At 38.6% G+C, this 100,707-nt stretch carries 77 protein-coding genes, 3 rRNA genes, 1 pseudogene and 1 riboswitch; of the genes and pseudogenes, 58 read left to right on the forward strand and 23 right to left on the reverse strand.

Translation table 11 applies throughout. The features are described from left to right. Nucleotides 1–2,477 (forward strand): 23S ribosomal RNA (locus ABE34_RS21820); the annotation flags it as partial. A 185-nt stretch (nt 2,478–2,662) separates the two neighbouring features. Beyond that, nucleotides 2,663–2,778: ribosomal RNA gene (gene rrf / locus ABE34_RS21825) — 5S ribosomal RNA — on the forward strand. A 157-nt stretch (nt 2,779–2,935) separates the two neighbouring features. On the opposite strand, the gene ABE34_RS21830 is transcribed toward rrf, so the two are convergent. Then, complete coding sequence (locus ABE34_RS21830; protein WP_197144550.1) at nt 2,936–3,607, reverse strand: LytTR family DNA-binding domain-containing protein; 672 nt, start codon at nt 3,605–3,607, stop codon at nt 2,936–2,938. A gap of 214 nt (nt 3,608–3,821) precedes the next feature. On the opposite strand from ABE34_RS21830, the gene aceA reads away from it, so the two are divergent. The 8 genes from aceA (at nt 3,822) to ABE34_RS21865 (ending at nt 11,449) form a co-directional block, all read left to right on the forward strand. Then, a complete protein-coding gene (gene aceA / locus ABE34_RS21835) occupies nt 3,822–5,105 on the forward strand; it encodes an isocitrate lyase (RefSeq protein WP_197144551.1) in 1,284 nt (427 codons plus the stop codon). 109 nt (nt 5,106–5,214) lie between these two features. Beyond that, a complete protein-coding gene (aceB, locus tag ABE34_RS21840; RefSeq protein WP_197144552.1) occupies nt 5,215–6,813 on the forward strand; it encodes a malate synthase A in 1,599 nt (532 codons plus the stop codon). Nucleotides 6,814–7,290: 477 nt separating this feature from the next. Continuing rightward, complete coding sequence (locus ABE34_RS21845; protein WP_197144553.1) at nt 7,291–7,686, forward strand: GntR family transcriptional regulator; 396 nt, start codon at nt 7,291–7,293, stop codon at nt 7,684–7,686. 3 nt (nt 7,687–7,689) lie between these two features. Then, the gene (locus ABE34_RS25300) at nt 7,690–7,977 is read left to right on the forward strand and encodes a hypothetical protein (RefSeq protein WP_241747169.1); all 288 of its coding nucleotides are present in this window, start codon (nt 7,690–7,692) and stop codon (nt 7,975–7,977) included. Further along, nucleotides 7,959–8,786 (forward strand): DUF1648 domain-containing protein, encoded by an 828-nt coding sequence (locus ABE34_RS21850; protein WP_241747170.1) that lies wholly within the window; start codon nt 7,959–7,961, stop codon nt 8,784–8,786. Before ABE34_RS25300 ends, ABE34_RS21850 begins: the two co-directional genes overlap by 19 nt. 140 nt (nt 8,787–8,926) lie before the next feature. After that, nucleotides 8,927–9,598, forward strand: coding sequence for a response regulator transcription factor (locus tag ABE34_RS21855; RefSeq protein ID WP_197144554.1), 672 nt, complete (start codon nt 8,927–8,929; stop codon nt 9,596–9,598). Continuing rightward, nucleotides 9,598–10,968, forward strand: a complete 1,371-nt coding sequence (locus tag ABE34_RS21860) for a sensor histidine kinase (protein WP_197144618.1) — start codon at nt 9,598–9,600, stop codon at nt 10,966–10,968. Before ABE34_RS21855 ends, ABE34_RS21860 begins: the two co-directional genes overlap by 1 nt. A 76-nt stretch (nt 10,969–11,044) precedes the next feature. Beyond that, entirely contained in the window at nt 11,045–11,449 is a 405-nt protein-coding gene (locus ABE34_RS21865; protein WP_197144555.1) for a hypothetical protein, read from the forward strand. 632 nt (nt 11,450–12,081) lie between these two features. Here the strand turns inward: ABE34_RS21865 and ABE34_RS21870 are convergent. Continuing rightward, nucleotides 12,082–14,019 (reverse strand): tetratricopeptide repeat protein, encoded by a 1,938-nt coding sequence (locus tag ABE34_RS21870; protein WP_206700731.1) that lies wholly within the window; start codon nt 14,017–14,019, stop codon nt 12,082–12,084. Nucleotides 14,020–14,314: 295 nt separating this feature from the next. On the opposite strand from ABE34_RS21870, the gene ABE34_RS21875 reads away from it, so the two are divergent. From ABE34_RS21875 to ABE34_RS21890, 4 genes are all read left to right on the forward strand, one after another. Beyond that, a complete protein-coding gene (locus ABE34_RS21875) occupies nt 14,315–15,025 on the forward strand; it encodes a glycosyltransferase family 2 protein (RefSeq protein ID WP_241747171.1) in 711 nt (236 codons plus the stop codon). Nucleotides 15,026–15,098: 73 nt separating this feature from the next. Further along, nucleotides 15,099–15,359, forward strand: a complete 261-nt coding sequence (locus ABE34_RS21880) for a metal-sensitive transcriptional regulator (RefSeq protein ID WP_010857552.1) — start codon at nt 15,099–15,101, stop codon at nt 15,357–15,359. 246 nt (nt 15,360–15,605) lie between these two features. Then, nucleotides 15,606–16,760, forward strand: a complete 1,155-nt coding sequence (locus ABE34_RS21885) for a transglutaminase domain-containing protein (protein WP_197144556.1) — start codon at nt 15,606–15,608, stop codon at nt 16,758–16,760. A gap of 100 nt (nt 16,761–16,860) precedes the next feature. After that, nucleotides 16,861–18,168 carry a transglutaminase domain-containing protein gene (locus ABE34_RS21890; RefSeq protein ID WP_346655599.1) on the forward strand — a complete coding sequence of 436 codons (1,308 nt, stop codon included), beginning with the start codon at nt 16,861–16,863 and terminating at the stop codon, nt 18,166–18,168. A 339-nt stretch (nt 18,169–18,507) separates the two neighbouring features. Here the strand turns inward: ABE34_RS21890 and ABE34_RS21895 are convergent, their stop codons facing one another. The 5 genes from ABE34_RS21895 to ABE34_RS21915 all read right to left on the reverse strand — a co-directional run bounded on the left by ABE34_RS21895 (nt 18,508) and on the right by ABE34_RS21915 (nt 25,179). Beyond that, complete coding sequence (locus ABE34_RS21895; RefSeq protein ID WP_197144621.1) at nt 18,508–19,455, reverse strand: N-acetylglucosamine kinase; 948 nt, start codon at nt 19,453–19,455, stop codon at nt 18,508–18,510. Then, the gene (gene argH / locus ABE34_RS21900; RefSeq protein WP_197144558.1) at nt 19,452–20,966 is read right to left on the reverse strand and encodes an argininosuccinate lyase; all 1,515 of its coding nucleotides are present in this window, start codon (nt 20,964–20,966) and stop codon (nt 19,452–19,454) included. The genes ABE34_RS21895 and argH overlap by 4 nt, the downstream gene beginning before the upstream one ends. 27 nt (nt 20,967–20,993) lie before the next feature. Further along, the gene (locus tag ABE34_RS21905) at nt 20,994–22,715 is read right to left on the reverse strand and encodes an ABC transporter permease (protein WP_197144559.1); all 1,722 of its coding nucleotides are present in this window, start codon (nt 22,713–22,715) and stop codon (nt 20,994–20,996) included. A gap of 12 nt (nt 22,716–22,727) precedes the next feature. Beyond that, entirely contained in the window at nt 22,728–23,798 is a 1,071-nt protein-coding gene (locus tag ABE34_RS21910) for an ABC transporter ATP-binding protein (protein WP_197144560.1), read from the reverse strand. A gap of 289 nt (nt 23,799–24,087) precedes the next feature. Then, nucleotides 24,088–25,179, reverse strand: a complete 1,092-nt coding sequence (locus tag ABE34_RS21915) for an extracellular solute-binding protein (RefSeq protein ID WP_197144561.1) — start codon at nt 25,177–25,179, stop codon at nt 24,088–24,090. A gap of 559 nt (nt 25,180–25,738) precedes the next feature. On the opposite strand from ABE34_RS21915, the gene ABE34_RS21920 reads away from it, so the two are divergent. Continuing rightward, nucleotides 25,739–26,902: a transglutaminase-like domain-containing protein gene (locus tag ABE34_RS21920; RefSeq protein ID WP_197144562.1), complete on the forward strand. Its 1,164-nt coding sequence runs from the start codon at nt 25,739–25,741 to the stop codon at nt 26,900–26,902. Nucleotides 26,903–27,082: 180 nt separating this feature from the next. Here the strand turns inward: ABE34_RS21920 and ABE34_RS21925 are convergent, their stop codons facing one another. Both ABE34_RS21925 and ABE34_RS21930 read right to left on the reverse strand, forming a co-directional pair. Then, a complete protein-coding gene (locus ABE34_RS21925) occupies nt 27,083–28,000 on the reverse strand; it encodes an EamA family transporter (protein ID WP_197144563.1) in 918 nt (305 codons plus the stop codon). A gap of 17 nt (nt 28,001–28,017) precedes the next feature. Next, nucleotides 28,018–28,581 carry a GNAT family N-acetyltransferase gene (locus ABE34_RS21930; protein ID WP_197144564.1) on the reverse strand — a complete coding sequence of 188 codons (564 nt, stop codon included), beginning with the start codon at nt 28,579–28,581 and terminating at the stop codon, nt 28,018–28,020. Nucleotides 28,582–28,818: 237 nt separating this feature from the next. On the opposite strand from ABE34_RS21930, the gene ABE34_RS21935 reads away from it, so the two are divergent. The 5 genes from ABE34_RS21935 (at nt 28,819) to ABE34_RS21955 (ending at nt 32,326) form a co-directional block, all read left to right on the forward strand. Continuing rightward, a complete protein-coding gene (locus ABE34_RS21935; RefSeq protein WP_197144565.1) occupies nt 28,819–29,766 on the forward strand; it encodes a carbohydrate kinase family protein in 948 nt (315 codons plus the stop codon). 20 nt (nt 29,767–29,786) lie between these two features. Beyond that, nucleotides 29,787–30,218, forward strand: coding sequence for a protein-tyrosine phosphatase family protein (locus ABE34_RS21940; protein ID WP_197144566.1), 432 nt, complete (start codon nt 29,787–29,789; stop codon nt 30,216–30,218). 235 nt (nt 30,219–30,453) lie between these two features. Next, a complete protein-coding gene (locus ABE34_RS21945; protein WP_197144567.1) occupies nt 30,454–30,657 on the forward strand; it encodes a PLD nuclease N-terminal domain-containing protein in 204 nt (67 codons plus the stop codon). After that, entirely contained in the window at nt 30,654–31,547 is an 894-nt protein-coding gene (locus ABE34_RS21950; RefSeq protein WP_197144568.1) for an ABC transporter ATP-binding protein, read from the forward strand. Before ABE34_RS21945 ends, ABE34_RS21950 begins: the two co-directional genes overlap by 4 nt. Further along, nucleotides 31,544–32,326, forward strand: coding sequence for an ABC transporter permease (locus ABE34_RS21955; RefSeq protein WP_197144569.1), 783 nt, complete (start codon nt 31,544–31,546; stop codon nt 32,324–32,326). The genes ABE34_RS21950 and ABE34_RS21955 overlap by 4 nt, the downstream gene beginning before the upstream one ends. 255 nt (nt 32,327–32,581) lie before the next feature. Here the strand turns inward: ABE34_RS21955 and ABE34_RS21960 are convergent, their stop codons facing one another. Continuing rightward, the gene (locus tag ABE34_RS21960) at nt 32,582–33,301 is read right to left on the reverse strand and encodes a YetF domain-containing protein (protein ID WP_197144570.1); all 720 of its coding nucleotides are present in this window, start codon (nt 33,299–33,301) and stop codon (nt 32,582–32,584) included. Between the two features lie 114 nt (nt 33,302–33,415). On the opposite strand from ABE34_RS21960, the gene ABE34_RS21965 reads away from it, so the two are divergent. Further along, complete coding sequence (locus tag ABE34_RS21965) at nt 33,416–34,618, forward strand: MFS transporter (protein ID WP_197144571.1); 1,203 nt, start codon at nt 33,416–33,418, stop codon at nt 34,616–34,618. Nucleotides 34,619–34,765: 147 nt separating this feature from the next. On the opposite strand, the gene ABE34_RS21970 is transcribed toward ABE34_RS21965, so the two are convergent. After that, on the reverse strand, nt 34,766–35,455 hold the full coding sequence (locus tag ABE34_RS21970; RefSeq protein WP_197144572.1) for a histidine kinase: 690 nt from the start codon (nt 35,453–35,455) through the stop codon (nt 34,766–34,768). A gap of 811 nt (nt 35,456–36,266) precedes the next feature. Between ABE34_RS21970 and ABE34_RS21975 the strand changes: the two genes are divergently transcribed. The 11 genes from ABE34_RS21975 to ABE34_RS22025 all read left to right on the forward strand — a co-directional run bounded on the left by ABE34_RS21975 (nt 36,267) and on the right by ABE34_RS22025 (nt 46,023). Next, entirely contained in the window at nt 36,267–38,681 is a 2,415-nt protein-coding gene (locus ABE34_RS21975; protein WP_197144573.1) for a Na+/H+ antiporter subunit A, read from the forward strand. Beyond that, nucleotides 38,668–39,090 carry a Na(+)/H(+) antiporter subunit B gene (locus ABE34_RS21980; protein WP_079562760.1) on the forward strand — a complete coding sequence of 141 codons (423 nt, stop codon included), beginning with the start codon at nt 38,668–38,670 and terminating at the stop codon, nt 39,088–39,090. The genes ABE34_RS21975 and ABE34_RS21980 overlap by 14 nt, the downstream gene beginning before the upstream one ends. A 3-nt stretch (nt 39,091–39,093) precedes the next feature. Then, nucleotides 39,094–39,432: a Na(+)/H(+) antiporter subunit C gene (locus ABE34_RS21985; protein WP_079562761.1), complete on the forward strand. Its 339-nt coding sequence runs from the start codon at nt 39,094–39,096 to the stop codon at nt 39,430–39,432. Next, nucleotides 39,425–40,930: a Na+/H+ antiporter subunit D gene (locus ABE34_RS21990; RefSeq protein ID WP_197144574.1), complete on the forward strand. Its 1,506-nt coding sequence runs from the start codon at nt 39,425–39,427 to the stop codon at nt 40,928–40,930. Before ABE34_RS21985 ends, ABE34_RS21990 begins: the two co-directional genes overlap by 8 nt. Beyond that, nucleotides 40,930–41,412 (forward strand): Na+/H+ antiporter subunit E, encoded by a 483-nt coding sequence (locus ABE34_RS21995; RefSeq protein ID WP_197144575.1) that lies wholly within the window; start codon nt 40,930–40,932, stop codon nt 41,410–41,412. Before ABE34_RS21990 ends, ABE34_RS21995 begins: the two co-directional genes overlap by 1 nt. Beyond that, nucleotides 41,412–41,696 (forward strand): Na(+)/H(+) antiporter subunit F1, encoded by a 285-nt coding sequence (locus ABE34_RS22000; protein WP_079562764.1) that lies wholly within the window; start codon nt 41,412–41,414, stop codon nt 41,694–41,696. The genes ABE34_RS21995 and ABE34_RS22000 overlap by 1 nt, the downstream gene beginning before the upstream one ends. Beyond that, nucleotides 41,674–42,033: a Na+/H+ antiporter subunit G gene (locus tag ABE34_RS22005; RefSeq protein WP_197144576.1), complete on the forward strand. Its 360-nt coding sequence runs from the start codon at nt 41,674–41,676 to the stop codon at nt 42,031–42,033. The genes ABE34_RS22000 and ABE34_RS22005 overlap by 23 nt, the downstream gene beginning before the upstream one ends. Nucleotides 42,034–42,499: 466 nt before the next feature. Beyond that, on the forward strand, nt 42,500–43,297 hold the full coding sequence (locus ABE34_RS22010; RefSeq protein ID WP_197144577.1) for a transporter substrate-binding domain-containing protein: 798 nt from the start codon (nt 42,500–42,502) through the stop codon (nt 43,295–43,297). Nucleotides 43,298–43,381: 84 nt separating this feature from the next. Beyond that, a complete protein-coding gene (locus ABE34_RS22015; protein WP_197144578.1) occupies nt 43,382–44,041 on the forward strand; it encodes an ABC transporter permease subunit in 660 nt (219 codons plus the stop codon). After that, the gene (locus ABE34_RS22020) at nt 44,034–44,756 is read left to right on the forward strand and encodes an ATP-binding cassette domain-containing protein (RefSeq protein ID WP_197144579.1); all 723 of its coding nucleotides are present in this window, start codon (nt 44,034–44,036) and stop codon (nt 44,754–44,756) included. Before ABE34_RS22015 ends, ABE34_RS22020 begins: the two co-directional genes overlap by 8 nt. Before the next feature lie 451 nt (nt 44,757–45,207). Then, on the forward strand, nt 45,208–46,023 hold the full coding sequence (locus ABE34_RS22025; protein WP_197144580.1) for a metallophosphoesterase: 816 nt from the start codon (nt 45,208–45,210) through the stop codon (nt 46,021–46,023). A 459-nt stretch (nt 46,024–46,482) separates the two neighbouring features. On the opposite strand, the gene ABE34_RS22030 is transcribed toward ABE34_RS22025, so the two are convergent. Continuing rightward, nucleotides 46,483–47,667 (reverse strand): alanyl-tRNA editing protein, encoded by a 1,185-nt coding sequence (locus ABE34_RS22030; RefSeq protein WP_197144581.1) that lies wholly within the window; start codon nt 47,665–47,667, stop codon nt 46,483–46,485. 158 nt (nt 47,668–47,825) lie between these two features. On the opposite strand from ABE34_RS22030, the gene ABE34_RS22035 reads away from it, so the two are divergent. The 7 genes from ABE34_RS22035 to ABE34_RS22065 all read left to right on the forward strand — a co-directional run bounded on the left by ABE34_RS22035 (nt 47,826) and on the right by ABE34_RS22065 (nt 54,646). Further along, the gene (locus ABE34_RS22035; protein ID WP_197144582.1) at nt 47,826–48,113 is read left to right on the forward strand and encodes a DUF6509 family protein; all 288 of its coding nucleotides are present in this window, start codon (nt 47,826–47,828) and stop codon (nt 48,111–48,113) included. 331 nt (nt 48,114–48,444) lie between these two features. Further along, the gene (locus ABE34_RS22040; RefSeq protein WP_197144583.1) at nt 48,445–49,590 is read left to right on the forward strand and encodes a VanZ family protein; all 1,146 of its coding nucleotides are present in this window, start codon (nt 48,445–48,447) and stop codon (nt 49,588–49,590) included. A 13-nt stretch (nt 49,591–49,603) separates the two neighbouring features. Beyond that, nucleotides 49,604–50,938 carry an FAD-dependent oxidoreductase gene (locus tag ABE34_RS22045; RefSeq protein WP_197144584.1) on the forward strand — a complete coding sequence of 445 codons (1,335 nt, stop codon included), beginning with the start codon at nt 49,604–49,606 and terminating at the stop codon, nt 50,936–50,938. Between the two features lie 18 nt (nt 50,939–50,956). Continuing rightward, nucleotides 50,957–51,430, forward strand: coding sequence for a glutathione peroxidase (locus tag ABE34_RS22050; RefSeq protein ID WP_197144585.1), 474 nt, complete (start codon nt 50,957–50,959; stop codon nt 51,428–51,430). Nucleotides 51,431–51,659: 229 nt separating this feature from the next. Continuing rightward, complete coding sequence (locus ABE34_RS22055; RefSeq protein ID WP_197144586.1) at nt 51,660–52,427, forward strand: ABC transporter ATP-binding protein; 768 nt, start codon at nt 51,660–51,662, stop codon at nt 52,425–52,427. Further along, nucleotides 52,414–54,282, forward strand: coding sequence for an ABC transporter permease (locus ABE34_RS22060; protein ID WP_197144587.1), 1,869 nt, complete (start codon nt 52,414–52,416; stop codon nt 54,280–54,282). The genes ABE34_RS22055 and ABE34_RS22060 overlap by 14 nt, the downstream gene beginning before the upstream one ends. Nucleotide 54,283: 1 nt before the next feature. Further along, the gene (locus tag ABE34_RS22065) at nt 54,284–54,646 is read left to right on the forward strand and encodes a YxeA family protein (RefSeq protein ID WP_197144588.1); all 363 of its coding nucleotides are present in this window, start codon (nt 54,284–54,286) and stop codon (nt 54,644–54,646) included. A 27-nt stretch (nt 54,647–54,673) separates the two neighbouring features. Here the strand turns inward: ABE34_RS22065 and ABE34_RS22070 are convergent, their stop codons facing one another. After that, complete coding sequence (locus ABE34_RS22070) at nt 54,674–56,065, reverse strand: sensor histidine kinase (protein ID WP_197144589.1); 1,392 nt, start codon at nt 56,063–56,065, stop codon at nt 54,674–54,676. Next, entirely contained in the window at nt 56,062–56,784 is a 723-nt protein-coding gene (locus ABE34_RS22075; RefSeq protein WP_197144590.1) for a response regulator transcription factor, read from the reverse strand. Before ABE34_RS22075 ends, ABE34_RS22070 begins: the two co-directional genes overlap by 4 nt. A 454-nt stretch (nt 56,785–57,238) precedes the next feature. Here ABE34_RS22075 and ABE34_RS22080 point away from each other — a divergent pair, with 454 nt between their 5' ends. The 3 genes from ABE34_RS22080 to ABE34_RS22090 all read left to right on the forward strand — a co-directional run bounded on the left by ABE34_RS22080 (nt 57,239) and on the right by ABE34_RS22090 (nt 61,993). Further along, nucleotides 57,239–57,853, forward strand: a complete 615-nt coding sequence (locus ABE34_RS22080) for a PH domain-containing protein (protein WP_197144591.1) — start codon at nt 57,239–57,241, stop codon at nt 57,851–57,853. Nucleotides 57,854–58,418: 565 nt separating this feature from the next. Continuing rightward, nucleotides 58,419–59,777, forward strand: coding sequence for an acetamidase/formamidase family protein (locus ABE34_RS22085; RefSeq protein ID WP_197144592.1), 1,359 nt, complete (start codon nt 58,419–58,421; stop codon nt 59,775–59,777). 770 nt (nt 59,778–60,547) lie between these two features. Continuing rightward, nucleotides 60,548–61,993 carry a hypothetical protein gene (locus tag ABE34_RS22090; RefSeq protein ID WP_241756714.1) on the forward strand — a complete coding sequence of 482 codons (1,446 nt, stop codon included), beginning with the start codon at nt 60,548–60,550 and terminating at the stop codon, nt 61,991–61,993. A gap of 116 nt (nt 61,994–62,109) precedes the next feature. Here ABE34_RS22090 and ABE34_RS22095 read toward each other — a convergent pair whose 3' ends face one another. Then, a complete protein-coding gene (locus ABE34_RS22095) occupies nt 62,110–63,294 on the reverse strand; it encodes a CaiB/BaiF CoA transferase family protein (protein ID WP_197144594.1) in 1,185 nt (394 codons plus the stop codon). Nucleotides 63,295–63,939: 645 nt separating this feature from the next. Beyond that, the gene (locus ABE34_RS22100; protein ID WP_197144595.1) at nt 63,940–64,851 is read right to left on the reverse strand and encodes a CAP-associated domain-containing protein; all 912 of its coding nucleotides are present in this window, start codon (nt 64,849–64,851) and stop codon (nt 63,940–63,942) included. Nucleotides 64,852–65,462: 611 nt separating this feature from the next. Between ABE34_RS22100 and ABE34_RS22105 the strand changes: the two genes are divergently transcribed. Together ABE34_RS22105 and ABE34_RS22110 are read left to right on the forward strand one after the other, a co-directional pair. After that, nucleotides 65,463–67,031 (forward strand): sensor domain-containing diguanylate cyclase, encoded by a 1,569-nt coding sequence (locus ABE34_RS22105; protein WP_197144596.1) that lies wholly within the window; start codon nt 65,463–65,465, stop codon nt 67,029–67,031. 747 nt (nt 67,032–67,778) lie between these two features. Then, nucleotides 67,779–72,191 (forward strand): S-layer homology domain-containing protein, encoded by a 4,413-nt coding sequence (locus ABE34_RS22110; protein ID WP_197144597.1) that lies wholly within the window; start codon nt 67,779–67,781, stop codon nt 72,189–72,191. Nucleotides 72,192–72,307: 116 nt separating this feature from the next. Here the strand turns inward: ABE34_RS22110 and ABE34_RS22115 are convergent, their stop codons facing one another. From ABE34_RS22115 to ABE34_RS22130, 4 genes are all read right to left on the reverse strand, one after another. Then, the gene (locus ABE34_RS22115; RefSeq protein WP_197144598.1) at nt 72,308–73,702 is read right to left on the reverse strand and encodes a ferrous iron transporter B; all 1,395 of its coding nucleotides are present in this window, start codon (nt 73,700–73,702) and stop codon (nt 72,308–72,310) included. After that, a complete protein-coding gene (locus ABE34_RS22120) occupies nt 73,674–74,399 on the reverse strand; it encodes a FeoB small GTPase domain-containing protein (RefSeq protein ID WP_197144599.1) in 726 nt (241 codons plus the stop codon). Before ABE34_RS22120 ends, ABE34_RS22115 begins: the two co-directional genes overlap by 29 nt. Beyond that, nucleotides 74,396–74,650, reverse strand: a complete 255-nt coding sequence (locus tag ABE34_RS22125; protein ID WP_241747172.1) for a FeoA family protein — start codon at nt 74,648–74,650, stop codon at nt 74,396–74,398. Before ABE34_RS22125 ends, ABE34_RS22120 begins: the two co-directional genes overlap by 4 nt. Nucleotides 74,651–75,033: 383 nt before the next feature. Then, a complete protein-coding gene (locus tag ABE34_RS22130) occupies nt 75,034–76,332 on the reverse strand; it encodes a hypothetical protein (RefSeq protein WP_197144601.1) in 1,299 nt (432 codons plus the stop codon). 401 nt (nt 76,333–76,733) lie between these two features. Between ABE34_RS22130 and mntA the strand changes: the two genes are divergently transcribed. Then, entirely contained in the window at nt 76,734–77,150 is a 417-nt protein-coding gene (gene mntA, locus ABE34_RS22135; protein WP_346655601.1) for a type VII toxin-antitoxin system MntA family adenylyltransferase antitoxin, read from the forward strand. Next, nucleotides 77,140–77,544: pseudogene (hepT, locus tag ABE34_RS22140) on the forward strand (type VII toxin-antitoxin system HepT family RNase toxin). Before mntA ends, hepT begins: the two are co-directional and overlap by 11 nt. Nucleotides 77,545–77,949: 405 nt before the next feature. Here the strand turns inward: hepT and ABE34_RS22150 are convergent. Then, nucleotides 77,950–79,854, reverse strand: coding sequence for an FIVAR domain-containing protein (locus ABE34_RS22150; protein WP_197144604.1), 1,905 nt, complete (start codon nt 79,852–79,854; stop codon nt 77,950–77,952). Nucleotides 79,855–80,132: 278 nt separating this feature from the next. Between ABE34_RS22150 and ABE34_RS22155 the strand changes: the two genes are divergently transcribed. Further along, a complete protein-coding gene (locus ABE34_RS22155) occupies nt 80,133–81,062 on the forward strand; it encodes an AEC family transporter (RefSeq protein WP_197144605.1) in 930 nt (309 codons plus the stop codon). 384 nt (nt 81,063–81,446) lie between these two features. After that, nucleotides 81,447–81,561: riboswitch (TPP riboswitch) on the forward strand. A 325-nt stretch (nt 81,562–81,886) separates the two neighbouring features. Next, the gene (gene thiC, locus ABE34_RS22160) at nt 81,887–83,665 is read left to right on the forward strand and encodes a phosphomethylpyrimidine synthase ThiC (RefSeq protein WP_197144606.1); all 1,779 of its coding nucleotides are present in this window, start codon (nt 81,887–81,889) and stop codon (nt 83,663–83,665) included. A gap of 229 nt (nt 83,666–83,894) precedes the next feature. Here the strand turns inward: thiC and ABE34_RS22165 are convergent, their stop codons facing one another. Both ABE34_RS22165 and ABE34_RS22170 read right to left on the reverse strand, forming a co-directional pair. Then, a complete protein-coding gene (locus tag ABE34_RS22165; protein ID WP_197144607.1) occupies nt 83,895–85,400 on the reverse strand; it encodes a catalase in 1,506 nt (501 codons plus the stop codon). Between the two features lie 500 nt (nt 85,401–85,900). Then, nucleotides 85,901–87,346: a helix-turn-helix domain-containing protein gene (locus ABE34_RS22170; protein ID WP_197144608.1), complete on the reverse strand. Its 1,446-nt coding sequence runs from the start codon at nt 87,344–87,346 to the stop codon at nt 85,901–85,903. 230 nt (nt 87,347–87,576) lie between these two features. On the opposite strand from ABE34_RS22170, the gene hutH reads away from it, so the two are divergent. The 10 genes from hutH to ABE34_RS22220 all read left to right on the forward strand — a co-directional run. Beyond that, nucleotides 87,577–89,091, forward strand: coding sequence for a histidine ammonia-lyase (gene hutH / locus ABE34_RS22175; RefSeq protein ID WP_197144609.1), 1,515 nt, complete (start codon nt 87,577–87,579; stop codon nt 89,089–89,091). Between the two features lie 105 nt (nt 89,092–89,196). Continuing rightward, nucleotides 89,197–90,525, forward strand: coding sequence for a YjiH family protein (locus ABE34_RS22180; protein ID WP_197144610.1), 1,329 nt, complete (start codon nt 89,197–89,199; stop codon nt 90,523–90,525). Between the two features lie 15 nt (nt 90,526–90,540). Further along, nucleotides 90,541–92,211: a urocanate hydratase gene (gene hutU, locus ABE34_RS22185; protein WP_197144611.1), complete on the forward strand. Its 1,671-nt coding sequence runs from the start codon at nt 90,541–90,543 to the stop codon at nt 92,209–92,211. Further along, nucleotides 92,208–93,494 carry an imidazolonepropionase gene (hutI, locus tag ABE34_RS22190; protein ID WP_197144612.1) on the forward strand — a complete coding sequence of 429 codons (1,287 nt, stop codon included), beginning with the start codon at nt 92,208–92,210 and terminating at the stop codon, nt 93,492–93,494. The genes hutU and hutI overlap by 4 nt, the downstream gene beginning before the upstream one ends. Nucleotides 93,495–93,857: 363 nt before the next feature. After that, entirely contained in the window at nt 93,858–94,655 is a 798-nt protein-coding gene (locus ABE34_RS22195; protein ID WP_197144613.1) for an NUDIX domain-containing protein, read from the forward strand. A 90-nt stretch (nt 94,656–94,745) separates the two neighbouring features. Then, nucleotides 94,746–95,297, forward strand: a complete 552-nt coding sequence (locus ABE34_RS22200; protein WP_197144614.1) for a cysteine hydrolase family protein — start codon at nt 94,746–94,748, stop codon at nt 95,295–95,297. Between the two features lie 15 nt (nt 95,298–95,312). Next, a complete protein-coding gene (locus ABE34_RS22205; protein ID WP_197144615.1) occupies nt 95,313–96,782 on the forward strand; it encodes a nicotinate phosphoribosyltransferase in 1,470 nt (489 codons plus the stop codon). 26 nt (nt 96,783–96,808) lie between these two features. Then, nucleotides 96,809–97,423, forward strand: coding sequence for a nicotinate-nucleotide adenylyltransferase (nadD, locus tag ABE34_RS22210; RefSeq protein ID WP_197144616.1), 615 nt, complete (start codon nt 96,809–96,811; stop codon nt 97,421–97,423). Between the two features lie 666 nt (nt 97,424–98,089). Then, nucleotides 98,090–99,937 (forward strand): SLC13 family permease, encoded by a 1,848-nt coding sequence (locus ABE34_RS22215; RefSeq protein ID WP_197144617.1) that lies wholly within the window; start codon nt 98,090–98,092, stop codon nt 99,935–99,937. A gap of 487 nt (nt 99,938–100,424) precedes the next feature. Continuing rightward, nucleotides 100,425–100,707: ribosomal RNA gene (locus ABE34_RS22220) — 16S ribosomal RNA — on the forward strand; the annotation flags it as partial.

Here is a 100,707-nt window from a genome sequence, read left to right on the forward strand (position 1 = left end):
GGGAGGACCATCTCCCAAGGCTAAATACTACCTAGTGACCGATAGTGAACCAGTACCGTGAGGGAAAGGTGAAAAGCACCCCGGAAGGGGAGTGAAAGAGATCCTGAAACCGTGTGCCTACAAGTAGTTAGAGCCCGTTAATGGGTGATAGCGTGCCTTTTGTAGAATGAACCGGCGAGTTACGATTACGTGCGAGGTTAAGCTTTAGAAGGCGGAGCCGCAGCGAAAGCGAGTCTGAATAGGGCGAATTAGTACGTGGTCGTAGACCCGAAACCAGGTGATCTACCCATGTCCAGGGTGAAGGTGAGGTAACACTTACTGGAGGCCCGAACCCACGCACGTTGAAAAGTGCGGGGATGAGGTGTGGGTAGCGGAGAAATTCCAATCGAACTTGGAGATAGCTGGTTCTCTCCGAAATAGCTTTAGGGCTAGCCTCGTGATGAGAATACTGGAGGTAGAGCACTGTTTGGACTAGGGGGCCATCCCGGTTTACCGAATTCAGACAAACTCCGAATGCCAGATATTTATACACGGGAGTCAGACTGCGAGTGATAAGATCCGTAGTCAAAAGGGAAACAGCCCAGACCACCAGCTAAGGTCCCAAAGTAATCGTTAAGTGGAAAAGGATGTGGCGTTGCACAGACAACCAGGATGTTGGCTTAGAAGCAGCCATCATTTAAAGAGTGCGTAATAGCTCACTGGTCGAGTGACGCTGCGCCGAAAATGTATCGGGGCTAAACGATTCACCGAAGCTGTGGATTGACATCTACGATGTCAGTGGTAGGAGAGCGTTCTAAGTGCGTTGAAGTCAGATCGGAAGGACTGGTGGAGCGCTTAGAAGTGAGAATGCCGGTATGAGTAGCGAAAGACGGGTGAGAATCCCGTCCACCGTATGACTAAGGTTTCCTGAGGAAGGCTCGTCCGCTCAGGGTTAGTCGGGACCTAAGCCGAGGCCGATAGGCGTAGGCGATGGACAACAGGTTGATATTCCTGTACCACCTCCTCACCGTTTGAGAAATGGGGGGACGCAGTAGGATAGGGTAAGCGCGCTGTTGGTTATGCGCGTCCAAGCAGTAAGGCGTGTGTGTAGGCAAATCCGCACACTGTAACGTTGAGCTGTGATGGCGAGTCCGTATGGACGAAGTTCCTGATTTCACACTGCCAAGAAAAGCCTCTATCGAGGTGAGAGGTGCCCGTACCGCAAACCGACACAGGTAGTCGAGGAGAGAATCCTAAGGTGTGCGAGAGAACTCTCGTTAAGGAACTCGGCAAAATGACCCCGTAACTTCGGGAGAAGGGGTGCTCTTGAGCGTGCAAGCGCATGAGAGCCGCAGTGAATAGGCCCAGGCGACTGTTTAGCAAAAACACAGGTCTCTGCAAAACCGTAAGGTGACGTATAGGGGCTGACGCCTGCCCGGTGCTGGAAGGTTAAGAGGAGTGGTTAGCGCAAGCGAAGCTGCGAATTGAAGCCCCAGTAAACGGCGGCCGTAACTATAACGGTCCTAAGGTAGCGAAATTCCTTGTCGGGTAAGTTCCGACCCGCACGAAAGGCGTAACGATCTGGGCACTGTCTCAACGAGAGACTCGGTGAAATTATAGTACCTGTGAAGATGCAGGTTACCCGCGACAGGACGGAAAGACCCCGTGGAGCTTTACTGTAGCCTGATATTGAATTTTGGTACAACTTGTACAGGATAGGTAGGAGCCAGAGATCTCGGAGCGCCAGCTTCGAAGGAGGCGTCGGTGGGATACTACCCTGGTTGTATTGAAATTCTAACCCATGCCCCTTAGCGGGGCAGGAGACAGTGTCAGGCGGACAGTTTGACTGGGGCGGTCGCCTCCTAAAAGGTAACGGAGGCGCCCAAAGGTTCCCTCAGAATGGTTGGAAATCATTCGTAGAGTGTAAAGGCACAAGGGAGCTTGACTGCGAGACCTACAAGTCGAGCAGGGTCGAAAGACGGGCTTAGTGATCCGGTGGTTCCGCATGGAAGGGCCATCGCTCAACGGATAAAAGCTACCCCGGGGATAACAGGCTTATCTCCCCCAAGAGTCCACATCGACGGGGAGGTTTGGCACCTCGATGTCGGCTCATCGCATCCTGGGGCTGTAGTCGGTCCCAAGGGTTGGGCTGTTCGCCCATTAAAGCGGTACGCGAGCTGGGTTCAGAACGTCGTGAGACAGTTCGGTCCCTATCCGTCGTGGGCGTAGGAAATTTGAGAGGAGCTGTCCTTAGTACGAGAGGACCGGGATGGACACACCGCTGGTGTACCAGTTGTCTTGCCAAAGGCATCGCTGGGTAGCTATGTGTGGACGGGATAAGTGCTGAAAGCATCTAAGCATGAAGCCCCCCTCAAGATGAGATTTCCCATTACGCAAGTAAGTAAGATCCCTCAAAGACGATGAGGTAGATAGGTTCGAGGTGGAAGTGTGGTGACACATGGAGCTGACGAATACTAATCGATCGAGGACTTAACCAAAATGTTTGAAACATTCAATGCACCGTTTATCCAGTTTTGAAAGAACAATTCTTTCATATAGGGTTTCAAGATACGAGTAGTTCGAGGAAGCGATGGAGAGAGGGAAGGAGCGTACTTAAGTACGTGACTGACTGAACGACTGAAGCTGACGAAGAAATACGACGTATATTGAAAGCCGACAATAGTCTAGTGATGATGGCAAAGAGGTCACACCCGTTCCCATACCGAACACGGAAGTTAAGCTCTTTAGCGCCGATGGTAGTTGGGGGCTTCCCCCTGTGAGAGTAGGACGTCGCTAGGCAATCTAAAGTCTGAGAATTATTTCTCAGGCTTTTTTATTTTTTAGGCTGTCTTATACAACCATTGTATAAGACAGCCTTTTATCTTTATTCAGCGAATGTTTTTCTGTGCGAAAGCGAAGCGACAGCACAATAATATTAATTACGCCAAAACAAAATCTAAAATTCAAGAGCGTTTCGAAGATTGTTTAAATAAGATTGGCTAACGGGTAGTTCACTTCCATCCTTTAGAGTGACAATAAAATTGGAAGTAAGATCACGAGCCATTTTTTTTATGAAATGAATATTAACAATATAAGATCTATGAATGCGAATAAAAGATGACGGTAGACGCATTTGGAGTTCTTTCAGTGTAATACTTGTTTTAAATTGTTCTCCCTCCACATAAAACCACGTTTTTTTCTGCAGACTTTCAATATGAGAAATTTTTTCAATGGCAACAGGATTCCATTCCTCTTCTTGCTTTCCTGTTAAAAATTGAAAGGGCTCTAATTTCTTTTCGGTAAAGGTTGAAGGTAATACTACAATAAGTGCTGCAGGTACATCTAAAATGTTAATAGGGTAACCTATCCCATAATACGGTGTTTCGAATAAGGAATTATCTAGAACGGCGTCTGTTCGTTTCCTTGTGCGTAGTACTTGCTCTGCAATGCTGCCGGATTGTACTTGTTGGCCTACTTCTAAGTTAATGTTTTGATGTCCAGAATGAAAATAAATATAAGAGTTTTCAGCTGCAATTGCAATGGATGAATTGACTGGAACCCAGTCCTTTAGCATTGAAATAAACTGTTGTGAAATATCTTTTGGCAAAGAATTAAACTCGTTATTCATTGTGAATATCCCCCTTGTTTGTAAACAGTTTACCAAATTTCATCGCCAAAAAAAGCGGTTTCATCATTAAAATTTGGTATTTTATCTAAAAATAATGAAAATTCAGAAGTTCTGTTATATATTAATTTACAACAAATAAACCTGTTATGGAACAGCGGATTAAAAGTTTTTTAACAGAGTATATTGTCTACAAAGGGGAAGGTGGAATTTCAATATGTCAACACGTCAAGAAAAAATTCAAGCATTAAAAAAACAATGGGCAGAGAACCCTCGTTGGGCAGGTATTGAACGTGCATATTCAGCTGAAGAGGTTGTTAAGTTACAGGGCTCTGTTGTACTTGAACAAACTTTAGCAACTAAAGGTGCGGCTCGACTTTGGAACTCTTTACAAGAAGAACCGTTCATTAATGCATTAGGTGCATTAACTGGTAATCAAGCTGTACAACAAGTGAAAGCCGGATTAAAAGCAATCTATTTATCAGGCTGGCAAGTGGCTGCTGATGCTAACCTTTCTGGTCAAATGTACCCTGACCAATCCTTATATCCAGCAAACTCTGTACCAGCAGTAGTAAAGCGTATTAACCAAGCTTTACAACGTGCAGATCAAATCGATCATGCTGAAGGACGTGTTGATCAATTTGATTGGTTCGCTCCAATTGTGGCAGATGCTGAGGCTGGCTTCGGTGGTCCACTAAACGTATTTGAGCTTGTAAAAGGTATGATTGAAGCTGGAGCTGCTGGTGTTCACTTAGAAGACCAATTAGCTTCTGAGAAAAAATGTGGTCACTTAGGCGGTAAAGTTTTACTTCCAACACAAAATGCTGTTCGTAACTTAATTGCTGCTCGTCTTGCAACAGACGTAATGGGTGTTGATACAATTTTAATCGCTCGTACAGATGCTGATGCTGCAGATATGGTAACATCTGATATCGATCCACGTGATGCTGAGTTTATTACTGGTGAACGTACTCCAGAAGGCTTCTTCCGTACAAAACCAGGCATCAAACAAGCGATTGCTCGTGGGTTAGCTTACGCGCCGTATGCAGATTTAATTTGGTGTGAAACTTCTAAACCATCCCTTGAGGAAGCACGTGAATTTGCGGCAGCTATTCATGCTGAATTCCCTGGTAAATTGCTAGCATACAACTGCTCACCTTCATTCAACTGGAAAGCAAATCTATCAGAAGGAGAAATCGCAGAATATCAACGCGAGTTAGGTAAATTAGGATATAAATTCCAATTCGTAACATTAGCTGGTTTCCACGCATTAAACCACTCTATGTTCGAGCTTGCGCATGATTATAAAGATAATGGTATGGCTGCATACTCTAAGCTACAACAAGCTGAGTTTGCATCAGAGTCAAAAGGCTACACAGCTACTCGCCACCAACGCGAAGTAGGTACTGGTTACTTTGATGACGTATCTCAAGTTATCTCTGGTGGTACTTCTTCTACAACAGCTATGGCTGGCTCTACTGAAACAGAACAATTCGTATAAGTTTCATAAAGTACGTGTATTCCTAAATTCATAATCATAGATTAGTCTCCCCCGCCCCTCCTAAAGCGGGGAAGACTACTTAAATTCGCAAAGGTGGGGGAAATAACTGATGGAACAAGCAACAACAGGTAAGCTTAAAATTGTTGGGGAACAAAATGAGCAAACAAAAGAAATTTTAACACCAGAAGCCCTTGAGTTTGTTCTTGCCCTGCACGAAAAATTCGATGCTCGTCGAAAAGAGCTGTTAGAGGCTCGTCAAGAACGCCAAAAACGTCTTGATGCAGGTGAGAAACTCGACTTCTTACCAGAGACTAAGCATATTCGTGAGGGAGATTGGACAATTGCACCACTTCCAGCAGATTTGCAAGACCGTCGTGTAGAAATTACAGGACCTGTTGACCGTAAAATGGTTATTAATGCTTTAAACTCCGGTGCAAAAATGTTTATGGCTTGCTTTGAGGATGCATCTGCTCCGACATGGGAAAACATGATTGGCGGCCAAATAAATATGCGTGATGCTATTAATAAAACAATTGAATTTACACAAACATCTAATGGTAAAACGTATAAGTTAAACGAAAACACAGCTGTGTTATTAGTGCGTCCACGTGGTCTTCATTTACTTGAAAAGCATGTACTAGTAGATGGCGAACCGATCTCTGGTAGTTTCTTTGATTTCGGTCTGTATTTATTCCACAATGCTAAAAATGCATTGGCACAAGGTACAGGACCATATTTCTACTTGCCGAAGCTTGAAAGCCATTTGGAGGCTCGCTTATGGAATGATGTCTTTGTGTTTGCACAAGATTATATCGGAATTCCACAAGGGACAATTAAGGCTACTGTATTAATCGAAACAATATTAGCTGCATTTGAAATGGATGAAATTTTATATGAACTGCGTGAACATTCAGCTGGTCTGAATTGTGGACGCTGGGATTACATTTTCAGCTATATCAAGCGTCTACGTAATCAACCTGATGTAATTTTACCGGACCGTGGACAAGTAACAATGACTGTACCATTCATGAAGGCATATACGTCTTTATGTATTCAAACATGTCATAAACGAAATGCTCCTGCAATGGGCGGTATGGCAGCACAAATTCCTGTTAAAGGGGATGACGATGCGAATGCTGTAGCGTTTGCAAAGGTTGCCGAAGATAAACGTCGTGAGGCAACAGATGGCCATGATGGAACTTGGGTAGCGCATCCGGGTATGGTTGCAACGGCGATGGAACAGTTTGATGCGATTATGACGACACCAAACCAAATCGATAAAAAACGTGAGGATGTAAATGTTACTGCGGAAGATTTAGTAGCTGTTCCAGAAGGTACAATTACACTTGAAGGTCTTCGTATTAACTGTAGCGTAGGGATTCAGTACATTGCTTCTTGGCTACGAGGCAACGGGGCTGCACCGATTAACAACTTAATGGAAGATGCTGCAACTGCAGAAATCTCTCGTACACAAGTATGGCAATGGATTCGTCATCCAAAAGGTATCTTGGATGATGGCCGTGGTATTACATTGGCCTTTGTATTAGAGATCTTGGAGGAAGAGCTTGTGAAAATTAAAGAGGCTGTTGGGGAACAAGTCTATAATCGTGGCCGCTATGAAGAAGCTGCTGAGCTGTTTAAATCTTTAATTGAACAAGACGAATTTGCAGAATTCTTGACGCTTCCAGGTTATGAAAAATTAGCTTAACTTGCTTTCAGCATAATTGATTTAAGATACGAATCTACTATATGAACATATCCAACTCTCCTAAATTGTTGTGGACTAAACTCGAATGGAGTCCACTGTATTCCACTTATGTAACGAGCGGGGTCTGTTCCCCTGTTCCTTACTGAAAATTGAACACGGTTACAAAAAAAGGGGTCATGAATAAAAGGATTTAAAGGGGTAAAGGATGTCTTACGAGCTTAGATGGGGAGCTTGTAAGGCATTTTTTTATCTTCTAAACATTGTAAGGGGGGGAGTATAAAATGCGAAATATTGCTGGCCCCCGGGGCGATGACAGTAGTTGACGAAATTTATGATGCATTAGCAATAGTTGAAAGGGGATGTCTCGAATTAATCGTGAGACATCTTTTTTCTGATTGTTCAATTGGTCTCATTTTTATGCACAAAGAATAATTATTTTGTTATATTAGATATATAACAAATATGGAGATGATAGTCATGTTTATTCAAATAGAGCCACAATCTGATGTACCAATTTATCAACAGGTAACGCAACAAATTATGGAAGGTATTGCACGAGGGGAAATGAAACCAGGAGATACTTTGCCATCTGTACGTAATTTAGCGGCTGATCTGGGTGTCAATATGCACACGGTTAATAAAAGCTATCATGAGTTAGAGGAGAAGGGGATCATTACAATTAGAGCCAAATCAGGTGCTATAATTCGTTCAACAGAGGAGCGAGCGTTAACTCCTGAACAATTACAGCAAATTGAAAAAAGCTTAAAGCCAATTGTGGTTGAAGGAATGGTGCTCGGGGCAACTGCTGATCAAATCGAGCACATGATGAAAAAGGTATTTTCTGATTTGCAATTACCTGCAGAAGGGGTGTAGCACATGCTACTTTTCGTTTTCTTAACCGTCTACCTCTTAACATTAGCTCTACAAGTATTTGTTCCATATATAGTACGTGAGACAATCATTTTTGGCGTTACTGCACCTGAACAAAATGTAAAACATCCCGCATTACGTAATATGAAAAAGCACTATGCTCAAGTCGTTGGAATTTCTGGCGTCCTATTTTTAATGATTATGATTGTCAGCTATTATTACCTTGCACCATCTGAGTTTATGCAAGTATTTTACTGCTGGGGTGCTTATTTGCAATGCTTGCAGTCAGTATGACACTATATTGGATAAACCATCAAAAAGTTTTAAAACTCAAAAGGAAAGAGCAATGGGGCTTAAATATAAAACAAGTTCGTACTGTTGATGTAACGGCACGTAGTCGTGATGAAATGCTTCCTTGGCCATTTTATGTAGTTCCTTTTGGTGTTACGGTGTTTTTGATTATCTTTACAATCCTCCATTATGACCAAATACCGGATCATATTGCTGTACACTGGGGACCTAGCGGAGAAGCGGACTCTTGGAGAAGTAAAACATATTTTACTGCGATTTCAATGCCGCTTGTTATGCTGATGATGCAATGTATGATGTGGGGAATTGTAGATTCCATAAAGCGTTCTGCAATCAAGATGGCCGTTAATCGGAAGGAAGAATCATTGGAAGATCAGTTGAAAAGCCGAAAGTATATGAGCTGGAACATTATGTTTTTAAGCTATGCCCTTACTATATTATTTACAGTATTACAGTTAAGCAATATCTATCCTTCAATGACTTCAGGAAATAGGCTATTACCAATATTTATTTTATTTTTATGCCTTGTTTTGGGCTCTGTCCTTATTTACGCGTGGAAAAAACGCAAGTTAAGGGTGACATATGAAGATAATGTCGTTGCAGAAGTAATGGATGTTGATGAGGATCGCTATTGGAAGGGTGGATTAATTTATGTGAATCGTCAAGATCCTTCCGTTTTTGTAGAGAAACGTTTTGGGATCGGTTGGACGATGAACTTTGCAAATCCACGAGGCTATATCGTAATTGGCTTGCCGTTACTTATATTGCTGTTGATTTCTTTCTTTTCGTTATAATATAAATGCGAAAGAAGTTGAAAATTCGCTACACTCCCGTGAGACAGCGATCATTGCATTTGTAGATCGCCCAGACGGAATGGAGCGGATTTTTTGTTAAAGTAGTGTACCGGAAAGAAGTTGGATGGGGGTAAGCTTGAATGAAAATTCTCGTTGTAGATGATGATGTACATATTTTACAGCTAGTAAATATTTATCTGACTAAAGAGGGCTATCAGGTGATACAAGCGGAAAACGGACAACAGGCCCTTCAACTACTTGAGGGAAGCTTGCCTGATTTGGCTGTTGTAGATGTCATGATGCCGGGGATGGATGGTTTTACATTAACTAAGACATTGAGCCAGGACTACGATATTCCTGTACTGTTATTAACAGCAAAGGGCGAGCTTGAGGACAAGGAGCGAGGTTTTTTGGCAGGCTCAGATGACTATGTTGTCAAGCCTTTTGAACCTAAAGAATTGCTGTTTCGCATAGCAGCTATATTGCGTAGATTAGATAAGAAAAATCAGGTAACCATCCAGGTGAGCAAGCTAGTTATTGATCGTCGTAGCTTTGAGGTGGTCATTGGGGAAGATACACTTGTTCTGCCTTTAAAGGAATTTGAACTATTGGCTTTACTAGCTTCTCGCCCAAATCAGGTGTTTACACGTAGTTTTATTATGGAGCAAGTGTGGGGCTATGACTACGATGGAGATGAACAGACTTTAAATACGCATGTGAAGCGGATTCGTGAACGTCTGCATCGTTATGAAACAGGTGTTGAGATTACAACGGTGCGTGGTGTTGGCTATAAGCTAGAGGTTACTGCATGATGAAAACGTTATATAGTAAATTTGTTGTCACGACAATGCTCGTTATGATTGGCAGCTTGTGTATCGGCTTTTTAGCGACGAATATTTATTATCATCAAGTTGTAAAGGAAAAAAATGATGCGAAAAACGTGAAGATTGCGCAAGATATTGCGAAATACATTGAGTCGTTAAAACCTGGCGATTTAGAAAATTATTTAACAACTCTTGGGGAAATAGGTTATCAGATTTATGTAACAACTGGTGACGAAGGACATTTTTTCGGCGGTAAGTATCGTGATAAAGCACTACCGCCCAAAACAGTCGAGCAGGTTTTAAACGGGGGAATTTATCATGGTATGCGTGATTTTCCTAAAGAGACTTTTGTGACAGGCTTTTTTGCGAATGAGCTAATAAATACGATAGGTGTGCCATTTACTTATGAAAATAAGCAGTATGCACTGTTCATTAGACCTGATATTCGCTTGTTGTTTTCTGAGGTTCATACGATACTTGGTGGACTTATTTTAGCAATGACAGTACTTAGTCTGTTGGCAATGCTACTTTTTGCTAAGGCACTAATTCGCCCTATTACACAACTAACAGAGGCCACACATCAGCTTGCACATGAAAAATTCGATACGCTACTAGATATAGAGCGAGCTGATGAGATTGGACAATTAGCAGATAGTTTTAATGTCATGACAGAAAAATTACAGGAAAATGATCGAATACGTAAAGAATTTATTAGTAATGTGTCCCATGATTTTCAGTCGCCGTTGTTGAATATTCAAGGCTATGTAGATTTACTAAAGAATCCTTCACTTACCGACAAGGAAAGGCATGAATATACAACGATTATTGAACTAGAAACAAAGCGTCTATCGACATTAACTAAGCAATTACTTTTACTAACGTCACTCGATCAATCTACAAGGTTGTTAAAGCGTGAGCCTTATCGTTTAGATGAGCAATTAAAGGAAACCGTAAGAAAATACCGCTGGCAGCTTGAAGACGCCAATGTACAATTATCGTATCAGCTAGAACCAATAACATGTAATGGTGATGCTGGGCTGTTGCAAAATGTTTGGGATAATTTATTGACGAATGCTATTAAATATAATGTCGAAGGTGGAGAAATTCATATTCACTTGCAAGAATTCTCATCCTCAATTGAAGTGCTTATTGAGGACAGTGGCATAGGATTGACTGCTGAACAACTACAAAAGGTATTTGATCGCTTTTATCGAGTAGATGAGTCCAGAACAAAGCAAGGTACTGGGCTTGGACTAGCCATCGTGAAGCAAATTGCTGAGCTACATGAGGGAGCGGTTCATATTGAAAGTGAAATGAATTCCGGCACAAAGGTCCGTGTTCACTTACCAAAATTGTAATGAGGAGTTCATGTAAAGTTCATGTTCACGGGATAAACTGCTGACTAAGTTGAAAAAACTTAGGGGGAGTTGTTGTATGGAACTAAAATGGAGTATACGCCTTATTCGTCTTGCTGCGATTTTTGCCTTATTGGGAACATATATAGGCTCACATATCTCTGCATCAGGTAGTTATGAATATAGACCGATACATGCACATATTTTGCTCGTAGGTTGGTTAAGTATGTTTGCATGGGGGATTTTCTATCGTGCTTTTAAAGTGAAATCGCAAAAATTAGTAACAGCACATGGTTGGACGGCTATTCTCGGAGTTTTTGGTTTAACACTAGGCATGTGGTTCTACAATTTGAATCCATTTCATTTTAGCAGTACATTTACATTAATTTTCTTTATCATAGGTGGGACAACACTATTAATTAGCTTTGCTTTATTTATCGTTGTAACATTTATGGTGAATCTAAAAGAAGAAATGAAAAACTAGAAAATACCGTGTCACTGTCTTATTAAGAGGTGGCACAGTATTTCATGTTATTAAAGCCTTTAAATAAAGTATGGTTCTCCTGCAAAGCGAGGGGTTGATCTCCGTTCCGACTGGGCGCTTTGTTGCTGACGCTTCGCTTTCGCACAGATAAAACATTTGTTGCTGACGCTTTGCTTTCGCACAGATAAAACATTTGCCGCTGACGCTTCGCTTTCGCGCAGAGCAGAGCTTCCTGGGGGCGTTCGATGAGCCGCTTTTATTGTTGCTGACGCTTCGCTTTCGCACAGATAAAACATTTGCTGCCGCTACGTTGGCACTACGCTTTCGCACAGAAAACATCCGCTTCGCTGCAGGGTCTCGGGCCAACAGATGTCTTTTGCGCGAAAGCGTGAGTGCAACGTAGCGGCAGCGGCACGATGTTGGTCACGAAGGCGTTATCACAGGATGTGATGGTTATAGCCTTCGTTCCTCTATTGCTAATCCCCAAGGAGTCGCCCAGTCGGAACGGAGATCAACCATATCACATAGGATGTAATAATGTATCTGTGCGAAGTGAAGAAGGCGGCTCGACGTTTGCCCATAAAAACGAGTAACCTAGAAGGAACCAACCCCACAATATATTGATGAGTCCTTTATTTTATATTTTCAAGAGACTTTTTAAGCCATTTTGTTGCCTCGGTATAGTCTTGTGCGACACCATGTCCTTTTTTGTAAAGCATACCGAGCTGGAATTGTGCTTTTTGATGCCCTTGATTGGCAGCGAGTCGATACAGCTGGGCTGCTTTCACAAAATCCTTCGGTACCCCTTGACCATGACTGTGCATTTGAGCTAATTGATATTGTGCTTTGGCATGCCCCGTAGCGGCAGCTTGTTCAATCCATTTTGCTGCCTCTGTATAATCCTGTGCGACACCTTTTCCCTTATCAAATAAATTACCGAGCTGATATTGAGCACCTGAATGCCCTTGGATGGCTGCTAGTCGATAGCAGCGCCGTGCCTCTTCTAAGTCCTGCTCGACCCCCAATCCATGCTCATATAATAACCCCAATTGATATTCAGCCTGAATATGAGACTGATCAGTAGCGGCTCTCCACCATTTCACTGCTTCATCATAATTCAAGTTAGCCTCATATAATAATCCGAGCTCGTACTGAGCATCAGCATACCCCTTTTCAGCGGCAGCTTTGAAGTAAGGGAGCGCTTTTTCGGGTTGTTGAAGTTGATATACATAAATACGTCCAAGCTCAAATCCTGCACCTATATGTCCAGTGTTAGTGGCTAACTGTAACCATTTTTCAGCTAAAGATATATCGTTTTCTTTGACATAGAGTACACCGAGACAGTACTGAGCATTTAAGTGTCCTTTATGTGCTGCGAGTTTAAACCATTTTATAGCCTCAATACGATCCTGAGGAATACCTTGACCAGTGTTATATAGCATTGCCAATTGAAATTCTGCATTAGTATGGTCTTGAAGTGCAGCTAAATGGAACCATTGCGCAGCTTCTTCAAAATTTTGTGAGATACCACGACCTTTAAGGTACATATAGCCAAGATTATACTGAGAACTTGCATCACCAGCTAATGCGGCCATTTCAAAATAGGCTATAGCTTCCTCATAGCTTTGCTCGACGCCGGTTCCGTTGTGATAAAGGAATCCAAGGTTATTTTGAGCACTTGTATTCCCTTGATTGGCCGCTAGCATGTACCATTTTGCTGCCTCTGCAAAGTTTTGTGGCATACCAAGTCCTTGATTGTATAAAACACCCAGATTGTACTGTGCATCTGCGTTTTCTAAATCTGCTGCAGCTTTATAATAGCGAGTAGCTTCTTCATAGTTTTGTACAACACCATGTCCTAAATGATAGAGTACGCCTAAGCTATAAAGTGCATTTGCATCATTTTGAGCAGCGGCACGTTCATACCACATTTTTGCAACTGCATAATCTTTCTTAACACCACGACCTTGATTATAAAGAGCACCTAAATTATATTGAGCACTTGCATTCCCTTGTTTTGCTGCAAGCTCAAACCAGTTTGCGGCACTTTTATAGGCCTCAGTTGATTGGTTATCTTGAAGAAGCATATTTACATCAAAAACTGAAGTTAAATTTTCAAAACTAGGGGCTATGCGAATCATCTTTGCCTTTACGCTAAGGTCATAGTGTTTAATAAACCATTCTACAATATCACTTATATAATCAAGAACAATTTTTGCGACCTTTGCTTCTACAATTTCACTACTATTATTAGAAGTCATTTTGTTTACAAGATTCATTAGTAAATAAATGCGACGTGGATGAATTTTTGCAACAAAGCTACGATTATTGAGTAATGACCGAATGTTTTTTAGCTTTGGTTCTGAATCCATTTCTAGTTTATAAATCTCATATAAAATTTCCTCAAGTACAAGGAGTGATTTTTGTAAAGATAGAGCTGGCTTTGACGTGGCGAGAGAGCTAGCATCCTGTAAATTTTTAGCCAATTTAATGAAGGACAAAGCTTTTAATTTCTTACATTGGTCGTGGAGAATATCATTTTGAATGACGATAGCACTCACCTCTTTCATAAAATTCTTCTTATGCTCATTACCGAAATCTAGATATTTAATATGTTAAAACGTACATCATCTATATTAGTTGATTGGAGTGAATACTGGACGCCCCCAGGAAAGCACCCAGTCGGAACGGAAAATCAACATACGTTACTATGAAGTCCTCTTTTTTCATATATCGGGAAAATACCGTTATTGTTGAATTGTCCTCGTTACATGATACTATGTGTTATAAGGAGACTCGTCGAGGTTTGAAGTAGTAATTAAAAAAGTACATCTGTCAAAGTTTCATGTTATCCGGGGGATAGAAATGATGAAAAATATTGCAGTAATTATACCAGCCTATAATCCACAACAGTCACTTATAACCTATGTCCATCAATTATTAGCCACCACCATTAGCCAAATTATTATTGTCAATGATGGTAGTGATCAAAAATATGCATATGTATTTGAAGAGTTAAAAAAGATTGATTGCTGTCGAGTACTAGAGCATGACCACAATATTGGTAAGGGCGGCGCACTAAAAACAGCCTTTGCGTATGTAAGATCACAAAGAAGCATGTTTCAAGGTGTCATTACAGTAGGTGCTCATGGGCAACATACTTTACAAGATGTAAAGCTCGTTTTAACGATGACAAAGGTATTTTCTGAAGGGATTGTGTTAGGAGTACGTAACTTCCATTCGGCAGACAGTAACCTTTTATCCTATTGGGGTAATCGTGCAACAAGTTTGTTTTTTGAAATCCTTTATCATAAAAGATTAGTGGATACCCAAACAGGTTTGCGGTTTATTTCTATAAAGGAACTACCGTGGCTGATGAAAGTAAAAGGTGAACGATATGACTACGACACAAATATGCTAGTCGCTGCGCTTAAAAGAAAGTGTCCAATTTTTGAGGTAGAGATAGGTCAATTACGAATAAAGAAAAATACAGTGATACAGTATGATGAAATAACAAATGCAGGGTCAATTATTGCTACCATGCTGATGAATTATTTAAAACCAAGGGAAAAATAGCTACATGTTAAATTTTGTAGTAGGATAATAATTACTCAAGGGCGTAGCGAGTATAGAAGAAGGAGCAATGATGATGGAATATTCAGATCAAGTTAAAAATCGTGTAAAGCGCATGGAAGGCCAGCTACGTGGAATTTTGAAAATGATGGAAGAAGAAAAGGACTGTAAGGCAGTCATTACTCAATTATCGGCTGTACGTTCAGCAGTAGATCGCACAGTTGGTGTCATTGTTAGCACGAATCTTTTAGAATGTGTACAAAATGCTGAAGGTGATGGCGAGAAAATGAATGAAGTTATTCAAGAGGCAGTTAATTTAGTAGTAAAAAGTCGTTAACATAAAGAGAAGCCTACTCGATAAAAACGGCTTAGAAAACTCACTAAAAACAGGTGAGTTTTTATTTTTGTACAAAAATATAGTTTAATTCGATACTTATTTTTTATTAAAGGGAGTTTATACCTATTTGATGTATAGTGGTTACATAGTTAAAAGTCATAGTTAGTGAACTTGTCCGATAGATTCGTAGTCACTTTCTCTGCTATTCTAATTACAAGAATATAACAAATGGGAAGGTGATTTATTGTGAAAAAATGGTTGATAGGCGGAGCAGCATTGCTAATGTTAAGTCCAACAGCAGCTTATGCTCACCAGGCAGACGCTCGTTCAGTAAATACTTCCCCGGTGAGTGCTTATCATGTAGTAGCTAGTACTAACGTAACAACTTGGGATCAATTTACAACAGAAATCGTAAAGCAATTAAATAATTTCGCTCCCGAAATTAACATTACATATAGTGGACCAATGACAGATTTCAAAAAGAATTTTATGGAGTCCTTTAAAAAAGCACAGGAGCAAGCGGTATATGCGGGTGGTCATATGGAAAGTACCAATATTTCTGCAGACTCAACAGGCAATGTAACGTTTAAAGTGAAGTATTTGACAAACCAAACGCAAGAAGCGGCGGTGCAAAAAAAGGTTGATCAATTATTAAAAGCGATTATTAAGCCTTCGATGACAGAGTTCGAAAAAGTAAAAGCGATTAATGATTATATCGTGTCAAATGCTACATATGGTACAAAAACAAAGGCTAGTCCTCATAGTGCTTATGCATTGTTAATGGAAGGACAAGCTGTGTGTCAGGGTTATGCGTTAGCAGCTTATAAAATGTTGGATCAAGCTGGATTCGATGCAAAGTATGTTGTTGGTACTGTTAATGGTAACGTGGCACATGCATGGAATTTAGTAAAGGTTGATGGTCAGTGGTATCATTTAGATACAACATGGAATGATCCATTACCAAATCGTTTCGGGGCTTCTTCGTACGATTATTTTTTAGTAACAGATGCACAACTAAAGAAAGATCATAAATGGATAGCATCAAATTATCCAGCTGCAACAAGTACAAAATATAACTATATGCTAAATGTTCATTTTGCATATCAGGATATAAATACGCTATACTTTAGTAATACAGCGGATAAAGATAAATTGTATAAGCTTGATCTAGCAAGTGGTAAGAAAACAAAGGTCATTGATAAACGTGCCTTGTATATTACTGGAGCAGATGACTTTTTATATTTCAGTGATTACAGTAACAGCGGTTACTTAACAAAATTAAATCTAAAAACATTACAAACTGAAGTGCTCGTGAAACAAGCAGTTACAGATTTAAGAATTAATGATAATTTTTTAGTTTATAATGTTAAGGGCAACGAACAGAAACTTAAAATTAAATAAGAATATCCTTATCTATTGATAAAATGAAAGCACAAAAGGACCTCCAACTGAGTTCTTTGTGCTTTTTTTGTATATAATGAATACAGGAAACCGGTTGGAGGTGAGGATTTTGTGGAAAAAGTTAGCCATGATCGTAATAATCATTATTTTTATTGACCCCATTTATACGGCTGGTAAGGCAGTTGTACAACAAGTGATAACTTGGGCCAATAATGATGAGATAGAAACGATGCTTCTTTCAACAAAGGAAAAAATCATAGACGTTACTGCTAAACTTTCAGAGAATACCTCCATTGAAACGGCCACACCACCTATAGAAGACAAACCAGAAGAAGGAGTAGCCGTTACAGCTCCTGCAGTCAAAAAACCTGAAGCAAAGTTAGTTGTAACAAATGCAAAGGAAATGGCTGATGCGATGTATGCGTACTACAGTAGTTTTTCACCTACGTTTGAGATTCAATATAAAGGCAATACACAACGAATTGAACAGGTAGTGGAAGAAGCTTATGAAAATGCTATTAAACGAGATGATTATGTATATGGCCATATTAGTAAACACTCAATTCGTTTTGAATATGGAGGAAGAACGGCCAAAGTCTTTGGGGAGCAAAGTTATTTAATGACACCAGAGCAGTCTGGATATGTTGAAATGAATGTTCAAGAGGTTGTAGCTTCTATCGATAAACAATCATTAAGTAATGTAGAAAAGGTTAGGGCTGTCAATGATTATATCGTTGCCAATAGCGCGTATACGGATCAAACGAATTCAAGTCCACATAGTGCTTACACAGTGCTTGCGGAACATGGTGGCGTTTGTCAGGGCTATGCATTGCTGGCTCATTCGATGTTACAAAAGCTAGGTATAGAAACAAAATATATAGTAGGCTATGTCGGACAGGAAGGACATGCATGGAATTTAGTAAAGCTGGATGGCCAATGGTACCACCTCGATACTACATGGAATGATCCTGTACCTGATCGTAAAGGGGCAGTGCGTTATCAATATTTTTTAGTGGATGATCGGACGATGGCAAAAGATCATACGTGGATTGCTGAAGACTACCCGAAAGCAACTAGTACAAAGTATAACTACTTTCACAATGTAGATTTCGCTGCAAAGGTAGGGCAACAAATATTTTATAGTAATGTTTCTGATAATAATAAATTGTACGTGCTTGATTTAGAAACAGGTAAATCGAAACGCGTTTCCAATTCACGCGCACAGTACGTTGTTTATGCGGATGGTTGGCTATATTTTAGTAATTATTCACAAGGAGCGTATTTAACGAAGATTCGTCCGGATGGCAGTGGAGAACAAATATTAAATAGGGAAGAAACGAAGGATTTATTTGTGAAGGACAGCTATTTATATTTCACGACAAATGAACTAAAAAAAATGGCACTTTAACTTGTCACGAAAAAGAAATGAGTGACATGTCAGAAGGCACATTTTATGTGAAGTGGTTGATTGGAGTGGAGACTGGGCGACTCCTCGGGGAATAGCAATAGAGGAACGAAGGCTAAAAGCATCACATCCTGTGATAACGCCTTCGTGACCAACATCGTGTTGGCCCGAGACCCTGGAGCGAGCATCGCGAGTGAAGCGGCTCATCGGACGCCCCCAGGAAAGCGCCCAGTCGGAACGGAAATCAACCCCTCGTTTTGCCGAAGGGTCATACTTCATTTAATAGGATACCTTAGATTCATCGACATAATAGTTTTTCATCAACAAAAAGAGCCTATGACATTACAAACTGTCATAGGCCCTTTTTGTACGCTCTATAAGATAGTGGATTGGTTGATGCTGACACAGAGAAACTTCAATTTGTGGATACATCGACTTCATTTCCTGTGAAAAAGTTGTAAAAATTAATGGATTATGCTTAATGGCACCACCATTACAATAAAGGCTGAATGCTTCGCCTTGATAGTCAATTTTTTTCAACGCAGCGCATGCAAGAAGTACTAATTCATGGGCAGCACGCATTGATATTTGGATGGCGCATAGATCCTTTTTGTCCACGGCATCTGCTAAAAATGCCCCCATTTTTGCAAGCTGCGCGTTCGTGTAAGATGGATGGAAAAGCCATGTAGCGAGCTCTGTGATGTCTTGGATCCGTAAGTGATTAAAGACAGCATTTTTTAATAGAGTCGGCTCACCGCGCCCGTCTTCCATGCGGAAAATGGCGCGTATTACTTCTTGCCCTAGCCAATAGCCACTGCCTTCATCGCCAGCACGATGCCCCCAGCCACCTGCACGTACTATTTGTGTACCGGTACATGCGTAAGCAATGGCTCCTGTTCCAGCGATGAGTAACGCGCCTGCCTGTCCTGCAGTAACGCCAAGTAAAGTGGCTTGCGCATCATTTTCTATAATAAGCGTATCTATTTTTAGCTGTAATGCTGATACGGCGTTATGAACGATTGCTGATACGATTTCATGATCTTTGGGAGAATCAATCCCAGCCATTGCAAAGGTAGCTACAGCAATAGTGGAGTCATCTTGCTTTTGCAAAAAGTCCTGCACATTTGCTAATAATGTTTGCACTATTTCTGTAGCAGATTCAGCACCGATTGCTTGATAATTCGAGCCTCTTGTTGATGTTGTATAAATTATTTCACCAGACTCGGCATGTACGAGCGCACATGCCGTTTTTGTAGCACCACCGTCAATAATAAGTAGCCATCCCATCATTGATTCCATCCCTCGATAAAGACTGTTAATTGTTTCTCTGCCTCAATGATTTTAGACTCCTTCAAACGGACCCACTCATTAAGGTTATGAGAATTTGCCTTGGAGCGCTCAAGAGATTCTTTCATCGTTACGGGCGCTGGACCCCCAAGTAATGTACGTACAGCAACGAAAGTTTCTGGTTTTAATGTATTATAAAAATCTTCTTCAGAGATTTTTAATGGCTTACCAGTAATCAATTTGGATTGTGTGTTTGCTAGCCCCCACGTAAGGCTCGCTAGAGATTCCTCGCCATGAGAGAGCAAGACCTTAATACATTTACTAACAATACTATGTGCTTGGCGGAAGGAAATCCCTTCAGAACGCACTAACGTATCGGCAAGCTCTGTTACATTGGCAAAGCTATTTTCAGCTCGATTTCTTAGTTTTTTCTTGTTTACATCCATCGTGACAACTAGCGACCCAAATAGTTCGTAAATACCTATTAAACGGTCGATGGCGCGCCATAAATATGGTTGCATATCATCTTCTGTGTCTACGATATCTCCAAAAGGTGTATTATGTACCATCTGTAATACTGTACTAGCGTCACCAACAACCGCTGATAGCAATGAACGTGTATGCTCGATTGAAACAGGATTGCGTTTTTGTGGCATGATCGAGCTAACTTGTACGTACGGGCTCGCCAACGTAAATGCATTGAATTCCTGTGTAGCCCATAATAGAAAATCCTGGGATGTGCGGCCAAGATTAAGTGCCGCAAGCTGGACGATACTCGCCGCCTCTGCAATATAATCTGCACCAGCAACAGCATCCCACGCATTCTCAATAATATCATCGAAGGCCAATAACTCACGCATGCGCTCTCGATTAATATTGAAGCCTGTTGTCGTTAATGCTGCTGCCCCCATACTACTACGATTCACCGTTTTGTAGACATGCTGTAAACGCTCAAAATCGCGTTCAAGTTGATCGATGACGGCCTTCAAATAATGAGCAAAAGTTGTTGGCTGTGCCTGCTGCGTATGTGTATAGCCAATCATAATCGTATCAACGTGCTCCTCAGCAGCAGCGATTAAATCATCCCGTAATGTCAATAATTCTCGCATAAGCAATAACAATTTTTTTCTTAAAGTCATTCGATAGATGGCAATGCCCATATCATTACGACTTCTCCCAATGTGAAGATTTCCAGCAACATCGCCAGCAAGCTCTATTAATTTATTTTCGATGCGGAAAAACAAATCCTCATATAGTGGGCTGTAATCCTCTATACGATAATAGTTCAAATCTAGTTTCTTTAGAGCGACTCCGATTTCTTTAGCTTCTTCTTTTTTTACTAGTCCCTGTTCTTCTAACATTTTTAAGTGTGCAATATTGATTTGTAGAATAATTGTTAAAAAGTTTTTCTTGGCTTCATCGTAAGCCGGCTGTAAGACAATTTTACGATAAATATTAGAAGGGAAGATCATCCCATCTTCTTGCTGTGTTTTGTTGCGAAAATCTTCAAACATATGAATTGCCTCCTATTAGATTAGCAGTTATATGGCCGAACCAGCACTGCCTTTAGATAACTTCTCAGAAATAATAAGCACAATTAAAATTAAACAAATTTGTAAGACGCCATATGCACAAGCAGTTCCAAATTTAAATGAATAAAGTTTTTGGAAGATCGCCACTGATAATGGGATGGTCGACGTACTGTAAATAAGAATGGACGCTACGAATTCTCCAAAGCTTTGAACAAGTGCTAGTAACGTACCTGCTAAAATGCCCGTAAATGTAAGGGGAAGTACAATACGTCTAAATGAATACCACCATGTTGCACCTAAACTCCGTGACGCTTCTTCGATAGATTGATCTAATTGAACAAGTGATGCCGATGTCGATCGGAAAACAAGAGGTAAATGTCTAATAAAATAGGCTAACGGCAAAATCCAGAACGTACCGACAAGAACTTGATTAAAGGCGAATATATTTTCTGTACTAAAGGCTGCAATCAAATTGACAGCTACAACCGTTCCTGGCAATGCCCAAGGAACCATAATTAAAATATCGAGTAATGTTTTACCTTTGAAGTTTAAGCGAACCATTGCATAGGCTGCTGCAACACCGAAAATTATGTTGCCGAATGTTGCAACAATCCCCATTTGAATGGAGTTCCAAATCGGTCGCCACGTCCGTTCATCCGTAAAAAGTGCTTGATAATGATCCAATGTATAGTCTGTTGGGAGAATTTGTGTTTTCCATGCACCATCAACGGAAAATGAAATTAAAATAAGCACTAAAATCGGCAAAATTAAAATTAATGTGCCTATGAAAGACGCAATAGTTGCCATAATTTTCATGCCTCTTGAAGACACTTCAGAACGGTGAACACTAACCCCTTTACTGAGATTTTGATAATTTCGACGGTTTTGATACCAGCGCATCACAATTAAAAAGGTAATGGACACAAAGGATAAAATCATAGATTGTGTCGCTGCCATATCTAAATTCCCATTCGTACGAGATAAATAGATTTGCATGGTCATTGTACGTTCGACACCGAACATTAAAGGTGCAGTGTAGGATGCCATAGATATCATAAAGACGAGTAAGGAGGAGGCCACAATCGAAGGTGTTAACATGGGCAAAATAACCTTTGTCCATACCCGAATACGCCCGGCACCTAAACTAGTAGCGGCTTCTTCTAAAGCTGGATCAAGACCTTTTATAGCTGCTGAGGCGGTTAAGTAGAAGTAAGTGTACATAGTGAATGTATGTACTAAGATAACCCCCCATATGCCTTTTAATGAAAAGGGTACTTGCTCTAAACCGAATAGGTGCTGAAACGCACGTGGGAAAATACCACTGTCTCCATACAAAAAAGTAAAGGACAGTACACCTACTAACGGCGGAAGAGCCATAGGTATCAATACTAAAACAGAGAGTATCCGTCTACCTGGGAAATTATAGCGTTCCAGTAGAAATGCCATAGTTACACCGACGATCGCACAACAAATAACACTGATAGCGGATATATATATACTAGTCCACAATGCCTCTATATTTGCTGGGCTAGCTATATTAAAGAAATTTTTATAATTAGAGAGTGCATCATCACCAGAAAAGCTCTCTTTAAACGTTTGATAGAACGGGTATACCACATAGGCAAACAACACTAAAAATAAAGGTGCAACTAAAATATAGACAAACCAGTTCGAGCTAGTTAGACGTGTCCATGCACTTCCTTCAGAAGAACTGTGGTGTGTTTTTTCCATGTTGGTACCCTCCTATTCTCCTAAAAAATACAGTGAATCTTGGGCTATAGTTAGAGTGATTTCTTCACCAATTTTTTTGAATTGACCATTCATATTAATAATCATTACTTTTAGTGAAAAATCTAGACATTCTACAATGTAGTTCACACTAATTCCTGTAAATTCAACAAAAGTGATTTTACCCGTTAATGTGTTTTCACCAGTACCTTCATGAATAGATTCAGGACGAATAGAAATAAACACTTTGTCTCCAATCATATGCGTTAAAGCGGGGGAGCTTTGTTGCTTTCGCCCAGTGAGAACAAGTCCACTCGCTGTTTTTACTTGTAAATCGTTATCGTTAATAGCATCGATTGTCGCCTCAATTAAGTTCGTCTCACCGATAAAATCTGCTACGAAGCGGTTTGAAGGTCGATTGTAAATTTCTTGTGGTGTACCGATTTGTCTGACGTGCCCATTCTCCATGACCATTATCCGATCTGACATAGACATAGCTTCCATTTGATCATGTGTAACATAGATGGTTGTAACACCGAGCTCGGATTGAATACGTTTTATTTCTACGCGGGTTTCTTCACGTAGTTTAGCATCTAAATTTGACAAGGGCTCGTCTAATAATAAAATATCAGGCTCTATGACAAGCGCCCTTGCCAATGCAACTCGTTGCTGCTGCCCACCAGATAACTCATTAATTTTCCGATTACCATATTGCGATAAATGGACAAGTCCTCTAATACGGTCAACTTTTTGCTTAATCTCTGCTTTTGAAAATTTTCGTACTTGTAATCCAAAGGAGATATTTTCGTCTACCGTCATATGTGGAAAGAGGGCATAATTCTGAAACACCATACCAATGTTCCGTTTATTAGGTTGAAGCCTTGTCACATCAAAATCGTCGAAAAGAATTTTCCCGTCAGTCGGGTAATAAAAGCCTGCAATCATCCTGAGAGTTGTCGTTTTCCCACAACCACTTGGACCGAGGAACGTGAAAAATTCACCAGATTTAATATGAAGATCTAAATCTTTTACGCCGTGAATGTGACCGAATTTCTTAGAGACATTTTCTATTTTCACACTTTTCAACTGAAATGCTCCTTTCTCGTTAGAAAATTAGTTGCATGAAGCCTCGAGCGTAATATACTCGAGGCTTAAAGATATGAACAATATTCATAGATGTTGTATGATTAAAAAGACTCTTCACCATAACGTGGGGTTGATTTCCGTTCCTCTATTGCTGATCCCCAAGGAGTCGCCCAGTCGTAACGAAGATCAACTTATATACATGGCATACGTTTTAACAAATGTTATTCCTAAATTTTTGTGAAGAGCCTGTCAGCAACATAGGGCAAGTTCATAACTTTTTAGTCCTCGGTCACTTTTTTCCGCGCCCTTTAATATTGTTATCCCAATGCTCCATCCATTCAGCTTCTTTCTCAGTCATGAGCTTCCAATCTATATCAAAAGTTTTTAAATCTAATTCTTTATACCACTCAGGCATTGCTGCTTTATCGATATCTGAGCGAGTAGGGATTTGATAGTAATCGTTGGCTAGTTGAGTCACCATTCCTTTTTCAAATATGAATTCTGTGAAGAGCTTTGCATTTTCTAAGTTTTTAGCATTGTTCACAACACCAACACCATCAACTAAAATCGGAGCACCACTCTTCGGATAAATGTAATCGAACGGATAATCAGTCGTATATTTCTTTAATAAAATATCTTGCAAATTCCATAAAGAAACGCTGCCTTCTTGTCGTGTCATCTTTAAATAAAGTGCATTTGGATCTTGTGTATATTCCTTCGTGTTGGCATCTAATTTTAACAACCAATCGTAGCCCTTCTCAGGTGAATCTGCGCCTTGACGTAAAATCATAGAGGAGTAAATCGTACGCATCGTCCCAGATGCTAATACACCTCGAATTAAAATTTTATCTTTCCACTTTGGATCTAATAACTCATCCCAATCCTGTGGGCCCGTTTCTTTCTTTAATACATCACTGTTAATCATAATAACTTCGGGTAGTAACATTTCACCAAACCAACGACCTTCTGCATCTTTATAAGCCGCATCAATGGAGTCGTTAAAGCTAGGCTTCCAAGCCTGAAGTAAACCTTCATCGGCGCCGACAGTTAGTGCAGATTGCGTACCGCCCCACCAAAAATCAGCCTGAGGATTAGCCTTTTCACCACGTAGACGTTCTAAAATTTGCTGCGCACCCATCGTTAAAAACTCCACTTCAATGTCCGGGTACTTTTCATTAAACTGATCGATTACTTTTTGCACCATTTCCTCATCGCGCCCTGTATAGATCACAAGCTTTCCAGATGGTTTAGCTGCAACATCGGTCTTTTCAGAACTAGACGTTTTGTCGTTATCTTTTGTAGCAGCCTTGTCATTACTACAAGCAGCTAAGACAACAAGCATCAGCGCAAGTAAAAAACCAAAAATACGTGTTTTCTGCATAATCTTCCCCCTCCCTAATAGTGAAAAACTTACATACTAACAGTATAATCTTTAAACATAGCATTAATGTTAGAATAATTAAAAAATTATGATTGGGTTCATCATAGCTAAATAAATACTAGATAGCAATGGCGTTTAACTTCTTTCAGCGGGTGTCACGGAATCGAAAAGGAGTTCTTTGTGCAGGCACAAAGCTAATTCCGGACGTACTTAGGGGACTTTGAGAATAGATTATCAAAATATGTACGAAAGTGAACAAATATTGATTTTAGTAATTTTGAAGTAAATACCAGGTTTAGATATTGTAGATTTTGTAGGCACTATACCTAATTGGTCTGATTATGTAGAAGTTCTTTATTATGATGAATATATGGATTTGTTTTATTTTGAGAGTAATAAGTTCTCTTAAGTTTTCTGGTTTTTATATTCTAATTATGTATTCTACATTTGATTTCTGCTTTATATAAGGTTAAGGTAAATATCGTTATTTTATTTAAATAATAACAATATTTGACTTAGTTCACTAACTTTAATATACGGATGAAAGAGGATAAAAATTATGAGTAAAACTGTGATAGTTGATTTTTTTTATAAAAATGAACTGTGTGAAAAGCTAGAACTTTGGATGATTATGCCTCCTGCTATTCAATTTAACGAGAATAATGTAAAGCCCCATCAAGTTACAAAGGTTCCAACAGGGGAAAAACTAGGGTACTACATTTTAAACAAAGATCAGAGCTTACATATTAATTATGAAATAGAATTATATAGTACTAAAAATGAAAAGAAGACATTAACGGAAGCAGAAAGAAATTTTTATTTGAGAAATACTATTCTTTCACCCATTAATGCAGAAACTACAAGGTTAGCAAAAGATATTACCAGTCAACAGGAAAATAATTATGAAAAAGCATGTGCTATTTTTCATTATATTGTAGATAATTATCGCTATATTTATCCCCCAAGTAGTAGGGGTGTTAACTCGTTTCTTGAAGTAAAAGAAGGCGATTGTGGAGAATTTTCATTTCTCTTTACTGCATTATGTAGAGCGTTAAATATACCGGCAAGGACAGTAGTTGGAAGCTGGGCGTATGGGGAAATGAATGCCCATGTGTGGAACGAGTTTTTTATAGAAGGTGAAGGTTGGATTTCAGTCGATACAAGTATGGCCTACATACAAAAGAAACGACCATTTAGGCTTTTTGATAGTTCTTTAAAGACGTTACATTGGAAAAAATACTTTGGTAAAGCCGAAGGACAACGAGTTGTTTTTTCTAAAGATACGGAAATAGAGTTATTACCGGAATATAAGAATGATGAAGAACCCTTAACTTTAAATCCCATTCTCATTAATGGGGAGCCTTTTTGTTGGGGACAGCAATCCCTTAACGGAAGTGCTCCTTACTTACAACCTATATATGTGAGATATGAACAAAATGATGATTTATTTCCATTGATAGATACATCACATTTATTTGGAACTTGGAAAATACGAGAACATGGAATAAAGCGTTTTTTAGAACGCCCAAAAGAATTTTTCCTGATTATCGCTATACTAACTATGGCATTAAATTTTATCTTTCCAAACTTCTATTTAGAGGTAACTTATAAAATGACGTTTATTATATTCTTATTATGTTTCATATTAAGAAGAGAGCGTATTATTATTTTTAGCGTTTTTCTATTTGTTATGACTCTATCTCTGTTATCAACCTTAAATTAAGATGTACATAACATTATACTAGGCGATGAAAATGACAATTTTAGACTAAACGAAAACTTAACACACACGCAAATTACGGAGTTCATGTATCGAGCGCTCGGTTTATAAAAGTTCATACAGAAATAAGGGAGGTGTATCAAAAAAATGATACATCTCCCTTTAAAATTTAGACTAAAGTATTTACTTACTATTAGGCTCTAAAGATTTATCCTTTTGTCGTCGCTGCGAAAGTATTGTCGGTAGCATCATACCTAGAATAACCAAAATAATACCCGCTATTTGTAAAAGAGTTAAAGGTTCATGTAAAACAATAACTGAAACAGTTACAGCCACGGGTAACTCGATAGCACTTAAAATAGAGGCAAGAGCTCCTCCCACTTTTGGTACAGCTATAGAGAATAAATAAATCGGCAAAATAATACCGAAGAGCCCCAACGCTAGTCCAAATTTCCATAAACCACCGGCAAATAATTTTCCGTTCCAAAGAACTTCAGGGTTTAGGAAAATACCAATAATGATCAGGGCGACAAAAGAAACAATCAACACGCGTGATGTCGTTGTTATACCCTCCACGTGACGAGAGTTAAATTGGATAAAGCAAGCAAACGTAAAGGCAGCGGCAAAACCTAGTAGCCAGCCTTGAATAGCAATACCGCTTAAATCTACATTTAATACACCAGCCGCTAAAATAGTTCCAGCAAATAATACAATAATAGAAATCACTTCAGTCCGACTTGGTAAACGTTTATGAAGTGCGCAATCTAATAATAAGCCTATCCAAGTGAATTGGAAGAGCATTACTACAGCAAGAGAGGCTGGTAGATACTTTAATGATTCTCCATATACAATCCCTGTAGTACCGGTAAATATCCCGGCACACACTAAAATAAGCAGTCCCTTTTTAGAAAGCTTCGGTAATTGTCTTTGTGTAATTATAAAAATAGTTGCAACAAGCATAAAGCCAATAATATATTGACTCGATACTGCCTCTCCTGTTGTAAAGCCATGCTGCATAGCTACTTTGACTATTGTCGATAGTACACCGTAGCTACTAGAAGCAATGACAATCAAAAGAGGATATATTAAATTCTTTTTCATGTTTTTTATTTCACTTCCTAAAACTGTTTCACCATATGATGAAATGGTTCATCAATGATGGACCATGGCTCTGTAATAACAAAGCCCATACGTTCATAAAGGCGACGAGCGTCCTCTTTTTCTGTTTCAACATTTAATGATAATTTTGTATAACCTCGTTTTTGTGTTTCCTCTAAGGCGAATTGTAATAATAATGTGCCAATTCCTTTACCACGAGCTTCTGGTGCTACACAAACAGTATCAATATAATATTCATCTTCATGAGCTTCTTTATCGATGATGATGGATGGCGCATTTTTCTCCAGAAGCCATTTTACGAGATTTGCATCCATGTGAATGGCTTCGACACCATTATAATAAACAAGAATTCCTAGTACTTGTTCATTCTCAACAGCAACATAAGTATTTAAATAGGAATGTCGATTATCCTCACGCTTGAATAGTACAGTAAGTTCTTGTTCTACAGCTTCAGCTGTCTGTTCTCCTGTTAAACGGTTGGCAATTTCACCAATCGCATCAATAATTAGTGGTATAACGGCATGGGCATCCTGTGGTTGCGCTTGTCGAATTGTAATACTCATTGTCAAAATCCCTACCTTTCTATACGCAAGTATAACAAAGATAAAGGCTGACTCAAGTTTTTGAATTAATGGTGATATTCTGACGGCATCTTTACCGCATTGTTTATCTGCCTGAAAGCAAAGCGACAGCTACAATTATACCAAGCCATATTTGATTATTTTTCCGAAAGTTTAAAACTTTATACGATATCTGATTTCGTGTTAATCTATAAAGACTAGAGTTTCGGGAGGACAACAATGACAAAGGAAGATAAGGATTATATTTTAGTTTATGGAGATGCTTTTATTGACTATATCGCTGATGATGTAACAAATACATCTTTTACTAAATATATGGGTGGTGCGACGGTAAATGTGGCTGCGGGAATTAGCCGTGTCGGCGCTCCATCTGCTTTAATTACGATTACTGGAGACGACGAAGGCTCTCAATTCGTTCGAGATGGTCTTGCACAAGAAGGGGTAAACCTGGATTATGCTGTATTTGACCCTGCGAAGCGTGTTAGCGGTGTCTATGTACACTTAACAGAAGCATGTGAGCGAATTTTTAAAGATTATGTCGATGAGACGCCAGATTTACAAGTAGAAGCAACGCAATTAAACGAAGCAGCTTTTAAACATGCATCTGCTTTAACAGTGTGCTCGGGAACTATGTTCCATCCTACAGCCCTTGAAACAACACGTGCTGCTGTAGAGATGGCAAAAGAAAAAGGCGCCATTATCGCAATGGATGCGAATATTCGCCCTCTACGTTGGAGCAGTGAGCAAGTTTGCCGTGAAACGATCACGTCATTTTTTGAGCAAGTAGATGTTTTAAAGGTTACGGATGAAGAATTATTTTTCCTGACAGAAACAACTAGCTTGGAAGAGGGAATTGAGCAATTAAACAGCTATTTAGTGCCTATTATTTTAGTAACAGTAGGGGAAAATGGCACTTATGCGGTATTAAATGGTGAAATTATCCATGTACCGACAGAAAAGGTTGTGCCAGTAGATACTACAGGTGCTGGAGATGCATTTATGGCTGGTGTATTACGCGATGTTCATTACAATGGTTTACCTACAACAGAGGAAGAACTTGTTCGTTGTGCAAGTTTTGGCAATAAGCTAGGTGCTTTAGCAGCTACTAAAGCAGGGGCATTAACAGCTCTTCCATACTTTGATGATATTAAGCATTTACTTAAATAGTCGTTTGGAGTGTGCATACAATGGAGAAAAATTACGATGTATTAGTGAAGAATCGATTATTCTTTGGCGGTGCGAAAGATGCAGATGTAGCTTTTGAACAAGAAACGGTGGATATTGTGATTGATGTTCGGGTAAACGGTTTATCTAATGAGGAACAGGAAGAGGCTTCATATGTGTACAAGCATATGCCAATTGCTGATGAGGACATAGAAGTAGCACCATCTATTCAAAACGTTGCGAAAGAAATTGTTGCTGCCTATGAGAGTGGGCAGAAAGTGTACTTCCATTGCGGAAGCGGGGGAGGTCGCGCAGGAGTGGCAGCCACTGCTGTACTAATGGAGCTTGGCATGGCGGAATCTCTAGAGGAAGCGAAAGTAGCTGTAAAGAACGCGCGTCCACAAGTAACAATTCGACCAAAAATGGCAGATGCTTTGCAGAAGTTATATAAATAAATGAGAAGGTGTACCGGATTTTGGTACATCTTCTTTTTTAGTTAGTAGATAAAGTATAAATGTTGGGGGATAACTACTGAAAGTATTCCGATAAAGTTAAAAAGTTGGATGACATTTGTTAAAACGTATGTCATGTGCATAGTTTGAACATTCTCAACATACATAAAATTGTGCTATGCACATTAGAATGGTTTTTTTGTTATAGTAATAATATAACAAAAGTGAGGTGATCTCTATGATGGAGGAGTTAGCGGAAGTTCCATGGGCAGTCATAGCACCACTAATTGTCGTTCAATTTATTTTAATGATTATAGCTCTAGTGGATTTACGAAAAATCCATACAACAAATGGGCCTAAAATTTTATGGGTGTTTCTTATCATTTTTACTAGTTATCTTGGTTCGATTGCGTACTTTATAGTGGGGAGAAAACAATCATGACAATATTACTTCAGGTAACAGGACTTACAAAGCAATTTGCAGAGAGAGTAGTTGTGGACGGAGTGGAGTTCACATTAGAAAAAAACACATCGACAGCTTTAATTGGACCTAATGGCGCTGGTAAAACAACGACATTATCGATGCTAACAGGGTTATTAAAACCATCCTCTGGAAGTGTGAAAATGCTGGATGGTAATTTAAGAGCTAATATTGGTTTCTTGCCGCAATATCCACAATTCCATCCGTGGTTAAGTGCGTTAGAGTTTACTGAAATGGCTGCAAAGTTAAATGGTGTGCCTGCAAAAAAAGCAATAGTAGAGGCACAAAAAACACTTGAGTTTGTAGGACTAGGTAATGATGTAAATAAAAAAATTGCTACATTTTCTGGTGGCATGAAGCAACGGCTTGGCATTTCCCAGGCAATTGTGCATAAGCCTAAATTACTGTTATTGGATGAACCTGTGTCTGCATTGGATCCGGTAGGTCGTAGAGAAGTTCTTGATTTGTTAAAGGGCTTACAACAAGAAACAACTATTTTATATTCAACACATATTTTAAATGATGCCGAAGAGATGACCGATCAATTATTATTTTTACGCGATGGGAAGTTAGTAGAACAGGGGACATTACGTGAAGTTCGACAACGTTTCGATGAACCAAATTATGTTGTAGAATTTAGCGATGAAAACGAGGCAAATCTTTTTGCCAGTCAATCTGAACTTGTTTGGGAAGCAAAGGGGCGTAATGTATATATAGAAATTATTGATGAAAAGCCGAGTATGCAAGAGCTCCTTCAATATTTAAGTAGTAGTCCTTATAAAATACGAAAAGTGGAGCGACAAACAGCATCACTTGAAGAGATTTTCATGAAGGTGGCGAGAAAAATATGAGAGGATTTACTGTACTTCTGCAAAAGGAATTCAGAGAAGCTTGGCGAAGTTGGAAGTTTTTATGGATACCTCTTGTATTTGCATTGCTCGGTATGAGTGATCCACTAACAAACTATTACATGATGGATATTTTAAATGCTGTTGGTAATGTACCAGAAGGCTTTGAAATGTTGATGCCGGAATTAATGCCAGTTGACCTATTACAAGCTTCCATTGGGCAATTTCAAACGATAGGTTTACTCGTATTAATGGCCTCTTTTGTAGGAGCTATTAGTAAAGAAAGAGCAAGTGGGATGGCTACTTTATTGTATGTGCGTCCTATATCGTTCGGCGCTTATTTTATGAGTAAATTTATCATCATGAGTACTATTAGCTTTATTAGTATTTTAGCTGGTTTTGCTGCGAGTGTGTACTATACGGTCGTGCTTTATGGGACATTTGAGATCGGGCCGCTTGTAGCAAGTTTTTTCACGTATTTTTCTTGGTTACTCTTTGTGATAGCAATGACATTAATGATGAGTGCGACTTTTAAAACAGTGGTAGCAACAGCATGTGCTTTCGCTGTCATATTCATTGGGCAAATAGTGGATGCTTTAATAGGTGCATTTTGGACAATATCACCGTGGAAATTACCGGTATATGGCGTTCAATTAATGAGGGGGACGATGGAGATGTCGGATTATTGGTGGAGTCTATCTATTACATTAGTGATCACGATAATTTGTATGAGCATTGGAGCTTTGACGATGAAGAAAAACGCACCGATGACAAAAATTTAACTTCTTTCAGCGGATGTCCAAACACCGGTTGGAATAGAGGGGCACAGTCTAAAAACGAAAATGACTGATCGAAGCGGCCCTCGAGAACTCCATGTCTGTACTTAGTTTTTAAATAGCTTAATTATATTCATGAGCATCAACTTGCTAGATATTTATCGGGTTGGTGTTTTTTTAGGTAACGTCGCCTCGAAAACGAATCGGCATTTTTAGCCGTTAGATATTGTAAAAATAGATAAAACAAGACGAGACAAGCTGTTAAGGGCTTGATCGTCTTGCTTTATCCTTCAAGCTTATATATAAGGAGCCGTTTGCCTGAACTTGGGCAAAAAAGACATCTGTAACGGATTGAACATTTTGTTTTTTTAACTTCTTCATAAGCCATTCTTCCGTCAACTCAAGTTCAACTAAGTTTTCATAAATAATTTGCCCATCTGAAGCAACTTCTGTTGGAATATAAGTTGGTGGTGTTACATCGGCCTTTACATCTTGCTTCGTAGCCGGTTGTTCAGCAGGCTTTGGTAGCACACTAAGTTTACCGGTAGTTTCAAGTAGTGCATATTGCACATCTTGAACAGAGAATACAGCTTGTTCTCGTAGCATCATTGTTAACTCATCCATATGCAAACGATTTTTCCTTAAGGCAGATTCTAGAATAAGTCCATTTTGAATAAGGATTGTTGGCTTATCATCAACAATTACACGAGCTCTTTTAGATTTAATAGTAAGGATAGTCATCAAATAAGTTAAAACACCCCACCAAATTAATGCAATAAGTCCATCTAAAAATGGTGTTTCTGCCTGTGCTGCTATTTCAGAAGCAATCGAACCAAATGTGATACCTGTCGTATAGTGGAAAAATGTAAGCTGACCAAGCTGTTTTTTCCCAAGAATTCGGGCTACCATTAGTAGTGCGAAAAAAGAAAGTGTTGCTCTAAGTATCATTTCCCAAAAATGAGCGTGAAAAAAATCATCCATACATAAATCAACTCCTTAAACTGCTATTGAAAATAGCTTGTGCAAAAAGGTCAATAGTATGCGACAATCATTTGTAACCAAATTTTGAGATAATTTAAAAAGTGAGGTGGCAGCATGAAACAAGTTGGAAATTTTAATAACCCAGTATATCCAATTATGATAGCAATAGGTATTGCCCATCTTATCAATGATACGATGCAAGCTGTTATACCAGCGATGTTCCCAATATTGAAGAGTGATTTAGGGCTAACTTTCACACAAATAGGTCTTATTTCGTTCGCATTAAATATGTTTGCCTCTGCCCTGCAACCGGTTGTAGGTTTTGTTAGCGATAAAAAGCCGATGCCCTATGCATTACCAATTGGTATGATTAGTTCTTTTATTGGCATAGCCATTATAGCGTTCACATCCCAATATTGGATAATAATTATTGCAGTATTATTTTTAGGGTTTGGCTCAGCTATTTTCCATCCTGAGGGTTCACGTGTTTCATTTATGGCAGCAGGCTCAAAAAGAGGGCTTGCTCAATCGATTTATCAAGTCGGAGGTAACTCTGGGCAAGCACTAGCGCCATTAATTAGCGCTTATGTTTTCGCTATCTTTGGACAACGTGGTGCAGCAATGGTCTTAGTAGTAGCAGCAATAGGTATTCTACTATTAAGTAAAATTGCAAAGTGGTATAAGAAGCAGTTGGAGCAAGAACGTATAGCAAAGAAAAAGCGAGTATTAGTTTCTAACTTGCCTCCGTTAACGAAGAAACAAGTAGGCATTGCGTTGACGTTACTATTTATTATTATTTTTGCGAGATCATTTTATACTACTAATATTACAAGTTTTTATGTGTTTTATTTAATGGATCATTATGGGGTTAGCCTTCAACTAGGCCAAGTTTTAATATTCACCTTTATGGCATTTGGCGTTATTGGTACATTTTTCGGGGGTTCATTATCAGATCGTATTGGTAGAAAAAATGTTATTTTACTGTCCGTTGTTGTACCGATGCCATTTTGTTTAGCGTTGCCATATGTACCTTTATGGGCAGCCATTATATTTTTAGTAATTATCGGTACACTCATTATGATTAGCTTCTCGGTAACGGTGGTTTACGCACAGGAGCTTGTTCCGACAAAAATTGGTACAATGGCTGGTTTAACAACTGGCTTTGCTTTCGGAATGGGGGCAATAGGTGCGATGGTCATTGGTGTATTGATGGATCATAGTGGGATTGATTTTACGATGATGGTTGTATCATTGCTACCATTATTATTACTAGTAGCCTTTTTCTTACCTAAGGATAAGCCGGTTTATGCGGTGTAACAATCAGGTAAGAGTGAGAGATAAAAACGCTACTCCTAATTGCATAAAGCTGTATGTTAATTTTTTGAAAAGAGCATCGAAACAGTCTGTTTTCCCCCAAGGTAGATAAACTAAAACGCGTTCTCAAATTAGAGAAACGCGTTTTTATTATTGACGTAATGGTGATAAAAATTCAGAAGGAAGTTTTCCCTTATCTAGTATATAGCCCTCTGATATGTGAACTTCATGCATTTTATCATTGTAAGTGAATTTAAAAATACCATTATCAAAGTCAGTACCAATCTCTTTGAAGAATATCCCTTCAATGGATACATATTTAGGACATGTAAATGCTACTTTTAAGTCTCCATGTTCTTGAATTAAATAAGCACGTACACCTTTCTCATATGTATCGTTTGCATCATCATCGTCAGTTGGACGTTGGACAGCCACGATGTGAAAATCAACGAAAGGAACCTCTTTTAATAAAACATTTAGGAAAGAACCTTTTGTAATCTCTTCCCAGCGGCTTTGTGCGCTTTGGCCTACGATAATTTGAGAAATTCCGTAATTTTTTGCCACTTCTGCAATAACTTTTTGTATTGGACGCTTTTCATTATCTTGTAATATGAACTCTTCAATTTCAAGCTCATCAGATAACTTTTTCCATTGCTCAATGTAGCTAGACTTCTCTGCGTCAAAGGCATCAAGGGGTTGCGAATCGACTGAAAGGATATAGAGTGGACAATCTAGCATTGTAGCCATTTTATGACCGCGTCGTATTAATCGCTCGCCGTTAAGCCCATAGTAAACACAAACTAATATACTTTCGTCTAAACGCCCTTTTACATGCTTCATAAAAATTAACACCTCTTATCATGTTGTTATTTTGTTAATTCTACTGTCGATTTTGAAAAAAATATCCTAAAACAGCTAAAATCGATGCTGATACAGTGCATTATGCTCATTTATATTGTATACTAAAAAACGTATAAAAGTTAATGACAATATATCGGGAAAACCTTGAGAAAACTGGGTTATCTTTATACTTTACAGTTATTTGATTTATGCATTTCGTGCATTTAAACCAATTGCCTCTATATGCCACACTATTATGCAGTTAGTTAAATAGATAGTCAAGTGACTTGGTACGCCATTGTGTGTGTACATATTATCTCGTTTAAAAATCATGCCATTCTCTATAGGATTAAGGCGATATTGGTTATTTTGGCTTCTCAGGATGAAGCTAAATAGCTAAAAAAGTTCCCCAGGTTTTATGCAGTGCTACCATCAAAAGCTTCTTTCTGCATAAAGTATGTGTTGAATGTTGAATGATCTAGATTATTATTACAACACATACCGCTTACTTTCCAATTCAAGTTTATTACGTGAAAAAATCAAATTTCAAGAAAATTTCTGATATGTTATTTAGCTTTATTGATCTTATATCTTCCTGGTGGGAGGCAAAAAGGCTTAACTTTTTTTCAGTGTAAACGTTTGCTGAATAAAGTTAGAGTCTCCAGCAATTGCTATAGAATTTTTGTGTTCGAAATAAAGTATAAACAGTAGTAACTTCAGTAGAATTGGGAATACTTTATTATCGGTTATCACAGTTTTTCGCACTATAGTAAACAGTTGCTGAACGAAATTGATAGTAGGAGGTTTTCACTTGGTTACAGTTCTCATTGCGATACTTTTACCATTTGTTTGTGCTGCGCTTATTCCACTACTCTATAGGCGACTAAGGCGTGTTGCACATCTTGGCTGGTTTGTTTTATCCGTTCCATTCATCCTATTTCTTTTACTCGCGCGCTATATTCCTCAAGTTGCCGAGGGTAAAACGTTTATTCATACATATGAGTGGATTCCCTCTTTTAATATAAATTTAACAACTTACCTCGACGGACTCAGTATGATTTTTGGCTTGCTGATTACGGGTGTAGGTAGTTTAGTCATTTTATATTCTATATTTTATTTATCAACGAAAGAATCTCTTCACCATTTTTACTGCTATTTATTACTATTCATGGGTGCAATGCTTGGCGTCGTCTTTTCAGATAATCTAATGGTATTATACACATTTTGGGAGCTAACAAGTGTGTCATCATTCCTGTTAATTGCATTTTGGCATCATCGAAAAGCATCTCGTGCTGGTGCAAGAAAAGCGATGACTATTACCGTTTTTGGTGGCCTTTCAATGCTTGCAGGCTTTTTGATGCTGTATGTAGCATCGGGTACATTTAGTATTCGTGAAATCGTAGCCGACGTAGAGGTTATACGAGATCATACACTGTTTATTCCAGCGTTAATCCTTATTCTAATCGGTGCATTTACAAAATCTGCACAGTTTCCTTTCCATATTTGGCTTCCTGATGCGATGGAGGCGCCAACTCCTGTCAGTGCTTACTTACACTCGGCAACAATGGTAAAGGCCGGAATTTATTTAGTTGCACGTTTTTCTCCAGTGTTTGGAGGAGAGGCAGTTTGGTTCTGGCTAGTCAGTGTAATTGGCCTTATAACGTTGTTCTGGGGCTCATTTAATGCTGTGCGGCAAACAGATTTAAAGGCGTTACTGGCCTTTTCAACGGTTAGTCAGCTCGGTTTGATTATGAGTTTATTTGGACTAGGATCAGTAGCACATTATTACGGCTATGCTGCAGATACTGTTCTTTACACGCAGGCAAGCTTTGCGGCGTTGTTTCATCTTATTAATCACTCCACGTTCAAAGGTGCACTTTTCATGATGGTCGGTATTGTCGATCATGAGGTGGGTACACGTGATATTCGCCGTCTTGGAGGGTTAATGGCCTTAATGCCTTTAACTTTCACCATTGCAGTTATTGGTGGATTTTCTATGGCTGGCTTACCTCCATTTAACGGTTTCTTAAGTAAGGAAATGTTTTTCGCTGCAGCATTAACTATTCGCAATGTAGAGGCATTTTCAATTTCTGATTTGGGACTATTATTTCCAATAGTGGCATGGGTGGCAAGTATCTTTACATTTGTTTACTGTATGATTTTAATTAGTCGAACGTTTTTCGGAAAACTACAGCTTGATAAGTTGGATAAAAAACCGCATGAGGCTCCGTTAGGTATGCTACTTTCGCCAATCATTTTGTGCGTCTTTGTAGTTGGGATTTTCTTCTTCCCAAATGTGCTAGGGCATTATATTTTAGAGCCTGCTATGGCAAGTATTTATCCAGCATTCCCGTCGACTAGTGAATTAACACCACATATTCATGCTTGGCATGGCATTAATGCTGAATTGTTAATGACTGTTGGTGTCGTTATTATAGGGATTATTTTATTTAAAACGTTAAAAAGCTGGAAGCCTTTGTATCGGATATTCCCGCAAAGATATACGTTTAATATGTATTACAATCGTTTGATTGAGTTTGGTGAAAATAGTTCTTCAAAGCTTACGAATCGTTATATGACAGGTAATTTAACACATTATTTTGTCTATATATATGTATTCTTTGTTGCCCTTATCGCAGGCTATTTTATATGGTCGGATGCTATTGCCTTTAATTTTGCGAAGGATTCCGCAATTGAGTCCTATGAGCTCATTTTAGTGTTTGTCATGATGTTTGCTGCCGTATGGATAATTTTTGCTAAGGGACGCGTAACAGCAATGTTATTAAATGGCGTACTTGGCTATTCAATCGCATTTTTCTTTGTGATTTTCCGTGCGCCGGATTTAGCATTAACGCAACTAGTCGTTGAATCTGTGACAACCGCTTTATTCCTTCTATGCTTTAAATATTTACCTGATTTAATGCCTGAAGCCTCCCGCAAAAAAATGCAATGGTCTAAGGTCATTATATCCATTTTCGTTGGCGCCACAGTTACATTAGTAGGCTTAGCGGTTGTTCATTTCGATCGCTTTGAGCCAGTTTCTACTTACTTCAATGATTCCTACAAACTGGCTGGGGGTTCAAATATCGTCAACACCATATTAGGCGATTTCCGTGCGTTTGATACGATGCTAGAAGTTGTCGTCCTTCTGATTGCTGGCTTAGGAGTGTATACATTAACGAAGCTAAAGCCACGAAAGGAGGAAACGGACCATGAAAATCAATGACGTCATTTTACGAACTGTCACAAAGACAGTCGTATTCATAATTTTAACCCTTGGTATTTATTTATTCTTTGCAGGCCATCATGCTCCAGGTGGAGGTTTTATAGGTGGTCTAGTGCTAGCCTCCGGCATTGTTCTACTATATTTAGCGTATGACATTGAAACAGTGCATAAAGGGATGCCTTTTGATTTTAAAAAAGTTGCTGCGCTTGGCGTATTACTTGCGACGGGCACAGCAATTGGCTCACTATTTTTTGATGCTCCGTTTTTAACGCAGACACATAGCTATATAAATGTACCGATATTCGGGAAGATGGGCTTTTCGACAGTAACCATTTTCGAGGCTGGCGTGGCTTTAACAGTAGTTGGTGTTGTAGTCACAATTATTTTAAGTATAAGTGAGGATGAGTAGCCAATGGAGTCTTTAATACTAGTGTTAGTTGGTGTATTAGTAGCTGTTGCGACGTACTTAATCCTCTCGAAACAGTTATTACGTGTGATTTTAGGAACGGCGGTATTATCGCATGCAGCGCATTTACTGATTTTAACGATGGGTGGACTAAAGAAGGGGAATGTACCACTTTTAGAGGAATCAGAAGGTCCTTACACAGATGCTCTGCCGCAAGCTTTGATTTTAACTGCAATCGTGATTAGCTTTGCGGTGACGGCGTTTGTGCTTGTTCTCGGTTACCGAGCTTATAAAACGAACGGTTCGGCGAATTTTGATGAATTGAGAGGTACGCCGGATGAGTAATATGATTGTTTTACCATTAATTGTGCCGGTTATTACGGCCATTTTACTTGTGTTTTTACGTGACAATGTATTTTTGCAGCGCATCATTAGTTTGGTGACATTAAGCTTTGTTGCCTTTATTAGTGTCATTTTATTGCTAGAGATTCAAAAACAGGGTGTAATGCGTATTGATTTTAGTGGCTGGGCACCGCCATTCGGCATTTTATTTGTTGCTGATTCGTTCGCAATGCTTCTCGTATTAGTGGCGAATATTGTCGCAGCCATTTGTCTGTTATACGCCATTTTTACAATCGGTAAGAGCTTTGAAAAGATGTACTTTTATCCGTTTGTCCTACTTATGGTGGCGGGTGTGAATGGCTCATTTCTAACAGGGGATATTTTTAACTTGTTTGTATGCTTTGAGGTGATGTTACTTGCTTCTTATGCACTTATTAGTTTAGGCGGCGAGAAAGTTCAGCTGCGAGAGGCATTAAAATATGTCCTTATTAATATTGTCGCATCTTGGATTTTCCTAGTGGCATTAGCTTTTTTATATGGAACCGTTGGAACGTTGAATATGGCACATATTTCAGTCCGCGTGATGGAGTTAGGAGCTGATCCACTGATCACGACTGTGGCTCTTATTTTCTTAATTGTCTTTAGCTTGAAGGCTGGCCTATTATTATTTTTCTGGCTTCCAGGCTCATACAGTGCACCTCCAACAGCTATAGCGGCCCTTTTTGCAGCATTATTAACAAAGGTTGGAATTTATGCGCTCGTCCGTACTTTTACATTACTTTTCCCGAATAATACTGAAGTGACTCATATGATACTAGGAATTATGGCGGGACTGACGATTATTGCTGGATGTATGGGAGCACTAGCAGGACGAGATGTAAGAACAATTGCCTCGTATAATGTCCTTATTGGTGTCGGCTTTATAGTAGCTGGTCTAGCGATCGGTACCGAGTCTGCCTTACAGGGCGTAACATACTATTTGATGCACGATATGGTAGCTAAGGCCATGCTGTTTTTAGCAGTTGGCATGATGATGTATGTTACTGGCGAAACGGTTATTGATAAAATGAGTGGGCTTATTCGAAATTACCCTCTTTTTGGCTGGTTATTCTTTATTGTCATGTGTTCCCTTGCGGGGATACCACCATTGAGTGGCTTTTTAGGGAAGGTTTTAATAGGACAAGGAGCTATTGAGGGCGGTAATTTTGTTCTATTAGGGCTAGGATTTTTATCTAGTTTAATTGTTTTGTATTCATTATTACGAATATTTCTTTCCTCATTCTTTGGAGAAACGATTATTAGTCTAGAGGATGAAAAGCCGTTACCAAAGCGTATGGTTTTACCATTAACATTGTTGGCAGCTTGTACGATTGCTTTAGGAATTGGAGCTGAGTGGATGGCTCCGTATGTAACAGATGCGGCAGAGACGCTCTATACGCCATCAATCTATATTGATGCAGTACTAGATGGCACAACATGGCAAGGTGAGGTGAATGAATAATGGCGATGCAATTTATCCTGAATTTATTTATCGCAACACTTTGGCTCTTGTTACAGGATGAAGTGGTACCACAGTTTTCGACATTTGTAATGGGGTTTATCGTCGGAATAGGGATTTTATATGCGATGCACCGCTTTTACGGCACACAATTTTATTTACGACGTGTGTTTTCAATCATTAAATTATTATGGCTCTTTAATTGGGAGCTACTATTATCGAGTTACAGTGTATTAAGACAAATTACGACGCCGAAGCTCACTATAACTCCTGGAATATTTACGTATAAAACAGCGCTAAAAGGAGATTGGGAAATAACAGCTCTTGCATTGTTGCTCACGCTGACTCCAGGTTCAGTCGTTATGGAAGTTTCTGAAGAGGGAGATATGTTTTATATTCATGCAATGGATATTGAACAATCGAAAGAAGCTGTCATTCGTTCAATAGGAAAATTTGAACAAGCGATCATGGAGGTGACACGTTAATGATTGATAAAATTTTACTTTTGGCTCTTGCATTATTCAGTGTATCGATTGCGTTGTCGCTATTTCGTGTGATTCGAGGCCCTTCGTTGCCTGACCGTGCTATTGCACTTGATACAATAGGTGTTAATCTACTTTCAGCGATCGCTATCGTCTCTATTATTTTGAAAACAAAGGCGTATTTAGAGGCGATATTAATATTAGGGATTCTAGCTTTTATCGGCACGATTGCATTTACGAAATATATTGAAAGAGGTGTGATTGTTGAACGTAAATCAAATGATTGAATGGGCGGCAGTTATACTTATATTGATTGGCTCCATTGTAAGTGTTATTAGTGCATTTGGGATGATTCGTTTGCCGGACGTATACACGCGTTCACATGCTGCAACGAAAAGTTCGACATTGTCGGTCCTAACATGTCTATTAGGCACATTTATTTACTTTTGGGTTCATGATGGATATGTTAGTGTACGTTTAATATTAGGAATTGGCTTCGTTTTTGTAACAGCTCCTGTAGCTGGACATTTAATATGTCGTGCTGCGTATCGATCTCGCGTACCTTTAGCAGAAGGGTCCGGAGAGGATGAGCTAAAGGAAAAGTTATTTGCAGATGAAAAATGAAATAAGTGGCAAACCTCTAAAGGCATCAATGTGAATCAATCAATAAAGGTTGATTCCACTCCGAGTGGACGCTTCTCTCGGGCTTGGCTCTAGCTTATTCCGCAGAAGTAGCGTTAGTTAATAATCTGAGACTCCATTTTTGGGGTCTTTTTTTGTTAAAACATACGCCATGTATAGTTGTTGGGAGTACAAGTGAAGCGTCCAGCTGGAACGGAAATCATTCCTACGTTATGATGAGGAACTAATTTTGTTATGGGGAAAATCTAAATGGATTGATTTTTCGGAAAATTATGTATATAATATTTTATCGGGAAATTTTCAGATTAGCTTGATTATTACTTCGAAAGAGTATATCTTATTAGCAGATAGATATTTATTCTCTGTAGTGAATAAATATCCATTCGCTTATTTTCAAGAACAAGAGTTTTATAGACAATAAAACATAAATAAAAGGAGATTGTTGAATATGAAAAACAAATTTTTCATGCTTATGCTCGTGCTAGTAATTGCTGTCCTAGCAGCATGTGGCGCAAAAGATGATAAGGCAAGCGATAAAGATTCAAATGCTAACGAAGGCACAGAACAAAAGCAAGTATTAAAAGTAGGTACTTCATCTGATTATGCACCATTTGAGTATGTTGATGCTGCAAAAGGTGATGATATTATTGGTTTTGATATTGATTTAATTAAATTAGTTGGTGAAAAGATTGGTGCAGAAATAGAAGTTCAAGATATCGACTTCAATAGTCTAGTACCAGCTCTACAAGCCGGAAAAATTGATATTGTTATCTCTGGTATGTCACCTAATGAAGAACGTGAAAAAGTTGTAGATTTCTCTGAAAAATATAATCAAACAGAGCAAGTGTTTATCGTGAAAAAGGATAGCGGTATTAAAAAAGAGGCTGATTTAGCTGGTAAAAAGATTGGTGTTCAAAACGCTTCTATCCAAGAAACTTTAGGAAATAAAATTGCTAAAGAAGTAGATGCCACTGTTGAAGGTCGTACTCGAATTCCTGAAATTGTTCAAGACATGATGTCTAAGCGTTTAGATGCTGGGATTGTAGAAAGTGGCGTAGCAAAAGGCTATCTTGATACGAACGATAAACTAGAAGCGTTCCCTGTTAAAGAGCAACCTGAAGACTTTAAAGCAATCGCTGTTCCAAAAGGTAGCGATCTTAAGGATAAAATTAACAAAGCATTAAAAGAATTAGCTGCTGAAGGTAAAATTCAAGAGCTAGAAGAAAAATGGTTAAAAGTTAAATAAGTAAGTTTACTGCGATAGTTCTATCTCGAGCTATCGCTTATATCTTTCATTTCCTGAAAAAAGAACAAGAAAGGAGGGGGCACTGTGAATTTAGATTTTACAGCTATCATTCCCTCTATTCCTTATATATTAAAAGGGATAGGTGTTACACTTCAAATTGCAATCGGTGCATCAATCATCGGTTTTATAGTTGGTATATTACTAGCGTTATGCAAAATTGGTAAAGTGAGTGTTTTACGTTGGTTTGCAGATTTTTATACATCAATTTTCCGTGGTACACCGCTCGTACTACAATTAATGATTATCTATTATGCAGTGCCACAATTATTAGATATTCAAATTGATCCAGTTCCAACGGCTATTATTGCATTCGGTTTAAACTCAGGTGCTTATATTTCAGAAATCATTCGCGCAGGTATTAATGCGGTTGATAAAGGACAGATGGAAGCGGCACAAGCGCTAGGTATTCCATATGCAAAAATGATGAAAGATATTATTATCCCACAAGCCGTGAAAAACATTTTACCATCTTTAGTGAATGAGTTTATTACATTAAATAAAGAAACGGCTGTCGTGACGGTTATTAGTGCACTTGATATTATGCGCCGTGCTTACATTGTAGGTGGTTCAACATATCGCTATCTTGAGCCATTACTATTTGCAGGTGTAATCTACTACATTATGACGCTTGTATTAACGTTCCTTGGTAGACGAATTGAGAAAGGAATGAGAAGAAGTGATTAAAATTGAAGATTTACACAAATCATATGGACAAAACGAAGTACTAAAGGGTATTTCAACAGAAGTTAAAGAAAAAGAAGTAATTGCTATTATTGGTCCATCAGGGTCTGGTAAATCAACATTCCTGCGCTGCTTAAATTTATTAGAAGAACCAACGAGTGGAAAGATTACAATTGCGGGTGACGTTCTAACGGACAAAGGGACAAACATTATGAAAATCCGTGAAGAAGTCGGCATGGTATTTCAACATTTTCATCTTTTCCCTCATAAAACGGTACTTGAAAATTTAACATACGCACCGATTAATGTGAAAGGAATGGATAAGACAGCGGCTATCAAAAAGGCTGAAGATTTATTAACGAAAGTAGGCTTATTTGAAAAGCGCAATGAATATCCAAGCCGTCTATCAGGAGGACAGAAGCAACGTGTTGCTATTGCCCGAGCACTAGCAATGGATCCAAAAGTAATGTTATTTGACGAGCCTACTTCTGCTCTTGACCCTGAAATGGTAAAAGAGGTATTAGCCGTTATGAAAAATCTTGCTGATACAGGTATGACGATGTTAATCGTTACGCATGAGATGGGCTTTGCACGAGAAGTGGCTGACCGTATATTATTCCTTGATGGCGGAAAGTTAATTGAGGACGCATCACCAGAACAGTTTTTCGCATCACCATCTACACAGCGTGCGAAAGATTTTTTAGAAAAAGTATTATAAACGAGAAAACGCATTTAGACTTCCTTTGAGGAGTATCTAAATGCGTTTTTGTTTACTTAAGTTCATTTATTGATGTATCCATACATGGAGGTCTCTCTGTAGAAAAAGTAGCTAGTCAGATTTTTATTTTAAGTTACTCTTTTTGTTCAATCTAATGATTTTATGTGTATGTGCTTACAATTACTTTGTTTTATGCTTATAATAGGAGGGTCAGATTTTTATCTTCATTCAGTCTAAGAACGCCATTTCCTGTGGCGATGACTGAGTGACCAATATCACGTTGGCCCAAAGCCTCCGGTGGATGTCACGGATTTTCAAAGGAATGAATTGTGCTTACACAATTCGAAATCCGGACGCATTGTTTATCTGTAGCGAAAGCAAAACGAAGCTACAATTACGCCAAGGCGAAATGGATCTGATGAAAAAGTAGCCACAAAGTGAGCGATTGCGATTGAAAAAATTATTATATGTAGCTTTTTTTGTTGTTTTTATAGTCATTTTTTTGTACGTAAACAATCATTGGCTGGTTGTAAGCAAGTATGAATTCGAGTCAGAAAAAGCGCCCGCCGGCTTTGATGGACTACGCATTACGCAAATAACAGATTTACAGGATGCTCTCTTTGGTGAACATCAAGAGAAACTCATAGCAAAGGTGAAGGCAACAAATCCTGACCTGATTTTTATTACAGGTGATTTAGTTGATAGTAATCGTTATAATTTGGAGCGAAGCTTGCAAGCTGTTAGAGGATTAGTTAAAGTAGCGGATGTTTATTATGTACTAGGAAACCATGAAGTAGCGACGAATAAAGTGAATGTAATTTATGACGAGCTATCATCGTTAGGTGTACATGTATTGTCCAATGAATCGGCCGTCATTGAGCGCGACGGGGAGCGCTTGGCGATTGTTGGCATCGAAGATCCGTTATCGGGTAGAACAACGAAAGAAATGCTAGAGATAGCAACAAAGAATGTTCCACCAAATATATTAACGATCTTACTAGCGCATCGACCAGAAGTGTTTAATACGTATGTGGAATTTGGAATTGATTTAGTATTTGCAGGACATGCACATGGTGGGCAAGTTCGAATTCCTGGTATTGGTGGTCTATTCGCACGAGGACAGGGAATACTTCCGAAGTATACGGCAGGTGTTTTTAAAGAAGGAACAACAACTATGGCCGTTAGTCGAGGATTAGGTAATAGTACAGTACCGTTTCGAATTTTTAATCCACCAGAGATTCTTGTAATGGAATTAAAGAAAAAGTAAGCACTGCGTCTTTGCTACGCAGTGCTTTTTTGTTTACACTCTAGACGTTTAACAAGATAAATGAGTATTTCATAATCACAGCAGAACCAATGCTCATCCCGCTATAAGATCAGCTCGTATTTTTTATGGATTCAGCTGTTAGGATACCTATGATAAAAAGGGGGCTACGATTGTACTAGAACCTATTCTGTTTTTATAAATCATTATGGAAAATTCTTTCATTAATCTAACTGGTGAATCGATTAGGTATAATCGGGATGGTATGTGGATAATTCGCGTGCTGTTTGTGGATAATTTGTGGATAAAATAATCTATTGAGGAATTGATTACTTTAGCAGAGCAATTGTCTGTGGATAGTTATCGATGGGGCAGATTCCAGCAATAGAATGTGCAGCAAGTGAAGGAGCGCCTAAATGAATAAAGGAGCCATCCCAGTAATGGAACAGCTCCTTTGTAAGGTTAGTTTAGTACTTCTTGCATTGCTTCAAATAGTTGCTCGGTAGAGATAATTCGCTCGCCACCGCCTTGTACTATCTGATCACTGCCGCCGCCTTTTCCATTAATAAGTGGCAGTGCCTTTGCGGCAATGTCCTTCATACTTATTTCAACATTTGCACCACGTGCTGCGACAAACTGAAGCTTGTCTTCATTTTCTGAAACAAGTAATACGATAGTGTCTACCTGCTCAGTGACAACAGTTCGAGCTAATTTTTGAAGCTCTTGCATAGTACGTTGAGTAAAAACGGCAGAAATAAAACGTTCATTACTAGAAACTAGCGCTTTTGCTTCATAATTTAACAGCTCTTCTTTTGCCGCCACAAGTGCCTTTTCTGTACTTTTCTGTGTTGTTAAGATTTTTGTAAGTGCTGTAGCTGCTTCAACTTCAGGTACACTTAATTGCCTTGCAACGTCAGCTAGAACTTTCTTTCGCATGGCTAGCTCCGCTAAAACTCGATGACCACATACAAAGGAGACACGAATATTGCCTTTCATTTTTTCTGTGCCAAGGATTTTTATTGCGCTGACTTGTCCTGTTGATGTTGGATGCGTACCGCCACAACCGTTGTAATCAAAGTCTGGAATAATAACAAGTCGAATATCTCCTGTAACGGCTACATCTTTACGTAGGCTGTAGTTCTCTAATTCTTTTTCTGTAATCCATGTTGTTTCAATTGGGCGGTTCTCTAAAATAATTTCATTGGCACGGGCTTCCGCAGCCACAAGCTGTTCTTCCGTTAGGACATCCACGGCAATATCAATTGTGACTTGGTCACTACCTAAATAGAAGCTAACAGTTTGTGCATCAAAAAGCTCGACAAAGGCTGCTGTTAAAATATGTTGACCTGCATGCTGCTGCATATGATCAAATCGTCGTTGCCAATTCAATTGTCCATGCACTTCTCCAACTAAGCTAGAAGAGTCGCCTTGAATATAATGGCGAATTTCATCATTGATTTTCTCGACCTCCATAACCTCGATATCGTTTAAAGTACCAGTGTCATGAGGTTGTCCGCCTCCTGTTGGATAAAATGCAGTATTTGATAGCACCACGTAATTACGGCCATCTGCATCGGTTCCTTTATTGATAATTGTTGCATTGAATTCACGTAACATAACATCTTGATAATATAGTAGCTCTTTCAAGAAAAAGCCTCCTTTATGTAAGAGAATCACGTCTCTCAATTAATTTATTTTCATTGTGGCATAATTACTTTCAAGTGTATACGAGTTTTCTCTTTGACCCATGCTGAATTTGATTTAATATATATAAGAACAGGTTAACTTAAAGGAGATCGTACACAATGGAAATTACACAATTCTCAATGGAAGAAATTTTAGATCCAACAAACATTATTGAAGGCAAGCGTTACGAATTTATTTTAGATGTAGATATTAATGAAGAAGATGAGCTTTATCACGAAGCAGGAATTGAAATTCGTGTACTAATCGCTGAAAAAGGTGAAGAGGCATTTGTTTTAAATTACTTCATCATGGAAAAAGCAGAAGGTGAGTATTTAGACTTTGCATTAGAGGATGAAGAGCTAGAAGAGATTTTAACATTCTGCAAAGAGGAAATCGCAAAAGCATAGTAGGTCTGCGTAAAAGCATTTCCAACAAAAATAAATAGTTCTTATTCGATAAAATTCCGCTTTGCTTTCTGTGGACAGGCACGAGTTACATTAGTGTACTCTTATTTGTCTCCTGGGAGTCTAAGCGGAATTTTAACTTTACATTACTAATTAAGGATTATTTAAGATTAATGAAATAGTAGTGTTGTGTTAAAAGGGTAAACTAAGTTTAAGAAATTTTTAAGCTTATTCACTAAAGCGGCTAATTGCATGCACCGTCTCAGAAAACACTCAGCTGGAACGGAAATCCACCTTATGGTGAATAGCCGATTTTAAAACGAAGAGGTGTTCTATGTCAGTTTATACAAATTCTATAATGGTAGCTTTTTTAATAACAATTTTCGCATCCTTTATGCTATTTGTACCTTGGCTTATTTATACGTATCGAAAATATGGCTACTTATCTGTATCCAAAACTATTATTACGTTCTCATTTATTTTTTACTTTTTATCGGCATTATGCTTAGTATTATTGCCTTTCCCAGAAACACGTGATACTTGCTCTTTGCAAGCCCCAGATACTGTCCATTATAATTTACATCCTTTTCAATTTGTCACGGATATTTTAAAGGATAGTGGGATTGTTTTGACGAATCCATCAACATGGATTTATATACCGAAGCAGCCTGCTTTTTTTCAGGCATTTTTTAATTTCTTGCTACTCATGCCTTTTGGCGTGTACTTGCGTTATTTCCTTAAAAAAAGAAAGTACTGGAAGCGTGCATTTCTATTTAGCTTTTTGCTAACATTGTTTTATGAGGTAACCCAATATACAGGAATTTATGGCATCTTTAATTGTGCGTATCGAATTTTTGATGTGGATGATTTAATACTTAACAGTGTTGGTGCGCTATTAGGGTTCTTCTTAGCCCCTGTTGTGTGGGCGCTGTTTCCTTCTCATGAAAAGGTGACGGCTAAAGCAGCTGAAATGGTCGAGAAAGATATTGTCAAACCATTATCGATTTTGTTGGCACTAGCAATAGATTTATTTATAGCGCAAGTCATTTTGTTCTTCGTTAGTGTCGAAACAGGCTATAGTGGCATTTTTGAGTTTTTAATAAAAATTGCTTTGTATTTGTTGCTCTTTGGTGTTGTTCCAAGCTTTACAAAAGGTGCAACATTAGGGATGAAGTTTATGCGATTTACAATGGTCAGTGAAAACGGCAAAAGTATTGTCAGCCAATCTTGGCGCCGTTGTGTTGCTATTCTCGTGATAGTCTGTACTTCGGAGATTATAACAATTATAGGGAACATAAAATTAAATATGGATTCACCATTTTATGTACTACAAATTGTTATTACATTGTTAGCCTTTCTAGCGAACTTTGTTCTAATGATGGTTATTGCTATTCATGTAATTCGTGTCATTGTAAGTGGAGGTAGACGCCGTTTTTATATGGACTATTATGCAGGCTTACTAGCAACGAGAAAAAAATAGGGGGGATTGTTGGATGAAATACGTAATCATCGGAGGAGATGCTGCGGGTATGTCAGCAGCAATGGAAATTTATCGAAATGTACCAGGAGCAGAGATTACATCTGTAGAACGTGGATTTATTTATTCATATGGACAGTGTGGCTTGCCCTATGTTGTTGATGGGCGTATTTCATCGACAAAGCGTCTTATAGCAAGAGATGTAGAAACGTTTCGTGATAAGTACGGTATTGATGCTCGTGTTGGTCATGAGGTTAACGGAATTGATGTAGACAAGAAGCTTGTTTTTGGAACACAGTCATCTGGTGAAGCATTTGAAATTCCTTATGATAAGCTACTTATTGCAACAGGCGCGGATCCTATTATGCCGGTGAAAAAGGGTTCGGATTTAGCGGGTATACACACGGTGAAAACAATACCTCAACTAGATGAGTTACTAGCCGATTTAACGCCGGATATAGAAAATGTAACAATTATTGGAGCAGGCTATATTGGGCTAGAGATGGCCGAGACGATCCATGCTTGCGGCAAAAAAGTAAGATTGGTTCAACGAGGTAGCTATGTTGCAAGAATTTTAGATGAAGAGCTTGCTCAACATGTTCATGAAGAAGCGAAAAAGAATGATATCGAGCTTATGCTAAATACAAAGGTAGAGGCATTTGAGGGGAATCACCGTGTTGAGCGAGTTATAACAGACAATGGCGCATTTGATACGGATTTAGTTATTATGGCTGCGGGGATTAAACCAAATACTCAGTTTTTAGAAGGTACAGGTATAGCACTTGAGAAGAATGGTGCGGTTATCGTCAATCGACATTTAGAGACATCTGTTGAAAATATTTATGCTGCGGGAGATTGTGCAACGCATTTTAATATTGTGAAAGAACGCCTAGATTATATACCTCTTGGAACGACAGCGAATAAGCAAGGTCGTTTAGCGGGGCTCAATATGTCGGGCAAGTTCGCGCCGTTTCGTGGAATTGTAGGTACGTCGATCTTAAAGTTTTTCAATTTAACGATTGCCACGACTGGTATTAATGAGCGCAATGCTAAAGAGTTAGGTTTTGAATATGAGGCATTTAAATTGTCTGCGCGCCATATTGCGGGATATTATCCAGGTGCCCAACGGATGTTTATTAAAATTATTGTTCGGAAACGAGATCAACAGCTTTTAGGCGCACAAATTGTTGGACCTGCAGGTGTTGATAAACGGATCGATGTGTTTGCGACAGCCTTATACAATAAAATGACGTTACCAGATTTACTGGATTTAGATTTAGCCTACGCGCCTCCATTTAATGGTGTTTGGGATCCGCTACAGCAGGTGGCCAGAATAAATGCGCGTTTATAACGAAGGGGGTTATTAGAAATGAGCATTTACGACATTCAGGTTACTTTGGAAGATGGTACTGAATATAGCTTAGATCGTTATAAGGGCAAGGCAATGCTAATTGTTAATACGGCTTCCAAATGTGGTTTTACACCGCAGTTTGAAGAACTAGAAGGTCTATATAAAAAATATCAGGATGAAGGTCTGGTTGTTCTTGGCTTCCCATCCAATCAGTTTAAACAAGAGGTAGCGACTGCTGAGGAAGCGGCATCACAATGCCGTTTAACATATGGCGTGACGTTCCCTATGCATGAAATCGTGAAGGTTAATGGTAAGGATGCACACTCTATTTTTGAGCATTTGACATCGCATTCAAAAGGCTTTCTCGGCAATAATATAAAATGGAATTTCACAAAATTCCTTGTGAATCGTAATGGTGAAGTTGTTGGACGTTATGGATCAGCCGATAAGCCAAGTAGCTTTGAGAATGATATTAAAGAAGTTTTAGCATAATAAAGTTGAGGATTCACGCACAGTTTGTGTGTGAATCCTTTTTTATGCTCTTTTGAGGGTGGATGTCGATAAACTTCAAAAGTTCGGCGATAAAACTATAAAGTAGGGTGATATTTTGTTAAAACGTATGTCATGTGGATAAGTTGATTTAAGGTTGTTGTAAGCTTAGGACAAATTTGCTGTAAGTTTGAGTGCGTATACTAAAGTCAGAAAGAAGAGGTGAGCGTTTATGACGCCATTATTAAAGGTACAAAATGTAGAAAAGACTTACGGCAAAGGCGCAAATACATTTACAGCGCTATCGAATATATCATTTGAAGTAGAAAAAGGAGAGTTTGTTGGTGTAATGGGGCCTTCAGGGGCTGGGAAATCGACGTTATTAAATGTGTTAGCCACAATTGATACGCCAACGACTGGTGAAATTATTATTGGTGATACAAACTTAGCGCGCATGAAGGATGCGGAGTTAGCAGATTTTCGTCGTGATAATCTAGGCTTTATCTTCCAAGACTATAACTTACTCGATTCTTTAACAGTTCGTGAAAATATCGTACTACCTCTTGCGATTGCAAAAGTGCCAACAAAGGCAATTAACGCAAGGGTAGAACGCATAGCTACACTGTTTGGGATAAAAGACTTACTTGATAAATACCCATATCAAATTTCAGGTGGGCAAAAGCAACGTACAGCATCATCACGTGCGTTAGTTACAGAGCCGAAACTAATCTTTGCGGATGAGCCAACGGGTGCTCTTGATTCAAAATCAGCAACAGACTTACTTGAAAGTTTAAGTGATTTAAATAATTCACAAGCGGCAACTATTATGATGGTTACGCATGATGCATTTGCAGCTAGCTTCTGTCAGCGCATTCTATTTATTCAGGACGGACAGCTTTCAAAGGAAATTCATCGTGGTACTCAAACTAGAAAGCAGTTCTTCCAAGAGATTTTACAGGTGCTTGCTGGCATCGGAGGTGGAGTAAATGACGTTATTTAGTTTAGCGCGTAAAAATGTTCAGCGTAATTTGTCGAACTACTTTTTATATATCGCCTCGATGGTTTTTAGTATCGTCATTTACTTTACGTTTGTGACATTGAAATATAATGATGATCTTTCAGCATTGAAACAATCATCGCAGCAAATTAAGGGATTGATGAGTGCATCATCCGTTGTGCTATTATTCTTTATCATCATCTTTATGGCGTATTCCAATTCGTTTTTTATGAAGAGACGAAAAAAGGAAGTAGCACTTTACTCTTTATTAGGTGTGCGTAAGCAAAAAATTGGCTTAATGCTCTTTTTCGAGAATTTAGTGATTGGGCTTGTCTCTCTAGTACTAGGAATTATTCTTGGGTTCTTTATGTCACAAGGGCTATTAATGATTTTAGTTCGTTTAATGGGCTATGAGGTTGTAGGAAGTTTAACTTTTTCCTCTGAGGCTCTTGTAAATACAGCAGGAATTTTTGCGCTACTATTTTTATTCACATCCTTACAGGGTTATCGTGTCATCTATCAATTTAAATTGATTGACCTGTTCCATGCCGAGAAGCAAGGGGAGAAAATTCCACGTGCATCATTCTTAGCAGCTATTCTTGGGACAGCGCTAATTGCATTTGGTTATTACACAGCAACTGAAGATATCTTTACAAGTAACATTTGGCGATTTTTCACAGTGCTAGGTACGCCATTAATGGTTATAGGTGTAACGATTGCAGGGACATACCTATTATTCCATAGTGTTAGCGTATTTGTGTTAACAGCGTTGAAAAAAGCAACTTCTTGGTCATGGAAGGGCTTGAATTTAATCGGTGTATCACAATTATTGTACCGTATTCGAGCAAATGCTAAGTCGCTTTCTATCATCGCTATTTTAAGTGCGACAACGATTACTGCAGGTGGCGGAGTTTTCGGAATGTATTACAATGCAGAAGCCAGCGTACGTCATATGTTGCCTAACACATTTATGTGGAAGGGTGAGACAGTAAACTTTTCACAAGAAGACGTCTTGTACAACGAAGCGCTTTCTGTAAAAAATTTACGCGTGGATAATGAATATTCGTTTTTTGAATATACATTATTAAAGGAATCCGACTATAATCGTTTAGCAAAATTGCAGGGGAAAGATAAAGAACTGCACATTGCAGATGGTTCAACAGTGTTACTTGATGCAACTTTCGATGAACGTTTCTCACATGATTTTACGGGTGAAAAGTTTAAATTGGAGAACGGGGAATCATTCCATGTTGATAAAATGTTTACGGAGAGTGTGTTAAACTTTATACCTGCTGGTACAGTACTCGTTGTGAATGATAAAGTGTTCGCTGCAACAAATGCAGAAAATGTTAAAATGCAAGTAGTTGGTATGGATAATGACTTGAAGCAACAGGCGATTTCAAAAGAGATTTCTAATCAACTAGCTACTGAACAGAAGGAAGGATTCTCAAGTGTTCCGCAAAGTTATGAGGGTAGTTTAGCTACTGTAGGATCACTATTGTTTGTAGGGAGCTTTTTAGGATTAGTATTTTTAGCGGCGACAGGAAGTATTATTTACTTTAAAATTTTAACAGAGGCTGAGGAAGATCAGTCTAAATATGCGATTTTAAATAAAATAGGTGTTAATAAAAAACAGATATTAAAAACAGTTGCAGGGCAGGTTGCCGTTATCTTTAGTGCACCACTCATTGTTGGTATCGCACATAGTGCATTTGCGCTGATAGCCTTTTCACAACTATTTGGTATGGATATAACGAAACCAGTAATACTGTGGATGATTGCTTATTCTGCAATTTACGGCGTATATTATATCTTTACAGTTCGTTCATTCTATAAAATTGTTAGACAGGGGAATTAATATGAAAAAAGTTTTCTTAGGTATAGGAGCATTGTTTATATTGTTCGTAGCAGGACTTGTTGTCCTAATGACCGTAGATTTTAACCGTTTAAATAAAGAAGCATACTATGTTCATATCACTACTGACGGTGAAGTAGAGGAATTCAAGGCAAGCGATGGTAAAATAATGAAGTCGTATTGGTATGAGGTACCTGCTTATGACAAAAATGGTGAAGAGCAAACATTAAAGTTTTCAGCTCAGAAAAATTTACGCCACGATGCATACTTGAAGCTTTATGTAAAAAAAGAAACGGAAGTTACATCATATGATGAAGTAAAATTCCATGAGCTACCTACAAAAGTACAGGAGCTAATGAAGAAATAAGAAGAAGGAGTAGTCCCTAGTTTAGGGTTACTCCTTTTTTTCTACTTGAAACTGAATGCTGACAGTTGTACCTTGTTGTTCTTCGGAGGTAATTGTTACAGTTCCTCCGTGTGCTTCAATAATATCTCTAGCGATAGCAGTACCTAATCCAGTACCGTGCGTTTGCTCAGTATTTGTCCCTCGATAATAGCGTTCGAAAATATGTTCAAGATCTTCAGCGGAAATGCCGTTGCCGTTATCGGAAATCGTAATTGAATGATCTTCAACAAGAATAGTAACTGATACATCAGAAGGATTATGAAGCAATGCATTGTGTAAAAAATTCATAATCGCTCGTCGCATAAAGTGCTCGTCAATGTGATGCTTGATGACATCGTTAGTTGCACTAAACTCAATATTGGCCTCCTCATATTGAGGGGTATTGAGTGTATCGATAACGATTTCACGAATAAATTGCACCATATTTACTTCGGTTAAGCTGAGCGGAAGTTGCTGATGTCTTAAGCGCATAGTTAAATTTAAATCATCCAGTAAATCTTGCATATGCAATGATTGTTTTTCGATAATGTTAGCGTAGTCTCTTTGTTCATCAGCAGTCAATTTTCCATCATTCAGTAGCTCCGCATAACCACGAATCGAAGCAAGAGGTGTTTTCATATCGTGTGACACATTGCTGATCCATTCCTCACGCATCATCTCAAGTCGTTTGCGTTCCTGCTCGTGTGCGGCAAGTTCTTTTGATACTTCATTTAAATTCTCAAAAACAGGTTTGTACACACCACCTGGCATTTTACTAGACACATGCTCATGATTCTTTAAATGACGAATACGTTCGATCATTGCGTGTAGAGGCTTGGTCAACGTTCGGCCGAAAAGCCAGCCAACGAGCGTAGCTACTAATAAATCGGCAAGGACAATGAGCAAACCAAACTTACCAATAAACTGTAATACAGATGAACCAGAAAAATGAGTGACATATCTAGTAACGCCGCTTCCTTCGATGCCGATAAGATAACTAATACTTTCTTTACTTCCCACATATACGGTTGTATTTACGTCGAATTCTTTATATTTATAAACTTGAATTAAATCAATCGGCGCATAGTGTGCAGGGGCTTTCTCTGGAGCAAAATGGGCTTCAATGACTTGTCCGTTATTATCAAGTAATTGAATCCAAGCATTTCGCTGATGCAATTGTTGAAGTCCATCCTTGCTTACCGCTACCGTTCCATTACTTATATCAATATACTGTTGGAACTCACGCACGAAGTTTTCCTCTGAATAAGATGTTGTATGATCATAAGTATTTACCTGTTGAAAAATGAAAAACCCAATTAAAATGGCTGTATTTACGAAAATAACAATAATAACAATAGACAGCACAGACAGAAGAAATCTAGCTGTTAATTTCCATTTCATACTTGCTCCTCTTTTGGAACGGCAAATTTATAGCCAAGCCCTTTTACAGTTGTAATATACACAGGTTTTGATGCATCATTTTCAACCTTTTCACGCAGACGTCGAATATGTACCATTACGGTATTGTCTGAGCCGAAAAAGTCCTCTCCCCATACACGCTCAAATAGAGTTTCTTTACTTAAAATTCGATTAGGATTATTCATAAAGCAAGCCATCAAGCCGATCTCTTTCGCTGTTAGCTCCAATAAAACGTTGTCCTTATGTACCTCCGTTTCATCACCATTAAGTAAGAATGGACCAACTTGAATTGACTTCTCGGAAGGTACTGGTGCTACTTCTTGCGTTTGATAGCCAGCTCTGCGAAGCTGTGCCTTCACACGATAGGCAACCTCTTTAGGACTAAAAGGTTTCGTAATATAATCGTCTCCTCCAATAGCAAGCCCTAAAATTTTATCAATTTCATCATTTTTCGCTGACATGAAAAGCACTGGTACATGCGACACTTCCCGAATACGACGACATAAATCGTAGCCCTCACCATCGGGAAGCATCACATCAAGAAGTACAATGTCGGGTTGTGTTTGTTGAAAGCTCATCCAGGCTTCTTGAATGGAGCCAGCTGTATGAATTTGTTTAAAGCCTTCTTTTTGGAGGCTGACTTTTAGAAGGTTTGCTAAATCAGCCTCATCATCCACCACTAGAATAGTTGGTTCTTGCATGGTTCACACGTCCTTTCTCTTTTTTATTTTAAGATTTGCGTATAGCTATATGTTTAGCAGTAGCTCGATAAACATTTCCTTATTCAGTTAATAACAGCGGTGCCAAGATAATAGTTGCATAGCTTGGGATTTGCCCACCGATTAAAGTGTCTTATGTGACTCATTATAAATGAAACTTGCTTAAAAAAGGAATTGAGACATTACTTAAATATCAATCAGTTAGGTTTATCATCAAAAGTTGTGGATGACTTTTTGGTGATGAATTCAAAATAATACTTTATATACTCGTTTGAAAAGTCTATATTCAAAGCAGCTTATTACATGAGAGTACTAACTAGCTCTAGTATTCCATTACTGATCGCTCGGGCTTTTATGATTAGCAGTAGGTCTCTTTTGAAACTTTTTACAGATAGAAAGCGTAATAAAAGTATCAAACCATCTAGGAGGGAAAAGGATGTTCAAAAAAATAGCAGCAGACGCGCTTGGTCTTTCAGATATTGGAGTAGTTGTGGCTCGTGAGGACTATGATAAGGCAGATGCAGATGATTTCATCCTGCATGAAATTGACGAGAAAATTTATTTCTTAATTAAGACGAAGGCGGATGAGTACTGCTTTACAAATCGAGCAATTATTCATGTAGACGGTGAAAGTGCGATAAGCAAGAAACGATTATTACGTCGTTACGACTACTCAATGCACAATATTAGTGAAGTGTTCCTGGAAACGGCAGGAACTATTGACCTTGATGTCGAAATTAAATTTACAATTGACAATACGCCATTTTCAATTGACATTCATAAACGTTTTAATAATGACATTAAAGATTTGTATAAAGCGTTGCATGCCATTAGCTATGAGCAAAAGCAAAATGCATACAAGCTAGAGGTAGCTGAGAAGAGTTTATCGATTGCTTCGTCATCCATCGGTCGTATCGGTAATGACAATGTTACACCATCGGCATCATTTGAGGAGATTACACGTTTTGCGAATGATTGGATGATCGATCATAAGGACAAATACAAAAAAGAAGATTTCTCACAAGTTTTTGATTTATACGTTAATAACTAAAGTGATAAAGTGATACGGAAGTATTAGAAGCATTTTATTTTAGGATTCTTATCCTGGGTATACCAACTTTTGATAAATTACTTCGCATGGTTCTTGGTCACCTAATACTTTCAATATTAGCGCTCTTACTAACTGCGACACTCATTTTTATAGTCCTAAAATTGCCTGCATCTAAAAGGAATGAAGGTGCTCGGGGTAATTACAATAAAAGCACAGACTTTTACAATACATTTGTACGAGTCTGTGGTTTTTTATGTATAAAAGGTTTAAAATATGTAAAACAAACGTCATAATTTTCCATGTATTTAATAGCCATTCTATTAGGGGAAATCATGAACGAAAATAATTATTCAATACATACGATTCCTGACATTCCCCTCAAAATGGAAGGAACTATCGAACTTGATGTCGAATTTAGTTTTACAATCGACAATGTACTACAAAGAGTTAGATAAAGCGTTGAAATCAAATTTAACTTCTTTTAGCGGGTGTTACGGGATTATACCGGTCATAATTGATCGAAAATCAATATACATAAAATAAAAACTAGGGGCGTGACGAAAAAATGATAAACGAATTGCATGTGCTAGAAAAAGAAGAAATACAAAATGAAGATCTTGTACAGCAGCCGCAAGCCGTCGAAACATTATTCGTAAATGAGTTCATAGATGGTATTTTAGATCCACAACAGAAAATGCTTGGACCTGTCAAAGACGGTGGAACAATCATAGCTAATACGACACCAGGATGTTGGGGGCCGATGCTAACACCAACGATTCGTGGTGGGCATGAAGTAACAAAGCCTGTATTTGTAGAAGGTGCAGAGGTGGGAGACGCCATTGTTATCAAGATTAAATCACTACAGGTAACATCTGTAGCAACAGCATCTGGGCATGATGAGGTAATTATAGATCGTTTCATTGGGGATCCATTCGTATCAGTAAAATGCCCAGGCTGTGGTAAGCTTCATCCTAATACAGTTGTCAAAGGGATAGGTCGGAATGCTATTCGCTGTTCGACATGTGATACTGAAACATCACCATTTAACATGACGAATGGCTATACTATGGCGTTAGATCATAAGGGTAATATTGGTGTAACGATTGGGCGAGAAGGGGCTCGCCGTATTGCACTGGATGCGAAAAATTATATGCGTACACCTGAAAACTCTGTGCAAAACCCTGTAGTTGCGTTAGCACCAAGTGATTTGATAGGTGTTATGGCAAGAATGCGACCGTTTTTAGGGCAGCTTGGAACGACGCCTTCAAAGGCAATGCCAGATTCCCACAATGCTGGTGATTTTGGTTCGCTTTTAATCGGTGCACCTCATGAATATTCATTTACGCAGACGGAATTAGATACACACCGTACAGATGGACATATGGATATAAGTCGTGTTCGTGAGGGAGCAACGATTATTTGCCCAGTAAAGGTTCCAGGTGGTGGTGTGTATATTGGTGACATGCACGCAATGCAAGGGGATGGTGAAATTGCGGGACATACAACGGATGTTGCTGGTATAGTTCAGCTTCAGGTAAGCGTACTGAAAAAAGTAGCTTTAGATGGCCCTATTTTATTGCCAAATACAGAGGATTTACCTTATACGGCTAAACCATTTACAAAGGAAGAAAAACGTCGCGCACGTGAGCTTGCAGAGGAATTTGGCGTTAAGCAACTGGAGGAAGCATTCCCTGTATCAATTGTTGGCTCAGGAACATCATTAAATGAAGCAACAACTAATGCTATCAGCCGTGCTGCAAGGCTGTTTGAGATGAGCGAGCCAGAAGTTATGAATCGAGCGACGATTACAGGATCGATTGAAATTGGTCGTCATCCAGGCGTTGTAACCGCAACCTTCCAAGTACCTAAAACAATACTGAAAAAAGCACGAATTTATAAACCTGTGAAAAGACAATATGATTAAATGCATATCGAAAAAAAGCAAACTAGAACATTTCATAGTTTGCTTTTTTGCTTAGAAAAACAACTGAGTTAAATACTTTTAAAAATGTGTCTAAAATTCGACATTTATTGGTGCTCTCATTATCGTATTTTTTTGTCTTATGATAAATAATCTACGTGAAACGCGGAAGTATCCTTTATTTTGGTGAGCAATAAATTCTAGCAAGTGGGGGAGTTTCGTTTTTGGGGCAGATAAACATTTTGTGCGTTTTCGATGCAGAAACATCCCTCAAAAATTTAACCTAGCCCCTGCCGCTCTGCATTCGTAACTATTTTATTGTTTGCTCATCTACTGTTGTGAAAATTGATTTTTCCTGATTGTATTGGTGAATGATGCATAGCTTTCTTTAGTTGTGCGAACGATGGTGCTAGCTTTGATGAGCTAATGTTAAAATGGCTACCAACTTATGAGTGATTGTCCAATGAGTTCATTTAGCGTTCTTTTTTAGACCGTAAACTTTATCTTTTAACCCATCGACGAGGGAGTTGACCCTTATAGATGTTTTTTTATGCTGTTGCAGCTGAAGTTGTCGATTTTGCACGAATACTTTTGTTGTCTTCTTTTATGCATATTTCGATTTCTTTAGCATATGATTGATAAGATTTGATATATTGAAGAAAGAGAGTTAAAAGGTTTGGAAAGTATTTTACAGAATAGGGGAAGATCGTTGTTGGTTGAATTTGATGGGGGGCTCCAGTTGCATGCTGTTGGATTGTGATGAGCAGTTATTCATGACATATAAACATAATGGTGAAAAGGGTGCTGAAAAATTACTGTCAAAATGGTTAGAGGCAGTGAGTGATTCACCGGCAGACCCGAGAATTCTAGGTACTGCACTTTCACCGAATTTATTTTTAGTGAATGAGGAAACTGCGATGAATATTGCGTTTTCAACTGCGCGAAAATATTGGGGTCGTGTAACGATAGATATGCAAACTTTTTTTAACAAGTATGGCTTGGATACTAAATATGTGAATGAACGTCTCAATGCTTTTTTTTATACGCAAAAAGGCAAGGAGACCTTTTTTGAGCAACTTTTTGCACAACATACAATGGACTTAGAGCGATTAATCTGGCTAATTTTCGGAAAGCGAATGCAAATTACAATGCCAGTCAACGAGTTACAAACTATATTTTTATATAAATTTGAAAATGAATATTTAGTGCATATGATTTATAAAGAAGATACTCAATTTTGGCATTGGCTATTCATGAAAAAAGTTTATTCACTGTTTATCCACAAACCATTAGAACAATTCACATTTATCCATGAAATGATGGGTCATGTTGAACAATCTACAAGAAAAACCTGTGGATATGTGAATAACTTTGTGGATAATTATAAAAAAACTCTGGATAAGTGTATAACCTACGTGGATAACTATAATTCTACTTGTTTAGCAAAAAAGCAGTTACATCTTTATCAAATTGTAACGCATTATCGTCTATCTGAAGGAGACTATTCATGCGTTAAAGCTTTAATTACTTCCTTTGAAGCGGATTGGCGTTATTCGATGTATGCATTGACAGAGAAAGAAAAAGCTCTGATTGCCTATCTTCAGTTTCATATAGCACACAAGGAGAAGAATCCGGAAACTGTTATTTATTACGGTGAGTATTTATTAGAAGATGAACGACTTAATAATTACGCGATAGAGATTTTGTTGGAATATAAGGAGTTATTGCCGAATCGTAAGCCAACACCTCCTGCAATTATTAAAAATTATGAACTAAACTTTTTAGAAAACTTGTATGCAGTATTGTTGGATCATTACGTAAAAATGGAGCGTTATCAAGAGGGGCTTCAGCTTTTAAAGGAACATGTATTAGCATCTAATAAAAAAATACATGCCGCTTTAGTACAGAACAATTATAGTAATGAGCAATTTATTGCGATTGAAGCGTCAGTTCAGCAGGATATCGCTCTCCATGTAAATAATTCATTACAACATATTGGCTTGTCTGTTGAAGAGTGGCGCCAACATTATCGTCAGTCAGAAACGCCTTACTCTTTGGTGGCACAGAGCGCATCCTTGCATATGCTCAATATTTTAAAGGTGTTATTTGTAACGGAGCAGTACGAGCTTTTTGAAAAATTAATGGAAATATATAAAAAATATTTACTTATAGACGATCATTTCGAAAAATTACGGGTCTTTTTAAGTGCATATGTTTAACTTTTTTTAGCCGATTCTGGACACAATTATGCCGTGGCATAATTGATTAGAAATACAAAAAGTGTCTAATGTATTATAAATGCAGCATTAGACACTCTTTTTATTTTATATGGATCTTATTCTAAAACTCCTTTGTCCTGTAAGTCTGCGATTTGCTCGACGCTATAGCCAAGTGAAGATAACACTTCCTCATTATGCTCTCCAAGCTTAGCACCGACATGCTTGTACTGCGGCTTAACACCGTCAAACTTAAACGCTGATGCAATTTGCTTTTGTGTAGTACCGTCGCTTTTAGGAATATCAACAATCATGTCACGGGCTTTGAGCTGAGGATGCTCGCACGCTTCTGGAAACGTTAATACTGGTTCGACACATCCCTCGAAATCCTCGTTAAACACTTCAAGCAGTTCTTCGTAAGTCTTCGATAAGAATGCATCATGGACGGCTTCTTTAAAACGAATTTGTGTATAGTATGAATCATTAAACGTATTATCAATGAGCTCGGGAATATCAAGTGCTTCACAAAGTAATTTGCGGAATTGAGGTTCAAGACTTCCTACTGAGAAAAATCGGCCATCCTTTGTTTTGTAAAAGTCATAGTAGCTGCCACCGTTTAAAATTTCTTGCTCGGGCTGAGGTACGCTACCACCGCCAATATAGGCAGACCCATACATAGCATTGAGCGAAAATACAGCATCGGTCATACTTATATCAATATATTGCCCTTCACCTGTTTTTTCACGATGTAAAGCAGCTGCGAGTACTCCAATTGCCGCATGCATCGTGCCTCCAGCGATATCAGCTAGCTGAATACCCATGGAGACAGGTTTTTTATCTTTATGGCGTGAATAATCGAGTAAGCCAGCTAATGATAAATAGTTATTGTCATGTCCTGGCCGATTACTAAATGGTCCAGTTTGTCCATAGCCTGTAATAGCACAATAAATAACCTTAGGATTTACCTCTTTTAGAGCTTCGTAGCCAATGCCAAGCCGTTGCATGACACCAGGTCGAAATCCTTCAATAATTATGTCGTACTCTTTAACGAGTGACTTCACAATTTCTATAGCTTCAGGCGATTTTAAATTTAATGTTAATGACTTTTTAGAGCGATTCAAATGTTGATGAATATAGGCCTCATGATCATCGTCGTAAGGAGGCATAATACGCGTTAAATCTACGCGTTTTGAGGATTCAACGTGAATAACCTCTGCGCCTAAATCAGCAAATATCATTGTCGCCATTGGCCCTGGTAGTAATGCAGAAAAATCGAGAATTTTTAACCCCTTTAAAATACCCAAATCTCCCAACCCCTTTTTGTGTAGGCTACATTGTATTCAAGAATGCATTGTAGCGCTTTTCTCATAATCCCCATTTTGTGAAAAGCATTTATTCTCGCTGTATTAATACAGCGAGAATGTAAATTATCAGTATTATAACAGAAGAATGGATAGCTTGACTATGTTAAATTTTATTATAAAATAATTAGTCAGAAAATTATATGTCAGAATAACAAAAAAAGTAAAAAAATTAGAATATAGGATTTTGTCATAACGTGGGGTTGATTTCCGTTCCGGCTAGGCGCTTTGTAGCTGTCGCTTTGCTTTCGCTACAGAAAACATTTGTTGTTGCTGTCGCTACGCTTTCGCACAGAGCAAATCTTCCTGTGGGCGTCCGATGAGCCGCTTCACTCGCGTTCTCGCTCCAGGGTCTCATCTGTGACGCTGTTCCCCAAGGAGTCGCCCAGCCTCCACTCCAATCAACTTACATTTTAACAAATGTGATTACCGATTTTTAGTGACTATCAAAAATGAAGGTTATAAGTAAATTCTAATAATTGATTTATGAGAAAATCTTGTCTTAACATGAACACAAAAAATCTCTATTCAATAGATTTCTGCATAGAGATTTTTGTGTATATATCGTTGATCAACTCAACTGTTCAACTATTTAGAATAAAAGTTAACCGTATAATAGGGTGCACCGTTATCTTTAAAGCAAACACCAACAAAAATATGTGTAAACTCTTTCCTTAAAATATTTATACGATGTCCTTTTGAATTCATTAGTGCTTCATGAGCAAATATACTATTATGCTGACCTTGCGCTATATTTTCGCCGTACCAATAGTGATTAACTCCCCCAGCAGTGAGGCGGTCGTTGGAATGATTACCTTTATGATCTTCATGACTAAAAAATTGATGTGTGATCATATTGCTACTATGTTGCCGAGCGATAGGGTTAGACCCTTTGTCATAAATGAGTGGTTGCAAACCTTCTATAACTCGCTCATGGTTAATAAGATCAACCATTAAATCTTCAAGTCCTGTTCGTAGTTCATTGGATGGCTTACCATAATAACCACGTTTACTTAATTCGGTTTTAGCATGTATCCAAATAATAGAACGAACTATATGGTTTTTGTGTAAATCATAGAAAAAAGTAACGTAGTGATTATCAATGAAATAGGTCCCGTGTGTAGTATTACCTTCACAATCGTTGTAATCAAGCAAATAGCTCGTATTTTCATAGTGAATGGCTCCAAGCGGAAGGCCGTATTTTCTATTTACATCTATTCGATTAGCACCGATACGAATACCAAATACGCTATGACCAATACGTGTTTCATATCCTCCAACCTCATTAGAATTATGTTTCCCTACGAGGGAAAATGGGGCGTAGTCCGTCGCTACTCGACACCATTTCATTTTATAGTCACTTTGAAAGCTAGGCAGTGACAAAGTTTTTTGTGTCTTTGTTACATTCGGACGAGCTGACTTATTTGGATTGAAAAAAGTATTTGTCCATAAATCCATACTATAACCAATCATTATTGGAGCTACTTTACGCAACAACATATTAAAACCCTCTTCTTAAAGTGAATTTATAATAAAAATCTATCGAATTACTAAAAGTTTTATAGATATAAATTACTATATTTTTGTTCTGTTAACGATGCTAAATTTATGGAACTTTCCCTACTATATGGCTCGCTATCATAACGTAGGGTTGATTTCCGTTCCAACTGGGCGCTTTGTTGCTGACGCTTCGCTTTCGCACAGATAAAACATTTGCCGCTGACGCTTCGCTTTCGCGCAGAGCAGAGCTTCCTGGGGCGTCTGATGAGCCGCTTCGCTTCGCTGCAGGGTCTCGGGCCAACACGATGTTGGTCACGAAGGCGTTATCACAGGATGTGATGGTATTAGCCTTCGTTCCTCTATTGCTAATCCCCAAGGAGTCGCCCAGTCGGAACGGAGATCAAATAATATACAAAGTATAAGTTTTAACAAATGTCACCTTTAGTTTTGGGGTGTAGCCTACTATATTACTTTTGTTATAAGAGGGCCTTGAGAAGGACTATTTTGACAAACATTTTACTTTTGAGGTAAGAAATTTTCTTAATAAGGAATTTTTTTGTGTTTTAATAGAATAATAGAGGAAATTATAAATTAGGGGTAAAAGATAGAAAATGAAATCAGAACAGATAAAGTTAAAGTATTTAATCATGGGCGTTGCGATAGCTGCTTTTATCTTAACTGGTATTGGTAGCATTTGGAGTGGTTACCGAATGAACGTTGACTCGATTAAAGAGAATACGCTTGAAACGAATCGAGTCTATGCACAAAAATTAGCAATAACCGCTAGTTCTTATCTTGAAGAATCTTTTCAGATTTTAGGATATAGTGCCGGCTCGATAAAAACAAAAATGCATGATAGCAATGCATTGATTCAGGAAACTGAGCGCTTGAAAATGCAAAATGACATGTTTAACTCTGTGCTGATCACAAATGCAGAAGGTCTTGTACTATCTATATCACCACCATCTGAAGAAGTGCTAGGTGAAGTTTTAACATCTGTTGGAGCGAGAGAGGCTTTATCTAAAAAGAAACCTCTTGTCTCAAAGCCTTATAAGGGAATGACGGGGCGTCTCCTTATTTTTATATCGTATCCTATATTTTCAGAGACAAATGAATATTTAGGAATGGTAGCTGGGACAATTTATTTAAAAGAACGAAATGTTTTTAATGCACTACTTGGAGAGCATTATTATCATGATGGGTCATATGTGTATGTAGTTGATTCGGATGGGCGCGTTATTTATCATCAGGACCCAAGCCGCGTTAATGATATCGTTATTGATAATAAAGTTGTTCAATTGGTGGTTTCTGGGAAAAACGGGGCTATTCAAGTAGTAAATACTAAAGGAGTAGAAATGCTTGCTGGTTTTAGTGCCGTACCTTTAACGGGTTGGGGAGTAGTTGCTCAAAGGCCGATTGATGTAGCATTAGCTCCTTCATTTGATAGAGTACAGGAAGTTGCTATAAAATCCATTCCGCTTATGCTCATTTCAATTTTAATTGTCCTTTGGGCGGCAGCACGTATTGCAAATCCCTTACAGCAATTAGCTACTTTAACAGAGGAGAGCATGGATTCGAAAAATGTAGAAGGCTTGAAATCTGTACGTAGTTGGTATTTTGAAGCGCATCATCTTAAAAGTGCTCTCATTCGGAGTTTAACGTTTTTACAGGGACAGGTGTCCTTTTTTAAAGATCAATCTACGACAGATCCGCTAACAGGTGTAACCAATCGTCGTACAATGGATGCGATGCTAGCGGAGTGGTTTGACAATAAGTTGCCACATGCCCTCATTCTACTCGATTTAGATCATTTTAAAAGTGTGAATGATACGTATGGTCATGCAGTAGGTGATAAGGTTTTACAATTTTTAGCTCAAAATATGAAAGCTGTTGCTCGTGAGGGGGATGTTTGCTGTCGCTACGGTGGTGAGGAATTTGTAATGTTATTGCCAACTACTACAGCTGTGGAAGCGGCACAGGTGGCAGAACAACTACGGGATATGTTGGCGAATACTATAAGTCCTTGTGGTCGTACAGTTACATTATCTGCAGGTGTTGCCGTGTATCCGCAAATGGCCGACACGACAGAAAAGTTAATTGAAGCAGCGGATAGTGCGCTCTATCTTGCAAAACAAGCAGGACGAAATCAAGTCATAGTAGCAGAGCAAGAAAATAAATAAAAAATTTTTTTGGAATAAGCATACATTTCTAATTTTGGGGTACATGATTAATGCAGCGATCATTTGGGCAAGCTGTTTTTAAGTCATTCCCCATATGACTTATCAAACATGTTCAAAATGATACGTAAACTCGGGACACATCTCTCGATCGACTTGACAAGATGTAAGGTTATCCCCCTTTCCCTTATGACATCACAAGTACGTCTAGATGTATGCCTATATATTGTTAAAAGCCAAGCGAGCACCGATGCTCCTTGGCTTTTTTATGTTAAAGGAATTTAGGGGAAAAGTAGATGGGGTGGAACTAAGAGGGTACAGTGTCTGAACTGTTTTTGATTCATCAAATCATAACGTGGAGTTGATTTCCGTTCCGACTGGGCGCTTTCCTGGGGGCGTCCGATGAGCCGCTTCACTCGCAATGCTCGCTCCAGGGTCTCGGGCCAACACGATGTTGGTCACGAAGGCGTTATCACAGGATGTGATGCTCTTAGCCTTCGTTCCTCTATCGCTGATCCCCAAGGAGTCGCCTAGTCTCCACTTCAATCAACTTATTTGTATAGCGAATGTTTAATAAATGCTATCCCATCTTTAATAATATTTTTTGTTAAAATTACAGTTATTGTTAACAGTTTTATTCCATAAATTTAGATTTATCTATGAAGGTTCACTATCTACCTGTCGATATAAAGGGTATGATGAAAATGTTAGTTTGAACGTATCAAATACATAGATGAAAGGAAGAGTGGGATGGATAAAACAAAAATCCAAAAAGTGAACAAGGCACTTATAGCAACTGTATTTGCTACTAGTGGGATTGCTGTTGTAGTGCCACCACCACAAAAGGCGGCTGCGGCTTCTTCACCATTTACAGATGTTGACCCATATTCAAGTCATTATGACGATATTTTAAAATTATATAATCAAGGTGCGATTAATGGGTATGCAGACAATACGTTTCGACCAAATCAAAGTGTAACACGTGGTCAGGCCGCAAAAATGCTGGCGACTGTTTTAAAATTAGATTTGAGAAATGTACAAGATCCATATTTAAAAGACGTTCCGAAAAGTAGTGAATATTACAAGTATATAGCTGCTCTACAAAATGCAGGAATCATGTCGGGCTATTCAAATGGAACATTTATGCCTAATGAAGTGATGACGCGCGGGCAATTAGCGAAAATTTTAGTGCTTGGCTTTAATTTAGAGGTAGCCTCTAATTACAACAATAGTTTCAAAGATGTAACTAGCGAAACAAGCAACGCTATCTATATCCAAAGTTTAGTAGATTCGAAGATTACGGAAGGGACAACGCCTGTCACTTTCTCACCACATAATGCGGTTACACGTGGACAATTCGCATCTTTTATTGTGCGTTCACAAGAGAAAAAAGGGAATGCCACATCTTTCAAAATTACAAATGTTGAAGAAGATACTGTCTACATAAATGGCGATCGATACTCAGTACCACAAAGTCTCTCGCATATTTTTAACGAAGATAATGCACCTGTATTAAAAGACGCGCTAATTGAAGGGGACTTTTCAGGCAAAACTATTCGCTCTGTATCAAAGCTTACATTGAATGCAAGTGGGACAAGCTCAAGGTCTCTAGTGTTCGATGGTGATCGTAAGTCCTTCGGTGGAACAATCGTTGTTAATGGAAACTATATTGAATTCTCAAATATTACATTGACTGGTACAATGCATGTCAACGAAACGGTACGTCCACCTTTACAATTAGGTTTTTCCTACTATAAGCCATTATCTTTTGGCCGTATAGCAAGCACTAATACTGCATTTATTAACTGGACTAATCCAGATAATCCAAATGATGAAGGCTCATCTAATAACGGCTCGACAACAGATCTTCAAGATTGGGCAGATCAGAATTCCAACAAAAATCCTGATAAAAACAAGCCGTTTGAGAACTGGTCAAAAGATAAAGTGACGATGAAAAATGTTGAAAAACATATTGAATTTTATAACAGCACTGTATCGCGCCTAGTTGTCGCTCAAAGCGGTACAAAAATCGAAACAAATATGAAGCTACCACGTGTAGACATCATTGGGAATGTGCGAGAATTTGAAATTCAAGGCAATATCGGCACGCTAAATCTTGATACAGAAACGAAGCTAACAATTTACGGAGATGGCAACATCGACTGGGTTAACTACAATAGCTATACAGATTTAGAGCTGTATTTAGATGGTCGTATAGGTGTTCTGTATGTTGATAATGTATACGGTTGGGTTGATATTGGAGATTACACGTATATTGACAAAGTGATTATACCGAAGGGCGAGGGACCGAATAATATTTTCGACGACTTCCTAGAGGATAAAGATAATATCGGTAATATTGTAGATGAAGACGGTAAACCAGTCGATAAAGACGATATTGATAAGCAAAAACCAACTGATAAAACAAAACCGTTAATCGACATTACGAATGTAACAGTTTTAAGTGGTAGTGAGACACAGGTAGATTTCACTTCAGATAAAGTTGGAACTTACTACTATATTGTTCGTGAAAAAGGCGCCGATGCACCAACGAAAAAAGAAATGGTAAATCGCATTTCTACTGAAAATGCAGCACATGGAACAAGCGCAGCAGTGAATGGCAAAAACACATTTAAAGTCACTAATTTAGGTGAGAAAAAAGAATATGTTGTGTATGTGATGGTCGTTGATGGAGCGAAAAATGTTTCGGAAATTAAATCACAAGAATTCAAAATGAAAGATACTATAGCACCTGTAGTGACATTTAAATCTATAAAACCACTTCCAGGGGGAAAAAGAGCAGAGATAACATTTAATTCAACAAAGCCTGGGGAATATTTTTATATAGTACGGAAAAAATCGACTAACGCTACTGCTCCAACGGCTGAGGAAATTGCAAAATCAACAAATAAGGGTAAGATTACTGGCAATACTGCCGCAGAGTTAACAAAAACAATAATGTTAGAAAATTTAGAGGCCTTAACAGAATATGAATTCTTCATGGTAATGAAAGATGACTCAGGTAATATATCGAAAGTTGCTTCAACAGCATTCAAAACACTTGAGCTAGATGAAATAAATCCATTTGTAGAGAAGGCGAAACTTGACAAACTTGAATCCGATACTGGAAAGGAAAATCAGTTCTACATTTATTTAAATGAAGCATTAGACCCTAAAAGTGCTCGTGATGTAAATAACTACGATTTATCAGGAACAGTTATCGTTAATACGACAGGACAGAAAAAAATTAAACCTTCTGCTGTAGAGTATAAAGAAGGCGATAAAAAAGTATTATTAACTATTCCATCGGGAACAGGTTTTGTTTATGGGGATACATTACGTGTAACTGTATTACCTGGTGTTAAGGATTTGGCAGGAAATGAATTTGAAAGTGCCAATACCGTTGAACCTGGTAAAAATGTTCGAAACTTTGCAGAATACGTGCATGAAAAATATGTTGAACCGAAAATTCTAGATTTAAAAGTTGTTGGGGAACCAGACCAAGATGAAAAATATAAACGAGCTGAGGTAGAATTTAAGCCAAATAAAGCAGGAACATACTATTACATGGTTTTACCTGATACAGTCGAAGACAATGGAGAAACAAAAACATTTGAGCAATATTTAAAAGATAAAGGCATTACGGAGAGAGATTTCTATAATGAATTTGCGACTGAATCATCATTAAAATCAGGCTACTTCCAAATAGGTGGAAAAGATATTTATATTGAAATTGGCTCTGGTCCGGCCGACTTAGAAGATGACACGAAGAAATTCCCGGTTGTTATTGATAAAGATAAACTAAATCCATTCATGAGCTATTCAGTTCATATGATATTAAAAGACCGTGGCGGTGATCTTTCTAAAATAGCTTCTAAAGAAATATTTGGGGACTCCAAAGCACCATTAGTTACCGATATAGCAGTGAAGTCTGGTACTACTAAAGGTTATGATGATACGAAAGCCACTGTAAGTTTCAGTACAGATGAGACAACAAAGCTTCATTACTGGTTCGTACCAAAGAAAAACGCTGATGGAACAGATAATCCGGATGCAAAGCTAACTATTAACACGGCAGCAGAAAGAAAATCATTAGAAGACAAACTTAAATCAAGCCCTTCAGTCACAAAAAGTGGAAAAGGCGCGTCTGGAACTTTAGATATGACAGGAGTTACTTTAACACCACATACCGAATATGTTGTTTATTTAGGTGCACAGGATACGTATGGTAACTTTACAGTTTATAAAGCTAATACGAATGGAAATCACGATGAATCAAATGATGGTTGGATGAAACAAGATTTCTATTCCGATGGCACACCACCACGTATTGAAATGACAGTTGATAAAGAAAAGAAACGTAATATTGTATATCGTAATCCAGATAGTACATTTACGATTACTTTCAGTGAAGCCATCATGCGTGATGAAAAAGGCGAGTCTCCAATTAAAGATTTAAGTTTCTTAACAATTACTGACGAGAACGATCAAGATATAACTTCGCAATATGAGGTTGTTAAGTATACACAGGGTACAAAGACAACTGATGAAAGCCAATTAATTATTAAGCCAACTGGCACAGGTACGGCGGATAAAACATTTACCGTTAAGATGAAAGATGAAGCACGAGATTATATTATTTCAGACTTCGAAGGTAATAAGTTTGATATAAATGACTTTGGTAAGTATGTTTACCCAGGCAAAGATGCATATAACACAATGAGTTACGCTAGCTTAACAGGCAATGTTGATGGCGTACCAGCAGAATATAATTCAACAACAATGGATGTTTCTGTAAATATTCTCACACTGCTTGAATTAAACCAAGAATACTTCTATGCGGTTACTATGGCGAATAAAACAACATTAGACCCACAATTAATATTAGATAGTGTTAAAAATAATAAACCAGCTGGTGATGGAATAGTATCATTTGGTAAAGGATCTGTTAAAAAAGCAGCAGATGGCAGTGCAATTTTACCACTTGTAGCAAATCCATCTACTGATCCTGGAATTAAGAATGTGTTTAAAACAGGTCAAAGAGTATTCTTATTCACAAAAGATCAGTATGGAAATATTGTTTGGGCTTATCAAAAAGAGACAAATGGTACAGGCCATACCCCACAACAATATGTGGAAATTCAATATACACCTAAACCATAAAAAAGAAGCAAAGCTAGAGAATTCTTATGTTGAATTCTCTAGCTTTTTTTACATCAAATATCACGCAAATTTAAGAGAATAAAAAAAGAGGGGCTAATAAACAGCCCCTCCCATCATTAAACCCAACCAAACGCTCGAGCAACTGTCGCCGTTAGCCAAGTCGCGCCAATAGCAATAACCGTTGGAATTAAAAATGACATAAATGTCCACTTCGGACTTTTTGTTTCTTTATAAATATTGACTAAAGTCGTTCCGCAAGGGAAGTGTAGCAGTGAGAATAACATCATGTTTAAAGCTGTAAGCCACGACCAGCCTTGGTCGATAAACACTTGTTTTAGCTTCGATAAATCCTCAATTTCTAGCATAGCTCCTTGCGATAAATACGCCATAATTAGGATAGGGATCACAATTTCATTGGCTGGTAGCCCAAGAATAAATGCAGCCATAATAAAGCCATCCATACCAAGAGCCTGACCAAATGGATCTAAAAAGTTAATGAAATGCATTAGAATACTCGTATCACCAACGTAAATATTAGCGAATACCCAAGTCAAAATAGAGGCAGGCGCTGCTACGACAACTGCTCTTTTTAATACATACCATGCTTTATCAAGACTGGCTCTTAAAATTGTGTTCCAGAACTTTGGTCTTCTAAATGGTGGAAGTTCCAATGTGTAATGGGTAGGTACACCCTTTAAAGCGGTTTTAGAAAGAACCCAGGACACAGTTAATGTCACCACGACCCCTAACATAACAAATCCTATTAAAATGGCAGCTGTTACAAATGTACCTGCTGCACCTGAAAAACCAGTTACCATAAATAATGATGCTAATAAAATAAGAGTTGGCCATCTTCCGTTGCAAGGAACAAAATTGTTCGTTAAAATGGCTAACATTCGTTCACGAGGAGATTCTATAATTCTCGTTGACATGATAGCAGCGGCATTACAGCCAAAGCCCATTGCCATTGTTAATGACTGCTTCCCGTGTCCACCCGCTCGTTTGAATAAACGGTCCATATTAAATGCTACTCGCGGTAAATAACCGTAGTTTTCTAATAGAGCGAACATAGGAAAGAATATAGCCATTGGCGGCAGCATAACACTAATAACCCAACCTGTACCTCTAAATAGCCCGAGAACTAAAATACCATGTAACCATTCGGGTGCGTGCATTGCTTCAAAAAGAAAGGTTAGCTTACCTTCTAGATAGCCAAATAAGTTTGCTAACATATCTGATGGTACGTTTGCCCCAGCGATAGTAATGTAAAAGACAGTACCTAGCAAGATAAGCATAATAGGGAATCCCCAAATACGGGATGTGAAAATTTCATCTAATTTATCAGATCTGTACATTGCAGGTTGCTGCGATACTACTTTTTTACATAAAGATTTGCTTTTAGTATAAATATCACTAACGATTTCATCTCGAATATCCTCATTCGAAATCTCGTTCACTTCAGCTAAAATAGCCTTAAGTGAATTATGATTTAACACTGACTGGGACTCCATCCGTTCTCACCTCGTGCTGTTTATTATTCTTATGATTTTGCAGTTTTAAGATCAATTCTTCATCACCATCAAGTAAGCGAAGGGCAACCCATCTCGATGGATATTTCTCATCAAAATAACCTTCTAATTTCGATTCAATCTTTGTAATGGCTTCCTCTATTTCTTTCGAATATTTAATGCGATATGGAGTTGTAACAATTTGCCCATGCACCAGTTGACTTAATGTATCGAGCAATTGATGAATACCTTTTTTATTTCTTGCCGATATTTTGACAACTGGGACTCCTAGCTCACGAGCCAATTTCTTGTCATCAATTCGGATCCCTTTTTTCTCAGCTTCATCGATTAAATTGATACAAATGATAACATTATTCGTCATTTCTAAAACTTGAAGTGCAAGATTTAAATTTCTTTCTAATGATGTTGCATCGAGCACAACAATCGTTGCATCTGGCTGGTCAAATACAATATAGTCTCTTGCGACTTCTTCATCTGCTGAATTGGAAAATAAAGAATAGGTCCCGGGTAAATCCACGAGTATATATTGCTCTCCGTTATGTTCAAAAGAACCTTCTGCATGAATAACCGTTTTCCCGGGCCAGTTTCCAGTGTGCTGCTTCAATCCCGTTAAAGTATTAAACAATGTACTTTTACCGGTATTTGGGTTACCTGCTAATGCAATTCGATGTATCCTCACTTTGTTTTCCCCCTAACAATTTCGCCTAAAATCATAGAGCCTTCATCATTGCGTAATGCAATCGTTGTATTGCTTACACGATAAGCGATAGGGTCTCCTAAAGGACTTTTACGAAGAACTAAGATTTCTGCGCCTTTTACAAAGCCTAAATCTAATAATCTCCTTCTTAAAGGACCCTTAATGTTTATTTCTTTTATTAAAAAGCAATCTCCAAACGAGCATTCAGAAAGAGGTGTCAATGTTTTTTCCATATGCATTTTTTATTCCTTTCTATAATAATATTTCCCGAACATCATATTGTTTCTCTAAGGAAACTTTATTAATGATTATGCCTGTTTTATGACAATTGTCAATAGTTTTCTGAAATCTTTTTGAAAGAACGTCCTAATAAAGGGAATGATGGCGCATTTTTGTTGGGTAAGAAATGTTGAAAAAAGGGGAGGTGTTTAACATACAAAGCGGGCAAAGTTTTGTGTGATATGAAAAGTTTCTCTTTATGATGGGTTCGTTATAAGTGCCTATAGATAAGAGGGGATCCGCATTGAAGAGGCGATAGCAGAGCAAAGAAATATATTAAACCCTCTGCTACTAAAAAGTTTCGGCAGAGGGTCATGATTTTTTCTTTATTAGGAGATCACTCTTGGATTAGGAATGAAGCAGAGGAACTTGTTTGAATGAAATGACGATTTCCTTCTACTGTATAATCGGCTGGTACTGGTTTGCCAAAGGTATTGGTACGAACGATGGAGGCATTCGGTGATAAATTATTAATAATAATTTCCATATTCGCCTCAAATTCAACTGGTTTTTCATTTAATGTTGCCTGGAATGTGATACGATTCGATTTTTTTGTAATGCTAATTTCCATAACGCCAGTATCTTCATTAAGAAGAGTTCCTAGTGGTGGAATAATAACAGTCATATTCGATTTTGTCGTTAAAACGAAGCGGTCTGCACTATTTTCCGTGTCGGCAACGTTGATTTTTGCTGTATAGGTATTTTTGTTTTTCGTCATAGCAGTAGTTTTACCTGGTACGGCTGCTATATCCGATGAAACTGGCTTTTTAGACCCGTTCCCTTTAGGTAAATCATATTTTCCATTTACATAGTCCACTAAAGTCCAGACGTTTGGTACAAGCTGCTGCTGCACAGGTGTTAAAGCCTCGAAGGCTGTTTTCGCTGCCTGTACATCTTGAGCGGTAGACGTTTTAGGCGATAAAGCTGCAATAGCGTTTTCTACCTCCTTAGCTGCCGCCTTATCCTTCGCAACAAGCTGTTCAGCATCTAATAACATCTTTTCGATACCAGCAGGTAAATAGACGTATGAATATCTTCGAAGTGCATTAAGCTCAGCTCTAGCATCAGCTACATCCTGATGGAAGGTAATGCGAGAAGAGTTTAATAATTGGATTTTATTGACCACTTTATCGATAGATGTATTGGGCGTGATATAGGATGTCAGTATTTTTTGTGATTCCGGGCTCACAAAGGACTTTTGAGCTGCATTTAACGTATTGTACCAATTTTTCGTTTCCATAACATTTTGGTAGTAATAAACGGAAGTTGACTCCACTGAAGCTAATTTCTCTTCAATTTGATCAGCAAGCTTACGGTACGCAACTTTTGTCTGACGATGATTTGACAGCGTAGAATAATTCGTAACATATTGTTTTTCCGTTTCAGTTAACTCATCATAGGCTTTATTGGCTGCTTCTAAATTTGTTTGGAACGAAGCTGTTGTATCATTAATGTTTGAAATAAGTCGAACAACATTCGAAACGTTAGCGTTGTAGTAATAAGTATAATCGTATATGTAAGCAGTTTTTGAATGCCCAGTAGTATTAGCAGCTGATGCTGACGTAGTAGGTGCAGTATAGATTAGTGAAGGGACCGCAACTAGGGCTAGTAAGGCTAATTTTCTTTTGTTTTTCATAATACGGGAAACCTCCTATTTGGTTTTGGATAAGTGTGATGGGTAATATGTAGGTCTTTTACCCTGGTTGGAACCTTTGATTTTCTTGTGAAATGGTTTATTATTTACCTGCCGAAAAAGAGTCGTACCTAGACATGAATTTCCTAATATATGTTGGTAAACCAATTTTATCATATCTCAGGATTTTTTCATGTATATTTTAAGTGAATAGGTAGATTGATTATGTAATTTTTAAATACTTTGTGTCTTATGTACTTATGAAAAATATGAAGGGAAAGCACGTAGCTTTTTTAGAGAGGGGGATAGGACCTACCAACTAATGGATAAACTTCCGGAACAGACGGTTAGAAACCTCATACGAAGGAGAGAGTTTGTTATAATGAATCTAATAAGGAGCGGGGGTGTTTTATTTGCAACAAAACTGGCAGAATGTAGTTGTTGAAAAACTAGCCTGGGCTGTTAATCCAGCGTTTGTTATTGTTTTTGGTTCTTATGCGCAGGGCTTGGCACGTGAAGATAGTGATTTGGATATTGCATATTTTGCAGATAAAACGCTCTCAGGTTATGAACGTTTTCTATTAGCTGGAGAAATTGCGCAGTCTTGTAATATGGATGTCGATTTGGTTGATATGAAATCAATTGATACAGTGTTTGCGGCACAAATTTTTTCGAGTGGTAGAATCATTGATTGCCTAGATGAAAGCACCTTTGTGAAGGAACGAATGAAAGCTCTATCAATGTATGTGACGTTAAATGAGCAACGTGCAGGAATTCTGAAAGCAATTGAAGAGAGGGGTAATGTCTATGGTGAAAAATGATGTTATTTTAAATAAAATTGCAACAATCGAACGCTGTGTGAACCGTGTAAACGAGGTGTATTGTGATAATCCTGAGAATTTGCAAGACATTACGAAGCAGGATAGTATCATTTTGAATATTCAACGTGCGTGTGAAGCTAGTATTGATTTGGCAATGCATATTGTTAGTGACTTAAAGCTTGGTTTGCCTAAAACGAGTCGCGAAGCATTCAAGTATCTTGAGGAAAAAGAAATTATTGACCATGCATTGGCTAAAACATTAATGAATATGGTTGGATTTTGAAATATTGCTGTGCACGATTATCAAGCTATCGATTTAGATATACTTCAAGCAATTATTGAGAATCATTTAAATGATTTTAAAACCTATACAGAGGCAGTATTGCTTATATAAAAGAAACACCAGGCTATAGAAACTTTCTAGCCTGTTGTTATGTAGTATAAAACGGATAGAACCGTGGAAGTGACGGATAGACTCATCAAAGCGACGGAAAGACTCGTCAAAGCGACGGAAAGAACTGCCGAAGTGACGGATAGAAATCAAAGTGAAGGAAAGAACCGCCAAAGCGACGGAAAGACTCATCAAAGCAACGGAAAGAACTGCCGAAGTGACGGATAGAAATCAAAGTGAAGGAAAGAACCGCCAAAGCGACGGAAAGACTCATCAAAGCAACGGAAAGAGTCGTCAAAGCGACGGAAAGACTCATTACGATCGAAGCCGACGCCACGATTCCAGAGGCATAATTGATTTTTTGAGTTTGAAAAGGACTTGGCTTAGTGCCAAGTCCTTTCAATTTTTTTATTGTTTACCTGAACTTTGAGCATCTTTATAGATGTCGATAGCCTTGTTTAATTTGTTAATAGCATCTGTCACTTCGTACGAAGAGGCATAGACGTTACTGGCAACGGATTGAGCGTGTTGAACTGCTTTTTCTAGACTGCGTTTTTCTCTTTCTGTTGTCCATAGTTCATAATAAGGGATATCAGAGCCATCGCCATTCGCAGAAACTTTTACATACTGAACAGAATTAATGAGTGATGTTAACCAAGATTTATCAACGTAATGCCAATGATTCACACCAGATTTATAATTACTCCTATAAGTTGAAATGGCATTATATAAATATTGATATGCATACGAAATATCCGACTGAGACGCTGAGCTATTGTTTGCAATACCTTGTGCGTATGAAACAGCAGAAACTAGCGCGTCTTTTTCACTTTGCGTCGTCCAAACTACATTGTAGGATAATTCAGATCCATTCACAGAAACGGTTACATACTGAACAGAGTTAATAAGTGAAAAAAGGGAAGATCGATCGGCATTCGTTTGATAAGTGCCATATTTTTGTGCGTTCTTATAAATTGTAATGGCGTAATTTAAATTGCTAATTGCATTTGTAATATCAGACTGTGTTGCATAATAATTATTTACAACATATTGAGCAGATGAAACGGCAGAGGTTAGAGCATCCTTCTCACTTTGAGTCGTCCAAGGTTCATAAGAAGCTACATCATTACCGTTGTTCCAAGAAACCTTTACATACTGAACAGAATTGATCATCGATTGTAGTGAAGACTTATCACCATAAACATATTTTGTTCCGTTTTTTTGCACAGTTCGATAAACGTTTAATGCATTTTTGTACTGTGTAATCGCATTGTTTACTTGTTCCTGCGAAGCGTAAGAATTATTAACCACTGCTCTTGCGCTGCTTACGGCTGATTCGAATGTTGTACGTTCAGCCTGCGTTGTCCATTTTTCAGTTACTGAAATGTCATATCCATAAACAGATACTGCAACGTATGGAGGTGAAGCTACTAAATTACTAAGCTCCGTTTTATTTAAAACAGGTAATGTCACAGAGGCTTTTTTATCATCCACCTGCACTTTGTTAATTAGATGCCCTGAATTTAATGCCACTTTTGCCCCGTGTTTGACAACCACTTGCTCAATTGTACCTTTTCCGTAAAGGGTGAAATCTTTCCCAACATCGATAGTTAGTTTATCAACATTGGCAGTTACTTCAAATGCAGTAACTTTACCAATTATGTCGACTTTCGAAATAGTTTTGTCAGAAGTCACACTCACTTTAGTACGTTTTAAGTTAATGTTTGGTGATTTAATATCTTTTAGAGAAACATTTAACCAATTACTATTTTTAGTCAATAAAGGTCTAAAAGTAATTGTATCTCCAATAGCAACGTCATCAATTGTAATAGCCTTCTTCACGCGATTAGTTACAATAAGTTCATCTTCAATAGTGACATTTTGAACTTTTACATAATCCGCATTTACAGTTAGGCTTCCAGCAATTTGCGCGTCACCGCCATCAAAATCTAACGCTTTATTTTTTGTTCCACCCTTAGTAAGTGTTAGTGATGTAATACTTGTAATTTCACCGTTCTTTACGACAATAGTAGCTTCAGCATTTGCCAACGCAGCATTATTGGATGTGTTTAAGAGGGGCTTCAATGACTTACTAATTTTAAATTGGCCATTGGATGTGCGTACTTTATCATTAGCGATGCTGGTAATAGTAACACTTTGCCCCTTTGTTTTGGCTGCAGCTACTTGCCCGTCGATTTGAATTGAGTGGTTTAAAGATACATCATTAGAAGTGGCATTCGCAGTTGACACAGGAGCAATTAAGGTTGCTGTAATAGCGGTAGCCATAAAAGTAGAAAATACTTTATTCTTCATTTTTGTCACTCCAATCATTGTGTTTAATGGATAATATATCATATATTTCTTTGGTTTAGTGCGCAAATGGGGTATTTTACTATATTAATTTAATGAATTAATAGGCCTTTTTTCTTCAATTATTTTAATAACTCGTAGTCTGAAAGGGTAAATCATCCTTCCGAGAGCCCTTTGCTATTGTTTGAACATGATGAAAAAGACAGGATGAGTGAACGCTGAAGTACATTGACCGAGTCTACAAACAGCACTACTATAGGAGAGGAAAGGGGGACAACACTATGGTGTATCTCGGCATGATTTTCTTTCAAATTGTAGCTCCGATTTTAGTGCTTCTAGTACTTGGCGCAGTTTTACAAAGGAAATTTCGTTATAATTTAAAGGCGCTATCTCAACTTATTACATATTGCTTTATGCCAGCAGCTGTTTTTGTGAATTTATATGAAACGAGTATAGAATTGTCTGTGCTTGGGGAAGTTGCGCTTTTTATTCTACTCTTTATCGGAAGCCAAATGGTTCTTAGTCACTTTCTTGCAAAGGGGCTCGGTTTAGTAAAAACAGAGGCTGCGGTGTTTAAAAATAGCGTTGTCCTCATTAATTCAGGCAATTATGGTATTCCAGTTGCCCAAATGATTTTCGTGACTCAGCCGATTGGGGTAGCGATTCAAGTTATTCTCGTTATATTTCAAAATATGACGACGTATACTTACGGCTTGTACAATTTAATTTCTTCAACAAAATCAGGTATGTCAATTTTGAAAGATTTCCTCAAAATGCCTATTATTCATGCACTTATTATCGGCGTTACTATGAACTATTTTAATATCCCTATTCCACAGTACGTAAAAATTCCGATAGACCATGTGGCAGATGGCTTTATCGCTGTAGCATTAATAACTTTAGGGGCACAGCTATCCCAACTTGAAATAAAATCTATGTTTAATAAGATGGTATACATTAGTTGTTTTACACGATTAATCATAGGGCCTGCCGTGGCATTGCTTATCATTTTTGCTCTTGGTCTTGACGGTGTCGTGGCACAATCACTTTTTATAGCTAGTTCGTTCCCGACATCGCGAAATAGTTCCAGTCTGGCTTTAGAATATGACGTAGAATCGGCAACTGCTGCACAAACAGTTTTATTTTCAACGATTGTGAGCTGTATTACAGTGACAATTGTGATTTATGTAGCGGAACTGTTGTTTACTTAACAGTGGGGTGCTATTCAGAAATAAAAGATAGGGTGGAAAGCTTTTCAGGAGTTAGCGGCTTTTCTTCTGATTAAAAGCAGGGATTTATATTTATTAAAACAAGATATAAGTTGATCTTCGTTACGGCTGGGCGACTCCTTGGGGATCAGCAATAGAGGAACGAAGGCTAAAAGCATCACATCCTGTGATAACGCCTTCGTGACCAACATCGTGTTGGCCCGAGACCCTGGAGCGAGCAACGCGAGTGAAGAGGCCCATCGGACGCCCCCAGGAAAGCGCCCATCCGGAACGAAAATCAACCACACGTTATGATGATAATCCAAAAATAATCAAATGGAGCTTCCATCTATTAGCAATATCTGCTACACTAGCATCAAACTTAATAGTATTAACTAGGGGAGTCTGATGAGTCAGGCTGAGAGGGAAACGCATAGAGGTTTCTTGACCCTTTGGACCTGATCTGGCTCATACCAGCGTGGGAAAGTTAACCATTATTGCACACTATGTTATTTGCAATAACTATACCTTTACATTCTTAGCCGGATCCAAAATTTTTTTGGATTCGGCTTTTTGTCTTCATTCAGCAGAAGATTCCTATCTTTGCAGGTGATGAGATGTATGCGGTTAAGCTTCCTAACTAGTAGGTGCCCAAACGCCTGCTGAATGAAGACAAGCCTCCGGCGGATGTCACGGATTTTAAAAGGAATGAATTGTGCGGGCACAATTCAAAATCCGGACGCGCAATTACGCCAAGGCGAAATTGATTTTTGTTGGGTGAGCTAGATTCGGTCCTTGTATAAATGTAAAAGGGAGCGAAGTAGTTTATGACAACAGTTAGCGAAAAGAATATTACGATTATGTCAAGTTTTGAAGGAAGTAAAAAAGTTTACGTAGAAGGTTCTCGACCAGATATTTTAGTGCCAATGCGTGAGATTGCTTTAAGTCCGACGACAGGAAGCTTTGGTGAAGAGGAAAATGCACCAGTGCGTGTTTATGATACGAGTGGCCCGTACACTGATCCTGCACATAAGGTGGACATTACGAAAGGATTGCCAGCTTTACGTAGTGCATGGATCAAAGAAAGAGGTGACGTTGAAGAATACGAAGGTCGTACAATCAAGCCAGAAGATAATGGATTCCGCAAAGCTGATGATCCACGAATGAATGAAAATATTTTTCCGGATTTATCTAGAAAGCCTTTACGTGCGAAGAAAGGTAAAAATGTAACGCAGCTTCACTACGCACGGAAGGGAATTATTACTCCAGAAATGGAATTTGTAGCGATTCGCGAAAATATGGATCCTGAGTTCGTGCGCTCAGAGATCGCGGCGGGGCGTGCAATTTTGCCATCTAATATTAATCACCCTGAGGCAGAGCCGATGATTATTGGACGCAACTTCCACGTGAAAATTAACGCTAATATTGGAAATTCAGCGGTGTCATCCTCTATTGCAGAAGAAGTAGAAAAAATGACGTGGGCTACACGCTGGGGTGCTGATAACATCATGGATTTATCTACGGGTAAACATATTCATACGACGCGTGAATGGATTATCCGTAATGCCGCAGTGCCAGTAGGGACGGTGCCGATTTATCAAGCGCTCGAAAAAGTAAATGGAGTGGCAGAGGATTTAACGTGGGAAGTGTATCGTGATACGTTAATTGAACAAGCAGAACAAGGTGTAGATTACTTCACGATTCATGCAGGCGTATTGCTACGCTATGTGCCATTAACGGCTAATCGTGTAACTGGCATAGTGTCTCGAGGAGGCTCGATTATGGCACAGTGGTGTTTATATCACCATCAAGAGAGCTTCTTATATACTCATTTTGAAGAAATCTGTGAAATTATGAAAACCTATGATGTTGCTTTCTCTTTAGGCGATGGTTTACGTCCTGGTTCTATAGCAGATGCAAATGATGAGGCTCAATTTGCGGAGCTGGAAACGCTAGGGGAATTAACGCAAATTGCCTGGGAGCATGATGTACAGGTGATGGTAGAAGGACCGGGTCATGTGCCGATGCATCTTATTAAAGAAAATATGGACAAGCAGTTAGAGGTGTGTAAAGAAGCTCCTTTCTATACGTTAGGGCCGCTAACAACAGATATTGCTCCAGGCTATGACCATATTACATCAGCTATTGGAGCAGCGATGATTGGCTGGTATGGTACGGCAATGCTATGTTATGTAACTCCTAAAGAACATCTTGGCTTACCAAATCGTGATGATGTTCGTGTAGGGGTTATTACGTACAAAATTGCTGCACACGCTGCTGATTTAGCGAAAGGGCATCCGGGGGCACAGCAACGTGATGATGCACTATCAAAGGCGCGCTTTGAATTCCGCTGGCGCGATCAATTCAATCTTTCGCTAGATCCAGAACGTGCAGTCGAATATCATGATGAAACATTGCCAGCAGAAGGAGCAAAAACTGCGCATTTCTGTTCAATGTGTGGGCCTAAGTTTTGTAGTATGAAAATCTCACAGGATATTCGTACGTATGCAAAAGAAAAAGACTTAAATACGACTGAAGCAATCCACAAAGGTATGCAGGAGAAGGCGAAGGAATTTAAAAAGGCCGGCAGTCAGATTTACCAATAATTATTAAGTGGGCTTGTGTCTATCAAATTAGACACAAGCTTTAATTTGGTTTCTCACCAAAAGTCCGACGTCCCCGAGGAAAGCGACCACCGGAACGGAAATCAACCCCTCATTTTGATGATGCGCCCTCATTTTGTCATCAAAATAAAAAAACTCCATGTGAGGTCGCCCTTCACATGGAGTAAAAAGTTGGATTTGGATATCAATAATAGTTGGAATACGTGGAGAATTAAACGTTTGTTGCTTGTTTTTCGTATGGGTTTGAAAGATCCATACCTTCTAATGAAAGACCCATAGCTTTTGCTACACCTTCACCATATGCTGGATCAGCTAAATAGCAGTGAAGAATATGACGACGTTTGATGAACTCTTCGACTGATGCCATATCATTAGCAGTATTTTCGAATAGGCGTTGTTGCTCATCGGCAGTCATTAGGCGGAATAATTTACCTGGCTGTTCGAAGTAGTTGTTGTCATCTTCACGGAAGTCGTGGATACCAGCATTACCGTCGATACGTAATTCAGGCTCTTTATAGTCTAAATTGTGTTCCCATTCACCGTAGCTATTTGGTTCATAACCTAAAGTTGAACCAAGGTTGCCATCGAAACGCATAGCACCGTCGCGGTGGAATGAACGGAATGGACATTTTGGTGCGTTCACAGGAAGCATGTAGTGGTTCACACCTAAACGATAGCGCTGTGCATCTGCATATGCAAAGATACGAGCTTGCAACATTTTGTCCGGCGAGAAGCTGATGCCAGGAATAATGTTAGATGGTGCAAATGCAGCTTGCTCAACTTCAGCGAAGTAGTTGTCCGGGTTTTTGTTTAACTCGAACTCACCCACAGGAATTAATGGGAAGTCTTTTTTATACCATACTTTTGTTAAGTCAAATGGGTTATATGGTAATTCGCGTGCTTGTTCTTCTGTCATTACTTGAATGGACAATTTCCATTTAGGGAAATCGCCGTTTTCAATTGCCTCATATAAATCGCGCTGTGAAGATTCGCGGTCGTTACTGATTACTTCAGCAGCCTCAGCGCCAGTTAAGTTTTTAATCCCTTGCTCTGTACTGAAGTGGAATTTAACCCATACGCGCTCATTTTCTTCATTAATAAAGCTATATGTGTGAGAACCGAAACCGTGCATATTGCGGTAACCAGTTGGAATACCACGATCAGACATAACGATTGTTACTTGGTGAAGTGCTTCTGGTAATGAAGTCCAGAAATCCCAGTTTGAATTAGCGTTTTTCATATTTGTACGTGGATCGCGTTTTACCACGTGGTTTAAATCTGTAAAGTGTAAAGGATCACGGAAGAAGAATACAGGTGTGTTGTTACCAACTAAATCCCAGTTGCCTTCTTCAGTATAGAACTTAAGTGAAAAGCCACGAATATCGCGCTCAGCATCTGCTGCACCACGTTCACCTGCAACTGTGGAGAACCGTGCGAACATTTCAGTCTTTTTCCCAACCTCTGAGAAAATTTTTGCTTTAGTATATTTAGTAATATCATGCGTTACAGTGAAAGTACCGAATGCACCTGAACCTTTAGCGTGCATACGACGTTCAGGAATAACTTCACGGTTGAAGTTTGCTAATTTTTCAACTAACCATACATCCTGAAGAAGTAGAGGACCACGAGGACCTGCTGACATTGAATCATGGTTGCTTACTACTGGAGCGCCACCTGCTGTTGTAAAGCGACGGCTACGATCATTTTTGTTTGTCATATTAGTTTACCTCCTAAAGAAAAATTGTGAGTCAAACTCTTCATCAATAACTATAACAAATATAAACTAGAATTGCTAGTAAATTATAATCATTATCGTTAAAGAATATTTATATTAAAATACAAACTATAAATATATGCTAGATTAAAAGTACTTATGAATAACTTTTACCACAAAACTAGCTTTTTCAAACATTTTCGAGAATTATTAAAGATGAGTTGTGGAGAAGGGGTAGCTCGAAATTAAAAGGCATTAAAGTAAATTCGTCTTTATTGAAAACGGAAAATGATAATTGAAAAAATGTGTTTTAGGGTTATGGTAAGTATTGGTTGATGACAGTGAAGGCTGGAGACTTCCTAAGGTCAGCTATAGAGGAATGAAGGCTAAAAAACCGTCACCTTCTATGATAACGTCTTCGTGGCCAACATCCACTGCACTTTCTCGCCGAAAGTATATTTGCCTCTCGTGCCCGGTTGGAAACTAACTTCTAGTATGCCTTTTCACGTTTTACGATAACGATTAGGCGTAATGCCGATGTGCTGTTTAAAAATTTTAATGAAGTAATTCGAATCTTCGAAACCATTTAAATAGGCAATTTCACTAATAGTAAAATCAGTTTCTACTAACATTTTTGTGGCATTATGAATTCGTACCTGCTGCAAGTAGCGTTTAAGTGGCAAGCCTTGCTTCTTTGAAAAGATCGTACTTAAATAATTGGGACTAATCCCTAATTTATGAGCAACGAAAGGTAAAGATAACCCGCTGTCCTGAAACTGTTGGTCGATAATTTCTATGGCCAGTTCTACATAGTCAGCACGTTTCTCCATTCGTGCCTCACGGGCCAATTCAATTAGTTTTTGTGTAAATGATATGATGCCATTTTGAATGGTATAAAATATAGGATGCTCAATAATTAAATGAAAAAGTTGACGATAATTTTGCTCAATTGCAGCTTTCTCGTGTAATTTATACTTCAGCATAAAGCGTCGAATTTGTGCTAAAACACTGGTTAGATGAATACGTAAGTCATCCTGCTCATAATAAATTCCTTCATTAAATAGTCGATATAAAAATGCTTTAACAGCTTCAATATTCCCATCCTCTAAACTACTTATTAATAATTGTTGCTCTTCGGGTGTTAGTAAAGGATCGAAGGGTTGTGTCTTCAGCTGCTTACTCGTATAAAAAATATGCCCATAGCCTTCGTAAAAACTTTGACGAAGTGCACGCTTCGTTAAAGTATACATATTCTTCATAGTTGTAGGTTCCCCATCGTAAATACCGGTATTTAAAGAGCTATTACTTGTCAATCGCCATTCCTTGATTAGTGTACGAACATCTTTCTCTATATCATTTGTTTGGAATAAGCAAACGATTCTCTCTGATAAAGGATAAATCCTCATACTAGAATAAATGGGAGTTTGCTGAAGCCAGTTATATAGTTTGTTAAACATGTCGGTATGCTCAGGCTCGATCATGGTGAAGTGTATATTTGTTTCTAGCGTACTAGTTTTACTATCTAAAAATAGTTGATCGTAAAAAGATTCATCTGTAGCTTCTTGATACAATGCTTCTGCCTTTGGTGTCCGAAGGGAAATAGCAGTAAGCTTTTGCTTTAATACTTCTAAATCAATTGGTTTAACGAAGAGATGTGCGACCTGTAAATCGATTGCTTTTAATGCATTTTTAAACAATGGCTCTGTCGTCATCGCTAAAATAGTTCCTGAATGTTTTTGTAAAACGCGATAAAGTGCCGTTAAACGATTATTCGAGAATAGGTCAATATTTAGTAGTATCACGTCAGGCTCGAATTGCTGGATACTTTGAAGTGCCTCATTAATAGTTGTACATATTTCGATGGTTACATCCCCGGGGAAATATGTATGTAAAAACCAACGAATACCTGAAAGGTCAGCGGAGTCTCTATCAATTAATAACAATTTCATACATACAAACCCACCTTAAAATTATCTAGTTTCGTAAAAAAATACGATTATATTATTAAAATATCAAAAAATCTGAAATAATTCATGTATTCTCTTTTAAAATTCCCTATTTTCTGAAAAAAGTAGTTAGTACAATGTAGATAGAGTAATTGTTATTTATCTTTTGTAGCGATAACTAAATTGATTACGGGCATTTTTACATAGTTATAAAGGGAACAGGGGATGGTATTATGAAGTCTATTATCGAGCTTGATGGCAAGACGTTAACAAGACAGAAAATAGGGGAAATTGTAAACGGTCTTGCTACGGTTGCGCTATCTACAGACAGTGTGGAGCGTATTCGTTTAAGTAGGGAGCGGATTGAAAAACGCTTAGCTGAGGGGCAAACCATTTATGGTGTGAATACAGGCTTTGGAAAGCTAAGTAATATAAAGATTGAAGAGGAAGATATTGAGCTTTTACAGTTGAATTTATTACGCTCAGATGCGACAGGTGTTGGTGTACCGTTCCCAACAGATGTTGTACGCGCCATGATGGTTTTGCGTGCTAATGCTTTAGCTCGAGGTTTTTCAGGTATTCGTCTAGAAACAGTGCAGCTGCTATTGGATCTTATAAATAAGGGAGTCCATCCGATTGTACCGTCTCAAGGTTCAGTTGGAGCAAGTGGAGATTTAGCACCGTTATCACATTTGGCTTTAGTGCTAGTAGGTGAAGGCAAGGCGGAGTTCAATGGCGAGGTTATGAGTGGCAGTGAGGCGTTAGAGCAAGCTGGACTAACACCGGTGCGACTACTAGCTAAAGAAGGATTAGCGCTTGTAAATGGTACACAAGCAATGACGGGAATTGGCGTATTAACTGTGAACGAGGCAGAGCGAATGGGGCTAGCGGCAGATATGGCAGCGAGTTTAACACTTGAGGCACTGAAGGGGATTACTTCAGCGTTTGACCCAGCGCTTTTGGCGGTAAGACCACACCCGGAATTAGAGCTTGTTGGTGGACGAATTCGCAAATGGCTTGAAGGAAGTAAACGTGTGACAAAGCAAGGTGAAATCCGCATGCAGGATGCCTATTCACTACGTTGTATTCCGCAAGTACATGGTGCTTCATGGCAGTCATTCTTCTATGCGGAGGACCGTGTGCAGATTGAAATGAATGCAACGACAGATAATCCGATTGTTTTAGAAAATGGAGAAGTATTGTCTGGGGGACATTTCCATGGTCAACCAATTGCATTGGCAATGGACTTTTTAAAAGTCGGTGTAAGTGAGTGGGCGAATATTTCGGAGAGACGTACAGAACGAATGGTGAATCCGCATCTTAATGAAGGTTTGCCACCATTTTTAGCGACAAATCCTGGTATTGAATGTGGACTAATGATTGCTCAATATACAGCGGCCTCTATCGTATCTGAAAACAAAGTATTGGCACATCCTTCAAGTGTGGATTCTATACCGACATCAGGTAACCAAGAGGATCATGTGAGCATGGGTACAACATCAGCCCGCCAAGTGCGTCAAATCGTACACAATGCCGCTCGTGTCATTGCAATAGAAATGATTTGTGCATCGCAGGCGATCCATCTAGATAAAGCAGAAGAGCAGTTATCTCCAACAACGCGAAAGTTTTTAGAAAAAGTGCGCGAGTTTTGCCCTCCACTGTTAGCGGATCAACCTATCAGTGATGAAATTGAAGCGCTTTCGCAGTATTTGTTAACAAGTGATGATCTATTAAATGAGTATAAGTAAGTTTTAAAGTAATAACTTCCTAGAGAAAATCCAAAAAATCCTTTAACTAGTTTTGACGACTTAGAGATTACTTTCAGAAAAAGCACTTACATCGGAGGGAGTAGTATGGAATTTCATCAACAAGAGCTGGAGCGAGATTCGCAATTTCGAATCTCCTCCGCTATTAAGATGTTTATCTGCAGTATAGTCGGAATATTCAGCTTTTTCGTATCGTTTGAATGGCGAGGTAAGGATTCCATTTTAATTGATCACATCGTAAGTTTTATTCGCACCGAAGCGCCACTGCTTGTAACTGCATATGTGCTCATAATGCTTGTAGGTGGAGCGATTCATCCATTCCTAACAAAGAAATGGAATAAGTCGACCGTCAATATTGTGATGTCAATCCTTAAAGTGGGCGGCATGATTGCGGGGATTTTGTTAATTTTCAATATAGCACCAGCATGGCTAGCGGATGAAAGTATTGGCCCGTATTTACTGGAGAAGCTTGTTAAGCCGGTAGGCATACTAATTCCGATCGGGTCTTTGTTTTTGGCACTTCTAGTTAGTTACGGATTGCTTGAATACATCGGTGTTTTAGCACAACCGTTTATGAAACCTGTTTTTAAAACATCAGGACGTTCAGCAGTGGATGCAGTAGCCTCATTTGTCGGCAGTTATTCGGTTGGATTGCTGTTAACAAACCGTCTTTATATGGAAGGTCGCTACACAGCGAAGGAGGCCGTGATTATTGGAACAGGCTTCTCGACTGTATCTGTCACGTTTATGGTTGTCATTGCGAGTACGTTGGATATGATGCAGCATTGGAATGCGTTTTTCTGGGTGTCACTCGTTGTAACATTCTTGGTCACTGCGCTAACGGTACGCCTTTATCCGATTCGTTCCATGAAGGACGAATATTACGAGGGTGCGACGCCGATGCCAGAAAAGATTGTTAAAAAGGGGCGTTTTAAAGAAGCTTGGCGTCAAGCGATGGAGGCTGTTGATCAAAATCCGCCTATGTCAAAAATTTTATGGGCGAATTTAAAGGATGGCTTCATCATGACGATGGGGGTTATGCCATCGATTTTATCGGTTGGTCTTTTAGGGCTTGTGCTTGCAACATATACACCTATTTTTGATTGGCTTTCGTATATTTTTGTACCATTCACATATGTACTACAAATTCCAGAACCATTTTTAGCGGCAAAAGCGCTGTCATTATCGTTAGCAGAGGTATTTTTACCGGCACTTGTTGTGACACAGGCAGCACTTGTGACGAAATTTATTGTGGCAGTTGTATCGATTTCGGCAATTTTGTTCTTTTCAGCTGTCATACCACTTATTTTATCAACTGAAATTCCGGTGACGTTGCGCCAAATTGTAACCATTTGGTTTGTGCGTGTCGTACTAACTTTAATCATTGTAACACCAATAGCATTTTTACTATTTTAAAGGAGCGTGTTTTTTATGGTAGTCAAAACAAATATTCGTGCACCACGTGGGAATGAATTATCTTGTAAAGGTTGGACACAAGAAGCTGCAATGCGTATGTTAATGAACAATCTAGATCCTGAAGTAGCAGAAAATCCAGATGAGCTTATCGTCTATGGTGGAATCGGTAAAGCGGCGCGTAATTGGGAAAGTTATGAGCAAATTATCGCATCATTAAAAGAATTAGAGAATGATGAAACACTTCTTATTCAATCAGGAAAGCCGGTAGCTGTATTCCGTACACATGAACATGCGCCACGTGTATTAATTGCAAATTCAAATTTAGTACCGTCGTGGGCAAATTGGGAGCATTTCTATGAGTTAGAGGACCGTGATTTAATGATGTACGGTCAAATGACAGCTGGTAGCTGGATTTATATTGGCGCACAAGGTATTTTACAAGGAACATATTTATCATTTGTAGAGGCGGGTAAAAAAGTATTTGGCACAGCGGATTTACGCGGCAAATTCATCCTTACGGGTGGCATGGGTGGCATGAGTGGTGCACAGCCTTTAGCTGGGAAAATGGCTGGCGCTGTCATTTTAGTAGTCGAAGTGGAACGTGCTCGAATTGAACGTAAAATTAAAGAGGGTTACTGTGATTATCTTGTGGAGACGGTAGATGAAGCGATTGAATTAGTCAATAAATTACGTGACAAAAAAGAGCCAGCGTCAATTGGTCTTGTTGGCAATTGCGCAGATGTTAATCGTGAGCTATTGAACCGTGGAATTATCCCTGATTTTGTCACAGACCAAACATCTGCCCATGATCCGATCAATGGCTATGTTCCAAATGGCATGACGTTTGAGGAAGCGCTTGAACTACGTAAAAGTGATGTGAAAACGTATGAACAAAGAGCAAAAGAAACGATGGCTGAGCATGTTCGTACAATGCTTGAATTCCAACAAGCAGGTGCAGAAGTATTTGATTACGGTAATAATATTCGTGCGTATGCCAAAGAGATGGGTGTAACAAATGCCTTTGATTTCCCTGGTTTTGTTCCAGCGTATATTCGTCCTTTATTCTGTGAGGGGAAAGGACCATTCCGTTGGGCTGCACTTTCAGGTAATCCAGAGGACATCTATAAAACAGATGCACTAGCAAAAGAAATGTTTGCTGAAGATGAAGGGCTTGTGAATTGGATTGATATGGCCCAAAAGATGGTGAAATGGCAAGGGTTACCGGCGCGTATATGCTGGTTAGGCTATGGTGATCGTCACCGTTTTGCACTGAAGGTTAATGAAATGGTTGCCAATGGAGAGTTGTCAGCACCGATTGTCTTTGGTCGAGATCATTTAGATTCTGGCTCTGTTGCATCACCAAACCGTGAAACAGAGGGCATGCTTGATGGTACTGATGCAGTATCAGATTGGCCAATTTTAAATGCACTTGTTAATACAGCAAGTGGTGCAAGCTGGGTAAGTGTGCATCACGGTGGTGGTGTAGGAATGGGTTATTCGCAACATGCTGGTCAAGTGTTAGTGGCGGATGGTTCTGAGCTAGCTGCTGAGAAGATTGCACGAGTGTTAATTTCGGATCCAGGAATGGGCGTTGTGCGTCACGCAGATGCTGGCTATGAAATTGCTATTAATACAGCGAGAAACAAAGGTGTGCATATACCAATGTTAAAGGATGATGCTAAGTGACTATTTTAATCAAGAATGCCAACGAAGTGATCACGTTAAAAAGTGCCGTACAAGGTCCGCGTACAAAGGAACAAATGCGTGACATTGCAGTAGTGGAAAATGGCAGTGTTTTAATGGAGGGAAATAGCATTATTGCAGTTGGACCAATTGCTCAGCTAGAAGTGGATTTCCCTGATCTTGTAAGGGTTGCTGAAGTTATTGACGCCTCAGGAAAGGTTGTTATGCCGGGTCTCGTCGATTGTCATACGCATTTAGTTCACGGAGGTACACGTGAGCAGGAATTTAATATGCGACTCAATGGTGCAACATACATGGAAATTATGAATGCAGGCGGTGGGATTCATGCTACAACAAACCGGACACGAGAAACTAGCTTTGGTGATTTATATGAAAAAACGATGAATCATTTAGATGTGTTTTTAAAGCATGGTGTCACAACGGTTGAGGCAAAATCAGGCTATGGATTAGATTGGGAAACTGAAAAGAAACAGCTAGAAGTAACAAAGGAATTGCAAGCTACTCATGACATTGATGTCGTTAGTACCTTTATGGGGGCGCATGCGGTACCGCGTGACTATAAAGGTCGTGAGGATGAATTTGTGGATCTAGTCATTCATGATATGTTACCGAAAGTAGCTGAGCTAAACCTTGCAGAATTCAATGATGTATTTTGTGAAAAAGGTGTATTTACGCCAGAGCAGTCACGACGCATTTTAGAGGCCGGAAAAGCGTTGGGGTTAACACCGAAAATTCATGCAGATGAAATTGAGCCTTATGAGGGAGCGGAGCTTGCTGCAGAAGTAGGAGCCATTTCTGCGGAGCACTTATTAGTTGCTTCTGATGAAGGGATACAAAAAATGGCCGAAGCTGGCACGATTGCTGTGTTGCTACCTGGAACAGCATTCTTCTTACGTGCACCATTCGCGAGAGGACGCCTAATGATTGATGAAGGGGTACCTGTAGCTATTTCAACTGACTTTAACCCTGGCTCATCTCCAACGTTGAGTCTGCCATTTATTATGAATTTAGCTTGTATGCATATGGGGATGACACTCGAGGAAGTGTTAACGGCGACTACCGTTAATGCTGCATACGCAATTAATCGTGGACATCAAATTGGCTCCCTTGAAGCAGGCAAACAAGCTGATGTCATAATATTGGATGTTGCCAATTACAAGCAATTGCAATATTTCTATGGCATGAATCATACGAATACTGTCATTAAAAATGGGCGAGTTGTCGTACAGGATGGAATTCTTTTGAAAAATCAACTAGTAAATTAAATAATAAAAAAGGCATAAATAAGGCAGAAATGCTTTATTTATGCTTTTTTTATGGATAGCTGTTCATCTTATTCTTTTTTTATAAAAAGAGTTGAAATTGTTAACTGGAAAAGTTATCATGTTATTAAATAGTAATTATTGATTTACAAATTACTTATGGCGATTTATAGAAAATATAATGAAGTACAGTATCCAAATTTATATATGCCATATATCAGTCGGAACGGAAATCGACCACACGTTATGATGGTGATCATGAGAAGTAAACAAATACTCGCTCTCTAAGGGAAGTTGTAGTATTACGCTTTATCTAAGCCTTCGTCATCATTCCTGCAAAACTTGAGTCAAAGGAGTTATCTTAAAATGACAAAATATCATTCACAAGAAGAAGTTCTTGCGAATTACGATTCTTCTAATTATATAACACCTGATGGATATACATCAGATATCGCAGTTTTTACAATAACATCCGAAAAAGTAGAGGAAAAAGCACCTCCGATGATGACGCTTAAAATTATGTTGATTAAACGGGCCGAAAAAGATCATGAAGGAAACCAAAATATCGAAGGTGGAAAATGGGCGCTTCCAGGTGGATTTGTAGATGCGACAAAAAAGGAAACAGCTTATATGGCCGCTAAAAGAGAATTGAAAGAGGAAACGAATGTAGATGGTCTACACATTAAGCACTTTGGTGTCTACGATGATATAGATCGTGATCCTCGAGGTTGGATGATTTCAAATGCCTTTTATGCAATCGTTCCGGAAGTATACATTGACAAACGTCAAGCCAATGACGATGCGGTAGAAGTAGAACTTTTCGATATAAATGAAGTGTTCAAACTCGATTTAGCCTTTGATCATCGGAAAATTATTTCAGACGCTTTAGAATTTATTAAGAAAGATATGATACAAACAACGGTTGCTAAAAATTTTTTACCGGAAGAATTTACGTTATCTGAACTACAGAGGGTTTTATTGACAGTAGGAGATGATCCACGTATTTCAAACGATTCAGTGTTCTTTACAAAAGCACCTAAGCTTCCTTTTATTGAAAAAGTATTAGAAGAAGGGAAGCCGAAGAAAACGAAAAGAAATTCATTTAGACCATCGCAATTATATTCTTTTAATGACTTCGAAATCGTAGAGTCAATTTATCATTAGGAAAGCATCAGTCTTTCCTAATTAATTTTCAATATACTAATTTGTAATTTGCTAATTACTAATTAAATGAGAAATTGGAGTGATGGAAATATGTCTAAGCGTGCATTGATTAATATTGATTATACAGTGGATTTTGTAGCTCAAGATGGAGCTCTAACTTGTGGAAAGTCCGGGCAACTATTGGAAGGGGTAAATGCACAATTAACAAAGGAATTTATGTCAAATGGTGATTTTGTAGTTTTCGCTATTGATGTTCATGAAAAAGAAGATAGCTATCACCCAGAAACAAAGCTTTTCCCTCCTCACAATATTCGAGGTACGAGGGGGAGAGAACTATATGGCTCTTTAAAAAAACTATATGAAGAGAATAAAGGGTTGGATCATGTCTACTATTTGGATAAAACCAGATATTCTGCTTTTGCAGGTACGGATTTAGAGATTAAATTGCGTGAAAGAGGCATTACAGAACTACATTTAATCGGTGTATGTACGGATATTTGCGTTCTTCATACCGCGGTAGATGCCTATAATAAAGGATTTAACATCGTTATTCATAAAGATGCAGTGGCGTCTTTTAATCAAGCAGGGCATGAGTGGGCATTAAGACATTTCGAGCATTCTCTCGGAGCTACTATTATGTAAACGGAGGAATAAGGTATGAAATATGCGGACGATAGCTTCATGTTACACACGGATTTATATCAAATAAATATGGTGGAAACGTACTGGAATGATGGCACTCAAAATCGAACAGCGGTTTTTGAACTGTACTTTCGACAACTTCCGTTCGGGAATGGCTATGCGATATTTGCAGGCTTAAAAAAGATAATGGAGTTTATCAAAAACTTTGGTTTTTCAAATAGCGATATTCAATATTTACGCGAGGAAGGAAAATACTCAGAGGAATTTCTTAAATACCTTCAAAATCTAAAATTTACAGGTTCTATTTCTGCAATGAGGGAAGGTGAATTAGTATTTGCGAATGAACCTATTTTACGAATTGAAGCCCCATTGGCAGAAGCTCAGTTAATGGAGACACCTTTATTAAACATCGTTAATTACCAAACTCTTATTGCAACGAAGGCTTCGCGCATTAAACAAGTGATTGGAGAGGATGTCGCGATGGAATTCGGTACTCGTCGAGCGCATGAATTTGATGCAGCGATTTGGGGAACTCGTGCAGCTTATATTGGTGGATTTTCTGCAACTAGCAATGTCAGAGCTGGAAAATTATTTGGCATCCCTGTCTCAGGTACTCATGCACATGCCATGATACAGGCATATCGTGATGAATACACTGCATTTACAAAGTATGCAAATACGCATAGAGATTGCGTTTTCTTAGTAGATACGTATGATACGTTACGTTCGGGTGTCCCTAATGCAATTCGGGTCGCAAAGGAGTTTGGAGATAAAATCAATTTTGTAGGAATAAGGTTGGACAGTGGAGATTTATCGTATCTGTCAAAAAAAGCAAGGGAAATGCTAGATGAAGCTGGCTTCACTGAAGCGAAAATTATAGCATCTAATGATCTGGACGAATACACGATTATCAATTTGAAGTCTCAAGGGGCTAAAATTGATACATGGGGAATCGGAACTAAGCTCATTACAGCGTACGATCAAGCAGCTCTTGGTGGCGTATACAAATTAGTATCTATTGAAGGTGAAAACGGGGAAATGGTCGATACCATCAAAATTTCCGGAAATCCAGAAAAAGTAACGACTCCAGGCCGCAAACGTATTTATCGAATTATTAATACAGCCAATGGTCATGCTGAAGGAGATTATATTGCATTGGACTGCGAAAACCCACAAGAGGAAAAACGCTTGAAAATGTTTCACCCTGTTCATACTTATATCAGTAAATTTGTGACGGATTTTACAGCAAAAGAATTACATCAAGACATTGTAGTAAATGGATCTATTCTTTACAAAGAACCAACACTTCAAGAAATTCAAGTATATGTAGAGGAGAATTTACATCTACTATGGAGTGAGTACAAACGAACAATGAATCCAGAAGAGTATCCGGTCGATTTAAGTCAAGCGTGCTGGGATAATAAAATGACAAGAATTAAAGAAATTAAAGAAAAAGTCACGAAGATGATGAATGAGAGAAAATAATAGAGAAGAGGAATGGGGGTTAGGACATGGCGAAAATAGGGATTTACGGATCATCCTTTGATCCAATTACAAATGTTCACCTTTGGACAGCAAGCACAGTCGCACATCGTTGCAAATTAGATAAAGTGATCTTTTTACCTTGCTCAAACAAGCGAAAAGACAAGGAGATAAAAACGAAGAATACACATCGCTGGAATATGCTGCAGCTGGCTATTGCTAAGGATGAGCGTTTTATTGCAGATTCATATGAAATGGAGCAAGAGGGCTGGAATATTTACACATATGATACGATGAAATATTTTAGAGAACAACACCCGAATGATGAAATTCATTTTATTATGGGGGCTGATTTATTAAACGATATTGGTGCTGGGTTGTGGAAAAGGGGAGATGCATTAGTAGCTGAAAATAAATTTATTGTAATGGCAAGGCATGGAATAGATATGTTATCAACAATTAGTCGATCTCCTATTTTGAGGAATCATGATGATGGAAGATTCCATTTAATTGACAAAGGGTTAGCGATGGAAATTAGCTCTACCTATATTCGAGAAGAATTTGCAATGGGCGGTGAACCAAGATACCTACTCCCAGACGCTTGTTATGACTATATTAAAGCGCATAATCTTTATCAAAAATAATCAAGTTAGAGCCGATGCATGAGAGTGCGGGGGAATACTGCGCTTCACTATTTGCTGTAAAAGCTGTATGGATAATTTAATTGATAGACCCCGCTTGTAAGGTATTGCAAGGAGCATCAAAACGGTCTCAATTTCGTCCAAGGAGAGGTTTACTTTGGACGAAAAATATATTTCATTATAATTAAGGTAGGGTTTTAAAGGTTTTACATCGCTATACTCTTTTGATGCAGCTTTCCTACAAATACTAACGATGAGGAGCTATTGATTTTTCACGGAGAGTGGCGACTCCTGCGGGATGAGCTTGTGCTGAAAGCCCCGCAGGAACGTAGTGACGAGGAGATTGAAGCCAAGCCCGCGGAAAGCGCCAACTCGGAGTGAAAATCAACCTTTGTTTAAAGATACGCGTTATTTTACATTTATTCTTTTGTCGATAAGTTGTTGATGTTGATTGGAGTGAAGGTTGAACGACCCTGGGAGGAACGGAAATCAATCTCACGTTATGTGATGAGACTTTTATTTCGAAAAGATGGTGAACTTTCTCATTTGTAGTCTAGGGTAAGATATAATAAATCTAAGTGATAGAAACAGGCATTGTGCTTTACAAAAGGTTTTGTTTATAACCTTTTGTAAACACAATGATTTAATGTTAGAAAGGAATTCTTAGATGTGCAGCTTACATTAACATTTCTTATTTTAGGAGCGACAATTTTTGCATTTGTGACTAACAAAGTACGAGCGGACCTCGTTGCGATTGTGTCACTTCTAGCATTTGTCATTACGGATATTTTAACACCCGCAGAAGCACTAGCTGGTTTTTCAAACTCTGTAGTTTTAATGATTGCAGGGCTGTTTGTCGTGGGTGCAGGAATTTTACGAACAGGACTTGCGGGGATGGCAGGGCAATTACTGCTAAAGTGGTCAGGTAATAGTGAGTTGAAATTATTTGTATTATTGCTCATTATTGTAGGTTCTGTCGGGGCGTTTATGAGTAATACAGGCACTGTAGCTTTGATGATGCCGATAGTTGTTAGTATTGCGATTAGCATGAAGGTAAGTCCATCAAAATTTTTACTACCACTTTCTTATGTTGCTAGTCTTTCTGGGCTTATGACACTTATTGCATCACCGACAAATCTGATCGTTAGTCAGTTATTGGTCGATCGTGATTACAATAAACTAGGTTTTTTCGAAGTAACACCCATCGGTATTGTAGGGATGATTGTTGGTATTACCTATTTAGTACTTGTGCGCAACATTCTTTTACCAAATGAAAAAAGTCGTACAGCAACAAAAGCTGATTATAGATTATCTCCGAAGAAAATTATTAAGCAATATGATTTAAATAATCGTTTGTTTAAAGTGTATGTGCCCGAGGATTCGTCGATTATTGACGCAACATTAGCAGAATTAAAGCTTCCGGCCAAATATACGCTTTGTATGATGAAAATTCACCGACGATCTCAAGAAGGTATTAATTTTTTACCAGTGACATATCAGGAAATGGCAGGTCCGACAAGTGTGATCCATGCCAAAGATGAATTGTACGTCCAGGGTGAGGAAGAGAATATTCGTCGTTTTGCTGCTGATTATAGTCTGGAGATGCAGGAGCTGGCTGAAGGAGAGGCTGATGAATTAGTATCGAAGCATCTTGGGATTGCTGAGGTATTATTAACACCAAATTCTAGTTTTATTAATAAGACCGTAAGCACCCTAGGCTTCCGAGAAAAATATAATCTTAATATAATTGGCATAAATCGTAGAGGTGGCTATAAGCTGCAAGATATGGTGACGCATAAATTAAAATTTGGAGATGCCATTTTAGTACAAGGTGCATGGGATGAAATTTTATTACTTGCAAGGGAAACGCAGGATGTCGTTGTTGTTGGTCAGCCGAAGGAACATGCTAGTGTAGCTGCAGCGACGGGAAAAGCTGGTATTGCAGGTGTCATTATGCTTTTAATGATTGTGCTAATGGCTTTTGAAATTTTCCCTGCTGTTATTTCCGTTATGATTGGCGCCGTATTGATGATATTAACAGGCTGTTTGCGTAATATGGAAGATGCATATAGCAATATGAATTTTGAAAGTATTGTACTAGTAGCTGCAATGCTTCCGATGGCGACTGCATTGGAAAAAACGGGCGGTATGGCCATTTTATCTGATGGTATTATCAATGCGCTTGGAAACTATGGACCATACGGAGTACTGATCGGAGTTTATATTTTAACTGCAGTCTTTGGTCAGTTCATTAGTAATACAGCCACTGCTGTATTATTCGCACCGATTGCTATGAATGCCGCGATTGCGATGGAAGCAAGTCCAACGACATTTATGATTGCTGTTGCTGTAGCAGCGAGTATGGCGTTTGTTACTCCGATTGCTTCACCAACAAATGCGTTAGTTATGACAGCTGGCGGTTATAAGTTTATGGACTTTGTGAAGATTGGAATACCACTACAGATTATTATGTTTATCGTTATGATGCTGGCAATTCCATTTTTCTTTCCATTTTAAAAACTCGGTGTCTATACCGAGTTTTTTATTTATTTTTTGAAATCTATTAATTTCTTATTGAAGGTTATGATAAAATTCTATTTTAGATACTAATAAAAAGTTAAATCAACTTGAGATGTAGAGTCTAATGAAAATTTATTTTTGTAAGTATTTAAATAGGAAGTTTTTCAATGAAATAAAAAAGTATAAATTTTTATTAGAAAAAGTGTTGACCATTTTGAATTAAGCGTGTAGTATTATACGAGTCGCTAAGATAACTTCTGAAAAACAATTAAAACAAACAAAATTAGTTGTTGACATCGAGTTTGCAGCGTGTTATGATATAAGAGTTGCTGCTGAAAAACAGTAACGAAATGAACCTTGAAAACTGAACAAGCAAAACGTAATCAATAAAGTTTTCAGTAGCTAACCTTGAGTTAGTGAAAGAAACAAAATTTTGGACATCAAACATGATGCCAGCAAAACAATTTGAGCTAATCAAATTTCTTTTATGGAGAGTTTGATCCTGGCTCAGGACGAACGCTGGCGGCGTGCCTAATACATGCAAGTCGAGCGAACAGATGAGGAGCTTGCTCCTTTGACGTTAGCGGCGGACGGGTGAGTAACACGTGGGCAACCTACCTTATAGTTTGGGATAACTCCGGGAAACCGGGGCTAATACCGAATAATCTATTTTACTTCATGGTGAAATACTGAAAGACGGTCTCGGCTGTCGCTATAAGATGGGCCCGCGGCGCATTAGCTAGTTGGTGAGGTAACGGCTCACCAAG

The organism is Lysinibacillus sphaericus (genome assembly GCF_015844675.1).
Lineage (GTDB): Bacteria > Bacillota > Bacilli > Bacillales_A > Planococcaceae > Lysinibacillus > Lysinibacillus sphaericus_E.

What these genes read in the sequence shown, in the direction of transcription:
- ABE34_RS21830 (WP_197144550.1), bottom strand. Translation starts at nt 3,607, where the DNA reads ATGAATAACGAGTTTAATTCTTTGCCAAAAGATATTTCACAACAGTTT.
- aceA (WP_197144551.1), top strand. Translation starts at nt 3,822, where the DNA reads ATGTCAACACGTCAAGAAAAAATTCAAGCATTAAAAAAACAATGGGCA.
- aceB (WP_197144552.1), top strand. Translation starts at nt 5,215, where the DNA reads ATGGAACAAGCAACAACAGGTAAGCTTAAAATTGTTGGGGAACAAAAT.
- ABE34_RS21845 (WP_197144553.1), top strand. Translation starts at nt 7,291, where the DNA reads ATGTTTATTCAAATAGAGCCACAATCTGATGTACCAATTTATCAACAG.
- ABE34_RS25300 (WP_241747169.1), top strand. Translation starts at nt 7,690, where the DNA reads ATGCTACTTTTCGTTTTCTTAACCGTCTACCTCTTAACATTAGCTCTA.
- ABE34_RS21850 (WP_241747170.1), top strand. Translation starts at nt 7,959, where the DNA reads ATGCTTGCAGTCAGTATGACACTATATTGGATAAACCATCAAAAAGTT.
- ABE34_RS21855 (WP_197144554.1), top strand. Translation starts at nt 8,927, where the DNA reads ATGAAAATTCTCGTTGTAGATGATGATGTACATATTTTACAGCTAGTA.
- ABE34_RS21860 (WP_197144618.1), top strand. Translation starts at nt 9,598, where the DNA reads ATGAAAACGTTATATAGTAAATTTGTTGTCACGACAATGCTCGTTATG.
- ABE34_RS21865 (WP_197144555.1), top strand. Translation starts at nt 11,045, where the DNA reads ATGGAACTAAAATGGAGTATACGCCTTATTCGTCTTGCTGCGATTTTT.
- ABE34_RS21870 (WP_206700731.1), bottom strand. Translation starts at nt 14,019, where the DNA reads ATGAAAGAGGTGAGTGCTATCGTCATTCAAAATGATATTCTCCACGAC.
- ABE34_RS21875 (WP_241747171.1), top strand. Translation starts at nt 14,315, where the DNA reads ATGATGAAAAATATTGCAGTAATTATACCAGCCTATAATCCACAACAG.
- ABE34_RS21880 (WP_010857552.1), top strand. Translation starts at nt 15,099, where the DNA reads ATGGAATATTCAGATCAAGTTAAAAATCGTGTAAAGCGCATGGAAGGC.
- ABE34_RS21895 (WP_197144621.1), bottom strand. Translation starts at nt 19,455, where the DNA reads ATGATGGGATGGCTACTTATTATTGACGGTGGTGCTACAAAAACGGCA.
- argH (WP_197144558.1), bottom strand. Translation starts at nt 20,966, where the DNA reads ATGTTTGAAGATTTTCGCAACAAAACACAGCAAGAAGATGGGATGATC.
- ABE34_RS21905 (WP_197144559.1), bottom strand. Translation starts at nt 22,715, where the DNA reads ATGGAAAAAACACACCACAGTTCTTCTGAAGGAAGTGCATGGACACGT.
- ABE34_RS21915 (WP_197144561.1), bottom strand. Translation starts at nt 25,179, where the DNA reads ATGCAGAAAACACGTATTTTTGGTTTTTTACTTGCGCTGATGCTTGTT.
- ABE34_RS21920 (WP_197144562.1), top strand. Translation starts at nt 25,739, where the DNA reads ATGAGTAAAACTGTGATAGTTGATTTTTTTTATAAAAATGAACTGTGT.
- ABE34_RS21925 (WP_197144563.1), bottom strand. Translation starts at nt 28,000, where the DNA reads ATGAAAAAGAATTTAATATATCCTCTTTTGATTGTCATTGCTTCTAGT.
- ABE34_RS21930 (WP_197144564.1), bottom strand. Translation starts at nt 28,581, where the DNA reads ATGAGTATTACAATTCGACAAGCGCAACCACAGGATGCCCATGCCGTT.
- ABE34_RS21935 (WP_197144565.1), top strand. Translation starts at nt 28,819, where the DNA reads ATGACAAAGGAAGATAAGGATTATATTTTAGTTTATGGAGATGCTTTT.
- ABE34_RS21940 (WP_197144566.1), top strand. Translation starts at nt 29,787, where the DNA reads ATGGAGAAAAATTACGATGTATTAGTGAAGAATCGATTATTCTTTGGC.
- ABE34_RS21945 (WP_197144567.1), top strand. Translation starts at nt 30,454, where the DNA reads ATGATGGAGGAGTTAGCGGAAGTTCCATGGGCAGTCATAGCACCACTA.
- ABE34_RS21950 (WP_197144568.1), top strand. Translation starts at nt 30,654, where the DNA reads ATGACAATATTACTTCAGGTAACAGGACTTACAAAGCAATTTGCAGAG.
- ABE34_RS21955 (WP_197144569.1), top strand. Translation starts at nt 31,544, where the DNA reads ATGAGAGGATTTACTGTACTTCTGCAAAAGGAATTCAGAGAAGCTTGG.
- ABE34_RS21960 (WP_197144570.1), bottom strand. Translation starts at nt 33,301, where the DNA reads ATGGATGATTTTTTTCACGCTCATTTTTGGGAAATGATACTTAGAGCA.
- ABE34_RS21965 (WP_197144571.1), top strand. Translation starts at nt 33,416, where the DNA reads ATGAAACAAGTTGGAAATTTTAATAACCCAGTATATCCAATTATGATA.
- ABE34_RS21970 (WP_197144572.1), bottom strand. Translation starts at nt 35,455, where the DNA reads ATGAAGCATGTAAAAGGGCGTTTAGACGAAAGTATATTAGTTTGTGTT.
- ABE34_RS21980 (WP_079562760.1), top strand. Translation starts at nt 38,668, where the DNA reads ATGAAAATCAATGACGTCATTTTACGAACTGTCACAAAGACAGTCGTA.
- ABE34_RS21985 (WP_079562761.1), top strand. Translation starts at nt 39,094, where the DNA reads ATGGAGTCTTTAATACTAGTGTTAGTTGGTGTATTAGTAGCTGTTGCG.
- ABE34_RS21990 (WP_197144574.1), top strand. Translation starts at nt 39,425, where the DNA reads ATGAGTAATATGATTGTTTTACCATTAATTGTGCCGGTTATTACGGCC.
- ABE34_RS21995 (WP_197144575.1), top strand. Translation starts at nt 40,930, where the DNA reads ATGGCGATGCAATTTATCCTGAATTTATTTATCGCAACACTTTGGCTC.
- ABE34_RS22000 (WP_079562764.1), top strand. Translation starts at nt 41,412, where the DNA reads ATGATTGATAAAATTTTACTTTTGGCTCTTGCATTATTCAGTGTATCG.
- ABE34_RS22010 (WP_197144577.1), top strand. Translation starts at nt 42,500, where the DNA reads ATGAAAAACAAATTTTTCATGCTTATGCTCGTGCTAGTAATTGCTGTC.
- ABE34_RS22035 (WP_197144582.1), top strand. Translation starts at nt 47,826, where the DNA reads ATGGAAATTACACAATTCTCAATGGAAGAAATTTTAGATCCAACAAAC.
- ABE34_RS22040 (WP_197144583.1), top strand. Translation starts at nt 48,445, where the DNA reads ATGTCAGTTTATACAAATTCTATAATGGTAGCTTTTTTAATAACAATT.
- ABE34_RS22045 (WP_197144584.1), top strand. Translation starts at nt 49,604, where the DNA reads ATGAAATACGTAATCATCGGAGGAGATGCTGCGGGTATGTCAGCAGCA.
- ABE34_RS22050 (WP_197144585.1), top strand. Translation starts at nt 50,957, where the DNA reads ATGAGCATTTACGACATTCAGGTTACTTTGGAAGATGGTACTGAATAT.
- ABE34_RS22055 (WP_197144586.1), top strand. Translation starts at nt 51,660, where the DNA reads ATGACGCCATTATTAAAGGTACAAAATGTAGAAAAGACTTACGGCAAA.
- ABE34_RS22060 (WP_197144587.1), top strand. Translation starts at nt 52,414, where the DNA reads ATGACGTTATTTAGTTTAGCGCGTAAAAATGTTCAGCGTAATTTGTCG.
- ABE34_RS22065 (WP_197144588.1), top strand. Translation starts at nt 54,284, where the DNA reads ATGAAAAAAGTTTTCTTAGGTATAGGAGCATTGTTTATATTGTTCGTA.
- ABE34_RS22070 (WP_197144589.1), bottom strand. Translation starts at nt 56,065, where the DNA reads ATGAAATGGAAATTAACAGCTAGATTTCTTCTGTCTGTGCTGTCTATT.
- ABE34_RS22075 (WP_197144590.1), bottom strand. Translation starts at nt 56,784, where the DNA reads ATGCAAGAACCAACTATTCTAGTGGTGGATGATGAGGCTGATTTAGCA.
- ABE34_RS22080 (WP_197144591.1), top strand. Translation starts at nt 57,239, where the DNA reads ATGTTCAAAAAAATAGCAGCAGACGCGCTTGGTCTTTCAGATATTGGA.
- ABE34_RS22085 (WP_197144592.1), top strand. Translation starts at nt 58,419, where the DNA reads ATGATAAACGAATTGCATGTGCTAGAAAAAGAAGAAATACAAAATGAA.
- ABE34_RS22090 (WP_241756714.1), top strand. Translation starts at nt 60,548, where the DNA reads ATGACATATAAACATAATGGTGAAAAGGGTGCTGAAAAATTACTGTCA.
- ABE34_RS22100 (WP_197144595.1), bottom strand. Translation starts at nt 64,851, where the DNA reads ATGTTGTTGCGTAAAGTAGCTCCAATAATGATTGGTTATAGTATGGAT.
- ABE34_RS22105 (WP_197144596.1), top strand. Translation starts at nt 65,463, where the DNA reads ATGAAATCAGAACAGATAAAGTTAAAGTATTTAATCATGGGCGTTGCG.
- ABE34_RS22110 (WP_197144597.1), top strand. Translation starts at nt 67,779, where the DNA reads ATGGATAAAACAAAAATCCAAAAAGTGAACAAGGCACTTATAGCAACT.
- ABE34_RS22115 (WP_197144598.1), bottom strand. Translation starts at nt 73,702, where the DNA reads ATGGAGTCCCAGTCAGTGTTAAATCATAATTCACTTAAGGCTATTTTA.
- ABE34_RS22125 (WP_241747172.1), bottom strand. Translation starts at nt 74,650, where the DNA reads ATGGAAAAAACATTGACACCTCTTTCTGAATGCTCGTTTGGAGATTGC.
- ABE34_RS22130 (WP_197144601.1), bottom strand. Translation starts at nt 76,332, where the DNA reads ATGAAAAACAAAAGAAAATTAGCCTTACTAGCCCTAGTTGCGGTCCCT.
- ABE34_RS22150 (WP_197144604.1), bottom strand. Translation starts at nt 79,854, where the DNA reads ATGAAGAATAAAGTATTTTCTACTTTTATGGCTACCGCTATTACAGCA.
- ABE34_RS22155 (WP_197144605.1), top strand. Translation starts at nt 80,133, where the DNA reads ATGGTGTATCTCGGCATGATTTTCTTTCAAATTGTAGCTCCGATTTTA.
- thiC (WP_197144606.1), top strand. Translation starts at nt 81,887, where the DNA reads ATGACAACAGTTAGCGAAAAGAATATTACGATTATGTCAAGTTTTGAA.
- ABE34_RS22165 (WP_197144607.1), bottom strand. Translation starts at nt 85,400, where the DNA reads ATGACAAACAAAAATGATCGTAGCCGTCGCTTTACAACAGCAGGTGGC.
- ABE34_RS22170 (WP_197144608.1), bottom strand. Translation starts at nt 87,346, where the DNA reads ATGAAATTGTTATTAATTGATAGAGACTCCGCTGACCTTTCAGGTATT.
- hutH (WP_197144609.1), top strand. Translation starts at nt 87,577, where the DNA reads ATGAAGTCTATTATCGAGCTTGATGGCAAGACGTTAACAAGACAGAAA.
- ABE34_RS22180 (WP_197144610.1), top strand. Translation starts at nt 89,197, where the DNA reads ATGGAATTTCATCAACAAGAGCTGGAGCGAGATTCGCAATTTCGAATC.
- hutU (WP_197144611.1), top strand. Translation starts at nt 90,541, where the DNA reads ATGGTAGTCAAAACAAATATTCGTGCACCACGTGGGAATGAATTATCT.
- ABE34_RS22195 (WP_197144613.1), top strand. Translation starts at nt 93,858, where the DNA reads ATGACAAAATATCATTCACAAGAAGAAGTTCTTGCGAATTACGATTCT.
- ABE34_RS22200 (WP_197144614.1), top strand. Translation starts at nt 94,746, where the DNA reads ATGTCTAAGCGTGCATTGATTAATATTGATTATACAGTGGATTTTGTA.
- ABE34_RS22205 (WP_197144615.1), top strand. Translation starts at nt 95,313, where the DNA reads ATGAAATATGCGGACGATAGCTTCATGTTACACACGGATTTATATCAA.
- nadD (WP_197144616.1), top strand. Translation starts at nt 96,809, where the DNA reads ATGGCGAAAATAGGGATTTACGGATCATCCTTTGATCCAATTACAAAT.